The organism is Streptomyces sp. NPDC021115 (genome assembly GCF_044333065.1).
GTDB lineage: Bacteria > Actinomycetota > Actinomycetes > Streptomycetales > Streptomycetaceae > Streptomyces.
Genome location: NZ_JBIRQF010000015.1, coordinates 112,103 through 209,159, shown reverse-complemented (window position 1 = coordinate 209,159; position 97,057 = coordinate 112,103). Strand labels below are relative to the sequence as shown.

At 71.3% G+C, this 97,057-nt stretch carries 75 protein-coding genes and 2 pseudogenes (1 of these 77 only partly in view); 33 read left to right on the top strand and 44 right to left on the bottom strand.

Going from position 1 to position 97,057, the window contains the following annotated elements; translation table 11 throughout:
• The 4 genes from ACH4TL_RS34230 to ACH4TL_RS34215 all read right to left on the bottom strand — a co-directional run.
• The coding region (locus ACH4TL_RS34230; protein ID WP_398323715.1) for a type I polyketide synthase at window positions 1–13,555 on the bottom strand (13,555 nt) is incomplete at its 3' end.
• Window positions 13,556–13,879: 324 nt separating this feature from the next.
• On the bottom strand, window positions 13,880–15,424 hold the full coding sequence (locus tag ACH4TL_RS34225; RefSeq protein ID WP_398323717.1) for a PH domain-containing protein: 1,545 nt from the start codon (window positions 15,422–15,424) through the stop codon (window positions 13,880–13,882).
• Entirely contained in the window at window positions 15,421–15,921 is a 501-nt protein-coding gene (locus ACH4TL_RS34220; RefSeq protein WP_398323722.1) for a PH domain-containing protein, read from the bottom strand. Before ACH4TL_RS34220 ends, ACH4TL_RS34225 begins: the two co-directional genes overlap by 4 nt.
• A gap of 69 nt (window positions 15,922–15,990) precedes the next feature.
• Window positions 15,991–16,569, bottom strand: a complete 579-nt coding sequence (locus tag ACH4TL_RS34215; RefSeq protein WP_398323724.1) for a hypothetical protein — start codon at window positions 16,567–16,569, stop codon at window positions 15,991–15,993.
• Between the two features lie 170 nt (window positions 16,570–16,739).
• On the opposite strand from ACH4TL_RS34215, the gene ACH4TL_RS34210 reads away from it, so the two are divergent.
• Together ACH4TL_RS34210 and ACH4TL_RS34205 are read left to right on the top strand one after the other, a co-directional pair.
• Window positions 16,740–17,984 carry a sensor histidine kinase gene (locus tag ACH4TL_RS34210; protein WP_398323726.1) on the top strand — a complete coding sequence of 415 codons (1,245 nt, stop codon included), beginning with the start codon at window positions 16,740–16,742 and terminating at the stop codon, window positions 17,982–17,984.
• Window positions 17,977–18,609: a response regulator gene (locus ACH4TL_RS34205; protein WP_398323728.1), complete on the top strand. Its 633-nt coding sequence runs from the start codon at window positions 17,977–17,979 to the stop codon at window positions 18,607–18,609. Before ACH4TL_RS34210 ends, ACH4TL_RS34205 begins: the two co-directional genes overlap by 8 nt.
• Before the next feature lie 13 nt (window positions 18,610–18,622).
• On the opposite strand, the gene ACH4TL_RS34200 is transcribed toward ACH4TL_RS34205, so the two are convergent.
• The 9 genes from ACH4TL_RS34200 to iolC form a co-directional block, all read right to left on the bottom strand.
• Entirely contained in the window at window positions 18,623–21,445 is a 2,823-nt protein-coding gene (locus ACH4TL_RS34200) for an AAA family ATPase (protein WP_398324054.1), read from the bottom strand.
• Window positions 21,446–21,552: 107 nt separating this feature from the next.
• The gene (locus ACH4TL_RS34195; protein WP_398323730.1) at window positions 21,553–22,311 is read right to left on the bottom strand and encodes a thioesterase II family protein; all 759 of its coding nucleotides are present in this window, start codon (window positions 22,309–22,311) and stop codon (window positions 21,553–21,555) included.
• Window positions 22,312–22,483: 172 nt separating this feature from the next.
• Window positions 22,484–24,577, bottom strand: a complete 2,094-nt coding sequence (locus ACH4TL_RS34190) for an FUSC family protein (protein ID WP_398323732.1) — start codon at window positions 24,575–24,577, stop codon at window positions 22,484–22,486.
• A gap of 84 nt (window positions 24,578–24,661) precedes the next feature.
• A complete protein-coding gene (locus tag ACH4TL_RS34185) occupies window positions 24,662–25,105 on the bottom strand; it encodes a hypothetical protein (RefSeq protein ID WP_398323734.1) in 444 nt (147 codons plus the stop codon).
• A 159-nt stretch (window positions 25,106–25,264) separates the two neighbouring features.
• Window positions 25,265–26,761, bottom strand: coding sequence for a CoA-acylating methylmalonate-semialdehyde dehydrogenase (locus ACH4TL_RS34180; RefSeq protein WP_398323736.1), 1,497 nt, complete (start codon window positions 26,759–26,761; stop codon window positions 25,265–25,267).
• 28 nt (window positions 26,762–26,789) lie between these two features.
• Complete coding sequence (gene iolD, locus ACH4TL_RS34175; protein WP_398323738.1) at window positions 26,790–28,667, bottom strand: 3D-(3,5/4)-trihydroxycyclohexane-1,2-dione acylhydrolase (decyclizing); 1,878 nt, start codon at window positions 28,665–28,667, stop codon at window positions 26,790–26,792.
• Window positions 28,664–29,578: a 5-deoxy-glucuronate isomerase gene (iolB, locus tag ACH4TL_RS34170; RefSeq protein WP_398323740.1), complete on the bottom strand. Its 915-nt coding sequence runs from the start codon at window positions 29,576–29,578 to the stop codon at window positions 28,664–28,666. The genes iolD and iolB overlap by 4 nt, the downstream gene beginning before the upstream one ends.
• Window positions 29,579–29,611: 33 nt before the next feature.
• A complete protein-coding gene (locus tag ACH4TL_RS34165) occupies window positions 29,612–30,490 on the bottom strand; it encodes a deoxyribose-phosphate aldolase (RefSeq protein WP_398323742.1) in 879 nt (292 codons plus the stop codon).
• A 54-nt stretch (window positions 30,491–30,544) separates the two neighbouring features.
• Entirely contained in the window at window positions 30,545–31,489 is a 945-nt protein-coding gene (iolC, locus tag ACH4TL_RS34160) for a 5-dehydro-2-deoxygluconokinase (protein WP_398323744.1), read from the bottom strand.
• 284 nt (window positions 31,490–31,773) lie between these two features.
• Between iolC and ACH4TL_RS34155 the strand changes: the two genes are divergently transcribed.
• The 7 genes from ACH4TL_RS34155 to ACH4TL_RS34125 all read left to right on the top strand — a co-directional run bounded on the left by ACH4TL_RS34155 (window position 31,774) and on the right by ACH4TL_RS34125 (window position 38,242).
• Window positions 31,774–32,787 (top strand): sugar ABC transporter substrate-binding protein, encoded by a 1,014-nt coding sequence (locus ACH4TL_RS34155; RefSeq protein WP_398323746.1) that lies wholly within the window; start codon window positions 31,774–31,776, stop codon window positions 32,785–32,787.
• 7 nt (window positions 32,788–32,794) lie between these two features.
• Window positions 32,795–33,865, top strand: a complete 1,071-nt coding sequence (locus tag ACH4TL_RS34150; protein ID WP_398323748.1) for an ABC transporter permease — start codon at window positions 32,795–32,797, stop codon at window positions 33,863–33,865.
• A 5-nt stretch (window positions 33,866–33,870) separates the two neighbouring features.
• A complete protein-coding gene (locus ACH4TL_RS34145; protein WP_398323750.1) occupies window positions 33,871–34,749 on the top strand; it encodes an ATP-binding cassette domain-containing protein in 879 nt (292 codons plus the stop codon).
• A 176-nt stretch (window positions 34,750–34,925) separates the two neighbouring features.
• Window positions 34,926–35,846 carry a sugar phosphate isomerase/epimerase family protein gene (locus tag ACH4TL_RS34140; RefSeq protein WP_398323752.1) on the top strand — a complete coding sequence of 307 codons (921 nt, stop codon included), beginning with the start codon at window positions 34,926–34,928 and terminating at the stop codon, window positions 35,844–35,846.
• 64 nt (window positions 35,847–35,910) lie between these two features.
• On the top strand, window positions 35,911–36,930 hold the full coding sequence (locus ACH4TL_RS34135; RefSeq protein WP_398323754.1) for a Gfo/Idh/MocA family protein: 1,020 nt from the start codon (window positions 35,911–35,913) through the stop codon (window positions 36,928–36,930).
• Window positions 36,931–37,050: 120 nt separating this feature from the next.
• Window positions 37,051–37,908, top strand: coding sequence for a sugar phosphate isomerase/epimerase family protein (locus ACH4TL_RS34130; protein ID WP_398323756.1), 858 nt, complete (start codon window positions 37,051–37,053; stop codon window positions 37,906–37,908).
• A 124-nt stretch (window positions 37,909–38,032) separates the two neighbouring features.
• Entirely contained in the window at window positions 38,033–38,242 is a 210-nt protein-coding gene (locus tag ACH4TL_RS34125; RefSeq protein WP_398323758.1) for a helix-turn-helix transcriptional regulator, read from the top strand.
• Window positions 38,243–38,276: 34 nt separating this feature from the next.
• Here ACH4TL_RS34125 and ACH4TL_RS34120 read toward each other — a convergent pair whose 3' ends face one another.
• Window positions 38,277–40,631 carry an MMPL family transporter gene (locus tag ACH4TL_RS34120; RefSeq protein WP_398323760.1) on the bottom strand — a complete coding sequence of 785 codons (2,355 nt, stop codon included), beginning with the start codon at window positions 40,629–40,631 and terminating at the stop codon, window positions 38,277–38,279.
• Between the two features lie 177 nt (window positions 40,632–40,808).
• On the opposite strand from ACH4TL_RS34120, the gene ACH4TL_RS34115 reads away from it, so the two are divergent.
• From ACH4TL_RS34115 to ACH4TL_RS34105, 3 genes are all read left to right on the top strand, one after another.
• On the top strand, window positions 40,809–41,459 hold the full coding sequence (locus ACH4TL_RS34115) for a TetR/AcrR family transcriptional regulator (protein WP_398323762.1): 651 nt from the start codon (window positions 40,809–40,811) through the stop codon (window positions 41,457–41,459).
• A gap of 187 nt (window positions 41,460–41,646) precedes the next feature.
• Window positions 41,647–41,868: a heavy-metal-associated domain-containing protein gene (locus ACH4TL_RS34110; RefSeq protein WP_398323764.1), complete on the top strand. Its 222-nt coding sequence runs from the start codon at window positions 41,647–41,649 to the stop codon at window positions 41,866–41,868.
• Complete coding sequence (locus tag ACH4TL_RS34105; protein WP_398323766.1) at window positions 41,865–44,165, top strand: heavy metal translocating P-type ATPase; 2,301 nt, start codon at window positions 41,865–41,867, stop codon at window positions 44,163–44,165. Before ACH4TL_RS34110 ends, ACH4TL_RS34105 begins: the two co-directional genes overlap by 4 nt.
• A 373-nt stretch (window positions 44,166–44,538) precedes the next feature.
• On the opposite strand, the gene ACH4TL_RS34100 is transcribed toward ACH4TL_RS34105, so the two are convergent.
• The gene (locus tag ACH4TL_RS34100) at window positions 44,539–45,828 is read right to left on the bottom strand and encodes a citrate synthase (RefSeq protein ID WP_398323768.1); all 1,290 of its coding nucleotides are present in this window, start codon (window positions 45,826–45,828) and stop codon (window positions 44,539–44,541) included.
• Between the two features lie 186 nt (window positions 45,829–46,014).
• Window positions 46,015–48,222 carry an ATP-dependent RecD-like DNA helicase gene (locus ACH4TL_RS34095; RefSeq protein ID WP_398323770.1) on the bottom strand — a complete coding sequence of 736 codons (2,208 nt, stop codon included), beginning with the start codon at window positions 48,220–48,222 and terminating at the stop codon, window positions 46,015–46,017.
• A gap of 220 nt (window positions 48,223–48,442) precedes the next feature.
• Between ACH4TL_RS34095 and ACH4TL_RS34090 the strand changes: the two genes are divergently transcribed.
• The 5 genes from ACH4TL_RS34090 (at window position 48,443) to rbsD (ending at window position 54,428) form a co-directional block, all read left to right on the top strand.
• Entirely contained in the window at window positions 48,443–49,459 is a 1,017-nt protein-coding gene (locus ACH4TL_RS34090) for a LacI family DNA-binding transcriptional regulator (protein WP_398323772.1), read from the top strand.
• Complete coding sequence (locus ACH4TL_RS34085) at window positions 49,456–51,063, top strand: sugar ABC transporter ATP-binding protein (RefSeq protein ID WP_398323775.1); 1,608 nt, start codon at window positions 49,456–49,458, stop codon at window positions 51,061–51,063. Before ACH4TL_RS34090 ends, ACH4TL_RS34085 begins: the two co-directional genes overlap by 4 nt.
• Window positions 51,053–53,002, top strand: a complete 1,950-nt coding sequence (locus ACH4TL_RS34080; RefSeq protein ID WP_398323777.1) for a substrate-binding domain-containing protein — start codon at window positions 51,053–51,055, stop codon at window positions 53,000–53,002. Before ACH4TL_RS34085 ends, ACH4TL_RS34080 begins: the two co-directional genes overlap by 11 nt.
• Before the next feature lie 104 nt (window positions 53,003–53,106).
• Entirely contained in the window at window positions 53,107–54,033 is a 927-nt protein-coding gene (locus tag ACH4TL_RS34075) for a ribokinase (protein ID WP_398323779.1), read from the top strand.
• Window positions 54,030–54,428, top strand: a complete 399-nt coding sequence (gene rbsD / locus ACH4TL_RS34070) for a D-ribose pyranase (RefSeq protein WP_398323781.1) — start codon at window positions 54,030–54,032, stop codon at window positions 54,426–54,428. The genes ACH4TL_RS34075 and rbsD overlap by 4 nt, the downstream gene beginning before the upstream one ends.
• A 172-nt stretch (window positions 54,429–54,600) precedes the next feature.
• Here rbsD and ACH4TL_RS34065 read toward each other — a convergent pair whose 3' ends face one another.
• Complete coding sequence (locus ACH4TL_RS34065; protein ID WP_398323783.1) at window positions 54,601–55,767, bottom strand: serine hydrolase domain-containing protein; 1,167 nt, start codon at window positions 55,765–55,767, stop codon at window positions 54,601–54,603.
• A gap of 232 nt (window positions 55,768–55,999) precedes the next feature.
• Here ACH4TL_RS34065 and ACH4TL_RS34060 point away from each other — a divergent pair, with 232 nt between their 5' ends.
• From ACH4TL_RS34060 to ACH4TL_RS34050, 3 genes are all read left to right on the top strand, one after another.
• Complete coding sequence (locus tag ACH4TL_RS34060) at window positions 56,000–56,410, top strand: hypothetical protein (protein ID WP_398323785.1); 411 nt, start codon at window positions 56,000–56,002, stop codon at window positions 56,408–56,410.
• 71 nt (window positions 56,411–56,481) lie between these two features.
• Window positions 56,482–57,096, top strand: a complete 615-nt coding sequence (locus ACH4TL_RS34055) for a sigma-70 family RNA polymerase sigma factor (protein WP_398323787.1) — start codon at window positions 56,482–56,484, stop codon at window positions 57,094–57,096.
• The gene (locus tag ACH4TL_RS34050; RefSeq protein WP_398323789.1) at window positions 57,093–57,428 is read left to right on the top strand and encodes a hypothetical protein; all 336 of its coding nucleotides are present in this window, start codon (window positions 57,093–57,095) and stop codon (window positions 57,426–57,428) included. Before ACH4TL_RS34055 ends, ACH4TL_RS34050 begins: the two co-directional genes overlap by 4 nt.
• A 100-nt stretch (window positions 57,429–57,528) precedes the next feature.
• Here the strand turns inward: ACH4TL_RS34050 and ACH4TL_RS34045 are convergent, their stop codons facing one another.
• Window positions 57,529–58,404 carry a hypothetical protein gene (locus tag ACH4TL_RS34045; protein WP_398323791.1) on the bottom strand — a complete coding sequence of 292 codons (876 nt, stop codon included), beginning with the start codon at window positions 58,402–58,404 and terminating at the stop codon, window positions 57,529–57,531.
• Window positions 58,405–58,486: 82 nt separating this feature from the next.
• Here ACH4TL_RS34045 and ACH4TL_RS34040 point away from each other — a divergent pair, with 82 nt between their 5' ends.
• Window positions 58,487–58,852, top strand: coding sequence for a signal peptidase I (locus ACH4TL_RS34040; RefSeq protein ID WP_398323793.1), 366 nt, complete (start codon window positions 58,487–58,489; stop codon window positions 58,850–58,852).
• Between the two features lie 20 nt (window positions 58,853–58,872).
• Here the strand turns inward: ACH4TL_RS34040 and ACH4TL_RS34035 are convergent, their stop codons facing one another.
• The 12 genes from ACH4TL_RS34035 to ACH4TL_RS33980 all read right to left on the bottom strand — a co-directional run bounded on the left by ACH4TL_RS34035 (window position 58,873) and on the right by ACH4TL_RS33980 (window position 71,046).
• Window positions 58,873–59,280, bottom strand: coding sequence for a DUF6336 family protein (locus tag ACH4TL_RS34035; protein ID WP_398323795.1), 408 nt, complete (start codon window positions 59,278–59,280; stop codon window positions 58,873–58,875).
• 22 nt (window positions 59,281–59,302) lie between these two features.
• Window positions 59,303–60,133: a sugar phosphate isomerase/epimerase family protein gene (locus ACH4TL_RS34030; RefSeq protein WP_398323797.1), complete on the bottom strand. Its 831-nt coding sequence runs from the start codon at window positions 60,131–60,133 to the stop codon at window positions 59,303–59,305.
• On the bottom strand, window positions 60,130–61,287 hold the full coding sequence (locus ACH4TL_RS34025; protein WP_398323799.1) for a dihydrodipicolinate synthase family protein: 1,158 nt from the start codon (window positions 61,285–61,287) through the stop codon (window positions 60,130–60,132). The genes ACH4TL_RS34030 and ACH4TL_RS34025 overlap by 4 nt, the downstream gene beginning before the upstream one ends.
• Window positions 61,284–62,444: a Gfo/Idh/MocA family protein gene (locus ACH4TL_RS34020; protein ID WP_398323801.1), complete on the bottom strand. Its 1,161-nt coding sequence runs from the start codon at window positions 62,442–62,444 to the stop codon at window positions 61,284–61,286. The genes ACH4TL_RS34025 and ACH4TL_RS34020 overlap by 4 nt, the downstream gene beginning before the upstream one ends.
• A gap of 151 nt (window positions 62,445–62,595) precedes the next feature.
• On the bottom strand, window positions 62,596–64,395 hold the full coding sequence (locus tag ACH4TL_RS34015; protein WP_398323802.1) for a hypothetical protein: 1,800 nt from the start codon (window positions 64,393–64,395) through the stop codon (window positions 62,596–62,598).
• The gene (locus ACH4TL_RS34010) at window positions 64,392–64,979 is read right to left on the bottom strand and encodes a hypothetical protein (RefSeq protein WP_398323804.1); all 588 of its coding nucleotides are present in this window, start codon (window positions 64,977–64,979) and stop codon (window positions 64,392–64,394) included. The genes ACH4TL_RS34015 and ACH4TL_RS34010 overlap by 4 nt, the downstream gene beginning before the upstream one ends.
• A 6-nt stretch (window positions 64,980–64,985) precedes the next feature.
• Window positions 64,986–65,864, bottom strand: coding sequence for a carbohydrate ABC transporter permease (locus ACH4TL_RS34005; RefSeq protein ID WP_398323806.1), 879 nt, complete (start codon window positions 65,862–65,864; stop codon window positions 64,986–64,988).
• A complete protein-coding gene (locus tag ACH4TL_RS34000; RefSeq protein WP_398323808.1) occupies window positions 65,861–66,823 on the bottom strand; it encodes a carbohydrate ABC transporter permease in 963 nt (320 codons plus the stop codon). The genes ACH4TL_RS34005 and ACH4TL_RS34000 overlap by 4 nt, the downstream gene beginning before the upstream one ends.
• On the bottom strand, window positions 66,820–68,109 hold the full coding sequence (locus tag ACH4TL_RS33995) for an ABC transporter substrate-binding protein (protein WP_398323810.1): 1,290 nt from the start codon (window positions 68,107–68,109) through the stop codon (window positions 66,820–66,822). The genes ACH4TL_RS34000 and ACH4TL_RS33995 overlap by 4 nt, the downstream gene beginning before the upstream one ends.
• A 72-nt stretch (window positions 68,110–68,181) precedes the next feature.
• Window positions 68,182–68,940 (bottom strand): cupin, encoded by a 759-nt coding sequence (locus ACH4TL_RS33990; protein ID WP_398323812.1) that lies wholly within the window; start codon window positions 68,938–68,940, stop codon window positions 68,182–68,184.
• Window positions 68,941–68,945: 5 nt separating this feature from the next.
• Window positions 68,946–69,893, bottom strand: coding sequence for a PmoA family protein (locus ACH4TL_RS33985; RefSeq protein WP_398323814.1), 948 nt, complete (start codon window positions 69,891–69,893; stop codon window positions 68,946–68,948).
• 7 nt (window positions 69,894–69,900) lie between these two features.
• Window positions 69,901–71,046 (bottom strand): Gfo/Idh/MocA family protein, encoded by a 1,146-nt coding sequence (locus tag ACH4TL_RS33980; protein ID WP_398323816.1) that lies wholly within the window; start codon window positions 71,044–71,046, stop codon window positions 69,901–69,903.
• 234 nt (window positions 71,047–71,280) lie between these two features.
• On the opposite strand from ACH4TL_RS33980, the gene ACH4TL_RS33975 reads away from it, so the two are divergent.
• Window positions 71,281–72,345, top strand: coding sequence for a LacI family DNA-binding transcriptional regulator (locus tag ACH4TL_RS33975; protein ID WP_398323818.1), 1,065 nt, complete (start codon window positions 71,281–71,283; stop codon window positions 72,343–72,345).
• A 16-nt stretch (window positions 72,346–72,361) separates the two neighbouring features.
• Window positions 72,362–72,850 (top strand): annotated as a pseudogene (locus ACH4TL_RS33970) (GNAT family N-acetyltransferase); the annotation flags it as partial.
• Between the two features lie 8 nt (window positions 72,851–72,858).
• On the opposite strand, the gene ACH4TL_RS33965 reads toward ACH4TL_RS33970, so the two are convergent.
• Both ACH4TL_RS33965 and ACH4TL_RS33960 read right to left on the bottom strand, forming a co-directional pair.
• A complete protein-coding gene (locus tag ACH4TL_RS33965) occupies window positions 72,859–73,566 on the bottom strand; it encodes a lytic polysaccharide monooxygenase (protein ID WP_398323820.1) in 708 nt (235 codons plus the stop codon).
• Window positions 73,567–73,656: 90 nt separating this feature from the next.
• A complete protein-coding gene (locus tag ACH4TL_RS33960; RefSeq protein ID WP_398323822.1) occupies window positions 73,657–74,049 on the bottom strand; it encodes a VOC family protein in 393 nt (130 codons plus the stop codon).
• A 263-nt stretch (window positions 74,050–74,312) separates the two neighbouring features.
• Between ACH4TL_RS33960 and ACH4TL_RS33955 the strand changes: the two genes are divergently transcribed.
• Complete coding sequence (locus tag ACH4TL_RS33955) at window positions 74,313–75,029, top strand: hypothetical protein (RefSeq protein WP_398323824.1); 717 nt, start codon at window positions 74,313–74,315, stop codon at window positions 75,027–75,029.
• On the opposite strand, the gene ACH4TL_RS33950 is transcribed toward ACH4TL_RS33955, so the two are convergent.
• The 4 genes from ACH4TL_RS33950 to ACH4TL_RS33935 all read right to left on the bottom strand — a co-directional run bounded on the left by ACH4TL_RS33950 (window position 74,951) and on the right by ACH4TL_RS33935 (window position 78,027).
• Window positions 74,951–75,424, bottom strand: a complete 474-nt coding sequence (locus tag ACH4TL_RS33950; RefSeq protein ID WP_398323826.1) for a GNAT family N-acetyltransferase — start codon at window positions 75,422–75,424, stop codon at window positions 74,951–74,953. The genes ACH4TL_RS33955 and ACH4TL_RS33950 overlap by 79 nt on opposite strands.
• A gap of 147 nt (window positions 75,425–75,571) precedes the next feature.
• Window positions 75,572–76,363, bottom strand: a complete 792-nt coding sequence (locus ACH4TL_RS33945) for an ABC transporter permease (RefSeq protein WP_398323829.1) — start codon at window positions 76,361–76,363, stop codon at window positions 75,572–75,574.
• On the bottom strand, window positions 76,360–77,322 hold the full coding sequence (locus tag ACH4TL_RS33940; RefSeq protein ID WP_398323831.1) for an ATP-binding cassette domain-containing protein: 963 nt from the start codon (window positions 77,320–77,322) through the stop codon (window positions 76,360–76,362). Before ACH4TL_RS33940 ends, ACH4TL_RS33945 begins: the two co-directional genes overlap by 4 nt.
• A gap of 42 nt (window positions 77,323–77,364) precedes the next feature.
• Window positions 77,365–78,027: a DUF4097 family beta strand repeat-containing protein gene (locus tag ACH4TL_RS33935; protein WP_398323832.1), complete on the bottom strand. Its 663-nt coding sequence runs from the start codon at window positions 78,025–78,027 to the stop codon at window positions 77,365–77,367.
• A gap of 223 nt (window positions 78,028–78,250) precedes the next feature.
• On the opposite strand from ACH4TL_RS33935, the gene ACH4TL_RS33930 reads away from it, so the two are divergent.
• Window positions 78,251–79,006: a helix-turn-helix domain-containing protein gene (locus ACH4TL_RS33930; protein ID WP_398323834.1), complete on the top strand. Its 756-nt coding sequence runs from the start codon at window positions 78,251–78,253 to the stop codon at window positions 79,004–79,006.
• Between the two features lie 145 nt (window positions 79,007–79,151).
• Window positions 79,152–80,300 carry a methyltransferase gene (locus ACH4TL_RS33925; protein ID WP_398324056.1) on the top strand — a complete coding sequence of 383 codons (1,149 nt, stop codon included), beginning with the start codon at window positions 79,152–79,154 and terminating at the stop codon, window positions 80,298–80,300.
• A 23-nt stretch (window positions 80,301–80,323) separates the two neighbouring features.
• On the opposite strand, the gene ACH4TL_RS33920 is transcribed toward ACH4TL_RS33925, so the two are convergent.
• The 3 genes from ACH4TL_RS33920 to ACH4TL_RS33910 all read right to left on the bottom strand — a co-directional run bounded on the left by ACH4TL_RS33920 (window position 80,324) and on the right by ACH4TL_RS33910 (window position 82,214).
• A complete protein-coding gene (locus ACH4TL_RS33920; RefSeq protein ID WP_398324068.1) occupies window positions 80,324–80,497 on the bottom strand; it encodes a hypothetical protein in 174 nt (57 codons plus the stop codon).
• Entirely contained in the window at window positions 80,494–80,913 is a 420-nt protein-coding gene (locus ACH4TL_RS33915; RefSeq protein ID WP_398323836.1) for a hypothetical protein, read from the bottom strand. The genes ACH4TL_RS33920 and ACH4TL_RS33915 overlap by 4 nt, the downstream gene beginning before the upstream one ends.
• Window positions 80,914–81,014: 101 nt before the next feature.
• Window positions 81,015–82,214, bottom strand: a complete 1,200-nt coding sequence (locus ACH4TL_RS33910) for a helix-turn-helix domain-containing protein (protein WP_398323838.1) — start codon at window positions 82,212–82,214, stop codon at window positions 81,015–81,017.
• Window positions 82,215–82,305: 91 nt separating this feature from the next.
• Here ACH4TL_RS33910 and ACH4TL_RS33905 point away from each other — a divergent pair, with 91 nt between their 5' ends.
• From ACH4TL_RS33905 to ACH4TL_RS33895, 3 genes are all read left to right on the top strand, one after another.
• The gene (locus ACH4TL_RS33905) at window positions 82,306–82,971 is read left to right on the top strand and encodes an HAD family hydrolase (protein ID WP_398324058.1); all 666 of its coding nucleotides are present in this window, start codon (window positions 82,306–82,308) and stop codon (window positions 82,969–82,971) included.
• A 30-nt stretch (window positions 82,972–83,001) separates the two neighbouring features.
• Window positions 83,002–83,493 (top strand): hypothetical protein, encoded by a 492-nt coding sequence (locus tag ACH4TL_RS33900; protein WP_398323840.1) that lies wholly within the window; start codon window positions 83,002–83,004, stop codon window positions 83,491–83,493.
• Between the two features lie 97 nt (window positions 83,494–83,590).
• Window positions 83,591–84,388, top strand: a complete 798-nt coding sequence (locus tag ACH4TL_RS33895) for a sugar phosphate isomerase/epimerase family protein (RefSeq protein ID WP_398323842.1) — start codon at window positions 83,591–83,593, stop codon at window positions 84,386–84,388.
• Window positions 84,389–84,476: 88 nt separating this feature from the next.
• Here the strand turns inward: ACH4TL_RS33895 and ACH4TL_RS33890 are convergent.
• Window positions 84,477–85,253, bottom strand: a pseudogene (locus tag ACH4TL_RS33890) (EamA family transporter); the annotation flags it as partial.
• A 92-nt stretch (window positions 85,254–85,345) separates the two neighbouring features.
• Between ACH4TL_RS33890 and ACH4TL_RS33885 the strand changes: the two are divergent.
• The 3 genes from ACH4TL_RS33885 to ACH4TL_RS33875 all read left to right on the top strand — a co-directional run bounded on the left by ACH4TL_RS33885 (window position 85,346) and on the right by ACH4TL_RS33875 (window position 89,031).
• Window positions 85,346–86,266 carry a LysR family transcriptional regulator gene (locus ACH4TL_RS33885; protein WP_398323844.1) on the top strand — a complete coding sequence of 307 codons (921 nt, stop codon included), beginning with the start codon at window positions 85,346–85,348 and terminating at the stop codon, window positions 86,264–86,266.
• Between the two features lie 222 nt (window positions 86,267–86,488).
• Entirely contained in the window at window positions 86,489–86,992 is a 504-nt protein-coding gene (locus ACH4TL_RS33880; RefSeq protein WP_398323846.1) for a hypothetical protein, read from the top strand.
• Between the two features lie 128 nt (window positions 86,993–87,120).
• Entirely contained in the window at window positions 87,121–89,031 is a 1,911-nt protein-coding gene (locus tag ACH4TL_RS33875) for a glycoside hydrolase family 3 protein (RefSeq protein ID WP_398323848.1), read from the top strand.
• Between the two features lie 100 nt (window positions 89,032–89,131).
• Here the strand turns inward: ACH4TL_RS33875 and ACH4TL_RS33870 are convergent, their stop codons facing one another.
• A complete protein-coding gene (locus ACH4TL_RS33870) occupies window positions 89,132–90,538 on the bottom strand; it encodes a S28 family serine protease (protein WP_398323850.1) in 1,407 nt (468 codons plus the stop codon).
• A gap of 181 nt (window positions 90,539–90,719) precedes the next feature.
• Between ACH4TL_RS33870 and ACH4TL_RS33865 the strand changes: the two genes are divergently transcribed.
• Window positions 90,720–91,163 (top strand): hypothetical protein, encoded by a 444-nt coding sequence (locus tag ACH4TL_RS33865; RefSeq protein WP_385437732.1) that lies wholly within the window; start codon window positions 90,720–90,722, stop codon window positions 91,161–91,163.
• Window positions 91,164–91,314: 151 nt separating this feature from the next.
• Here the strand turns inward: ACH4TL_RS33865 and ACH4TL_RS33860 are convergent, their stop codons facing one another.
• The 3 genes from ACH4TL_RS33860 to ACH4TL_RS33850 form a co-directional block, all read right to left on the bottom strand.
• Window positions 91,315–95,205 carry an ABC transporter ATP-binding protein gene (locus ACH4TL_RS33860; RefSeq protein ID WP_398324060.1) on the bottom strand — a complete coding sequence of 1,297 codons (3,891 nt, stop codon included), beginning with the start codon at window positions 95,203–95,205 and terminating at the stop codon, window positions 91,315–91,317.
• Window positions 95,206–95,410: 205 nt separating this feature from the next.
• Window positions 95,411–95,692: a helix-turn-helix domain-containing protein gene (locus ACH4TL_RS33855; protein ID WP_398323853.1), complete on the bottom strand. Its 282-nt coding sequence runs from the start codon at window positions 95,690–95,692 to the stop codon at window positions 95,411–95,413.
• Between the two features lie 133 nt (window positions 95,693–95,825).
• On the bottom strand, window positions 95,826–97,057 hold the 3' portion of the coding sequence (locus ACH4TL_RS33850; protein WP_398323855.1) for a discoidin domain-containing protein. The gene runs 1,513 nt beyond the window's last position; the window shows 1,232 of its 2,745 coding nt (coding positions 1,514–2,745); its start codon lies off the right edge, out of view — the gene reads right to left on this strand; its stop codon occupies window positions 95,826–95,828.

Here is a 97,057-nt window from a genome sequence, read left to right as displayed (position 1 = left end):
TGACCACACCATCGGAACGCCCCACCGACACCGCACCCCGCGTGGCCACCCACAACGGCGCACCGACACCCGCATCACCCAACGCCTGCGTCAGCGCAGCCGTGGTCAGCAACGCGTCCCCCTCGGCGAGAGCCAGCAAGGACACCACACCGGCCACAGCCTCGTCACCAACAGCCGAGGCCAACCGCGCCACCACCGCGCCACGGTCCTCATCGGCAGCCAGCACAACCTGCCGCACCTCAACACCACGGTCGCTCAGCATCCCGACGACACCGGCAACCCACCCGCACTCGGCCGCCTCAGCCGGTACGACGACCAGCCAACGCCCGCTCAGGGAAGCCGCGGAACGGTCCGTGACCGGCTTCCACGACACCCGATAACGCCAGCCGTCCACCGTCGAAAGCTCCGACTGCCTCCGCCGCCACGACGACAACGCAGGCAACACCTCACCCAGCGAAAGCCCCGGATCCACCGCAAGCTCCCCGGCAAGCGCGGCCACATCCCCGCGCTCCACCACATCCCAGAACCGCCCATCGACGGCATTGCCCGAAGCAACCTCCGCCGCCGGGGCAGCCTCCCACCAGAACCGCGTGCGCTGGAAGGCATACGTCGGCAGCTCCACCCGCCGCGCACCGGTCCCCGCGTAGAACGCCTCCCAGTCCAGGGCCACACCCCGGACCTGCAACGCGGCAAGGGCACCGGTCAGCGCCCCGGCCTCCGAACGACCCTCACGCAGAACGGCGACGAAAGCCGCCGCGTCGCCCTCGGTGAGACAGTCCTGCCCCATCGCGGACAGCACACCATCGGGGCCCAGCTCGACGAAGGTGGTGACACCCTGCGCTTCGAGAGTGCGCACACCGTCGAAGAAGCGGACGGCTTCGCGGACGTGCCGCACCCAGAAGTCCGCAGTCGTGATCTCCTCCGCGGAGACCAGCCCACCGGTCAGGTTGGACACGATCGGGATACGCGGAGCGGCATACGACAGCCCCTGCGCCACCTCGCGGAACGCGTCCAGCATCCCGTCCATGCGCGGCGAGTGGAACGCATGGCTCACCGTCAGCCGCTTGGTCTTACGACCCTGCGCCTCAAAGCCCGCCGCGATCTCCAACGCCGCATCCTCGTCACCCGCGATGACGACGGAAGCAGGCCCGTTGAGCGCGGCAATCGACACGCGCTCGTTCAGCAGCGGCGCCACCTCGTCCTCCGACGCCTGCACCGCAACCATCGCGCCACCGGCCGGAAGCTCCTGCATCAACCGCCCACGCGCCGCCACCAGCTTCGCCGCGTCCGCGAGCGACAGCACACCCGCCGCATGCGCAGCAGCCAGCTCACCGATCGAGTGGCCGGAGAGGAAGTCGGGCCGCAGACCCCACGCCTCAACGAGACGGAACAGCGCCACCTCGACCGCGAACAGCGCGGGCTGGGTGAAGCCGGTCTGATCCAGCAGCCCCTTCTCGGAGCCGAACATCACCTCACGAAGCGGCCGTTCAAGGTGCCGGTCCAGCTCGTCGCAGACCGCGTCCAGCGCCCCGGCGAACACCGGGTACGCGTCGTACAGCTCACGCCCCATCCCCAGCCGCTGGCTGCCCTGCCCCGTGAACAGGAACGCCACCTTGCCCGCCACCGGCGAGCCCTGCACCACACCCGTGGCCGGTTCACCGGAGGCCAACGCCTCCAGCCCCCGCAGGAAGCCCTCACGGCCATCGGCCACCAGCACCGCACGGTCCTCGAACGCGGTACGCCCAGCCGCCAGCGTGTAACCGATCCCGGCCAGATCCACATCCCCATCGGTGGAACGCAGCCGGTCGAGCAGACGGCGGGCCTGCTCACCCAGCGCCTCCTGCCCCACAGCCGACAACGGCCACGGCAGCACCGGCGGCCGCACCGCCCCGGCCTCGGAGCCCACGACAACCGGCGGCTGCTCGATGATGGTGTGCGCGTTGGTACCACTGATACCGAACGACGACACACCCGCACGACGCGGACGGCCGGTCTCCGGCCACTCCACGCTCTCCGTCAGCAGCGAGACCGCGCCATCCGCCCAGTCCACGTTCGGCGACGGCGCATCCACGTGCAGCGTCTGCGGCAGCACACCGTGCCGCATCGCCATCACCATCTTGATGATGCCCGCGACACCAGCAGCAGCCTGCGTGTGACCGATGTTCGACTTGATCGAGCCCAGCCACAACGGCCGGTCCCCAATCCGCTCCCGGCCATACGTGGCCAGCAGCGCCTGGGCCTCGATCGGGTCGCCAAGCGTGGTGCCCGTACCGTGCGCCTCGACCACATCCACATCACCGGCCGACAGCCCGGCACTGCTCAGCGCCTGCCGGATCACCCGCTGCTGCGACGGACCGTTCGGCGCCGTCAGACCATTCGACGCACCATCCTGGTTAATGGCCGAACCCCGCACGACCGCCAACACCGGATGGCCGTTACGACGCGCGTCCGACAGCCGCTCCACCAGCAGCATGCCGACGCCCTCGCCCCAGCCCGTACCGTCCGCAGCCGCCGCGAACGACTTGCACCGGCCATCCGTGGCCAGGCCCCGCTGACGGCTGAAGTCCACGAACGTCTCGGGCGTGGCCATGACCGCCACACCACCGGCCAGCGCCATCGTGCACTCACCCGAACGCAGCGCCTGAATCGCCCAGTGCAGCGCCACCAGCGACGACGAACACGCCGTGTCCACCGTCACCGCCGGGCCCTCGAGCCCAAAGGTGTACGCCACTCGCCCGGAGACAATGCTGCCCGCGTTGCCGGTGCCGATGTAGCCCTCGACGCCATCGGGAATCTCGGCCGTACCAGCGAGGTAGTCGTGGTACATCACGCCCGCGAAGACACCGGTCTTGCTGCCGCGCACCGTCGACGGGTCGATACCCGCCCGCTCAAAGGCCTCCCACGACGTCTCCAGCAGCAACCGCTGCTGCGGATCCATGGCAAGGGCCTCACGCGGCGAAATCCCGAAGAACCCAGGATCGAAGTCCGCCGCATCGTGCAGGAAGCCACCCTCACGCGTGTACGACGTCCCCGCATGATCGGGGTCCGGGTGGTACAGCCCGTCCAGATCCCAGCCACGGTCCACCGGGAAGCCCGAGATGCCGTCGCCACCCGTGGCGACCAGCTCCCACAGCTCCTCCGGCGAACGCACCCCACCCGGGAAGCGGCAGCTCATGCCAACGATGACGATCGGGTCGTCATCAACCGCCGAGGTCGCCCCCGGCCGTACGGGAACGAGAGGTGCCAGGGCCTCCTCGGCACCCACCAACTCCTCACGCAGGTACCCGGCCAGGGCCGACGGCGTCGGGTAGTCGAAGACCAGCGTGGCCGGCAGACGCAGATCAGTGACGGTCTTGAGATCGTTCCGCAGTTCGACAGCGGTCAGCGAGTCAAAGCCCAGCTCCTTGAACGCACGCCCGGCCTCCACCGCCTCCGGACCCGCATAACCCAGCACCGCGGCGACCCGGCCACACACCAGATCCAGCAGCTCACGCTCCTGCTCCACCCGGGCAAGCCCCGCCAGACGCTGGGCGAGCGAGGAACCGCCGGCCATGGCGCCCCCGGCAGCCGCCCGCCGAACCGGAGCCCGCACCAGACCACGGAACAGAGCCGGAACCACACCCGTCGCCGCAGCCTCGGCACGCAGGCCCGCGTAGTCGAGTCGCATCGGGAACAGCACCGCCGTGCCGTCGGCACGCGCCGCGTCGAACAGCGCAAGCCCCTCATCAGCGGCGATCGGGGCACCTCCGCCACGTGCGATACGCCGCAGGTCGACCTCGTCCAGCGTGCTGCCCATGCCCGCACCGGCCCACAGACCCCAGGCCAGAGCGGTGGCCGGAAGGCCCTGCGCCACACGCCGCTGCGCCAGCGCCTCCAGGAACGAGTTGGCCGCGGCATAGCTCGCCTGCCCCGGCGCGCCGAACACCGCCGCCGCACCCGAGAACAGCACGAACGCCGACAGGTCACGATCCTGGGTCAGCTCATGCAGGTTCAGCGCCGCATCCGCCTTCGGACGCAACACCCCCGCCACCCGCTCAGGCGTCAGCGACCCAAGAATCCCGTCGTCCAGCACACCCGCCGTATGCACCACACCGGTCAGCGGATGCTCAGCCGGAATGGCCGCCAGCGTCTCGGCCAACGCCTCCCGGTCAGCCACATCACACGCCGCCCACGTCACGGTCGCACCAGCCGCCGTCAGATCGGCAGCCAGCTCCTCCGCGCCGTCGGCCTCAGCGCCCCGACGGCTCACCAGCAGCAGCTGCCGCACACCATGAGCCGAGACCAGATGGCGAGCGAAGAGACCGCCCAGACTTCCCGAGGCGCCGGTGACCAGCACCGTGCCGTGCTCATCAAAGGACGGAGCGGAATCGGCGTCGGTGTCGATGGCGTTCGGCACCCGGGCCAGCCGTGGCGCGAGAACCGCGCCCCCGCGCAGCGTCAGCTCCCCCTCGTCCACGCCCAGCGCCGCAGGCACCGAACCGTACGAGGACTCCTCCCCGTCCACATCCAGCAGCACCAGACGGCCAGGGTTCTCCGACTGCGCGGAACGGAACAGACCACGCACAGCGGACTGCGACACATCCGCCACACCCGCACCCGGCACGGTCTCCACCGCACCCCGGGTCAGCAACACCAACCGCGCCCCGACAAACCGCTCATCAGCCAACCACGACTGAAGCACAACGAGCATGCCCTGCGTCGCCTCGTGCACAGCCGACGCATCAGCATCACCAACGCCACCGAGACCGGCCAGCACCACGGTGTCCGGCACGGACACTCCGGCGTCCATCGCCGCGCTCAGCGCCGCCAGATCGCCATACGCCGCCACCCGGACCCCAGGCCCGAACGCACCCTCCAACGCCGCCAGTTGCTCAGCGTCCGCACCGAGGACCGCCCACTCACCCGTCACCGCACCCGTCGCGGGCGCCGGAACGGCCGACCACTCCAGCCGGAACAGCGACTCATGCAGCCCGCCCCGAGCCGCGTGCACCTGGTCCGCTGAAGCCGGGCGCAGCGCCACGGACTCCACCGTGGCCACCGCACGCCCCGTACCGTCGGCCACCAGCAGCGACACCGTATTCGACGCACGCTCGGACAGCCGCACCCGCAGCGCACCGGCCCCAGCAGCGTGCAACTGCACACCGCTCCACGCGAACGGCAGCAGCGCACCCTCCGCCGACGCCGCCTCACGGGCAGGACCACCGAGGCCGGTGGCATGCAGCGCGGCATCCAACAGGGCCGGGTGCAACCCGAACGCCTCGGCCTCGGCGCCCGACGTCAGGGGCGCGTCGTCGGGAAAACCGACCTCGGCGTAGAGATCCCCACCGAGCCGCCAGGCGCCCTTGAGCCCCCGGAACACCGGCCCATAGCCGAGACCCGTCCCGGCCAGCTCCTCATACAGCCCGTCGACCGCGACCGGCGTGGCACCCTGCGGCGGCCACACAGCAAGCTCGTCCAGATCAGCGCCCCGGACCCCGACGGCAAGCACACCAGTGGCATGCCGCGTCCACGGCTCCGTCCCCAGCGCGTCCTGCCGACGCGAGTACACGCTGAAGGAACGGGCGCCGGACTCTTCCGGCCCCTCCACCACCAGCTGCACCCGCACCCCGGTGTGCTCCGGGAGCACAAGCGGGGCCTCCAGGGTCAGTTCGTCCAACCGCTCACAACCCACCTGCGCACCCGCAGCACACGCCAACTCCACAAAGGCGGTACCAGGCAGCAGCACCGTGCCCATGACCACGTGGTCGGCGAGCCAGGGGTGGGTACGAGTGGAGAGCACTCCGGTGACCAGGAGGCCATCGGCGTCCGCGAGCGCGACGGCAGCGCCTAGGAGCGGATTGTCGATGTCGCCCAGCCCGATCGACTCCGGGTCGCCCGCAGCGAGGGCGGCGGCGCTGGGCCAGTAACGCGTGCGCTGGAAGGCGTACGTCGGCAGCTCGGCCGACTCGACCCGGGCGGCACCCGCACCGGCGAAGACAGCCGTCCAGTCCGGCGTCACCCCACGCACATGCGCCCGCGCGACAGCCGACAACAGCGCCTCAGCCTCAGGGCGATCCTTGCGCAGCGCGGCGGCGAACGCGGCGTCGGTGTCCTCACCGGTCACACACTCCTGCGCCATCGCCGACAGCACACCGTCAGGGCCGAGCTCGACGAACGTCGTCACGCCCTGCGCTTCCAACGCGCGCACGCCGTCCAGGAAGCGCACCGCCTCCCGGACATGCCGCACCCAGAAGTCCGCAGTCGTGATCTCCTCCGCGGAGACCAGCTCACCGGTCAGGTTGGAGACGATCGGGATACGCGGCGCCTCGTACGACAGCTCCCGCGCCACCTCGCGGAACGCGTCCAACATGCCGTCCATGCGCGGCGAGTGGAAGGCGTGGCTCACGGTGAGCCGCTTGGTCTTCCGATCCTGCGCCTCAAAGCCCGCCGCGATCTCCAGCGCCGCATCCTCGTCACCCGCGATGACGATGGAAGCAGGCCCGTTGAGGGCGGCAATCGAGACGCGCTCGTTCAGCAGCGGCGCCACCTCGTCCTCCGACGCCTGCACCGCGACCATCGCGCCACCGGCCGGAAGCTCCTGCATCAGACGCCCACGCGCGGCCACCAGCTTCGCCGCATCCGCCAGCGACAACACACCCGCCACATGCGCGGCAGCCAGCTCACCGATCGAATGACCCGACAGGAAGTCCGGCGTCACACCCCACGCCTCGACCAACCGGAACAACGCCACCTCGACCGCGAACAGCGCGGGCTGAGTGAACCCGGTCCGATCCAGGACAGCCGCGTCATCCCCGAAGAGCACATCCCGCAGCGGCCGCTCCAGATACAGATCCAGATGCGCACACACCTCATCCAACGCATCCGCGAACACCGGGAAGGCGCCATACAACTCACGCCCCATACCCAGCCGCTGACTCCCCTGCCCCGTGAACAGGAACGCCACCTTGCCACCGGCCACCGAACCCTCGACCAGGCCCGGGGCAGACTCCCCCCGCTCCAGCACGTCAAGCGTCCGCAGCAGCTCGTCCCGGTCACCAACGGTGACCACCGCACGCCGCTCCAGAGCACCGCGACCCACAGCCAAGGCATGAGCCACATCCAGCGGCGCCAGCTCCGGCCGCGCCCCGACAAACGCCCGCAGCCGCGCGGCCTGCTCCCGCAGCGCCTCGGAGCTCTTGGCCGACAGCACGAACGGCAGCACACCACCGAGACCACGCGGCTCGGCCACCTCACCCGGTTCCTCGACCAGCGGCGCCTGCTCAATGATCGTGTGTGCGTTGGTACCGCTGAGCCCGAACGACGACACACCCGCGCGACGCGGACGGCCCGTCTCAGGCCACTCCCGCGTCTCGCTCAGCAGCGCGACAGCGCCCGTCGACCAATCCACGTGCGGCGACGGCTCATCCACATGCAGCGTCTGCGGCAAGACACCATGCCGCATCGCCAACACCATCTTGATGATGCCCGCGACACCCGCCGCCGCCTGCGTGTGCCCGATGTTGGACTTGATGGACCCCAGCCACAGCGGCTGGCTGCCCTCGGAACGCTCCTGGCCGTACGTGGCCAGCAGCGCCTGCGCCTCGATCGGGTCACCCAGCGTCGTCCCCGTACCGTGCGCCTCGACCACGTCCACGTCACCGGCCGACAAACCCGCACCGGCCAGCGCCTGACGAATCACCCGCTGCTGCGACGGGCCATTCGGAGCCGTCAGGCCATTCGACGCACCATCCTGGTTGATCGCCGAGCCACGTACCAGCGCCAGCACCGGATGCCCATTGCGGCGCGCGTCCGACAGCCGCTCGACCAGCAGCATGCCGACGCCCTCGCCCCAGCCCGTGCCATCAGCCCCGGCCGCGAACGCCTTGATCCGGCCGTCCGCCGCCAGCCCACGCTGACGGCTGAAGTCCACGAACGCCTCCGGCGTGGACATCACCGTGACACCACCGGCGAGCGCCATCGAGCACTCACCACTCCGCAGCGCCTGCACCGCCATGTGCAGGGCCACCAACGACGACGAACACGCCGTATCGACCGTCACCGCCGGGCCCTCAAGACCGAAGGTGTACGAGATCCGGCCCGACACCACGCTCGCCGCGTTACCCGTGCCCAGGTGGCCCTCAAGCCCCTCGGAGGGGGCGGAAACGAGCCCGGCGTAGTCCTGTCCGTTGGTCCCCGCGAAGACGCCGGTACGGCTGCCCCGCAGCGTGGCCGGATCGATGCCCGCCCGCTCGAACGCCTCCCACGACGTCTCCAGCAACACCCGCTGCTGCGGATCCATCGCAAGGGCTTCCCTCGGCGAAATACCGAAGAACGACGCGTCGAAGTCGGCCACGTCGTAGAGGAAACCGCCCTCACGCGTGTACGAGGTGCCCTGACGGTCCGGGTCCGGGTCGTACAGCCCGTCCAGGTCCCAACCACGGTCGGACGGGAACTCCGCAATCGCGTCCCCACCCGCCGACAGCAGCTCCCACAGCTCCTCGGGCGAGCGCACCCCACCCGGGAAACGGCAGCTCATCGCCACGATCGCGATCGGATCATCGGCAACGGCAGCAACCGCCGGGGCGCCGGTCGGATCGATGACGGCTCGCGCGCCGAGCAGTTCCGTGTGCACATGGTCGGCGAGCGCGACGGAGGTCGGGTAGTCGTAGACGAGCGTGGCGGACAGCCGCAGCCCGGTCGCCGCATTCAGCCGGTTGCGGAGTTCGACGGCGGCCAGCGAGTCGAAGCCCAGTTCCTTGAAGGCACGCTCGGCCTCGACCGCGTCGGCCCCACTGTGCCCCAGCACCGAGGCGACCTGCGCGCGCACCAACTCCAGCAGCTCACGGTCCTGCTCAGCCTTCGGGAGGCCGCTCAGACGCTCGCCGAGAGGCGAGGCGGAGTCGGCATCGACGACGACCCGTCCGGTCTCGGCCCCGGTCGTGGGACGCGGCCCGGCATCCGGAAGGTCGGCGATCAGCGGGCTCGGCCGGACCGCGGTCAGGCTGCGGGCGTACTGCGTCCAGTCGATGTCCGCGACCGTCACGGCAACGTCGTCAAGGTCCAGCGCCCGCTGCAACGCGGCGACGGCCGACTCGGGCGTCATCGGCGGCATGCCCTCGCGGCGCATCCGCCGCTCCATGGCGTCATCACCGGCCATGCCGGAGTCGGCCCACGGGCCCCACGCGATCGACGTGGCAGGCAGACCCTCGGACCGACGCCGCTCGGCCAGCGCGTCCAGATAGGCGTTGGCCGCCGCGTAGTTGCCCTGACCGGCCGCACCCACCGAACCACTGATCGACGAGAACAGCACGAACGCCGACAGATCCAGCTCACGCGTCAGCTCGTCCAAGTGGAGCGCGGCGTCAGCCTTCGCCCGCAGCACCGAAGCGAACCGCTCGGGCGAGAGCGAGTCCAGTACACCGTCATCGAGCACACCGGCCGTGTGGATGACACCTGTCAGCGGCAGCTCCTCCGGCACCGACGCCAGCAGCTCCGCCAACGCGTCCCGGTCGGCCACATCACACGCGGCAACCGTCACCCGAGCACCCGACGCCGCCAGCTCATCCCGCAGCTCCACCGCACCCGGAGCATCCAGCCCACGACGGCTGGTCAGCACCACATGCCCGGCACCGTTCGCCACCAGCCAACGCGCCACCCGGGCACCCAGCGCACCCGTACCACCCGTGACCAGTACCGATCCCGCGCCCGGCCGCCAGCCCTCGCCCGACGACGCCGGGACGGACGCCCGTACGAGCCGACGTCCGAAGACCCCCGAGCCCCGTACCGCGACCTGGTCCTCGCCACCGACTCCGGCCAGCACCTCCGCCAGCCGCGTCAACGCACGCTCATCGGCCGCGGCGGGAAGGTCGACCAGACCGCCCCACCGCTCCGGCAGCTCCAGCGCCGCCACCCGGCCCAGACCCCACACCCGCGCCTGCACCGGATTGACCACACCATCGGAACGGCCCACCGACACCGCACCCCGCGTGGCCACCCACAACGGCGCACCGACGCCCGCATCACCCAACGCCTGCGTCAGCACAGCCGTACGCAGCAAGCCTTCCTCGCCCCCGAGGGCCAGCAGCGACACCACACCTGTCACCGCCGCGTCGCCCACCGCCGCACGCAGCCGCTCGGCCAGCGCCGCCCGGTCGTCCCCGGCGCCCAGCTCCACCTGACGCACGTCGACGCCACGCTCGGCCAGCATCCGCACCACACCCGCGGACCACACACCCCCGGCCTCACCGGCCGGAACCACAACCGCCCAAGAGCCACCCAGCGCCCCGGCCGACCGGTCCGTCACCGGCCGCCACGACACCCCGTAGCGCCAGCCGTCCACGGTCGAACGCATCGACTCCTGCCGTCGCCACGACGACAGCGCGGGCAACGCCTCGCCCAGCGAAACCCCCGGGTCCACCGCGAGCTCGCCCGCCAGCGCGGCCACATCCCCGCGCTCCACGACATCCCAGAACCGGCCGTCAACGGTACTGCCCGAAGCGACCTCCGCCACCGGGGCCGGGGCGTTGAGCCAGTACCGCGCGCGCTGGAAGGCGTAGGTGGGCAGGTCGATCGTGCGGGCGCCGGTACCGGCGTACGGGGCGGCCCAGGCGGCCTTCTTGCCCCGGACGTACGCCAGGGCCACGGCGGCCGTGAGGGTTTCGGCCTCGGGGCGGGCGCCGCGCAGCGCGGGGGCGTACGCCACCCCCTCGGCGTCCGGCAGACAGTCCTGTGCCATGGCGGTGAGCACGGCGTCGGGGCCCAGCTCCACAAACGTGGTGGCGCCCTTGTCGGCGAGGGTGCGGACGCCGTCGAGGAAGCGGACCGCCTCGCGGACATGACGCACCCAGTACTCGGGCGAGCACAGCTCCTCGGCGGTGGCGACCTGCCCGGTGACGGTGGAGACCACGGGGATGCGCGGCGGTGCGTACTCCAGCACCTGGGCGACGCGCCGGAACTCGGCGAGCATGCCGTCCATGAGCGGGGAGTGGAACGCGTGGCTGACGGTGAGCCGCTTGGTCTTGCGGCCCTGCGCCTCGAAACCAGCGGCGATCTCCAGAGCCGCGTCCTCGTCACCCGAGATGACCACCGACGACGGGCCGTTGACCGCGGCGATGCTCACGCGCTCGGTGAGCAGCGGCGCCACCTCGTCCTCCGACGCCTGCACCGCGACCATCGCGCCACCGGCCGGAAGCTCCTGCATCAGACGCCCGCGCGCCGCCACGAGCGCGGCGGCGTCCTCCAGCGACAGAACCCCCGCCACATGGGCGGCGGCGATCTCGCCGATGGAGTGTCCGGCGAGCAGATCGGGGCGCAGACCCCACGCTTCGACCAGCCGGAACAGCGCCACCTCGATGGCGAACAGCGCGGGCTGGGTGTAGTCGGTGCGGTCGAGGAGGGCGGCCTCGGGCGAGCCCTCCTCGGCGAAGAGCACATCGAGCAGCGGGTGTTCCAGCTGCTCTTCGAGGTACCAGCAGGCGTCGTCGAGGGCTTCGGCGAAGACGGGGTACGTGGCGTACAGCTCGCGGCCCATGTCGAGACGCTGGCTGCCCTGTCCGGTGAACAGCAGCGCGAGCTTTCCGGCGACCGGAGCGCCGCGGACGACGGACGGGCCGTCGCCGCCCTCGGCGAGCGTGCGCAGGGCGGCGAGGAAGCCGTCCCGGTCCCCGGCGAGCAGCACGGCGCGCTGTTCGAAGGTGGCGCGGGTGGTGGCCAGCGAGTGGCCGATGTCGGTGAGGGCGAGCCCGGGGTCGGACTCCAGCAGCGCGTGCAGCCGTTCGGCCTGGCCGCGGAGGGCGTCGGTGGTCTTGGCGGACAGCGTCCAGGGCAGTACGGCGGGCTCCGCGGCGGCCTCGCCGTCGTGGCCCTCGACATCATCCCGCTCATCGGCGGCGGCGAGCGGCGGCTGTTCGATGATGGCGTGGGCGTTGGTGCCGCTCATGCCGAACGAGGAGACACCGGCCCGGCGCGGACGGCCGTTCTCCGGCCAGGGCCGTTCCTCGGTCAACAGCTCGATGTCACCGGCGGTCCAGTCGACGTGCGGGGTCGGCTCGTCGACGTGCAGGCTGCGCGGCAGCACTCCGTGCCGCATCGCCATGACCATCTTGATGATGCCGCCGACACCGGCCGCGGACTGGGTGTGGCCGATGTTGGACTTGAGCGAGCCCAGCCACAGCGGCTGGTCCTCATCCCGTCCCTGGCCGTAGGTGGCCAGCAGCGCCTGCGCCTCGATCGGGTCGCCCAGCGTCGTACCCGTACCGTGTGCCTCGACCACGTCCACGTCACCGGCCGACAGTCCGGCGTTGGCGAGGGCCTGGCGGATGACGCGCTGCTGGGCGGGGCCGCTGGGGGCGGTGAGGCCGTTGCTGGCGCCGTCCTGGTTGATGGCGGTGCCGCGGACGACGGCCAGCACCCGGTGGCCGTGTCGCTGGGCGTCCGAGAGCCGTTCGACGAGCAGCATGCCGACGCCCTCGCCCCAGGCGGTGCCGTCGGCTGCGGCGGCGAACGGCTTGCAGCGGCCGTCGGCGGCGAGGCCGCGCTGGCGGCTGAAGGCGATGAACGAGCCAGGGTTGGCCATGACCGCCGCACCACCGGCGAGCGCCATGGTGCACTCGCCCGTGCGCAGCGCCTGGACGGCCAGGTGGAGCGCCACCAGGGAGGAGGAGCACGCGGTGTCGACGGTGACGGTGGGGCCTTCGAAGCCGAAGGTGTAGGCGATGCGGCCGGAGGCGACGCTGGCCGCGTTGCCGGTGACGAGATAGCCCTCGAAGCCCTGCTCGGCCTCGTGCAGCCGGGGGCCGTAGTCCTGGGTCTCGGCGCCGACGAACACACCGGCCCGGCCGCCCCGGAGGGTCGCAGGGTCGATTCCGGCGCGTTCGAAGACCTCCCAGGAGGTCTCCAGCAGCAGCCGCTGCTGCGGATCCATTGCCAGCGCCTCGCGCGGCGAAATCCCGAAGAACGCCGGATCGAACTCATCGGCGTCGTGCAGGAATCCGCCTTCGCGGGTATAGCTGCTGCCCGCCTTGTCCGGGTCGGGGTCGTAAAGCCCGGCGAGATCCCAGCCCCGGCTCACCGGGAATTCGGAGATGGCGTCCTTTCCGCCCGCGACGATTTCCCAGAGTTCTTCGGGAGAGCCGACCGAGCCGGGGAATCGGCAGCTCATTCCGACAATGGCGATGGGCTCGTCGGCGGCGATCGGAAGCGCGTCGGAGTCGTCCGAGGGGGCGTCGGACTCTTCGTCGGCACCGAGCAGTTCGGTCCGCAGGCGGCGGGCGAGGTCGGCCGGGGTGGGGTGGTCGAAGGCGAGGGTGACCGGCAGCCGCAGGCCGGTGGCGGCGGTCAGCCGGGCGTGCAGGTCGACCGTGGCGAGGGAGTCGAAGCCCAGGTCGAGGAAGGGGCGCTCGGGGTCGAGGACGTCCGGCGCCTTGTCCTTGAGTGCCTGTGTGACGACCTCGCCGACCCATGCGGTGAGGGCGTCGGCGCGCTCGGTCTCGGGGAGGGCTGCGAGTCGGTCCCGCCACGGCGATGCTCCGTCGGGGCCGACGGGCTGTATTTCCGTGTGCTCGGGCGTCAAATCCACGGACTCACTCACCATCACGCGCCCCATTACCTCGCAAGACTTAACACCTAGACCATAGGCCAGCCTTACACAGGGCAGGACGGCAAGATACCCCTTCAAACCCCCTATGGACCCCTATTGTTCCTTTGGGGTCCCGTATTCGCCGACCACGCCGTAATGGTCGCGCTTACCTCACCGCTTAGCTCACCAGAATGCATGAGAATTCCGGTGACGACAAGGAGTTCACAGAAACAAGGGGCGTTCAGAAGGAGTTCAGAGGTGGAGGGGCGGCCTTTCGGTCCGCCCCTCCACCTCTCGGGGGATCGCCAGTTGGTCAATGGGGGGTCAGCCGCGGTCCGGGGCCCGCTCGATGAATGGCGCGAGCAGCCCGGGCACCGTGGTCTCGGCGAGGGCGATCCCCTGGCCTTCGGTCAGGTCGTACACGTGGTAGACGCCCTCGCCCGCCGAGGTGGTGGCGCCGACGGTCAGCAGCCCCGCCCGGCGCTGGAAGGGCGTGCGGGAGATCTTCCAGCCGATGATCGCCTCGCGCTGGAGGACGACGGTGCGGTGGGCGAACGTCCCGGCGGAGGTGACCAGATAGCGGCCGCGTAGCCCATGGCCGAGGGTGCGGTAGGCGTTGAAGGCGAACGCCAGCAGGATCGGCACCAGAACCACACCGGTGATCACCCCGGCGATGACGAGCCCGGTACCGAGCCACAGCCCGAGACCCACCGGGACCGCCGCGATCAGGACCGACCACATGAGGGCGCGGTTGATGCGGCGCCGCAGGGCTGCCCTGGGGTGCCGGAGGAGGCCCTGGCGCTCGATCAGGCCGGGCTCGTCCGCCGGAAGCGCCTCGGCGGCGACCCGCAGGGCCTCGGCGCGCGGGGCGGGGGAGGTCAGGGCGCGACGGGTGCGGTTCTCCGACTCGGCCCCCAGACCGCTGGCGACGGCGTTGAGCTTGGCGCCCCTGGCCCAGCGCAGCGGAATGGGCTCGACGAGTTCGAGGCCGCGCAGATGGCGTTCCCCGATGGTCACGGAGCGGGTGGCCAGCAGCCCGCGGCGGATACGGAGCGCTCCGCCCTCTTCGCGGCGCAGTTCGTAACCGGCCCAGTTCTCGATGAACGTGGCGGTCGAGCCGACCACGCCGAGGGCGACGATGACGAGGACGGACACCAGGATTCCGTACCAGAGCGGAACGGAGCCGAAGCGGTGCTCGATGTCCTTGACGATGCCGAGTTCGAGCGGGTTGACCTGCATCTCGTTCAGGGTGCGGTACACGCTGCCCGCGGCGATGAAGACGCCGCCGACGCCCCAAATGGTGAGCGGGCCGTAGCGCAGCCAGGACCAGTCCAGTCGGCAGAGCACACCGTCGTTGTCGGCGACCGTACGGGACCGGCCCGCGTCGCGCAGGGCGATGATCCGGGAGCGCAGTTCGAGGGCCTCGGCCTTGGTGATGCCGTCGAGGGAGACCCTGCGCGCGACGGCGTCGCTCTGCTCCCCGCTGTCGATCCGCAGCGTGGTGAGTCCGAAGACCCGGTGGACCGGGTTGGCGGTGAGGTCGACGCCGCGGATACGGCCGATCGGGATCGAGCGCTCGCTGCGGAAGAGCAGCCCCTTGCGCAGCTCGAAGCGGTCCTCGGTGAGCCGGTAGCGGGTGGTGAACAGCCGCATCAGCCCGATGCCGCTGATGACCAGGAAGGTCACGAACAGCGACGCGAGGGTGATGATGATCTGGAGGTTGGTCTTGCCTCCGGTGACCGCGAGGCTGGCGAGGAACATGGCCAGCGGTGCGCCGAGGATGGACAGGTTGACCAGGAGGAGCCGGCTGTTCAGCCTCCCCCAGTCCTGGTCGGCCGCGGGGGGCGACACGGCGGTGTCAGGCGTCATGTGGCGTCTCCCGGGACCGACTCGACGCGCGCGGCCAGGTACTCGACCAGGTCCTGGGCGGTCTTGTGGTCGATGCCCTTGATCTTCACCGCGCCCGAGGAGGAGGCGGTGGCCACGGTGACGCCGGAGAGCCCGAACATCTGCTGGATCGGACCGCGCAGGGTGTCCACCGTCTGGACCCGGGACAGCGGAGCGATCCGCCACTGCTGCCACAGCCAGCCGGACGCCGCGTACACCGCTTCGTCGGTGGCCTCCCAGCGGTGGACCCGGTAGCGCCAGGCCGGCATGACGGCCATGTACAGCAGCCCGGGGACGCAGGAGATCAGCGTGGCCCACATGAAGAACTCGCGCGTCGGCGGGATCGTGGCCCACAGGATGCCGAAGGTGAGCGGCAAGGGCAGGGCGAACAGTGACGACTGGAGAGTCCACCAGCCGATGGCACGGCGGTCGACCCGGTGACGAGGCGGACGGAGCCTCAGATTGTCATGGCGTTCCACTGTTTCACCCTGCTCTTGCTTCCGATGGGGTGCCGGATACGGACCCGGCGGGGTTGGCGGACTATGAAATCAGGCTCCGGCCGACGCCTTGTCAGGGGCCTCCTGGGGCAGCTGGCCGGTCTCGGCGGCGTCCTGGACCTTCAGCTTGCGCATCTTGGCCAGCAGGACGGCCGTGCGGGTCAGCACCATGGCCAGCGCCATGAAGATGAAGGCGTTGGAGTAGGTGTCCTGACCGCTGATCCCGTACTCGATGGAGAACTTGATCAGGCCCATGGGGAACCAGTGTTCGGCGCCGTAGACGAAGATGATGCGCCCGCTGGAGAGGACGACCCACACCAGCGCGTAGCCGATGCCGCCGATCGTGTACAGCGCGCCCGAGGCGGCGTCCCTGTAGGCGGGCAGCAGCGCTCCGGCGATCAGACCGCAGATGACGCCGATGCCGACACCCACGAGCTGGAGTGACAGGTCGTTGTCGCCCTTGGTCGGGAAGGAGTGGACGAAGATCGCGATGACCACGGCCACGGCGATGATCGAGCGCGCCATCCGCATCGTGGTGATGCGGCGGCGGCCGAGGTCGGTCGCCAGGACGATCGTCAGGATCGTGCCGCTGGCGATCAGTGCGGCCATGAACTGGCTCAGCTGTGGCATTACGTCGTTCTCCAAGCCAAGGGGACGATGTGCTTCGCGGTGTGACGGCTGGTTGTCCCACCGGGACCAACGCTAGAAGCGGGACGTGCGACGCTGCGACGACCGACCGGTGGGTTCCGGCTGTCAACCGACCGGTGGACACGGTGGACACCCGTGGTAGTACTGAGGCCGTGCGCAATCACTCCCCGGGGGACGACTCGCCGACCGGCGCGTATTACGGCCCCGAGTCAGGCACCCGCTGGTTCGGCCTCTGGGACGGCTTCTTCGCCGTCACCTATCTCGTCACGGCCGTCCTGCTCCTCCTCTCGGACGGCTCCCAGGTCGACCACTCCCTCCCGGTCGCCGCGCTGACGCTGGTCGTGCCCTGGTACGCGGCGGTCGGCCGGGCGCTGATGATCGAGGCGAGCTACGGGCCGCGGAACCTGGTCTTCGCGCTGGGTCTGGTGGCGCTGTTCTGCGCCACCACGGCGTTCAGCCTGATCGGCGCCTTCGCGCTGTTCGCTGTCATCCCGATGCTGATCATGAGCCTGCCGATGGGACCGGCCGTCGCGCTGGCCACGGTGGCCAATCTGTGCCCCGTGCTGGTGGTGGCGGTCATCGGTGACGGACTGGGCCTGAGCGTCTGGGAGGTGGTGCCCATCTCGCTGCTGAGCATCGCGCTTTCGGTGCTGCTGGGCCTGTGGATCAAGCGGGTGGTGCGGCAGAGCAAGGAGCGGGGACTGCTCATCGAGGAGTTGCGGCGCAGCCGGGAGCGGGAGGCCAGGCTCTCCCACGAGGCCGGTATCTCCGCCGAGCGCGAGCGGCTGGCGCGGGAGATCCACGACACCCTGGCGCAGGGGCTGACCAGCATCATCAGCCTGGTGCAGGCGGCCGAGTCGGAGGTGCGCGGCGCACCGGACCAGGCGGTGAACCATCTGTCGCTGGCCGGGCGGGTGGCCAAGGAGTCGCTCGCCGAGGCCCGGGACTTCGTGGCCGCGCTCACCCCGCCCGCGCTGCGCGGCGGTTCGCTGACCCAGGCGGTGCGCCGGCAGGCGGAGGGGCTGATCGCCGAGACCGGACTTGAGGTGCGGTGTTCGGTGAAGGGCGAGGAGAGGCCGCTGCCGATGGCGGTCAGCGTCGTCCTGCTGCGCTCGGTGCAGGAAGCCATCGCGAACGTCCGCAAGCACGCCAGGCAGGCCCGTACGGTGGATGTGATCGTGGCCTTCGACGAGGCCGGTGTCCGGCTGCTGGTCCGCGACGACGGAGTGGGCTTCACCCCGGACGGTACGCAGGAAGGCTACGGGCTGCGCGGCATGCAGGCCCGGATGGAGGAGATCGACGGCATGGCGTCCATCACCAGCAGCCCCGGGCGGGGTACCACCGTCGAGGTGAACGTGCCGACGGCGGCGCTGGCCGGGGAGGCATCGCATGGCTGAGAGGGAGCCGATCCGGATCCTGCTGGCCGATGACCACCCGGTGGTACGGGAGGGGCTGAGCGCGATGCTGGACTCCGCCGAGGGCATCTCGGTGGTCGGGCAGGCCGGTTCCGGTGAGGAGGCGGTGGTCCGGGCGGTGGAGCTGCGGCCGGACATCATCCTGCTGGATCTGCGCATGGGCGGGATGGACGGGGTGGAGGCCACCGGGCAGATCCTGCGGAAGGTGCCGGGCTGCAAGGTGGTCATCGTGACCACGTACGAGGACGACTCCGACATCCTGCGCGCGGTGGAGGCGGGCGCCGCGGGCTATCTGCTGAAGGGCAGTTCACGTCAGGAGCTGATCGACGCGGTGCAGACCGCGGCGCGCGGCGAGACGGTGCTCACCCCGTCCCTCGCGGGCAAGCTGTTCCGCAGCCGGGTGGCCGAGCCGTCGCCGCTCTCCGGCCGCGAGCGTGAAGTGCTGCGGCTGGTCGGCCGGGGTCTGACCAACGCCGAGATCGGCACCGAACTGTTCGTCAGCGAGGCCACGGTCAAGACGCATCTGCTGCGGTCGTTCAAGAAGCTCGGCGTGTCCGACCGCACGGCCGCGGTGATGACGGCCGTGGAGCGCGGTCTGCTGCCCTGACCGCGGCGGCCCCCTACAGCGTCCCGGTCAGGCTGCTGTCCGACAGCTTCGCGGGCAGGTCCCGGCGCCGCTTGACGTTCAGCTTGCGGTAGATGCGGGTCAGGTGCTGCTCCACGGTGCTGACGGTGACGAACAGCTTGGAGGCGATCTCCCGGTTGGTGTTGCCGTGCGCGGCCAGCACCGCGATCCGCACCTCCGCCTCGGTCAGGGCCTCCACATCGCGCTGCGGCTCGTCCCCCTGGCCGGGCTGGGCGGCGGCCGCCACGAACTCGCCGCTCTCCGCGTGCCGGGGCATCAGCTCGCGGCACAGCGGGTCCGCGCCGCAGGTCTTGGCCACGTGCCACGCCTTGCGGACGAACACCCGCCCCCGGTTGAAGTCGCCCAGGGCACGGTAGGCGCGGCCGAGTTCACCGAGGGCGACGGCCAGCTGGACGCGGTCGTCGCCGCCCTCCAGCACCTCGACGGCCTCCTTGAGCCTCGGCAGCCGTCGCTTGAGGTCGTCGGTGCGGGCCAGCACCACCAGCAGGGGGCCGCGCAGCCGCGCGATGCGGGTGCCGCGCCGCAGCTGCTCCTCGGCCAGGCTCCGGGCGCGGGCCGGCTCGCCCAGGGCGAGCCATGCCTCGGCGGCGTCCAGCCGCCACGGCGAGACCAGGGACATGTCCATCTCCCAGCTCTCCATCAGCTCCCCGCAGGCCGTGAAGTCGCGCAGCGCGGCGTGGTAGCGGCCGGTGGCGAGATGGCAGCGGCCCCTGGCCCGCAGGTAGGACAGGCCGGGGAGGGTGCGGAAGAGCTCGTCCGGGAGCGGCTGCTCCAGCAGCGCCATGGCCTCGTCGTACCGGCCGAGGCCCGTCTCGGCCTGGATGAGGGTGGACAGCAGCACGCCGGTGCCCACGCCCCAGTCCTGGGCCGATATGCGGGACATCGCGGAGCGTGCCTGGTTCGCGGCCACTTGCAGGTCGCCCTGGCGCAGCGCGATCTCGGCCCGTACGGCGGACAGCAGCGCCTGCCAGGTGGGGACGCGGCGCGCCGAGCATTCGCCGAGCAGCCGCTCGCACCAGGACTGGGCGAGGTCGAGACGGCTCGCGAGGACGAGCGCGAGCAGCGCGATGACCAGCGGCTGGAGGGTGCTGTCGCTCAGGTGGTAGCGCTGGAGGACGCGCTCCGCCTCGACGACCGCGCGGTCGGCCTGGCCTTCGACGAGGGCGGCGGACACGGTGGCCGCGGCGTGCGCGTAGGCGAGGTCCGCCATGTCGGACGGGGCGCCGGCCGGGGTCGCGGGGCCTGGCCCGGTGGTCGGGACGCGCTCACGCAGCGGTGGGCTGAGCATCGTCAGCCACTGGGCGGAGGCGGCGATGGCGGCGCGCAGGGCGGGGTCGGCGCCGGCCGCGTCGCTACGGCCGGCCGAGCGGGTCAGGGCGGCGACGGCGTCGGCGGCCGCGTCCAGCCGTCCCGACCACGCCAGGTACGAGGTGATCGGGGCCACGTCGCGGGGGGCGAGCCAGCCCTTCTCCAACTCCTCGGTGAGCTGCGGCAGGTGTCCCTCGGCGGTGGCCGGGCTGACCCGCCAGGCCACGCTGACGAGCCTGGCCTTCAGGGCGGTGCGGGCGGGGCCCGGCTCGCACACCTGGTGGGCGCGTTCCAGGCAGCGCAGGGCGAACTCCAGCTCCTCCTGGACCAGCGCGTATTCGGCGGCTTCCCGCAGCACGGCCACGGTCCGGTGGTCGTCGTCCTGCGGTGCGGCGATCAGGTGGCGGCTGACGTCGAGCGCGGACGCGCCGTCGGCGTGCAGCAGCCAGGCCGCCCGGGAGTGGAGGGCGCACAGCGTGCCCGCGGGGGTCGCGTCCCGTACGGCGGCGCTGGCCACGGAGTCGCGGAACGTCCCGTGTTCCAGGATGGCGCACTGGTGGAGGTCCTGGACGCCCTGCTCGACCGCGGTGACGCTGAGGTCGAGCAGCCGGCTCAGCAGACGTGTGGAGCGGGCGTCGCCGACGACGGCGACACCGCGGGCGATGAGCAGCACATCGGGATCGCCGCGGTGCAGCGCGCCGAGTACGGCGTGGGCGAAGTGCTCGCCCGGTGTGGGGCGTTGCAGGGACTCGCCGTGTTCGCCCTTGGCCCGCCAGTCCTCCAGCAGCGCGCGCAGCAGCAGCGGGTTGCCGCCGGTGACGCGGTGGCATTCGGCGGCGAGGCGGGAGGCGGCCGTGGCGGAGACGCAGCGGGTCAGCGCCTGGGCGACATCCGGCTCGGTGAGCATGTGCAGCCGCATGCGGACGCAGTTGGGCTGGCGGAGCAGCTCGGCGTGGAAGGTGAGCTGGTCCTGGCGCAGCCGGGGGGACTCGGTGAGGACGATGAGGACTTTCGCCTGGCGTATCCGGCGGGCCAGGTGGAGCAGGAATTGGAGCGACTGTTCGTCGCCGCAGTGCACATCGTCGATGGCGATGACGAGGGTACGCTCGTCGACCATGCGCAGCAGCACCGACGAGATCTGCGACATCAGGTGCATGCGTGCCGCGGCGGTGCTTTCCGCCCCGATTCCGGCGAGCATCTGGAGCGCCTCGGAGCGCGCGTCCGGCGGCATACCGGCGTTGTCGAAGATCTTCCGCAGAATCCCGAACGGCAGTTCGCGCTCGGCCCGAGAACCGGTGGCTTCGAGCAGCAACGCGCCGCCCTCGATGGCCTCTTCGGCGAAGGTGTCGAGCAGGCAGGTCTTCCCGCTGGCCACCGCGCCGCTGACCAGCGCCAGCCGCCCTCTGCCCTGGGTCGCCCCGTGCAGCATGTCCTTCAGGGCGGTCAGGTGGCTTTCCCACTCGAACAGGTTCGCTGGCAAAAGACTCATCATCTCCCGATAAATCGCCATGTGACGCCCCTCCGGAGGCCGGAAGAGGCATCACCTGCGGCGCTGGGCAATTCTCGCGATCAGACCGCGCGTGATGGCTGGTTGGTTCAGGAACCGGACGCCGTGAGCGTCTCGGACACGAGCTTGTTGATCCGCTCTTGATGGTTGGCCAAGAAGAAGTGGCCGCCCGGAAATACCTGGATGTCGAACGCGCCGGTCGTGTGCGCGCGCCACGCCTGCGCCTCTTCGAGGCTGGTCCTGGGGTCGTTGTCGCCGGTCAGCACGGTGATCGGGGCACGGACCGCGGCATCGGGCTCGGCCCGGTAGGTCTCGATCGCCTTGTAGTCACCGCGGATCGCGGGCATCGCCATGCGCAGGATCTCCTCGTTGCCGAGGACCCGGGAGTCGGTGCCGCTCAGCACCTTCATCTCCCGCACGATGCCGTCGTCGTCGCGGCGGTGCACATTCTCGTCCCGGTGCGTGGACGGGGCCCGGCGCCCGGAGGCGAAGAGGGCGACCGGGGAGAAGTCCGTGTCGCGCTCCAGACGGCGCGTCACCTCGAAGGCGAGGGTGGCGCCCATGCTGTGCCCGAAGAAGGCGGTCGGCAGGTCGAGCCACGGCTTCAGTTCCGCGGCGATGGCGTCGGCGTACTCCCCGATGTCCTCGATCCGCGGATCCATCCGCCGGTCCTGGCGCCCCGGGTACTGGAGGCAGATGACGTCGATGGCGGGCGAAAGCACCTGCGACATCGGGAAGTAGAAGGAGGCGGAACCTCCGGCGTGCGGCAGACAGACCAGCCGGAAGGGACTGTCCGGCGCAGGGTGGAACCGTCGTATCCAGACGCTGTCTTCTCGCTGTGCACCCATGCGCTGAACTGTCTTTCCCTCATCCGGTTGACGTCCCGACAGCCCGCTCGGCTCACCAGGATGAACCGGAGCGATGACTGTCCCCTTCATCTTTAACACGACTCATTGATGTAGGGGGAACCCCTGCCTTTGAGGGGTTCCCCCAACGGGGCGCGCACTGGGGCGTGCGGCGTTACGCACCGCGCTCCGCCTTGCTGTTGGGCTTCCGGTCGAGCGCCTCCGCCAATTCCTCCAGCGCCTCCAGCAGCAGCTCGGCGCTGCGCACCCCGACCCCCTGCCACTCCCCGGCCCGCTCCTGCCAGTGCTCCAGCGACTCCTGTACGGCGGTCCAGTCCAGTGGCCGCCGCTCCCGTATCGCCTCCACGGCCTTCGGCACCGCCGTCCGCAGCGCCGCCGCGAACTCCTCGGCCTCCGGCGACGGGTCCGCGTCACGGTCCGGAAGATGCGCCTCCAGCAGCATGGTCACCCGGCCCGCGGTAGACAGCGCGGTCTGTGCCGCCTGCGCCGCCCGGGGGCCGAGCCCGCGGTGGCGCACCGGTTCCCGGCGGGCCCGGCTCTCCAGTTGCTCGTACTCGCTGCGGGCCGCCCGCTGGTCCAGCAGCGCCTCCCGCACCTGGCGGGGGCGGCGCTCGGCGGGGCGGGCGTGGGCGTCGAAGACGGCGATGGCGTACTGGCCGCCGGTGGCCAGCCAGTCGGCCAGCCGGTCGCGCAGCAGCGGGGTCTCCCAGGCGGGGAAGACCACGTATGAGGCCATCGCCATCAGCCCGCCCAGCAGCGTCAGCGCCACCCGCGCCTGGACGGTCTGGCCGACCTCCGCGCCCGCGATGCCGAGCAGGAAGACGACGTACGCGCTCACGCACAGCGAGGCCACGATGAAGCCGGTGCGCAGCAGCATGAACATGAAGGCCGCGCACACCACGGCCAGCGCGGCGCTCACATACGGGTCCGGGTGGGCCAGCGTCACCACGGTCCCGCCGATCAGCACCCCGGCCAGGGTGCCGCAGAAGCGGGCGACCCCGCGCGAGAAGGTCTGGCCGAAGTCGGGGCGCAGCACCATCACCGAGGTCAGCGGCGCCCAGTAGCCATGGCCGAACGGCAGCACGGCGCCCAGCAGATAGCCGCAGACCGCGACCACGGTGAGGCGCACCGCGTGCCGCAGGATGCGCGAGTCCCAGCGGGCCTCGCGGCGCAGGGCGCGCAGCGCCACCGGCACCAGGCCGGGGACGGTGGGCCGGGGCAGATGGCGGCGGTCCTTGGTGCCCTGGGAGGTCACCGCCTGCACCGGCTCGTCCGAGGACTCCACGACGTCGTTCACCAGGGCCATCAGCCGCAGCGCCGCGCGCCGGGCCGCGCCATTGAGCATCGGGCCGCTCTCCGGGACCTCCAGCACGGCCATCGCCTCGGGCGGCAGCCGGACCGGCTTGCTGCGGCGGATGGCGTGGGCCACCGCGTCCAGCACGGTGGCGGTCGCGGCCAGCAGCTCACGCACCCGGTCGCGCTCGGGCCCGAGCATCGGGGCACCGACGACCGGGTCCGCCATCGAGGCGAGCACCGGCCGGATGCGCTCGGCGAGCAGCCGGTAGCCGCGCAGCTGGCTAGGGCGCCGCTTGGCCGCGCGCGGGGTGACGGCGGCGGCCATCCGGGCGTCCATCAGCGGCTGCGGGTCGAACGGCGCCTGCGGGTCGTGGCGCAGCCGCCGGGCGTAGTCGGCCACACCGGCCAGGGCGTCCGCGAGGGCGTCGCGCTGCACCCCCCAGGGCCGTACCGGGAGGAGCACGACCAGCGCGGCCTGGACGACGCCGCCGACCCCGATCAGCGCGGCGTGCTCCAGGGCGCCGAGCACCGAGGTGGGGAGGGTGACGGTGACCAGCATCACCGCGACCATCTGGGTCGACACCAGCCCGGAGACCGGGCCGACCGCCCAGGACATGCCGGTCAGCAGCGTCCACACGGCGAGCATCACGACGAAGGTGGCGGTGTGGGCGGCGGCCAGATAGCCGAGGAAGGTGGAGACCGCGAGCAGGGAGGCGGCGGCCAGCGCCAGCTCCGGGCGGGGCCGCCAGCTCTTCTGGAAGATGGCGATCCCGGCGGAGAACGCGCCGAACGCCGACGACACCGCGAGGGTCGGCGAACCGAACCAGAGGGTCAGCCCGACGACGATGGCCACACCGCACGCGCCACGGATCGCGACCAGCGGCTCCAGCCGGATGCGCTCGATCGTCAAGCCCGCCTGGGCCGTCTGCTTCAGCGCGTGTGACCAGCTCATACGCCGAGACTACGACCTTGATCTGCGAGCGAGGAACCGGCCGTCTCCGGCCGATTCCTCGCTTTCCCGCTCTTTCGGCCCCGGTCAGCCCTCGGGTGTTGCGCAGTCCACATTGAGCAGTTCGATGGGCCGGGACGCGTCGAGGTCGACGTACGCGGTGAAGGACGCGTCAGGGCCCTCACCCCAGGACGTGGTGATGGTCGCCCAGCCGACCCGCGCGGACTGGGCCGTGGTCACCTCGCCGACCTCGATGTGGCGCGGCGTGTTCTGCGCGCACAGCAGCAGGTCGTAGTCGGGGGTCTGGGTGATCCGCTCCTTGAGGTAGTCGGAGACCAGGTGCTCGCGCTCCCAGGGGCGCGGCCCGTGGTTGCCGTAGAAGCCCTCCAGGAAGTGGTGGATCTCCTCGGCGGTGTAGCGGCCGTTCGGATCGGTCTTCACGCCGTGGGACGCGGCGGTCGCGGGCGCGCCCGCGGCCAGCACGAGCCCGAGGCCGAGCGCGGCCGCGGCAATGCGAACGGTGCGAAGCATAGGAAATCCCCCTGATTGCGGTCGTGTGCCCATGGTTCGGGCGAACACTCAAGAAGACCCGCATCAGGGGCGGATGGTTGCGCTCTGATACGGAGAAACCCTCGCCGGTCGTCGACCGGCGAGGGTTTCTCCGTACGCGCCCGGGTCTACGCGCCCGGGTCAGTGGTTCTTGGGGAAGCCCAGGTTGATGCCGACCTCTTCGGACGGCTCCGGCCAGCGGGTGGTGACGACCTTGCCGCGGGTGTAGAAGTGCACCCCGTCGTTGCCGTAGATGTGCTGGTCGCCGAAGAGCGAGTCCTTCCAGCCGCCGAAGGAGTGGTAGCCCACCGGCACCGGGATCGGCACGTTGACGCCGACCATGCCCGCCTCGACCTCCAGCTGGAAGCGGCGGGCAGCGCCGCCGTCGCGGGTGAAGATCGCGGTGCCGTTGCCCCACTTCGAGGAGTTGATCAGCTCGATGGCCTCGTCGTACGTCTCGGCGCGCACCACGCACAGCACCGGGCCGAAGATCTCGTCGCGGTAGGCGTCGGCGGTGGTGGGGACCTTGTCCAGCAGCGAGACGCCGATGAAGAAGCCGTCCTCGTGGCCGTCGACCGTGTAGCCGGTGCCGTCCACGACCACCTCGGCGCCCTGGGCGGCGGCCCCGCGGACGTAACCGGCGACCTTGTCCCGGTGCTCCTTGGTGATCAGCGGGCCCATCTCGGAGGACGGGTCGTTGCCGGGGCCGATCCGGAGCTTGGCGGCGCGGTCGGCGATCTTCTTCACCAGGTCGTCGCCGATGTCGCCGACGGCGACGACGACGGAGACCGCCATGCAGCGCTCACCGGCCGAGCCGTAGGCCGCGTTGATCGCGTTGTCCGCGGCGAAGTCCAGGTCGGCGTCGGGCAGCACCAGCATGTGGTTCTTGGCGCCGCCGAGCGCCTGCACCCGCTTGCCGTGCTCGACGGCCTTGGACTGGATGTACTTGGCGATCGGGGTGGAGCCGACGAAGCTCACCGCGGCGATGTCCGGGTGCTCCAGCAGCCGGTCCACGGCCACCTTGTCGCCGTTGACGACGTTGAGCACACCCTCCGGCAGCCCCGCCTCGACGGCCAGCTCGGCCAGCCGGAACGAGGCCGACGGGTCCTTCTCGCTGGGCTTGAGGACGAAGGTGTTGCCGCAGGCGACGGCCACCGGGAACATCCACATCGGCACCATGGCCGGGAAGTTGAACGGCGTGATGCCCGCGACGACGCCGAGCGGCTGGCGGATCGAGGACACGTCGACCCCGGTGGAGACCTGGGTGGACAGCTCGCCCTTGAGCTTCTCGGCGATGCCACAGGCCAGTTCGACGATCTCCAGACCGCGGGCCACCTCGCCGAGCGCGTCCGAGTGCACCTTGCCGTGCTCGGCGGTGATCAGCTCGGCGATCTCGTCGCGGTGGGCGTCCAGCAGCTCACGGTACTTGTAGAGGATCGCGGAGCGCTTGGACAGCGAAATCGTGCCCCAGGACCGGTACGCCTCCTTCGCGGACGCGACGGCCGCGTCGACCTCCTCGACCGAGGCGAGGGCGACCCGGGTGTCCTGGGCGCCGGTGGCGGGGTTGAACACCGGGCCGTAGGTGCCGGACGTGCCCTCGACGGACTTTCCGCCGATCCAGTGGTTGACGGTCTTCATGGGTGCGGAGCCTTTCTCTCGAAAAACGTCAGAGGTGGCGGCGGCGGCCGGCGGCGTGCCGGTCGTACTCCTCGCGGGCCTTCACGGCGGCCGGGCGGGTCGCGGTCTCGGCTACAGGCACATCCCACCACGCCTGTGCGTCGGGTGCGCCCGACACTGTGTCGCCCGTTTCCGTCTCCACATAGACACATGTGGGACGGTCCGAGGCGCGCGCCGTCGCCAGCGCCTCGCGCAGCTCGGCCACGGTCGCGGCGCGCAGCACGTCCATGCCGAGCGAGGCGGCGTTCGCGGCCAGGTCCACGGGGAGCGGATCGCCGGTGTACGTGCCGTCGGCGGACCGGAACCGGTAGGCGGTGCCGAACCGCTCGGCGCCGGTGGTCTCCGACAGACCGCCGATCGAGGCGTAGCCGTGGTTCTGGAGGAGGACGATGTTGATGTTGATGCCCTCCTGGACCGCGGTCACGATCTCGGTCGGCATCATCAGGTACGTACCGTCCCCGACCAGCGCCCATACCGGGGTGTCGGGGGCCGCGAGCCGTACGCCGATGGCGCCGGGGATCTCGTAGCCCATGCAGGAGTAGCCGTACTCCAGGTGGTACTGGCGGGGCGAGCGGGCCCGCCACAGCTTGTGCAGATCGCCGGGGAGCGAGCCCGCCGCGTTGATCACCACGTCGTCGTCGCCGACCGCCGCGTCCAGCGCGCCCAGCACCTGGGTCTGCGAGGGGCGCACGGAGGTGTCCTCGGCGGCGTACGCGGCGTCCACCAGGCGCTCCCAGCGGGCCTTGCCGGTGCGGTACTCGGCCTCGTACGTCGTATCGACCCGGTGCCCGGCCAGCTCGGCGGTCAGCGCTTCCAGACCGGCGCGGGCGTCGGCGACCAGCGTGGTGGCGCTCAGCTTGTGGGCGTCGAAGCCGGTGATGTTGAGGTTGAGGAACCGTACGTCCGGGTCCGCGAAGAGGGTCGCGGAGGCGGTGGTGAAGTCGCTGTAGCGGGTGCCGACCCCGATGATCAGGTCCGCGGTACGGGCCAGGTCGTCGGCGACGGCGGTGCCGGTGTGGCCGATGCCGCCGATGTCGGCGGGGTGGTCGTAGCGCAGCGACCCCTTGCCCGCCTGAGTGGAGGCGACCGGGATGCCGGTGGCGTCGGCGAACGCCAGCAGCGCGCCCTCGGCCTCGCTGTGGTGGACGCCGCCGCCCGCGACGACCAGCGGCCGCCGGGCGGCCCGGATCGCCCGCGCGGCGGCGGCGGTCTCGGCCGCCTCGGGGACGGGGCGGCGCACCCGCCACACCCGGTCGGCGAAGAACTCCTCCGGCCAGTCGAACGCCTCGGCCTGCACGTCCTGCGGCATGGCCAGGGTGACCGCGCCGGTCTCGGCCGGATCGGCCAGCACCCGCATCGCGGCGAGCGCGGCCGGGATCAGCGCCTCGGGGCGCACGACCCGGTCGAAGTAGCGGGACACCGGGCGCAGCGCGTCGTTGACGGACACGTCGCCCGCGTACGGCACCTCCAGCTGCTGGAGCACGGGGTCGGCGGGCCGGGTCGTGAAGATGTCGCCGGGCAGCAGCAGCACCGGCAGCCGGTTGACGGTGGCCAGCGCGGCACCGGTGACCAGGTTGGTCGCGCCGGGGCCGATGGAGGTGGTGACGGCCTGCGCGGCGAGCCGGTTGGACTGCCGGGCGTAGCCGACCGCGGCGTGCACCATCGACTGCTCGTTACGGCCCTGGAGGTAGGGCATGGTGTCCTGCCCGGCCTCCAGCAGCGCCTGGCCGAGCCCGGCCACATTGCCGTGGCCGAAGATGCCCCAGGTCGCGTTGATCAGACGGTGCCGCTGCCCGTCCCGCTCGGTGTACTGGTGCGCCAGGAACTCGACCAGGGCCTGGGCGACGGTGAGGCGGCGGGTGGTCATCGGGCGTCTCCTGCGGGAGCGTCAGGGGCTTCGTACAGCGGAAGGCGGGGGTCGACGGGCTGGTCGGGCCAGGTGGAGCGGATCCAGCCGTGGTCGGGGTGGTCGCAGATCAGCCAGGCGCGCTCCTCGCCGGGGCCCGCCATGACGTTGAGGTAGTACATGGCGTGGCCGGGCGCGGCGATGGACGGGCCGTGCCAGCCGTCCGGGATCAGCACGGCGTCGCCGGAGCGGACCTCGGCCAGCACATCGGTGTTGCGGCCGTGGCCGGAGGGCGAGACCCGCTGGTAGCCGACGCCCTCGTTGCCGTGGGCCTCGGCGATCTCGAAGTAGTAGATCTCCTCCAGCTCGCTCTCCTCGCCGGGGCGGCACTCGTCGTGCTTGTGCGGCGGGTACGAGGACCAGTTGCCGCCGGGGGTGAGCACCTCGACGGCGATGAGCTTGTCGCATTCGAAGACCCCGGCGGCGCCGAAGTTGTTGACCTGGCGCGAGCAGTTGCCGGTGCCGCGCAGCTCGACGGGTACGGCGGAGGCGGGCCCGTAGCGGGCGGGCAGCCGGCGCTCGCAGCGGGCGCCGGTGAGCGCGAAGCGGCCCCCGGCGCCGCTGGCGATCGTGGCGTGGGCGTCGCGCGGGACGTACGCGAAGTCGCTCACCCCGCTGAACACGTTCTCGCGGCCGTGGAGTTCGAAGGTCTCGCCCTCGGTGATCACCGTGCAGCCGCCGCTGAGCGGCAGCACGATCCACTCGCTGTCGCCGGTGGCCAGCTGGTGCGAGCCGCCGGGCGGCAGGTCGAGCACGCGCAGGCTGGAGTAGCCCCAGCCGGCCCGCTGGGGGTCGATGTCCAGCGCGTACGGGCCGTCGGCCGCCTTACCGGCCTGCACATGGAAGCCAAGGGACGGTTCGTTGGTGGTCATGGCGTCAGTGTTTCCTCCGGTTCCGGGGCCGATTCACAAAAGGCCGACGGCGGTGTCCACGGCGGTCTCCACGCTGCCCTCCGCCGGGTAGAGCAGCGAGCGGCCGACGACCAGGCCCTGCACGGTGGGCAGCCGCAGTGCCTTGCGCCACTTCTCGTACGCGCCCTCCTGGTCCTTCCCCACCTCGCCGCCGAGCAGCACCGCCGGGAGCGTGCTCGTCTCCATGACGGCGGCCATCTCGTCCGGATCGTTGGTGACCGGCACCTTCAGCCAGGTGTAAGCGGAGGTCCCGGCGAGCCCGGAGGCGATCGCGATGGACTTGGTGACGGCCTCGGCGCTCAGGTCGTTGGAGACCCTGCCGTCTATCCGGCGGGAGATGAACGGCTCGACGAACACCGGCAGCCGCCGCTCCGCCATCTCGTCGATGGCGCGGGCCGTGGTGAGCATGGTGTTGAGCGACCCGGCGTCGTCGTAGTCGACCCGCAGCAGCAGCTTCCCGGCGTCGAAGCCGAGCCGGGCGATGTCCTGGGGGCGGTGGCCGGTGAAGCGGTCGTCCAGCTCGAACGAGGCACCGGCCAGCCCGCCGCGGTTCATCGAGCCCATGACGACCTTGCCGTCGAGGGCGCCGAGCAGCAGCAGGTCCTCCAGGATGTCGGCGGTGGCCAGCACGCCGTCGACGCCGGGGCGCGACAGCGCCACGCACAGCCGCTCCAGCAGATCGGCCCGGTTGGCCATGGCCAGCTTGTGCCCGCCGACGGCGAGGGCGCCGCGTGCCGGGTGGTCGGCGGCCACGATCATCAGTCGGCCGCTGTCGCCGATGAGCGGGCGGCGGACCCGGCGGGCGGCCGCCTCGGCGATGGCCTCGGGATGCCGGCTCCGCACCGTCACGAGGTCGGAGATGCTGATGCTCAAAGCAGGGGTCCTCTCTTCATTGAGGCTCGGTGGCGGCGCAGACGCGCCGCGTCGCTAGGGGTTGAGCAGGGCCTCGACCTCGGCCTCGGTCGGCATCGCGGAGGAGCAGGCGAGGCGGGACGCGACGATCGCGCCCGCGGCGTTCGCGTACCGCATGATCCGCTCCGGGTCCCAGCCCGCCAGCAGCCCGTGGCACAGGGCACCGCCGAACGCGTCGCCCGCGCCGAGGCCGTTGACGACGTCGACCGGGACGGGCGGAACCTCGGTGGCGGTGCCGTCGCGGTGCACGGCGAGTACTCCCTTGGGGCCCTGTTTGACGACGGCCAGCTCGACCCCCGCGTCCAGCAGCGCCTGGGCGCATGCCTTCGGCTCCCGTACACCGGTGGCGATCTCGCACTCGTCCACGTTGCCGACGGCGACGGTGGCGTGGCGCAGGGCCTCGGCGTAGAAGGGGCGCGCCGTCTCGGGGTCCTGCCAGAACATGGGGCGCCAGTCGAGGTCGAAGACCGTGATGCCGCTCTTGGCGCGGTGGGCGAGCGCGGCGAGGGTGCTGCCGCGGCTGGGCTCCTCGCTGAGGCCGGTGCCGGTCATCCAGAAGATCCGGGCGGCGCGGATCGCGTCGAGGTCCAGCTCGCCGGGGTGGATCTCCAGATCGGGGGCCTTGGGACGGCGGTAGAAGTACAGCGGGAAGTCGTCGGGCGGGAAGATCTCGCAGAAGGTGATCGGGGTGGGGTAGTCCTCGACCGGTGTGACGAAGCGGTCGTCCACGCCGAACCCCTGGAGTTCCTGGTGGATGTACTCGCCGAAGGGGTCCGCCCCGGTACGGCTGATCACCGCGGAGCGGTGGCCGAAGCGGGCCGCGGCCACCGCGACGTTGGTCGCCGAGCCACCCAGGAACTTTCCGAATGACTCGACCTGCGGGAGCGGCACTCCGGTCTGGAGCGGGTAGAGGTCCACTCCGATGCGGCCCATCGTGATCAGGTCGTACGGCTCACTCATGCGTGCCCCTTCGGCAAAGTACGCAGCTCAGGGTTGTCGTGGACGAACACCGGGTCCCGCCCGGCCCCTTCAGGTCTAGACGCGTCCACAGCCCCCTGTCAAGGATTTGTCATTACATTCGGACGTAACCACAAGAGTCACCGCGGGGCGCGTTATCGCCTCGTTACGTCCAGATGAAATATTGTCATGACAAACCCTTGACAGGCAGTGGGCGCGAGGAGTTGGCTCCCCCTCATGCAACGGCCGTGTTAACACCGGACCTGGCTTGAGAGGTGCTGGAAGAGATGGACCTCAGATTCGACCGCCGACGCCGCAGCGCGCGACTCGCCACCATCGCCGCCGTAACGGTTCTCCTCGCAACGGCGTGCAGCAGCCAAGGGGGCAAGAAAGCCCAGGACGCCGCGGACGACATCTCCGCGGGCAAGGCCAACACCCCCCGGATGAAGATCGCGATGATCACCCATGCCGCCCCGGGTGACACCTTCTGGGACACGGTCCGCAAGGGCGCCAAGGCGGCCGCGGCCAAGGACAACGTCGATCTGGTCTACTCCAGCAATCCCAACGGCGGCGACCAGGCCAACCTCATCCGGAACGCGATCAACCAGAAGGTCGACGGCATCGCCGTCACCCTCGCCAAGCCCGCCGCGATGAAGGGCGCGATCGCCAAGGCCGAGAAGGCCGGGATACCGGTCGTGGGCTTCAACTCCGGCCTGGAGGACTGGAAGTCCCAGGGGCTGCTCGAATACTTCGGCCAGGACGAGAACCTGGCCGGCCAGGCCTTCGGCAAGCGCCTCAACGAGGTGGGCGCCAAGCACAACATCTGCGTCATCCAGGAGCAGGGCCATGTCGCCCTGGAGGCCCGCTGCGCGGGTGTGAAGAAGACCTTCAAGGGCAAGACGGACATCCTCTACGTCAACGGGACCGACATGCCGTCGGTCAAGTCCACGATCTCCGCCAAGCTCAAGCAGGACTCGAGCATCGACTACGTCGTCACGCTCGGCGCGCCGTTCGCGCTGACCGCCGTGCAGTCCGCCAAGGAGTCGGGCGGCAAGGCCAAGGTCGCGACCTTCGACCTCAACAAGGACCTCATCGCCGCCGTCAAGAGCGGGGACGTGGAGTTCGCGGTGGACCAGCAGCCCTACCTCCAGGGCTATCTGTCCGTCGACTCGCTGTGGCTCTACAAGAACAACGGCAACTTCAGCGGCGGCGGCGAGCAGCCCGTGCTGACCGGACCCGCGTTCGTCAACAAGGACAACGTGGAGAAGATCGCCAAGTTCGCCGAGAAGGGCACCCGGTGATCCGGCCATGACCCAAGCCGCCCCACCCGCCGCCGCCATGCCACCGGCCTCCCCCGCGGCGCGCCCCAAGCCCCGTACCGCCGAACGCTCGCTGGCCCGCCGGGCCCTCGCCCGGCCGGAGATCGGCGCGCTGGTCGCCGCCGTCGGCGTCTACGTCTTCTTCTTCGCCGTCGCCCCGACCTTCCGCCAGGCGGACTCGTTCGCCACCGTGCTCTACCAGGGCTCGACGCTGGGGATCATGGCGCTCGCCGTGTCCCTGCTGATGATCGGCGGCGAGTTCGACCTGTCGGCCGGCGTCGCCGTCACCTCCTCGGCGCTGACCGCGAGCCTGCTCAGCTTCCAGCTCACCGCCAATGTGTGGGTCGGTGTCGGGGTCGCCCTGATCGTCTCGCTCTCGGTGGGCCTGATCAACGGTCTGCTGCTGATCAAGACCGGGCTGCCCAGCTTCCTGGTCTCGCTCGCCAGCTTCCTGATGCTCCAGGGCCTCAACCTGGCCGTCACCAAGCTGCTGACCGACAACGTCGCCACCAACGCCATCAACGACATGGACGGCTTCGACTCGGCCAAGGCGGTCTTCGCCTCCGATGTCCCGGTCTTCGGCGTCGACGTGAACATCACCGTGTTCTACTGGCTGGTCTTCGCGGGCCTCGCCACCTGGGTCCTGCTGCGCACCAAGTTCGGCAACTGGATCTTCGCGGCGGGCGGCTCCAAGGAGAGCGCCCGGGCGGTCGGCGTCCCGGTGAACCTCACCAAGATCGCGCTCTTCATGACCGTGGGCTTCGCGGCCTGGTTCGTCGGCATGCACCTGCTGTTCGAGTACAACACCGTGCAGGCCGGTGAGGGCGTCGGCAACGAGTTCTACTACATCATCGCGGCGGTGATCGGCGGCTGTCTGCTCACCGGCGGCTACGGCTCCGCGATCGGCGCGCTGCTCGGCGCCTTCATCTTCGGCATGGTCAACCAGGGCATCGTCTACGCCAACTGGAACCCGGACTGGTTCAAGTTCTTCGTCGGCGTGATGCTGCTGCTCGCCACGCTCGTGAATCTGTGGGTGCGCCGTCAGGCCGCCAGGAGGTGATGGGAATGTCCGCCAACGACCTCACGAAGCCCACCCCGGCCGCCGGGGCCGGGGCCGGGGCCGAGCCGGTCGTCCAGCTCAAGGGCGTCGGCAAGCTCTACGGCAACGTCCGAGCCCTGGAGGGCATCGACCTCGACGTCCGGCCGGGCCAGGTGACCTGCGTCCTCGGCGACAACGGCGCGGGCAAGTCCACCCTGATCAAGATCATCTCCGGGCTGCACCAGCACGACGAGGGCGAGTACGTCGTCGACGGCAAGCCGGTGCGGCTGAACAACCCCCGCGAGGCCCTGGACCTCGGCATCGCCACCGTCTACCAGGACCTGGCCACGGTGCCCCTGATGCCGGTGTGGCGGAACTTCTTCCTCGGCTCCGAGCTGACCCGCGGCCCCTGGCCGATCCGCAGGCTCGACATCGAGCGGATGAAGGAGACCACCCAGGCGGAGCTGTCCGCCATGGGCATCCACCTGGACAACCTGGAACAGCCCATCGGCACCCTCTCCGGAGGCCAGCGGCAGTCGGTGGCCATCGCGCGGGCGGTGTACTTCGGCGCCCGCGTGCTGATCCTGGACGAGCCCACCGCGGCGCTGGGCGTCAAGCAGTCGGGCGTGGTCCTCAAGTACATCGCGGCCGCCCGTGAGCGGGGCCTGGGCGTCATCTTCATCACCCACAACCCGCACCACGCGTACATGGTCGGCGATCACTTCTCGGTGCTGAGACTCGGCGCCCTGGAGCTGAACGCCGCCCGGGACGACGTGAGCCTGGAGGAACTCACCAACCACATGGCCGGAGGCACCGAACTGGCCGCCCTCAAGCACGAGCTCGCCCAGGTGCGCGGGGTCGATGTGGAGGAGCTTCCCGAGGCCGTCGAGACCCCTTCGTCCTGACATTCCACCTGACATTACGTCCGAATGTCCTGACGAACTCTTGACGGCCCCCGGCCCGGCCCGTAAAGCTGCCCAAAACAGCATGAAACGCGGGCCCCCGACCACCACCCAGAGCAAGCGACCCGCACTGCCCCCTTCCCCGGTCCCCGACGACCGGCGAGAGGAGACCCTCTTCCATGACTGCCGCCGCCTCCCCCGTACCCGCCCTGGACCGCATCCGGGTCGGCTCGGCCCCCGACTCCTGGGGGGTGTGGTTCCCCGACGACTCGCAGCAGGTCCCCTGGCAGCGCTTCCTCGACGAGGTCGCGGAGGCCGGCTACGAGTGGATCGAGCTGGGCCCGTACGGCTATCTGCCGACCGACCCCGCCCGGCTCACCGAGGAGATCACCCGCCGGAACCTCACGGTCTCGGCGGGCACGATCTTCACCTCCCTGCATCGCGGCCCCGACGTCTGGGACGCCACCTGGGAGCACGTCTCCCAGGTGGCGGAGCTGACCCGGGCCATGGACGCGAAGCACCTCGTGGTCATCCCCTCCTTCTGGCGCGACGACAAGACCGCCGAGATCATCGAGCCGCCCGAGCTGACCGCCGAGCAGTGGCGCCATCTGTCCACCGGCATGGAGCGCCTGGGCCGTGAGGTGCGCGAGCGCTACGGGCTCGACATCGTCGTCCACCCGCACGCCGACACCCACATCGACGGCGAGGAGAACGTGGCGCGCTTCCTCGACGCCACCGACTCCGACCTGGTCAACCTCTGCCTGGACACCGGCCACTACGCCTACTGCGGCGGGGACAGCGTCAAGCTCATCGAGACCTACGGCGAGCGCATCGGCTACCTCCACCTCAAGCAGGTCGACCCGGAGATCCTGGCCGACGTGGTCAAGAACGGGGTGCCGTTCGGCCCGGCCGTCAAGCGCGGCGTGATGTGCGAACCGCCGAAGGGCGTCCCGGAGCTGGAGCCGGTCCTGGCGGCCGCCCAGAAGCTGGACGTGGACCTGTTCGCCATCGTCGAGCAGGACATGTACCCCTGCCCGCCCGACCAGCCGTTCCCGATCGCGGAGCGCACCCGCCGCTTCCTGCGGTCCTGCGGCGCCTGACCCGATCCCCTTCCCTCCCCCGGATCCCCTCCCCCGGACGAGCAGAAAGAGAAGAGAGACACCTATGAGCCAGCAGGGCACGCTCGGGATCGCCGTCATCGGGACCGGCAAGATGGGCGCCGACCACGTCCGCCGCATCAACGACGTGATCAGCGGCGCCCGGGTGGCGGCCGTGGTCGACATCGACGAGGCGCGCGCCAAGGCCGTCGCCGACCTGTCCGAGGGCTGCCAGGCGTTCACCGACCCGGCCGCCGCCATGGCCGCGCCGGGCGTGGACGCGGTGCTGATCGCCTCGCCAGGACCCGCGCACGAGGCCGCGCTGCTCAGCGCGTTCGAGCACGATCTGCCGGTGCTGTGCGAGAAGCCGCTGACCCCGGACTCGGAGTCCGCGCTGCGGGTGCTGGAGGCCGAGCAGCGGCTCGGTCACCGCCGCGTCCAGGTCGGCTTCATGCGCCGCTACGACACCGAGTTCATGAAGCTCAAGTCGCTCCTCGCCTCCGGTGAGCTGGGGCGGCCGCTGCTGATGCACTGCCGCCACCGCAACGCCTCGGTGCACTCGTACTTCACCACCGAGATGCTGATCAACGACTCCGTGGTGCACGAGATGGACCAGTCGCGCTGGCTGCTGGAGCAGGAGATCGCCAACGTCACCGTGCTCAAGCCGACCCCCAACTCGCACGCCCCCGAGGGGCTCGCCGACCCCCAGCTGGTGATCTTCGAGACCACCGGCGGCGCGATCGTCAACGTCGAGATCTTCGCCAGCTGCGGCTTCGGCTACCAGGTCCAGGCCGAGGCGGTCTGCGAGCGCGGCACCGCGCGCGTCGGCGACGCCCACGGCATGCTCGTCAACCGCCCCGGCACCTGGGGCGGCGAGATCGCCCCCGACTTCGTGGCCCGCTTCGAGGAGGCGTACGACCGCGAGGTGCAGGCCTGGGTCAACGCCACCAAGCGGGGCGAGGTCGAGGGCCCGAGCGCCTGGGACGGCTACGCCGCGGCCGCCGTGTGCGAGGCGGGAGTGCGGGCGCAGGCCACGGGCGAGCGCACGCCCGTCGACATGATCGTGCGCCCGGCCTTCTACGCCTGACGCTCCATCCGGGGGGCCGGTCACCGCCACGACCGGCCCGCCGCCCTTTGCTCCTCTTCTTCCACCCCCTGTCACGTTCCCCCTGTCGCATTTCCCCTGTTGGAAAGGTTTCTGCTTCTCATGAAGATCGCCCTCGACCCGCATATGCTGCGCAAGGGGCCGCTGCTCGAGCTCCCGGCCCTCGTCGCCGAGCTGGGCTTCGAGTACATCGAGCTGTCTCCGCGAGACGACTTCATCCCCTTCTTCAAGCACCCGCGGGTGGACGACGGCACGGTCCGGCAGTTCCGCAAGGCACTGGACGCCGCCGGGGTGAAGATCTCCTCCGTACTGCCGCTGTTCCGCTGGTCAGGGCCGGACGAGGACGAGCGCCAGGCCGCCGTCCGCTACTGGAAGCGGGCCATCCAGATCGCCGCCGATCTGGGCGTGGACAGCATGATCTCGGAGTTCAACGGCCGTCCCGAGGACCCCAGCCGCAGCGAGGGCCAGTTCTGGCGGTCGATCGAGGAGCTGCTGCCGGTCTTCGAGCGCGAGTCCATCCGACTGACGCTGGAGCCGCACCCCGATGACTTCATCGAGGAGGGGTACGAGGCGATCAACATGATCCGGGGCATCAACCACCCCCTGGTCTCCTACCTCTACTGCGCGCCGCACACGTTCCACCACGGCAATGACGCCCCCGGCCTGATCAAGCACGCGGGCGATCTGCTCACCCATGTGCATCTGGCCGACACCTTTGATCACACGGCGTCCTCGGGGCTGCGCTACATCATCAACCCGCCCGGCTCCACGGCCCGTATCCACCAGCACCTGGACATCGGGCAGGGCGAGGTCGACTTCGACGCGCTGTTCGGCGCCCTGAAGGACAACAACTTCGACGGCACGCTGACCTCCTGCGTCTTCGCCTGGGAGGACCGGGCCCGCGAATCGTCCGTGTTCATGCGCCGGAAGATCGACGAGTACCTGTCCACCTGGACGTAGCGTCACCCCGCGGTCACAGCCGTCACATCTCCGCGCGCCTTACGTCACAGGTGTTCAACAGCCCCTAGCCGCCCGTCACCCGGTGTCGTTCACCGGGCACAGGCCGAGTGAAAGGGCGCGAGTGATGACCGATCGAAGGCTGTGGTCCTACAAGGAGATCGCCGCACATATCGGTGTGCAGACCGACACCGTACGGTCCTATCGCAAGCACGGCCACTTGCCGCCCCCCGATCTCGTGGAGGGCGGCAAGCCGTTTTGGTACGCGGACACGATCCGGGCCTGGGTGGCCCGCAGACCCGGCAACCGCCGCGCCCGGCGCAAGTCCACGGACTAGCGCCGGGCGCGGCGGTATCACCAGGTGCGGCGGATCAGCGGATGCTCACCCGGTCCCGGCCCTTCTCCTCCCCGGAGGCCATGTCCACGTCCGTCTCCCCGGCGGAGTTTCCGGAGGAACCGTCACCGGACGAAGCACCGGACGGGGGCGCGGGCTCCCCTTCGCTCAGCCCGAACCGGGTGTGCAGCCGCCGCAGCGGACCCGGGGCCCACCAGGTGGCCCGGCCGGTCAGCTTCATCACCGCGGGCACCAGCAGACTGCGCACCACCATCGCGTCCATCAGCACGGCCAGCGCGATACCGAGGCCGAGCATCTTGGTGTTGGTGACCCGCGAGGTGCCGATGGCCACCATGACCACGGCCAGGATCAGCGCCGCCGCCGTGATCAGCCCGCCGGTGCGCCGCAGCCCGAACTCCACCGCCGCCTCGTGGTCCCCCGTGCGCTCGTACTCCTCCTTGATGCGGGAGAGCAGGAAGACGCCGTAGTCCATGGAGAGCCCGAAGGCGACGCAGAACATCAGCACCGGCAGGGTCGTCTCTATGTCGCCGGAACTGGTGAAGGCCAGCGGCCCGGACAGATGCCCCTCCTGGAAGACCCAGACCATGGCGCCGAACATCGCGGTGAGGCTGAGCGCGTTGAGCAGCACCGCCTGGAGCGGGATCAGCACGCTCCCGGTGAGCAGGAAGACCAGCAGCAGGGTGACGACGATGATGATCGCACCGGCCCAGGGAACCCGGTCGCCCAGGGACTGCTTGGTGTCCACCAGGACGGCGGCGGTGCCGGTCACCGAGGTGTGGAACGGGGGGCTCTGGGCGCGGATGTCCCGCACCAGGTCCTGGGTGGCGGGCGCCACGCCCTCGCCCTTGGGCTGCACGCTGAGATACGCCGCGCCTCCGGCCGCGCGCGCCGCCTCGGCCGGGCCGGGCTTGCCCACCTGGTGGCCCTGCGCGAAGTGCCCGGCCGGGCTGTCCACCCGCAGCACTCCGGGGAGGGCGGAGACCTTGGCGCTGTAGTCGGCGAGCGCCGCGGCACCGGGTTTGCCCTCGGCGAGGATCTCCACCCCGCCGCCGGGTCCGCCCGCGAAGCCGTCCCTGATGTGCTGCTGGACCACGTGCGATTCGGCGCCGGAGGGCAACTGGCGGTCGTCCGCGGTGCCGAACTCCACCCGCAGGAAGGGCAGCCCCAGCGCCACCAGCCCGGCGACGGTGGCCAGGGCGAAGACCGGGGCGCGCCGCATCACCAGCCGGGCGAACCGCCCCCAGCCCGCGCCCGGTTCGGCCCCGCCCGCCTCGTCGGCCGCTCCGTCGGCGGTGCGGCGGCCGCGGCGCAGCAGCCGGGTGAGGTCCCACTTGTTGACCCGGTCGCCGAGCAGGATGAGCGCGGCGGGCAGCACCACCAGGGCGGCGGCCGCGGCGATGAGCACCACGGCGATGCCCGCGTAGGCGAAGGAGCGCAGGAAGTACTGCGGGAAGACCATCATCGCGGCGAGCGAGACGGCGACGGTCAGCGCCGAGAAGAGCACGGTCCGCCCGGCGGTGCGCAGGGTGGCGGCGACGGCCGGGAGCGTCTCCCCGCCCGCCGACAGCTCTTCGCGGAAGCGCCGCACGATGAACAGGGCGTAGTCGATGGCGAGTCCGAGGCCGAGCGCGGTGGTCAGGTTCTGCGCGAAGACCGAGACATCGGTGAACTCGGTGAGCACCCGCAGCACGGCGTCGGTGCCCAGGATCGCGATGACGCCGATGCCGAGCGGCAGCAGAGCGGCGACCGCGCTGCCGAAGACCATGACGAGCAGCACCAGGGTGACGGGCAGGGCCATCATCTCGGCGCGCAGCAGGTCTTCCTGAATGGTGGTCTGCATCTCCTGCTTGACCGCGACCGGCCCGCCGACGGAGACCTCGGCCGGACCGTGCTTCCCGCGAACGTCGGGGGCGATGCGCTCCAGCGTCTTGCCCTGGGCGTTCTCGTCGCCGGTGATGCGCGCGGCGATGATCGCCTCGCCGCGGTCCTTGCTGCGCAGCGCGGACGCGCCGGTGTCCCAGTAGGACGTGACGCCGGTGACCGCCTTCTCGCCCTCCAGCTTCTTGGCGAGCGCCCGCGCCTCGGTGGCGACCGCCGGGTCGTCCACCTTCGCGCCGCCGCCGTCGACGAGCAGGATGAGGTTGGGCTGGGAGGCGGGGAAGCGCTTCTCCAGCGCCTTGGTGGCGTACGAGGACTGGGACGCCGGGTCCTCCCAGCCGCCGCCGGACAGCCGGTCGGCGACTCCGCTCCCGGCCACGACTGCGAGCGCCGTGAAGACCAGAGCGACCAGCAAGGACAGCCTCGGCTTGGCGGTGGCCAGGCGGGTCCATCCTCCGATCCGCTCGCCGGGCGGCCGACTGACATCGGTCATGACGCGGTGTCCCCTTCACCTGTGCCCATGCTGCCCGCCCCGCTCGCGCGGGCAAGCGGGCAGGCGGCATGGGTCGCTGATTGCCACGGGAGCGGCAAATACGAGCGACCGCTCGCATTTCTCAAGAATGCGAGCGGGTACTCGTGTTTGTCAATCGCTCATGGGAAGCTGGGGATTGTGACCGAGAGCCAGGCAGTCCGACCCGCGAACCCCCGCCGCAGGCAGGCGCGCGGCGAGCGCCGGATCCAGCAGCTGCTGGACGCCGCCGCCAGCGTCTTCTGCCGCACCGGCTACTCCTCAGCGAGCACCAACGCGATCGCCCGCGAGGCCGGGGTCTCCCCCGGCACGCTGTACCAGTTCTTCCCGAACAAGGAGGCCATCGCCGTCGAGCTGGGCGACCGCCTCACCCAGCAGATGCGGGACGCCCACGGAGTGGCCTTCACCGACGAGAACGCCGCGCTGCCGCTCGGCGAGATGCTGGACGTGGTCCTCGACCCGTTGATCGAGTTCAACTGCGCCAATCCCGTCTTCCTCACCCTGATCTGCTCCTCCGACACCCCGGGCACGGTCGCCGAGGAGCACGAGGCACTGCACGCCGCGCTCCAGACCCGGGTCGAGGCACTGATCGGCACCTACGCCCCCGAGCTGCCCCCGCAGCGCCGCGCGCGCACCGCGACGATGGCATTCACCCTGTTCAAGGCCGGTCTCGAGCTGATCCTCTCGCACGAGGGCGAGGACCGGGAGGCGTACATCACCGAGATGAAGCACTGCCTCTACGGGTACCTGGCCCCCGTCATCGGCACCGAAGCGGCAGCCACCCGGGCCTGATCTCCCCCGGGCTGACGACACCCCCAGGGGGTATCGCGCGCGAGGGCACGACCTCCCTTGTGAGAGCGGACACACCCCTGACTTCCGGGAATACCCCCTAGGGGTATAGAGTTGAAGCGTCAGGAGGCGCTGCGCCAACCAGCGTCCCTCGCGTACCGTCAGCCACTCCCCCACAGAGGAGAAGTCCATGAGCCCCGAGGCGAACACCGTCACCGCCGTCTACCAGGTGACCGGCATGACCTGCGGCCACTGCGAGGGTGCGGTAGCCGAGGAAATCGGCGCCCTCGACGGCGTCAGCTCCGTCCAGGCCGTGGCCTCCACCGGCCAGGTCACCGTCGTCTCGGCCGCCCCGCTGGACACCGAGGCGGTCCGCGCCGCCGTCGACGAAGCGGGGTACGAGCTCGCATGACCATCACGGCTCCCGTCGTCGGGCACGAGGCACGGGTCGAGCTGACCATCGGCGGCATGACCTGCGCTTCCTGCGCGGCACGCATCGAGAAGAAGCTCAACCGGCTGGAGGGCGTCACCGCCACGGTGAACTACGCCACCGAGAAGGCCCAGGTGTCCTACGGCAGCGGCGTCGAGGTCGCGGACCTCATCGCCACCGTCGTCAAGACCGGCTACACCGCCGAGGAGCCGCCCCCCGCCGAGCCCGAGCCCACCCCCGGCACCGCCGACGGCGCCACCGCCGCCGACAGTGCCCCGGCGCCGGGCGGGCACGACCCGCTACGCCACCGCATGCTCGTCTCGCTCGTACTGTCCCTGCCCGTCGTGGTGCTGGCGATGGTGCCCTCGCTCCAGTTCGACAACTGGCAGTGGCTCTCCCTCACCCTCGCCGCGCCCGTCGTCGTCTGGGGCGGAGCGCCCTTCCACAAGGCCGCCTGGACCAACGCCCGGCACGGCGCGGCCACCATGGACACCCTGATCTCCCTCGGCACCCTCGCGGCGCTCGGCTGGTCCGTGTGGGCCCTGTTCTTCGGCCACGCGGGCATGCCCGGCATGCGGCACGGCTTCGACCTCACCGTCACCCGTGCGAACGGCTCGTCCTCGATCTATCTGGAGGCCGCCGCCGGGGTGACCACCTTCATCCTCATCGGCCGCTATCTGGAGGCGAAGTCCAAGCGGCGGGCGGGAGCGGCGCTGCGCGCCCTGATGGAGCTGGGCGCCAAGGACGTCGCCGTGCTGCGCGGAGGACGGGAAGTACGCATTCCGGTGCGCGACCTGGCCGTCGGGGACCACTTCGTCGTGCGCCCCGGCGAGAAGATCGCCACCGATGGCACGGTGATCGAGGGCGCCTCGGCCGTCGACGCCTCGATGCTGACCGGCGAATCCGTGCCGGTGGACGTCGCGGTGGGCGACACCGTCGCGGGCGCGACCGTCAACACGGCGGGCCGCATCGTCGTGGAGGCCACCCGGGTCGGCGCCGACACCCAGCTGTCCCGGATGGCCCGCCTGGTGGAGGACGCGCAGAACGGCAAGGCCGAGGTGCAGCGGCTCGCCGACCGGGTCTCCGGCGTCTTCGTGCCGATCGTGCTGCTGATCGCCGTGGGCACCCTGCTGGTCTGGTGGCTGACGACGAAGGACGCGACCGCGGCGTTCACCGCCGCCGTCGCCGTCCTGATCATCGCCTGCCCGTGCGCCCTGGGCCTGGCCACCCCGACCGCGCTCATGGTCGGCACCGGCCGCGGCGCCCAGCTGGGCATCCTCATCAAGGGCCCCGAGGTGCTGGAGTCGACCCGCCGGGTGGACACCGTCGTCCTCGACAAGACCGGCACCGTGACCACCGGCAGGATGCGTCTGCACCAGATCATCCCGGCCCCGCGCACCAGCGAGGACGAGCTGCTGCGGCTCGCGGGCGCGGTGGAGCACGCCAGCGAGCACCCCATCGCCCGCGCCATCGCCGACGGCGCGGCCGAGCGCACAGGGGCGCTCCCGGCGCCCGAGAGCTTCGGCTCCGTGCCCGGGCTCGGCGTCCAGGGCGTCGTGGACGGGCACGCGGTGCTCGTCGGCCGCGAGGCCCTGCTCACCCGGTGGTCCATCGACCTGCCGGAGGATCTGGCCGCCGCCAAGGCCGCGGCCGAAGCGGACGGCCATACGGCGGTCGCCGTGGCCTGGGACGGGCATGCGCGCGGCGTCCTCACCGTCGCCGACGCCATCAAGGAGACCAGCGCCGAAGCCGTCACCCGGCTGCGCGCCCTCGGCCTCACCCCGGTGCTGCTGACCGGCGACAACCGGCGGGTGGCCGAGTCGGTCGCCCGCGAGGTCGGCATCGACGAGGTCATCGCCGAGGTCCTGCCGGAGGACAAGGTCGACGTCGTGAAGCGGCTCCAGGGCGAGGGCCGCACGGTCGCCATGGTCGGCGACGGGGTCAACGACGCCGCCGCCCTTGCCACCGCCGACCTCGGGCTCGCCATGGGCACCGGTACGGACGCGGCGATCGAGGCGGGCGACCTCACCCTCGTCCGGGGCGATCTGCGGGTGGCCGCCGACGCGATCCGGCTGGCCCGCCGGACCCTCGCCACGATCAAGGGGAACCTGTTCTGGGCGTTCGGCTACAACGTCGCCGCGCTGCCGCTCGCGGCGGCCGGTCTGCTCAACCCGATGATCGCGGGCGCCGCGATGGCGTTCTCGTCCGTGTTCGTCGTGAGCAACAGTCTGCGACTGCGTTCCTTCACGGCCTCCACGGCCTCCACCAAGTCCCCATAAGCCGCACAACACCCATACACAAGAGCCTCGATTTTCGAATCGGGGCTCTTGCCCTTTTACGCCCCCATATGACAAGAGACGCAGATCACAGACAACCCAACGTAACCATTCAGGGGGGTCGCGAGTCTAATGGGGCGGTGAGGATACGTCTTGGGGGACGCATCCTGCTACGCGTGGCCGGGGCGACGTACTCGGGGAGCTTTGAGCGGCCCTCCCGTACGTACGCGTCCCGGCAGATCGCGTCCGTACGAGCCCGTACGGGCCCACTGAACGCCCGGGCCGGATCCCGTGGGGGGAATCCGAACCGGGACAAGGGAAGCGCCCCGCTCCGACCCGTGGGGGGATCGACAGCGGGGCGCTTCTGGTCTTGCTCTTAGCGCTGCTCGACCGGGACGAAGTCCCGCTCGACGACGCCCGTGTAGATCTGGCGCGGGCGGCCGATGCGGGAGCCCGGCTCCTTGATCATCTCGTGCCACTGGGCGATCCAGCCCGGGAGGCGGCCGAGCGCGAACAGCACGGTGAACATCTCGGTCGGGAAGCCCATCGCCCGGTAGATCAGACCGGTGTAGAAGTCCACGTTCGGGTAGAGCTTGCGCTCCACGAAGTAGTCGTCGGCGAGCGCGTGCTCCTCGAGCTTGAGCGCGATGTCGAGCAGCTCGTCGGACTTGCCGAGCGCGGAGAGGACATCGTGCGCCGCCGACTTGATGATCTTCGCCCGGGGGTCGAAGTTCTTGTAGACGCGGTGCCCGAAGCCCATGAGCTTCACGCCGTCTTCCTTGTTCTTCACCTTGCGGATGAAGGTGTCGACGTCACTGCCGGACGCCTGGATGCCCTCCAGCATCTCCAGCACCGACTGGTTGGCGCCGCCGTGCAGCGGACCCCACAGGGCGTTGATGCCCGCCGAGATCGAGGCGAACATGTTGGCCTGCGAGGAGCCGACGAGCCGGACCGTGGAGGTCGAACAGTTCTGCTCGTGGTCCGCGTGCAGGATCAGCAGCTTGTCGAGCGCGCTGACCACGATCGGGTCCAGCTCGTACTCCTGCGCCGGGACCGAGAAGGTCATCCGCAGGAAGTTCTCGACGTAACCGAGGTCGTTGCGCGGGTAGACGAACGGGTGACCGACCGACTTCTTGTACGCGTACGCCGCGATCGTCGGCAGCTTGGCCATCAGCCGGATCGTCGACAGGTTGCGCTGCTTCTCGTCGAACGGGTTGTGGCTGTCCTGGTAGAACGTCGACAGCGCGCTGACCACGGAGGACAGCATCGCCATCGGGTGGGCGTCCCGCGGGAAGCCGTCGTAGAACCGTTTGACGTCCTCGTGGAGCAGCGTGTGGCGGGTGATGTCCTCACGGAACGCGGCCAGTTCGTCGACCGTCGGCAGCTCACCGTTGATCAGGAGGAAGGCCGTCTCCACGAAGGAGGCGCGCTCCGCCAGCTGCTCGATGGGGTACCCGCGGTACCGCAGAATGCCCTGCTCACCATCCAGATAGGTGATGCCGGACTTGTACGCGGCGGTGTTGCCGTAACCGGAGTCCAGGGTCACCAGACCGGTCTGGGCGCGCAGCTTGCCGATGTCGAAGCCCTTGTCACCAACGGTGCTGTCGACCACCGGGTAGGTGTATTCGTCGTCTCCGTACCGCAGTACTACAGAGTTGTCGCTCACGTCATCCCTCACCGACGTCTGGTTCTCTTCCTCGAGGTGCCCTGACTCCCCCCACCTTCCCCTACTCGGGTGATGAAGCTGCACTCGGGGTCGACTGAAGGGCCTTTTGGCGGCACTCAGTGCCGCCTACACGGCCATCCTGCCCCGTTCGTCACCGTTCGGAAACCCTCTTGACACGCTCGACTCCTATGTCCCGCCGAGCCGGTGATCCAGCGCCGTACAGCGTCTGCCCGCCGAGACGGTACGCACCGCCTGCCCGAGCGCGCGGCGTGAGCCGACCAGCACCACAAGGCGCTTGGCCCGGGTCACGGCCGTGTACAGCAGGTTCCGCTGCAACATCATCCAGGCCCCGGTGGTCACCGGGATCACGACGGCCGGGTACTCACTGCCCTGGGAGCGGTGAATGGTCACCGCATAGGCGTGAGTCAATTCATCCAGCTCGTCGAAGTCGTACGGCACCTCCTCGTCCTCGTCCGTCAGCACGGTCAGCCGCTGCTCGTCGGTGTCGAGGGAGGTGACGACTCCAACCGTGCCGTTGAAGACCCCATTGGCCCCTTTCTCATAATTGTTGCGGATCTGCGTCACCTTGTCGCCGACACGGAAGACCCGGCCGCCGAAACGCCGCTCCGGAATGTCCGGCCGGGCCGGGGTGATGGCCTGCTGCAACAGTCCGTTGAGCGTGCCCGCGCCTGCGGGACCGCGGTGCATCGGGGCGAGAACCTGCACGTCACGGCGGGGGTCGAGGCCGAACTTCGCGGGCACGCGGCGGGCCGCGACATCCACCGTGAGCCGCCCGGCCTCCTCCGTGTCGTCCTCCACGAAGAGAAAGAAGTCCGACAGGCCCTGGGTGATCGGCGGGGCCCCGGAATTGATCCGGTGGGCGTTGGTGACCACCCCTGACTGCTGCGCCTGGCGGAAGATCCGGGTCAGCCGGACGGCCGGCACCGGGCTGCCGTCGGCCAGCAGATCGCGCAGCACCTCCCCGGCGCCGACGCTCGGCAGCTGGTCCACATCCCCCACGAACAGCAGATGGGCACCGGGCGGGACCGCCTTGACCAGCTTGTTGGCCAGCAGCAGATCGAGCATCGACGCCTCGTCGACGACCACCAGGTCGGCGTCCAGCGGGCGGTCCTTGTCATACGCCGCGTCCCCGCCGGGCTTCAGCTCCAGCAGCCGGTGCACCGTGGACGCATCGGCCCCGGTCAGCTCGGCGAGCCGCTTGGCGGCCCGGCCGGTGGGGGCCGCGAGCACCACCTTGGCCTTCTTGGCGCGGGCCAGCTCCACCACGGACCGCACGGTGAACGACTTGCCGCAGCCGGGGCCGCCGGTGAGCACCGCGACCTTCTCGGTGAGCGCGAGCCGCACCGCCTGGCTCTGCTCGGGCGCCAGATCGGCGCCGGTGCGCTTCGCGAGCCAGCCCAGCGCCGCGTCCCAGTCGACGCCCTGGAAGGCGGGCAGCCGGTCCTCCTCGGTGCGCAGCAGCCGCCGCACCTGGCCGGCCAGGGAGATCTCGGCGCGGTGGAAGGGCACCAGATAGACCGCCGAGACCGGCTCGCCGTCCGCCGGGCCCGGCACCGGCTCGCGCACCACGCCCTCGTCCTCGGTCGCCAGCTCGCCGAGGCAGTCGATGACCAGGCCGGTGTCGACCTGGAGCAACTTCACCGCGTCCCCGATCAGTTGCTCCTCGGGGAGATAGCAGTGGCCCTGGTCGGCGGACTGGGACAGCGCGTACTGGAGACCGGCCTTGACCCGGTCGGGGCTGTCGTGCGGGATGCCGACCGACTGGGCGATCTTGTCGGCGGTGAGGAAGCCGATGCCCCAGACGTCGGCAGCCAGCCGATACGGCTCGTTCTTCACTATCGCGATCGATGCGTCGCCGTACTTCTTGTAGATCCGCACCGCGATGGAGGTGGAGACGCCGACGCCCTGGAGGAAGACCATCACCTCCTTGATGGCCTTCTGTTCCTCCCAGGCCGCGGCGATCATCTTGGTCCGCTTGGGGCCGAGCCCCGGGACCTCGATCAGCCGTTTGGGCTGCTCTTCGATGACATCGAGGGTGTCGATGCCGAAGTGCTCGGTGATCCGGTCGGCGATCCGCGGGCCGATGCCCTTGATGAGGCCCGAGCCGAGATAGCGCCGGATGCCCTGCACGGTGGCGGGGAGGACGGTCTGGTAGTTCTCGACGGTGAACTGTTTGCCGTATTGCGGGTGGGAACCCCAGCGGCCCTCCATTCGCAGCGACTCCCCCGGCTGCGCGCCCAGCAGCGAGCCGACGACGGTCAGCAGATCGCCCGAGCCACGGCCGGTGTCGACCCGGGCGACCGTGTACCCGTTCTCCTCATTGGCGTAGGTGATCCGCTCCAGAACCCCTTCGACCACCGCGAGTTTGAGCATGCACCGACCGTACCGCCGGGGGCGGACACCCGGTCAGCGCGCAGACGCGCCTGTGGATAACCCGGAGGGGTCCGGGGACCCCGCACCGGGCGGAACGGAACATCACGATCCGATTGCGGCCCGCTCCGGCATCTTGCCCCGCCCTCGTGTAATCGATTCCAATCTCCCTCGGCGTCATCGATGTAATCGATTCCACGAGGAATTCCACAAGGAGGTGGGGATGCCGGCCATCAAGGACGTGGCGCAGCGTGCCGGGGTCTCCGTCGCGACGGTCTCCCGGGTGCTCAACGACCACCCGGCCGTCCGCACGGACACCCGGGACAAGGTGCTCGCCGCCGTCGCCGACCTCGGCTACCGGCCCAACGCCGTCGCCCGCTCGCTGCGCACCCACCAGACCCGCGCCCTCGGGCTGGTCATCAGCGACGTGCTGAACCCCTTCTTCACCGAACTGGCCCGCTCCGTGGAGGACGCCGCCCGGGACCGCGGCTACAGCGTGGTCATCGGCAACGCCGACGAGCGGCCCGAACTCCAGGACCACCACGTCCGCACCCTGGTGGACCGCCGCATCGACGGACTGCTGGTCAGCCCCACCGACGGCGGCTCCCCGCTGATGCTGGACGCCGCCCGTACGGGTACGCCCATGGTCTTCGTCGACCGCTGGATCGAGGGCGAGGGCCTGGACGAGGTGCCCGTCGTACGCACCGACGGCGGGGCCGCGGTCCGCGATCTGGTGGCCCATCTGCACGCCCTCGGCCACCGGCGGCTCGCCATCATCGCGGGCCCGGCCGCCACCACCACCGGGCGCGAACGGGTCGACGCCTTCCGCTCCGCCCTGCGCGAGTTCGGCCTCGCCCTGCCGGCCGACCACATCGGCCAGGGCGACTTCCAGGCCGACAGCGGGCGGCGTGCCACCGCCCGCTTCCTCGATCTGCCCCACCCCCCGGAAGCGATCTTCGCCGCCGACAATCTGATGGCGCTCGGCGCGATGGACGAGATCCGCTCCCGCGGGCTGCGGGTGCCCGACGACGTGGCGCTCGCCGCGTTCGACGACATCCCGTGGTTCGTCCACACCGATCCGCCGATCACCGCCGTCGCCCAGCCCACCGGGGACCTCGGCCACGCCGCCGTCCGCGCGCTGATCGACCGCATCGAGGGACGGACGGCCGCATCGGTGACCCTGTCCGCCCGCCTGGTCCCCCGCCGCTCCTGCGGCGAGCCCGAAGGGAGCACGCCATGACCACCACGCCCAGCCCCGAGCCGGAACCGGCGGACCAGGGGGCGGAGATCCTGCGGATGGAGGGGGTCCGGAAGACGTTTCCCGGCGTGGTCGCGCTGGACGGTGTCGACTTCGACCTCCGCCGCGGCGAGGTGCACGTCCTCCTCGGCGAGAACGGCGCGGGCAAGAGCACGCTGATCAAGATGCTGTCCGGGGCGCACCGCCCCGACGGCGGCCGCATCCTGGTCGACGGCGCCCCGGCCCGTATCCACGGGGCGCAGGACGCCGAGCGGCTGGGCATCGCCACCATCTACCAGGAGTTCAACCTCGTCCCCGACCTCAGCGTCGCCGAGAACATCTTCCTGGGCCGCCAGCCGCGCCGCTTCGGGCTGATCGACCGCACGAAGATGGACGAGCGGGCCGCCGAACTCCTCGCCCGCGTCGGCGTGGACGTCTCCCCCCGGACCCGCGTCCGCGACCTGGGCATCGCCCGGCTCCAGATGGTCGAGATCGCCAAGGCGCTCAGTTTGAACGCCCGCGTCCTCATCATGGACGAGCCGACCGCCGTGCTCACCACGGAGGAGGTCGACAAGCTCTTCCGGATCGTCCGCACGCTGCGCGCGGACGGGGTGGGCGTCGTCTTCATCACCCACCACCTGGAGGAGATCGCCGCCCTGGGCGACCGCGTGACCGTCCTGCGCGACGGCCGCAGCGTCACCCAGGTCCCGGCCGCCACCGACCAGGACGAGCTGGTGCGGCTGATGGTCGGGCGGTCCATCGAGCAGCAGTACCCGAGGGAGCGTCCCGGCGCCGGTGACGGCGGCGAGCCGCTGCTGAAGGTCCGGGGGCTCACCCGGGACGGCAGCTTCCACGGCATCGACTTCGACGTGCGTGCCGGAGAGGTCGTCGGCCTCGCCGGGCTCGTCGGCGCGGGCCGCACGGAGGTTGTACGGGCCCTCTTCGGCGCCGATCCGTACGACACCGGTGCCGTCGAGGTCGCGGGTGTACCGCTGCCCCGCCATGACGTGGTCGCCGCGATGGACGCCGGGATCGGCCTCGTCCCCGAGGACCGCAAGGGCCAGGGGCTCGTCCTGGACGCCTCCGTACAGGAGAACCTGGGCCTGGTCACGCTGCGCGGCGCCACCCGCGCCGGGTTCGTCGACCGGGCCGGGCAGCGCCGCGCGGCGGAGCGCATCGCCGAACAGCTGGCGGTCCGGATGGCGGGGCTCGACCAGCGGGTGCGCACCCTCTCCGGCGGCAACCAGCAGAAGGTCGTCATCGGCAAGTGGCTGCTCGCCGACTCCAAGGTGCTCATCCTCGACGAGCCCACCCGCGGCATCGACGTGGGCGCCAAGGTCGAGATCTATCAGCTGATCAACGAACTCACCGCGTCCGGCCACGCCGTTCTGATGATCTCCAGTGACCTCCCCGAGGTGCTGGGCATGAGCGACCGCGTCCTGGTCATGGCCCAGGGCCGGATCGCCGGAGAGCTGACCGCGCGGGAAGCGACCCAGGACGCCGTCATGGCCCTGGCAGTGAAGGACGTCAAGGGCGTCGAAGCAAGCAGAGACGGCGCCGTCGAAGGAGTCGGCGCCGACGAAAAGGAGGGCTCCCGTGGCCACTGACACGCTCGCGTCCACGAAGGACCCCGGGGGCCCGGCCGTGCTGCGCCGTGTGCTGCTCGACAACGGCGCGCTGAGCGCCCTGGTGCTGCTGGTGGCGGCGATGTCGCTGCTGTCCGGCGACTTCCTCACCACCGACAATCTCCTCAACGTCGGCGTGCAGGCGGCGGTCACCGCGATCCTCGCGTTCGGCGTCACCTTCGTCATCGTCTCCGCGGGCATCGACCTGTCGGTCGGCTCGGTGGCCGCGCTGTCCGCCACCGTGCTCGCCTGGTCGGCGAGTTCGCAGGGGCTGCCGGTGTGGCTCGCGGCCCTGCTCGCCGTCGCCACCGGCGTGGCGTGCGGGCTGGTCAGCGGGGCGCTGGTGTCCTTCGGCAAGCTGCCGCCGTTCATCGCCACGCTCGCGATGCTGTCGGTCGGCCGTGGCCTCGCCCTGGTCATCTCCCAGGGCAGCCCCATCACCGTCCCCGACTCGGTGTCCGGTCTCGGCGACACGCTCGGCGGCTGGCTGCCGGTCCCGGTGCTCGTCATGGTCGCGATGGGCCTGATCACCTCCGCGGTGCTGGGCCGGACGTACGCGGGCCGCGCGATGTACGCGATCGGCGGCAATGAGGAGGCCGCCCGGCTCTCCGGCATCCGGGTTAGCCGTCAGAAGCTCGTCATCTACGCCCTGTCCGGCGGCTTCGCCGCGATCGCGGGCATCGTGCTCGCCTCCCGGCTCTCCTCCGCGCAGCCGCAGGCGGCGGTCGGCTACGAACTGGACGCGATCGCCGCGGTCGTCATCGGCGGCGCGAGCCTGTCCGGCGGCGTCGGCAAGGCGTCCGGCACGCTCATCGGCGCGCTGATCCTGGCCGTGCTGCGCAACGGGCTCAACCTGCTGGAGGTCTCCGCCTTCTGGCAGCAGGTCGTCATCGGTGTCGTCATCGCGCTCGCGGTGCTGCTGGACACGGTGCGACGGCGCGCCAGGGCACGGCCCGCGGCGCCGGGCGCGTCGGCGGGCGGGCCGTCCGGCGGCGGCCGCAAGGCGGCCATGAACACCGGGAAGTTCGCGGTGGCCGCCGTGGTCGTCGCCGCGTTCGCCTTCGGCTCGTCCCTGTGGCACTCCGGTTCGGACGGCGGCACGAAGCCCAAGGTGGGGCTGTCGGTCTCGACCCTCAACAACCCCTTCTTCGTCCAGCTCAAGGCGGGCGCCCAGGCCGAGGCCAAGCGCGCCGGGATCAGCCTCACCGTCACCGACGCCCAGAACGACGCCTCCCAGCAGGCCAATCAGATACAGAACTTCACCAGCCAGAACATGAAGTCGATCATCATCAACCCGGTCGACTCCGACGCGGCGGGCCCGTCCGTCAAGACGGCCAACAAGGCGGGCATCCCGGTCCTCGCCGCCGACCGCACGGTCAACAAGGCGGACATCGAGTCCCTGGTGGCCTCCGACAACATCGCGGGCGGCAAGCTCGCCGCGAAGACCCTCGCCGAGCGGCTGGGCGGCAAGGGCAAGATCCTGGTCCTCCAGGGCGTCGCCGGTACGTCGGCCTCGCGCGAGCGCGGCCAGGGCTTCGCGGAGGGGCTGAAGGCATACCCGGGCATCAAGGTCGTCGGCAAGCAGCCCGCGGACTTCGACCGCACCAAGGCCCTGGACGTGACCACCAACCTGCTCCAGGCCCACTCCGGCGTCGACGGCGTCTTCGCCGAGAACGACGAGATGGCGCTCGGCGCGATCAAGGCGCTGGGCTCCAAAGCGGGCAAGTCCGTCAAGGTCGTCGGCTTCGACGGCGAACCGGACGGCCTCAAGGCGGTACGGAACGGCACGCTCACCGCGACCGTCGCCCAGCAGCCGGAGGAGCTGGGGCGGCTGGTCGTACGGAACGCGATCAAGGCGGCGAAGGGTCAGAAGATCGCCGGAGCGGTCAAGGTGCCGGTGAAGGTCGTCGCGGCGAAGTGACCACCAGCTGACGGACAACGGCTGACACCTACCGGGTGACGACTGACAGGTATCGGCTGACACATAACGGCTGACAAAATCGCCCGTCTGAAAGGACATATCGCATGCACGACTACGACCTGCTGGTCGTGGGGTCGGCCAACGCCGACCTGGTGGTCGGCGTCGACCGCCGCCCCGGGGCCGGGGAGACCGTCCTCGGCTCCGACCTGGCCGTCCACCCCGGCGGCAAGGGCGCCAACCAGGCCGTCGCGGCGGGCCGGTTGGGGGCCCGCACCGCCCTGCTGGCCCGGGTCGGCGACGACGACTACGGCAGGCTCCTGCTGGACTCGCAGCGGGCCGCCGGGGTCGACACCGTCGGCGTCCTGGTCGGCGGCGCGCCCACCGGGGTCGCGCTCATCACCGTGGACCCCTCGGGTGACAACAGCATCGTGGTCTCCCCCGGCGCCAACTCCCGGCTCACCCCCGGGGACGTACGCGGCGCCGGGAGCCTGCTGGCGGCCGCCCGCGTCGTCTCGCTCCAGCTGGAGATCCCGCTGGAGACGGTCGCCGAGGTGGTGCGCACCGCGGACGCGGGCTTCGGCGACCGGCCCGGGCCGCGCGTGGTGCTCAACCCCTCACCGCCCGCACCCCTGCCCGCCGATGTGCTCGCCGCGTGCGATCCCCTCGTCGTCAACGAGCACGAGGCGCGGTATCTGCTGAGCGGCCATCCGGCCGGGGCGGCCTCGGACCCCGAGGCGTGGGCGTCGGCGCTGCTGGAGCGCGGCCCGCGCTCGGTGGTGGTCACCCTGGGCGGCGCGGGCGCACTCGTCGCCGACGGCGACCGTACGGTCCGGGTCCCCAGCCTGCCGGTCGAGGCCGTCGACACCACGGGGGCCGGTGACGCGTTCACCGGGGCGCTCGGCTGGCGCCTGGGCGTCGGCGACGATCTGGAGACCGCGGTCCGGTACGCCGTGCGCGTCGGCGCGGCCGCGGTGACGCGGGCCGGGGCGCAGGTGTCGTTCCCGGCCGCCGACGAGGTGGCCGCGCTGTGAAGCGTGCGGGGATCCTCAACCGCCATCTCAGCGCGGGCATCGCGCTGCTGGGCCACACCGACACGGTGATGGTGTGCGACGCGGGCCTGCCGATACCGTCCTCCGGTCCCCTCGTCGTCGACCTCGCCTTCAGGGCGGGCGTGCCGTCCTTCGAGCAGGTGCTGACCGGGCTGCTGGACGAGCTGGTGACCGAGGGGGCCGTAGCGGCGCAGGAGGTGAGCGAGCACAACCCGGCGGCGATGGCCCTGCTCGACGCCTACTTCCCGTACCCCTCGCTGGACCTCGTGTCGCACGAGGAGCTGAAGTCCCGTACCGCCACGGCGAAGCTGGTCGTACGGACCGGCGAGGCACGGCCGTACGCGAACGTGCTGCTGCGGTGCGGCGTGCCGTTCTGACGGCGCTCCGCCTGCGTGCCCCGACGCGTTTCGAGGGGCCCGGTCCGTCGACCGGGCCCCTCGTTTTCCCCTCCCCAGGGCTTCCTCTGAAATCCCCCCAGATCCCCTCCCAGGAAGCCCGATGCCAGGTACGACCGGCCAGGGCGCGGAAGGGTTGCACGATTTTCTGAAGTTATCGATCTGTGACGTCAGGGCCGCAGAACTCCGCCTCGATCACGTTGAAGTAGCGGGCCGAGTCCGGGAGCCGGTCGCCGTTGGCGTTGAACACCAGCTGGTGCGAACCGTCCTCCGTGCCCACCACCGCCGACAGTGAGCCATTGGTACGGCCGCTCTTGCCCACCACGGTCACCCCGCAGGTCAGCGTGGACGATTCGACCCCGAGCCCGTATCCGATCCCGCCCTCCGAGGGCACCGCGTTCAGCATCTCGCGCAGCTGGGCCCGGGGCAGCAACCGGCCGCGCATCAGGGCCCGGTCGAAGCGGTTGAGGTCACCGGCGGTGGAGATCAGCTCGCCCGCCGCGCCCAGCCAGCTCATGTTCTGCTCTGTGGCGTCGTGGACCGTGGCGTCGGGCGAGTCGTCGTGGAGCCATGAGTACGCGACGGGGTGCGGTCTCGGCATCTTCGGCCCGGTGCCGGGGAACGACGTCTCGCGCAGCCTCAGCGGCTCGATGATCCGCCGCTTCGCCTCCTGGGCGTAGGAGCGTCCGGTCGCCTTCTCGATGACCATTCCGGCGAGGACGTAGTTGGTGTTCGCGTACCACGGCTCCCCGCCCGGCGCCGCGTGCGGCGGGTGCTTCATCGCGACCGCCACCAGGTCCTCGGGCGCGTAGGTGTCGTAGCGGTGCTCGGGGAAGCCGCTGCCGGAGGTGTTGACCCCGAAGTCCGGGTCGTCGCTGTAGTTGTAGAGCCCGCTGGTGTGGTTGAGCAGGCTCCTCAGGGTGACGGCGTTGCCGTCGTTGCCGTTGCCCCGCACCACCCCGGGCAGCCATGTCTCGACCGAGTCGTCCAGGCTGAGCCGTCCCTCCGCCTCCAGTTGGAGCAGGACGGTCGCGATGAACATCTTGGTGATGCTCGCCGCCCGGAAGTGATCATCGGGAGACCGTTTGCGGCCGGTGTCGGTGTCCGCGTACCCGGCCGACCCGAACCAGGTCTCCCCGCCCTCCCGCACCATGGCCGCCACCCCGGGCATCCCGCCCTCCGCCACCCACTCCCGCAGCGCCTCCCGCGTCGCCTCATGCCCCTCCGCCGTGGCGGCGTGCGCGGGCGTGAGGGTCGTCGCGCCCACGGCCAGGCTCGCCACCAGGGCGCATAAGCCGGTGCGTACCGCTCGCTGTCTCATCCGCAGACCTCCCCTGTCACCGCGGGGCCGGAGTGACCCCCGCGGTGACAAGTGACGCGGCCCACGCCCCCGGGGTTGATCGGGTGGTCTCCGGAGAATTTCCGGGTGGCGCGACAACCTCGGGTGGGGCCGCACGTCTGGTGGTTTGAAGGCGGGTTTCCGGGACGGGTCTTCCGGCCCTCGGCTCCGCCTGATCCATCAGTGCTCCCTCGACCTCCTGGAGTCGTTCCCTATGCGGCACATCCGCGCAAAGAAGCCGAACCGCCCCGCGCGCACCTGGGTTCTGGGGTCCGCCGCCGGTATCGCCCTCATCGTGGGCGGCGGCATGGCCGCCCAGGCAGCCACCGCCGACCACTCGCGACCGGCCACCACATCGGGCACGTCCACCCCGGTACCGGTGCCGTCCACGCCCGAATCGGCCACGCCCAAGCCCGTACCGTCCGCCCCGGAGGAGACCCAGCCCAAGCCGGTGCCCTCCGCCCCGGACCCCGCCGAGCCCAAGCCGGTGCCGTCCGCTCCGGCCGAGTCCACCCAGCCCAAGCCCGTACCGTCCGCCCCGGAGGAGACCCAGCCCAAGCCGGTGCCCTCCGCCCCGGACCCCGCCGGGCCCAAGCCGGTGCCGTCCGTTCCGGCCGACCGCTAGCCGTCAGTCACGGATGGGGCAGGGACGGTTCCGGAGCCGTCCCTTACCCACCGACGAGGTGAACGAGGACGATGCAGCTCACTCATGTCCTGCCGTGGTGGGTACGGCTGCTCCGCCGCACCCGGCCGACCGCCTCGGCACGGTTCCGGCCGCTGAGGCCGCTGAGGGCGGTGAACGGCCAGGACAGCGGCCGGGAGACGCCCCCCACCCTGGCCGACCTGTACCGATCCCGGCGGCTCGACATGGTCCGGCTGGCGGTGTTCCTGGTGGACGACCAGCACACCGCCGAAGACGTGGTCCAGGACGCCTTCGCCGCCGTGTGCCGAAGACACGGTTCCGAGTTGGACAGCCTCGAGGACGCGCACGCCTATCTGCACACCGCGGTCGTCAACGCCGCCCGCTCCGTACTGCGCAGACGCCGCACGGCACGCGCGTACACCCCGCCCCACCAGGGACAGGACGCACCGGTCGACGAGCGGCTGCTGCTCGCCGAGGAGCACCGCCAGGTTCTGGACGCGATGGCGCGACTCACCCGGCGTCAGCATGAGGTACTGGTGCTGCGCTACTGGTCCGACCTGACCGAGGCACAGATAGCCGAGACCCTGGGCGTGTCCCGTGGCACGGTGAAGTCCACCGCGAGCCGCGCGCTGGATGCCCTCGAAAGACTGCTGGAGGTGGACCGATGACGACGAGGCACCCCGCCGTCGAAGGGCGGCTGCGCAGCGCCCTCGACGCCCGCGCGCGGCTGATCACCGCCCACGACCTGTCACCGGCACGGCCTCCCACGGGCCGGACCTGGGGCACCCGCCGGATCTGGCGGACGACGTCCATCGTCGTCGCGGCCGCGGCCGCCACCGTGGTCCTCTGCCTCCTGCTGCTCCCCGGCTCCCAGGAGCGAAGCCGTCCGGCGCCACCGGCGCACACCCCCCGCGTCACGGACACCCCCACCCCCACCCGGGGCGACAGCACGCCTCCCCGACCGTCCCCCTCGGAGCCGGATCCCCGACCACCCCGCTGACCGCCTGGACGCGCAGTTCGCCATCGGGCTCGCCGTGCCCGGAGACCGCAGGACGAGAGCGGCGCTCCGCCTGTCCGCGCGACGGAGTTGAGCCGCGGGGTCACTCGCAGCCCATGCCCCGCCTGACAGTCGGCCACGCCTCGACGCCCCGTGGGGTACGGACGTACGCCTTCGACCGGTCGGCCGCCAGCCACAGCCGCCAGTCGTTCAGGCGGTAGCCGGTGTCCTTCGCGTCGGGCGGCAGGGGCGCGTCCCCGTCGTAGCGGGAGGTGAGCATGCTGGGCGGCAGGACGCCGCCGGGGTCGCGTGCGTACAACCTGGAGGACGAGCCCCGGCCCATGCCGAGGAAGTGCGCACTCTGCCAGTCGCAGTGGGCCGAGCCCTCGGAGCTGCTGAGGAGGGAGACGGGTACGCGGTCGCCGTCCTCTTCCGTCCAGATCTCGTAGGACTGCCGGTCGGTGAAGCTCCGCGGCAGCTCCGCCGGGTCGCAGGAGGCACTGGCCTCCGGACCCCAGCCTGGGCGGTGCGGCTGGTCCTTGGCGACGATCACGGCGACCTTGGTCCTGCCGCGCACATCGAGCGAGTAGAGCACCCGGTCCCTTGCCTCGCGCTCGACGCGGTAGCCCTCCTGCGGGACATCGGGCTGCTCGATGTCGAAGTACGCCTTGAGGCCGCCCTCCGGGGTCGATCCGCCGTCGCCCCGGCTCCATCGGTCGCCGCCGCCGCCGGAGTAGATGTCCCCGTCGCACTCCAGGGCCCTCCCGGCGGCGCCCGACTCGGCCAGCAGGGCCTTCGGGCTCTCGTTGTCGTCGGCATCGGCGTCCTTGAACGGGACTCTCAGCGGGCCGCTGTACGGGGTGGCCGGCGGCGTGCCCTCGATCACGAGCTTGCCGCCGGCCTCTCCCCCGCAGCCCGCCACCGATAACGCGGTGGCGAGGACCACCGCGCCCGCCCCACCCGCTCTCCGCCTGTCCATGACGCCTCCGCGGCTCGCCGACGCTCGTTTGACCGATGTGGCAGGGGGAAGGTTGCGCGGCCGGATGCTAGCTTCCGGAGGCGTGAACGAAAGCGTGTACGTAGGCAACGCGGGCAAGGACGCGGCACTGGACCGGGGATGGATCCTCGGTCACTTCAAGGATGCCGACGACCCCCGCCACAGTGCGGACGTCGAGATCAAGTGGGGTGTCCACCCGCCCGGGGACGAGCGGGCGGAATGGGTGCGGGGCGAGGCGCGGACGGCGCTGCTGGTGCTCATCAGCGGCCGCTTCCGCGTGGAGCTGCCCGGCCGCAGCGTCCTCCTGGAGCAGCAGGGTGACTACGTCGTGTGGGGGCGCGGAGTCGACCACTCGTGGGTCGCGGAGGAGGAGTCGGTGGTGTTGACGGTGCGGTGGCCGTCGGTGCCCGGATACGCGGTGAGCCCCTGAGTACACGGGGACGGCGCGCGTCAGCGGCCGTAGAGCCAGCTCCCGTACGCCGCCTGGTCGACCACGCCGTACAGCCCGAACGCGGCGAGCCCCAGGACCAGGGCCGTGACGCCCCAGCGGCTCATGGCCGGGGCCAGGATCGTGGCGCCCTCGTACTCGCTGGTGAGTGAGCGAAAGTCGCGCCATCGGCGGATGTCGCCGCGGCAACACACCCAGAGGAACGCGCCGCACACGACGAATGCCCCGCCCAAGGCGAGCGCGATTCTGCCGGCGCCCGCGAGGAATTCCTCCCGGTCGCTGTGATCGCCGACGCGCCACATGGCGATCAGCAGGACGACGATCGACGCCAGTCCGTACAGCGCCCCGCGCAGCAGGACGTCACGCACCCGCAGCCGTGGCTGGGTGATTCCGCGCTCCCCCGAGTTCATGGCCGCACCCTATCCGGCCCGGCTACAGCACCAGCGCCCGGTAGCGGTCGGCCACCTCGGCCAGGACCTCGGCGCCGTCGCGGGCCCAGAGGTCCGGGTTGAAGATCTCGACCTCGATGGGGCCGTCGTAGCCGGTCGCGTCGACCTGCTCGCGGAACCAGCGGAAGTCGACCGCGCCGTCGCCGAGTTGGCCGCGCCCCAGCAGCACGCCCTCCGGCAGCGGGGTGATCCAGTCGGCGAGCTGGAAGGAGGCGAGGCGGCCCCCGGCACCCGCGCGGGCGATCTGGGCGGCCACGGTGTCGTCCCACCACAGGTGGTAGGTGTCCACGACGACGCCGACCTGGTCGGCCGGGAAGCGTTCCGCCAGGTCGAGGGCCTGGGCGAGGGTGGAGACCACGCAGCGGTCGGAGGCGTACATCGGGTGCAGGGGTTCGATGGCCAGGCGTACGCCGCGCTCGGCGGCGTACGGGCCCAGCTCGCCCAGGGCGTCGGCGATGCGCTCGCGGGCGGCGAACAGGTCGCGGCTGCCGGGCGGGAGGCCGCCGGAGACCAGAACCAGGGTGTCGGTGCCGAGGGTGGCGGCCTCGTCGATGGCGGCGCGGTTGTCGGCGAGGGCGGCGACCCGCTCGTCCGGGGCCTCAGCGGTGAAGAAGCCGCCGCGGCACAGCGACGTGACGGTCAGCCCCGCGTCGCGGACGAGCCGGGCTGCGGCCTCCACGCCGTACTTCTGGACCGGCTCGCGCCACAGGCCCACACCCGTGACGCCCGCCTTGACGCAGCCCTCCGTCAGCTCCGGCAGCGACCACTGCTTGATCGTTTCCTGGTTGAGGCTCAACCGGGGCACGGCGTTCATTGGGCGACTCCATGGACGGACAGCAGGTGCTTCATACGGGACTCGGCCAGGGCCGGGTCCGGGAACAGGCCCAGCCCGTCGGCCAGTTCGTACGCGCGCGCCAGGTGCGGCAGGGAACGGGCCGACTGGAGGCCGCCCACCATCGTGAAGTGCGACTGGTGGCCCGCCAGCCAGGCCAGGAAGACGACGCCGGTCTTGTAGTAGCGGGTCGGGGTCTGGAAGAGGTGGCGGGAGAGTTCCACGGTGGGGTCGAGCAGGGCGCGGAAGCCCGCGGTATCGCCGGTGTCGAGGCGGCGTACGGCCTCGGCGGCGAGCGGGCCCAGCGGGTCGAAGATGCCGAGCAGGGCGTGGCTGAAGCCGCGGTCGTCGCCCGCGATCAGCTCGGGGTAGTTGAAGTCGTCGCCGGTGTAGCAGCGGACGCCGTCCGGGAGGCGGCGGCGCAGGTCGATCTCGCGCTGGGCGTCGAGCAGGGAGACCTTGATGCCGTCGACCTTGTCGGGGTGGGCGGCGATCACGTCGAGGAAGGTGCGGGTGGCGGCGTCCAGGTCGGCGCTGCCCCAGTAGCCCTCCAAGGCCGGGTCGAACATCGGGCCCAGCCAGTGCAGGACGACCGGTTCGGTGGCCTGCCGCAGCAGATGGCCGTAGACCTCGAGGTAGTCCTCCGGGCCCTTGGCTGCGGCGCACAGGGCGCGCGAGGCCATCAGGATCGCCTGGGCGCCGGACTCCTCGACGACGGCGAGCTGTTCCTCGTACGCGGTCCGCACCTCGGCCACCGTGCGGTCGCCGGGGGCCAGCTGGTCGGTGCCGACGCCGCAGGCGATGCGGCCGCCGACCGCCCCGGCCTCGGCCGCCGAGCGGCGGATCAGCTCGGCGGCGCCCGCCCAGTCGAGGCCCATGCCACGCTGCGCGGTGTCCATGGCCTCGGCCACGCCGAGCCCGTGGGACCACAGGTGGCGGCGGAAGGCGAGGGTGGCGTCCCAGTCGACGGCGGCGGGGCTGTCGGGGCTGACGTCGGCGTACGGGTCGGCGACGACATGGGCGGCCGAGAACACGACGCGGGAGGTGAGCGCGGCCCCGGTGGTCAGGGACAGCGGTTCGGTGCGGGGCTCGTAGGGGCGGGTGGTGCCGCCCGGCGCCGGGAGGTGGAGGGTCACAGGCTCAGCTCCGGTACGTCCAGTCGGCGGCCCTCGGCCGAGGAGGCGAGGCCCAGCTCGGCGAGCTGGACGCCGCGGGCGCCCGCCAGGAGGTCCCAGCGCCAGGGCTCGTCGAGGGCGACGTGGCGCAGGAACAGCTCCCACTGGGTCTTGAAGCCGTTGTCGAACTCCTCGTTGTCCGGGATCTCCTGCCACTGGTCGCGGAAGGACTCGGTGGCGGGGAGGTCCGGGTTCCATACCGGCTTGGGGGTGGCCGAGCGGTGCTGGACGCGGCAGTTGCGCAGGCCCGCGACGGCGGAGCCCTCGGTGCCGTCGACCTGGAACTCGACCAGTTCGTCGCGGTTGACGCGGACCGCCCAGGAGGAGTTGATCTGGGCGATGGCGCCGCCTTCGAGCTGGAAGACGCCGTAGGCCGCGTCGTCGGCGGTGGCGTCGTACGGCTTGCCCTGCTCGTCCCAGCGGGTCGGGATGTGGGTGGTGGCCTGGGCCGAGACGGTGCGGACGGGGCCGAACAGCTCGTGCAGGACGTACTCCCAGTGCGGGAACATGTCGACGACGATGCCGCCGCCGTCCTCGGCCCGGTAGTTCCACGAGGGGCGCTGGGCGCTCTGCCAGTCGCCCTCGAAGACCCAGTAGCCGAACTCGCCGCGGATCGAGAGGATCTTCCCGAAGAAGCCGCCGTCGATGAGCCGCTTCAGCTTCAGCAGCCCCGGCAGGAAGATCTTGTCCTGGACGACGCCGTGCTTGATTCCCGCGGCCTGGGCGAGCCGGGCCAGTTCGAGGGCGCCGTCGAGACCGGTGGCGGTGGGCTTCTCGGTGTAGATGTGCTTGCCCGCCGCGATGGCCTTCTTGATGGCGTCCTCGCGGGCGGAGGTGACCTGCGCGTCGAAGTAGATGTCGACGGTCCCGTCGGCGAGCACGGCGTCGAGGTCGGTGGAGACGTCGGCGACGGGGTCGAGGCCGTGGCGCTCGGCCATGGCCTTCAGGGCGTGCTCGCGGCGGCCGACGAGCAGCGGTTCGGGCCACAGCACACTGCCGTCGCCCAGGTCGATGCCGCCCTGTTCGCGGATGGCGAGGAGCGACCGGACGAGGTGCTGGCGGTATCCCATCCGGCCGGTCACACCGTTCATGGCGATCCGCACGGTCTTGCGTGTCACGTGGCTTCTTCTCCTCACCAGGGTCACCGTAAGCGCTTGCAGTAAGCGCTTTCTAAAGACTAACGCTAGCCGCCCCGGTCCCCCCTGTACAGAGCGGGCACAGGGGAGACACAGAGGCGGGTCAGCGCTTCATCTCGGAATCACCGCGGAATCACCGCAGCGTCAAGCGATAGTCGAGCGGCGAACGCCCGGTGATCAGCACCCGCAGCCCGGACACCGGCAGATCGCCGCCCATCCAGGTGTAGCGCTCCCCCGGGTCCACCACGGCGGGCTGGCGCGGGCCGCTGCCGTTGCCCGGCCCGAAGGTGATCACATCATCGCCCGATGTGTACGTCCCGTACCCCTTGACCAGCTGGTACGTGTCCTTCTGCCCTGGCACGGGCTCGACGCCGCTCAGCGTGCCCCCGGCGCGGAAGCACAGCTCCAGGGCGAGCGGGACGTCGGACTCGCCGACCTCGACGTCCAGGTTCCAGCCGCCGTCCGCCTCGGCCGCCCGCACCTCGGTGTGCAGCGTGCGCCACTGCTTGGGGCGGTGCGGGAAGTCCATCGCGGACCAGAAGCGGCCGTCGTCGGTCAGCGGGTAGCGGCCGTCGGGGCGGCGGTGCTGCGGTGGCAGCGGCAGGTGGTACCCGGCGCGTACGTCAGCCCACAGCCGCCAGCCGTCCGCCGTGCGCTCGACGTCCTCGGCGCGGAAGTGGCCGAGCGAGAAGAACTGCGGGGACAGCCGCAGCGAGTCCAGGATCGCGGCGCCCTTGCGCCACTTGAAGAAGGTCGGGTTGGTGGACAGGCCCGAGGAGATCGCGTGGACGTCGGGGAAGTCCGTACCGCCGAACAGCGACGTACGGGTCGCGCCCCGGCCGATCCGCACCAGCCCGCTGTCCTTGTCGTGCCAGGTGAACTCCGACGGCACGGCGGTGGCCTTCGGCAGCGGCGCGGCCAGCTCCGGTTCGTCCAGCACCTCGGCGAGGAAGTCCCCGAGCGGGGTCTCGTCGAACGTCTGGTCCGCCCCGCGCCGCTGGACGGTCTCGGCCATGGCCGCGAAGCGCCCGTCCTTCTCGCGCAGCGCCAGCGCCCGGTACTGGAGCCAGTACTCGGACAGGTGCTTGACCGTCTTCTGGTCCTGGCGACGCGAGTGCACCGTCTCCACATCGCCGTTGGGCTCCACGAGGTGGAGGGTGGCCTCCAGGTTGCGGCGCACGGTGTCGTACAGCTTCGGGCGGTCGGTGAGCCGGGCGAGGGTCAGCAGAGCCGGGTTGGTGACGATGGGCGCGTAGGTGGCGCTGCGCTCGCTGTACTGGCCCGCCTCGTACTGGTCGATGCCCTCGGCCAGCCAGGCGTCGATGCGGCGGGTGTAGCGGGCGTCGGGCCAGAAGGAGTTGATACGGGCGAGCGCGGCGCACACCTTCCAGCGGTGGTTGGGGGTGTGCAGCCCGCCGGTGGAAAGCCCCGCCCCGGCCTTGCGGAGGATCTTCTTCAGGGTGGCGCGGATCTTCGCGGTGGACGGGTGGTCGTCGTCGTCCAGCAGGCCGTACAGCAGGCCCAGGTCGACGATCGAGAAGGCGGTGTCCGGCGGGGAGTGCACCGCGCCCTGGTCGAAGAGGCCGTCGTCGAACTGGGCGGCGGCCAGCGCGTCGGCGAGCCGGGTCATCGGCGCGATGAGCGCCCCGTCGTGGTGATGCTCGGCGTCGGCCCACACGTGGACGGAGGTGAGCAGGCGCAGGCTGCGGGCGGCGGGGCGGGCCTGGCCCAGGTTGTTCAGCTGGGCGAGGGTCGCGTCGATCCCGTCCACCACCTCGGCCACCCGCTTGTCGGCGGCCTTGGTGAGCAGGTCCAGGAACGGCTTGTCGGTGCCACCGCGAGCGGCGGCCGTGGCCTGGGGCGCACCGGCGGCGGCGAGAAATCCGCCCGCGGCGGCCGATCCGGCGAGGAAGTGACGGCGGGGCAGGCTCATAGGTGGTGCTCCGTGGCTCTGGCGGCGATCGCGAGGGGGCCGGGGACGAGGAAGAGCAGGGGCGGATAGGCCCAGGCGCAGACGGCGGCGGTGGCCACGGCCAGCAGCAGGACGAGGCTCGCGCGGGGCGTGCGCACGCTCGCGTACGCCGCCGAGCGTAGCGCGGTGCGCCAGCTCGTCGTCGATTCGGGGCGGGCGCAGGCCCGCAGCAGCAGGACGGTGAGCAGCCCGGCCACGACGAGCAGGGCGGGCCGGAAGGCGACCGCGCCGGGCAGGCCCGCCCCGGCCGTGAGCGCGTTGAACAGCAGCAGCGCGCCACCGGCCAGCATCCCGGCCCCGGCCAGCAGGTCGCCGGTGCGCAGCCGGGCCCGCAGGGCGCGGAGGTAGCCGCCCGCGGTGGCGGGGGCGTCCTCCCGTACCCGCCGGTCGAGGACGGCGCAGGCGGTGGACATGGCGGCGGGAGCGGTGATCAGCGGCAGCGAGGCGGCGGCGGTGGCGAGCCCTACGGCGAGCACGTCGGCGAAGAGCGCGAAGCGCGGACCGACCAGCTCGCCCGGCTCACGGGTGGTCGCGGAGGACGGCATGGCGGCTCATCCCTTCAGCCCGGAGTTGGCCATGCCCTCGACCAGGAACCGCTGGAAGGCGAGGAAGAAGAGCACGATGGGCAGCAGGGCGAAGACCGACATGGCGAACATCGGGCCGAACGCCGACTGGCTGGAGGCGTCCACGAAGGAGCGCAGGGCCAGGGTGAGGGTGAACTTCTCCGGCTCGAAGAGGTAGATGAGCTGGGTGAAGAAGTCGTTCCAGGTCCAGATGAAGGTGAAGATCGCGGTGGTGATCAACGCGGGCCTGGTCAGCGGCAGGATGACGCTGAAGAAGGAGCGGAACGGCCCGCAGCCGTCGATCCGGGCCGCCTCCTCCAGCTCGCGCGGCAGCGAGCGCATGAACTGGACGATGAGGAAGACGAAGAAGGCGTCGGTGGCCAGGAACTTCGGCAGGATCATCGGCCAGTAGGTGTTCACCATGCCGAGCTGGTTGAAGATGATGTACTGCGGGATGAGGATCGCGTGGTGCGGCAGCATGATCGTCGCGATCATGAACGCGAACAGCGGCCCGCGCATCCGGAACCGCAGCCGGGCGAAGGCGTACGCGGCGAGCGAGCAGCTGATGACGTTGCCGAGGACGGCGCCGCACGCGATGAGCAGCGAGTTCCACAGCAGCCGGCCGACGCTGACCTCGTTCACGCCCTCCAGGGCGGTGGTGTAGTTGCTGAACTCCAGATGGCTGGGGAGCAGCTTGAGGCTCGCGATGACCTCGTCGGCCGGTTTGAACGAGGTGGCCAGCAGCCACGCCAGCGGATACAGCATCACCAGCAGGACGGCGATCAGGCAGACGTGCAGCGCGATCCGGCCCTTGGGCCGCCGTGTCGCCGGGGCGGCCGGGGTGGCGGTGATCGGGGCGGTGGTCATCGGGCCCCCTCGTTGTTGTCGTTGGCGTAGAAGACCCAGGCCCGGGAGGTCCGGAAGAGCACCGCGGTGACGGCGCCGATGGCGAGCAGCAGCGCCCACGCCATGGCGGAGGCGTAGCCCATGTGGGACGCGGTGAAGGCGCGGTCGTAGAGGTAGAGGGTGTAGACGAGGGTGGAGTCGGCGGGTCCGCCCTTGCCCGCGCTGACCGCGAAGGCCGGGGTGAAGACCTGGAACGCCTGGATCATCTGGAGCACCAGGTTGAAGAAGAGCACCGGTGAGAGCATCGGGATGGTGATCGAGCGGAACTGCCGCCACCAGGTGGCCCCGTCGACCGCCGCCGCCTCGTACAGCTCGGCGGGTATCTGCTGGAGCCCGGCCAGGAAGATCACCATGGGGGCGCCGAACTGCCAGATGGTCAGCAGCGCGACGGACAGGATGGCCCAGCCCGGCTTGTTGATCCAGCCGCCGATGTCGATGCCGACGCCGGAGAGGATGTTGTCGACGGTGCCGCCGTCGTTGAAGATCGCCCGCCAGACGAGGGCGATGGACATCGACGCGCCGAGCAGCGAGGGGGCGTAGAACGCCGAGCGGTAGAAGCCCTTGCCGCGCTTGACGGACTTCAGCGCGATCGCCACGGCGAGGGCCAGCACCAGTTGCAACGGCACCGCGATCACGACGTACGTCAGGGTCGTGACGACCGAACGCCAGTAGCGGGGGTCCTCCGTGAACATCTGCGTGTAGTTGCGGAGGCCCACCCACTGCGGGGCGTCGAACATGTCGTAGTCGGTGAACGACAGATACAGCGAGACGGCCATCGGCAGCAGCGTCAGCACGGTCGCGCCGATCACCCATGGCGACAGGAACACCCAGGCGGCGCCCTGCCTCTCGCGCTTCGGTGCCCGCTTGGCGCGCGCGGCTGGGGACGCGGCGTCCTGGGGGCGGGTCGCGGTCGCGGTCATTGCCTCAGCTCCGCCTTCGCCTCGGTGATGTAGTTCTCCGCCGCCTCACGCGGCGACATGCGCTCGTACGACACCTGGTCGTAGTCGCGGCTGAAGGTGGACTGGAGCGAGGCGTCGCCCTTGGGCGGCGCGGCGGGCGGAGCGCTGAGCTTGCCCTCGAACTGCTTCTGGTACGCGGAGACGACCTTGTCGAAGCCCTCCAGCTTGGGCAGCACCTTGTCCCGGATGGCGTCGTTGGCCGGGATGCCGCGGGTGGCGCCGAGGATGGCCCCGGCCGCCGGGTCGTTGAGCAGGAAGTCGATGAACTGGGCGGCCTGCTTGGGGTGCTGGGTCTTGGCGGAGGCCCCGAAGAACATCGACGGCTTGTAGTACAGGGCGGGCTTGCCGTCGTCCCCGGCGGGCAGCGGGGCCAGCTTCAGCCCCTTGCCGACGATCGGGTCGTAACCGCTGGAGGGCGCGTCCCAGTTGAAGTCGGAGACGGACTTGAGGCGGCCGAGCGGGGTGTTCTCCACCGTGCCGTCCATCTGGGTGGTCTGCTCTGCGGGGGCCACCACGCCCTCCTTGCGGAGCTTGGTGCAGAACTCCCAGAAGCGGGTCAGATCGTCGGCCGTGAAGCCCAGCTTGCCGTTGCCGGCGTAAAGGGCCTTGCCGCGGCCGCGCAGCCAGATCTCGAAGACGTCCTCGCTCTGGCCCGGGTCAGTGGAGCCGACCCGGCCGCCGGTGGCCTTGGACGTCGACAGCTTGCGCATCGCGTCCGTCCAGTCGTCCCACGTCCAGTGGATGGTGGGCTCGGGGACGCCCGCCTTGCGCCACAGCGCCGCGTCGTACGCGATGGTCTCGGCGCCGCGGGCGACCGGCAGCGCGTACTGCTTGCCGTCCACGACCCCGGTGGCCAGCAGCCCCTTGTCGATGTCCGCGGTGCGCAACTCGCGGTGCTTGCCGAGGTCGAGCAGGATGCCGGAGGTGGCGTACTGGTTGATCTGCCGGTAGTCCAGCTGCATCACATCGGGGGCGTCGCCGCCCGCGGCCTGGGTGGCGAGCTTCGCCTTGTACGTGTCGAAGCCCGCGAACGACGTGCTGATGTCGATGTCGGGGTGACGCTTCTCGAACAGCTTGACGGCCTTGTCCGTACGGGCCGCCCGGTCGGGGTTGCCCCACCAGGTGAACCGCAGGGTGACCTTGCCGCCCGAGCCGCCGCCCTCACCGCCGCCGCAGCCCGTGAGGGTTCCGCCGAGTGTGAGGACGAGAGCCAGGGCGCAGGACGCCCTTGTCCTGTTGCTGCGCATGGCCGTACCGACCTCCCTCCTGTGATGTGCCGATGTGCCTGTTCCTGTGGGGGTGTGGGGGGATGCCGGTGCCTATTCGCCGTAGTACGGGAGCGTCGCGCCGGGCAGTTCGTACTCGTCCCGCCGCCCGCACATGCCGTAGCCGCCGCGGCGGCTGGGCCCGGTCGCGGTGACCCGCGCCTCGGCGAGGTGGGCCGGGTCGCCCTCGGCGAGCGCGGTCAGCTGCTCGCCGGTGCGCCGGGCGGCGGCGAGCGCGCCGTCGCGCCAGCGCGGCTCCCAGTCCTTGACCTTGGGCGCGACGATCCGCACCGCCGCCTCGTGGAAGGCGCGCAGCGGTGCGTCGTCGCCCTGCTCGGCGGCGGCCCGCAGGGTCAGGTAGCCCTCGACCGCGAGGTCCCGGCGGCGCCGGGCGGCCGCGTCCGCCTCCGGGCCCTCCTTGGCGGGCAGCGCGGCGGCCGCCGCGTACCGCTCGGGGTCGGCCAGCACCTCCGGCGGGAACGTGAACACCGCGTCCCCGGCCTCGGGCAGCCCGCTGTTCTGCATCAGCACGGTCACCTTCAGGCCGCCGCCCTGCACCATGCGGTGCACCGTGCCGGGGGTGAACCACACCACCGCGCCCGGCTCCAGCGGGGTCTCGGTGAAGCCGTCGGCCACGGTCAGGGTCTGGACGGCGCCGCGCCCGGCCGTGACCACGTACGCCTCGGTGCAGGCGAGGTGGAGGTGGGGGCTGCCGCCGCACACGCCGTCGGCCGCCTCCCACTCGTACGCGCTGATGTGGGACATCCCCACGCCGCCGGGCAGCGGGGCGGGCATCGCGGAAGACGCGGCCATGTCGCTCACCACCCGTGGTTCTTGAGGTAGCTCTCGGCGCGCGTCCGGTCCCACGCGCCGTCGGCGACCACCACGCGGTAGCGGTAGCCGAAGGACTCGCCCGGCGGAAGCTCGAACTCCTCGAAGAACGCCCACGAGGGGGCGACCGAGGGAATCGGCTCGGAGCGCACGAACCAGTGGGAGGCGTGGATCGCGTCGGCGTTCTCCGGCGCGTGCGCGAACAGCAGCGTCGAGTGCGCGTCGATGGCGTCGTGCTCGCCGGTGAAGGCGATCCAGGGGGCGTCGGCGGCCGGGGTGCCCATCAGGTCCGAGGCGCCCGCCTCGCCCTCGCCGCCGCGCCCGTCCGGGCCGAAGGCGTCGCCGCCGGTGAAGTCGCGGGGGCCGCGCCAGTTGAGCCCGGTGTACCCGGCCATCTCGCGGCCCGCGGTGGTCGGGGAGCCGAAGTGCAGCGCCTCGCCGCGGACGTTGGTGAGGCGGATGGACCAGTCCAGGGCCCAGGTGCCCTCGTCCGGCTCGACGGAGTGCAGCTCGATGGTGCGCAGCTCGCGCGCCCACTCCTGGCCACCGTTCTCGACCCAGGTGAGCTTCTCGGTGAAGCGCAGCCGGTCCTCGGTGACCGTGAACTCCTCGAAGCCGTCGTGCCGCATGGAGCCGACCCGCTCCTCGACCCGCTGGTAGCCCTGGTCGGGGCCGAGGTAGGAGTTGCCGCCCCAGAAGTTCTGGCCGGACAGATGGCTGGAGGTCATCTGGAGGCCCTTGTGCCAGCGGTGGTCGTTCGGCCGGTAGCCGGAGACCGGGCTTCCGGCGAGGGTGCGCAGCGGGTGGGCGTACGGCTTGCGCGATTCGAAGGCGTCCGGGTCGGGCGCGTAGACGTAGGCCATCAGCTCGACGCCGCCGGAGGCGACCGAGATCCGCTCGCCGTGGGTGTGGGTGACGGTGATCTGCTGGGTCATGACGGCCTCAGCTCTCCTTCGCGGCGTTCGGGGCCCACTCGGGGTGGTTTCCGTGCATGGCGTCGTAGTACGGGTCGCCGGGCGCGATCTCTCCCGCGTGCACGGGCTGCCCGGTGAAGGCCGCCTTGTAGAGCGCGGCGATGAATTCGAGGGTGCGGCGGGCGTCCGGGCCGCTGCCCGGGGGCCGTACGCCGTCCCGCATGGCGTCCAGCAGCCCGGTCAGCTGGGCCGCGTGCGAGCTGGGCAGATCAGCGGCGGGGGTGCGCCAGCGCTCCTGCCGGGCGGGCTCGTCGCGGACGTGCGGGGCGGGGGTGTAGACCCAGTCGTCGTTGCGGTGGCCGTAGAGGTGGGTCAGCTCGACGGTGGCGTCCGCGCAGTCGATGCGGATGCGGCTGACCTCGTCGGGCGAGAGCACGCTGTTGACGACGGTGGCCATGGCTCCGTTTTCGAACCGGACCAGCGCGGTGGACACGTCCTCGCTCTCCACGTCGTGTACCAGCCGCCCGGCCATGCCGCGGATCTCGGTCCAGTCGCCGAGGAGGTGCAGCAGCAGATCCATCTGGTGGATGCCGTGGCCCATGGAGGGCCCGCCGCCCTCGCTGTCCCAGCGGCCGCGCCAGGGGACGGCGTAGTACGCGGTGTCCCGGTGCCAGGTGGTCTGGCAGTGGGCCACCAGCGGGCGGCCGAGGGCGCCCGTGGTCAGCAGGTCCTGGGCGTGGACGGCGCCCGAGCCGTAGCGGTGCTGGAAGACGACGGACGCGTACGGGCCGCCCGCCTCCGTTTCCGCCGCCGCGATCTCGTCGTACTCGGCGAGCGTGAGGCACAGCGGCTTCTCGCACAGCACCCACGCGCCCGCCGTGAGCGCGGCCACCGTCTGCTCGCGGTGGAGGGACGGCGGGGTGCCGATGAGGACGAGATCGGGGCGCTCGGCCTTCAGCATCGCGGACACATCGGGATAGCCGGTGACGGTGAATCCGGCGCTCTCGGCCGCCGTCGCGCGGAAGGCGTCGAGCCGGTCCTCGTCCACATCGACCGCGGCGACCAGATCGACCCGGTCGGCGTGATCGCGCAGGGCGGGCAGATGGCTGCCCGTGACGATGGCTCCGGTGCCGATGACTGCGGCACGGATACGGGCGGTGGCTGCTGAGGCCATGGAGTGGGGCTCCTCGCCGACGGGACGGAAAGCGCTTGCTGGGGGTCGACCCTAGGCACGGTCCGGATGTCAGGACAAGACCCCGGCGAACAGATTCCCGCGCCCGTTCCCGGTTCGATATGCGATGGCCGCGAAGGCGCTGACCAGTGAGAGCATGGACCCGGCCCCATCAGCGCACGGTGTCCCGCCGGACGTCCCACCGGACGACCCAGGTGACCATCCAACGGAGGAAACATGGCAGTGACCCTGGCCGACGTGGCCGCACGGGCTCGGGTCTCGGCGGCCACCGTGTCGCGCGTCCTGAGCGGCAACTATCCGGTTGCCGAATCGACCCGGGCCCGGGTGCTGCGTGCCGTCGAGGACCTGGAGTACGTGGTCAACGGCCCGGCAAGCGCTCTCGCCGCCGCCACGTCCGATCTGGTCGGGGTGCTGGTCAACGACATCGCGGACCCCTTCTTCGGCATCATCGCGGGCGCCGTGCAGTCCGAGATGGGCGCACCGGGGGGCAACGGCGGCTCCGGCGAGGCCGTGCGCGGTGCCGAGAAGCTGGCCGTCATCTGCAATACGGGCGGCTCGCCCGAACGCGAGCTGAACTACCTCACCCTCCTCCAGCGGCAGCGCGCCGCCGCCGTCGTCCTCACCGGCGGCGCGGTCGAGCACCCCGACCACGCCGCCGCGGTCGCCGCCAAGGCGTCCCGACTGGCCGCCTCCGGCACCCGGGTGGTGCTGTGCGGACGGCCCCCGATCGAGGACGCGATCACCCTCACCTTCGACAACCGCGGCGGCGCCCGGCGGCTGACGGAGCATCTGCTGTCCCTCGGCCACCGCGAGATCGGCTACGTCGCGGGCCCCGCCGAGCGCACCACCACCCGCCACCGGCTGGAGGGCCACCGCGAGGCCCTGACCGCGGCCGGGCTCGACAAGGACGCGGAGCGGCTGACCGTCCACGGCCTCTACGACCGCGCCTCCGGCTACGACGCCACCCTCGAACTCCTCCGCCGCCACGCCGACTTGACCGCCATCGTGGCCGCCAACGACACCATCGCCCTCGGCGTCTGCGCGGCCCTGCGCGACCAGGGCCTGCGCATCCCCGAGGACGTCTCGGTGGCGGGCTTCGACGACCTCCCCTTCAGCGCCGACGCCGTCCCCGCCCTCACCACGGTGCGGCTGCCGCTGCACGACGCCGGGGTACGCGCCGGACGCCTCGCCCTCGGCCGCGAACCCCAGCCGCCGGGCGGGGTGGCCATGGTGCGCGCCGAGCTGATGGCCCGCGCCTCGACCGCCGCGCCGCGGCACTGAGGCGGACGGCATGTCCGACGTCCAACTCCGCACCCCCGGCCCCGGCGACCTGGGCTGGATCGTCCACCGGCACGGCGTCGAGTACGCCCGGGAGTACGGCTGGAACACCGAGTTCGAGGCCCTGGTGGCCCGTATCGTCGGGAACTTCGGCACCCGGCACGACCCGGCGTACGAGCGCGTCTGGATCGCCGAGCGCGACGGCCGCCCCGTCGGCTCGGTGATGTGCGTACGGGACGAGGCCCCCGCGACGGCCCGGCTGCGGCTGCTGTTCGTCGAACCCGACGCCCGGGGGCTGCGGCTCGGCGAGCGCCTGGTGACCGCCTGCGTGGCCTTCGCCCGCGCGGCGGGCTACCGCGACCTGGTGCTGTGGACCACCGACATCCAGGCCACCGCCCGCCGGATCTACCAGCGGGCGGGGTTCGAGCTGACCGCCGAGGAGCCGCACCCGGGTTACGGCGCGGGCCCGGTGACGGCCCAGGACTGGCGGCTTCCGCTCACGGTCTGACTCACGGTCTAACCGCCCGGGAAGACCACATCACTGCACGAGTAGAACGTCTGGTCGAAGTGGCTGGCCTGCCAGATCATGAACACCACATGGCGCCCGGTGCGCCCGGGCGCGTTGACCGGTATCGACACGGTGACCCCATTGAGGCTCGGATCGGTCGACGGCTCCCCCACCCCGGGTGCGATCTTCCCCGTCTGGGCGACGAGTTCGAGGTTGCTCCAGCGCAGCGGCTGGGTCGTCGGGTCGTACCCCTGCCTGGTCACATAGATGCGGTAGTAGTCCGCACCGTGCTTGGCCTGGTCGTGGTTCTTGAACGTAAAGCTGTTGTTGACCGCTGTGGCCTCCCACTTCCCGGGCACGTCCATCGCGTTGTACCGCCCGGACGAGGTGTGCCCGGCGCTGCACAGCTGCCCGTCGGGCAGCGCGGCCTGGTGATTGCCCGCGACACCCTCCCGGTAGAGGCCGTTCCAGTTCCACATGGCGTTGGTGTCGGCCTGCCACGCCTGCCAGCACATGGGGTCCTTGGTCTTCATCTCCGGATTCTGGAAGTCGCTCCCCCAGCGCTTCCAGCACCCGTAGTTCCGCGACGCGGGCCCGATCGCCGACCCGTGCGCGTCGGCGGCGCCGACGAGCCCCACGGTGGCCAGCAACGTCGCGGCCGAGGCGACGGCCGAGGCGCGAAGACCCCATCTACGGACATGCCCATGACAATTCATTGCGCCTCCAGTTCCGTTTTCGGCACGTGCGGGAGCGCTCCCATCGTAGGACGGGGATCATGGGGCGACCAGACGCGCGACGAAGCGTCATCAGGCCGGAGCGGGCCGGCCTCCGGCACGTTCCCACTGCGCCTCGTCCCACTCGACGTATTCGATCTGGACGCCCCCCGGCAGCTCGGCGGTGAGGTTCCTCCCGGTGGGAACGGCCTGCGGGCCACGCACGACCCGCGCTCCCGTCCGTTCGAGGCGCGCCCGGCACTCGTCGAGATCGTCCACGATCAGCGTCGCCGCCGTAGCCCGGTACGGCTCCAGTACACGCTCGTCCCCCGCCACCACCAGAACCCGGCCGACGGTGGCCAGCTCCAAGCCGTTCGGCATCGTGAAACGGGTGCTCACCGGCTCGCCGCTGACGGCGCTCAGCGGCCCCAGCGCCGCGTCCAGGTCGGCGGCGTAGACACGCGCGTAGGTGCGGTAGATACGCATGATTACCAGCAAGGCACCACGCACCACAGCTATTCCCCTCGCGGCCCCGGCCTTGGCCCTTGGACATCGGCCACGGCCCTTTGACATCCGACGCGCCCCTCTTGCGGCGGCGAGTACTGTTCCCGCTGTGCGGGATCTGCTCGACGCGGTCAAGGAGAGTGCGGGGTTCTGATGGCCACGCCGAACTAACTGACGGCCATGCGGCGAGCGATCGCCATCTCGGCTCAGGGCCTCGGGACCACGAGCCCCAACCCGCCGGTAGGGTGCGTGATCCTCGACCGCGACGGCGTACCGGTCGGCGGGGGTACCACCTCCGCAAGGGCGACCACCACGCCGAGGTCAACGCGCTTGCCGCGGCAGGCGAGCGGGCCGAGGGCGGCGCGGTGATGCTGGAACGCGCCGGGGTCGAGGTGGAGCGCGGCGTCCTGGAGCAGGAAGCGCTGCTCGTGCTCGGCCCATGGCCGCACTCGCTGCGTACGGGACGGCCGCACATCATCTGGGCGTACACCGTCGGCACCGACGAGAGCGACGACCGAGCGGTGACCGAGCTGCGCCGCACGCACGACGTGGTGATCCGGCGCGACGGGACGATCGAGGAAGGCGTGCCGGGCGGCCATGGCGAAGGCGCCTTCCGTCTCCCGCTCCCCCCGCTCGGCGACGAGCCCGAGAAGGCCCTGCACACCTTGGCAGCCGCCGGTGCACGCACGGTGCTGATCGAAGGCGCCACCAACCCCGCCGCGCGGCTGCTCGCCGACGTCGTAGATCGCCTGGTCATCGATGTGCCCGTCACGTCGCCGCCATCCGGGCCGACAGCGGAGTCCATTCCCGACGGATACCGACTGACCGATATCCAGCCGCTGGGCACCCACGTTCGCATGACCGCGGAGAGTGCGCTCGCGAGTCATGACCCCACGTCCAGCTCGCCGACCGTCTGGCCCCCGCTCGTCTCGCCCGTCGGCTGGAAGCCGAGCCCGAGGTAGAAGCCCTCCGGGCCACCCGCGCCCGGGTGCCAGGTGGTGGTCATGCGGGTGCCGCCGCGGTGGCGGATTTCGGCGGCTACGGACTCGACCGCGAAGCGGCCGTACCCCCGCCCCTGCTCACCGGCCGCGATGTTGAGGCGCCAGAGGCCGGATCGGATGTCGGTGCCCGTGCCGTCGGCCCGCCAGTCGATGCCGAAGAAGGCCATGAGGAAACCGACGGGCCGGTCATCGTCGAGGATGAGTCGGGGCCAGGCTGTGCCGGGATGGACGTACGCCTCGGCCAGGGACTTCACCACCGGCGCGACCAGATGCTCCTGATCCGGACGGACCCGTACCCCGATCGCGGTGTCCAAAGTGTCCGGGGTGATCTTCTCCAGGCGGAGAGCGCTCGTCATGCACGCAACCATAGGCGGGAGTTCGAGTTCGTCCTGCGGTGCGGCGATGAGGAGGACGCCGACGGGGCGGCGTCCTCCGACGTGGTGTCGGGGGACGCCGCCCCGGGTGGGACGAGGTGCGGGAGGTGGCCCGCGGGTTCATGCCGGTTACTTCGGGTCGCGCTTGAACGAGGCGGTCGACCAGCGGTAGCCGAGCGCCGCGAGCACCAGGCACCAGGCGACCGTGAGCCACCCGTTGTTGCCGATCTCGGTGCCGAGCAGCAGACCGCGGACGGTCTCGATGGCCGGTGTGAAGGGCTGGTACTCGGCGATGGGCTGGAACCAGCCCGGCATCGCGTCGATCGGGGTGAACGCGCTGGAGATGAGCGGCAGGAGGATCAGCGGCATCGCGCTGTTGCTGGCCGCCTCGGCGTTCGGGCTGGCCATGCCCATCCCGACCGCGATCCAGGTGAGTGCCAGGGCGAAGAGCGCGAGCAGCCCGAACGCCGCCAGCCACTCCAGGGGCGAGGCGTCCGTGGAGCGGAAGCCGATGGCCACGGCGACGACGCCGATGAGGATCACGCTGGCGACCGACTGCAGGACGCTGCCGACGACGTGCCCGATGAGCACGGACCCGCGGTGGATGGCCATGGCGCGGAAGCGGGCGATGATGCCCTCGGACATGTCGGTGGCGACGGACACCGCGGCCCCGATGACGGTGCTGCCGATGGTCATCAGCAGGATGCCGGGGACGACGTAGGCGATGTAGCGGGAGCGGTCGGCGCCACCGCCGGCGATACCGGCGCTCATCACGTCACCGAAGATGTAGACGAAGAGCAGGAGCATCATGACCGGGGTGAGCAGCAGGTTCAGCGTGAGCGACGGATAGCGCCGGGCGTGCAGGAGGTTTCGGCGCAGCATCGTGGTCGAATCACGGACGGCGAGGGAGAGCGCGCTCATCGGACATCCTCCTTGGGCTGGTTGTTCTGGGCGGGCACGCCGGGGCCGGTCAGGGCGAAGAACACGTCGTCGAGGTCGGGGGTGTGCACGGTCAGCTCGTCCGCCTCGATGCCGGCGGCGTCCAGCCGGTCGAGAATGGCGCGCAGTTCGCGCTGGCTGCCGTCGCTGGGCATCTGCAGCGACAGCGCCTCGTCGTCCCGGGCCACGTCGCGCAGCGCGACGGCGGCGGACTGGTAGGCGGCCGGGGCGGTGAAGCGCAGCCGCACGTGCCCGCCCGGGATGAGCCGCTTCAGCTCGTCGGCGCTCCCCTCGGCGGCGATCCGGCCGTTGCTCAGCACCGCGATGCGGTCGGCCAGTTCGTCGGCCTCCTCCAGGTACTGCGTGGTGAGGAAGACGGTGACGCCGCCGGAGACCAGCTCGCGGACGATCTTCCACATGTTGTGGCGGCTGCGCGGGTCCAGGCCGGTGGTCGGCTCGTCGAGGAAGATGATCCGCGGGTCGCCGACCAGCGTCATGGCGATGTCCAGACGGCGCTTCATGCCGCCGGAGTAGCTGGCGGCGGGCTTCTTCGCCGCCTCGACGAGGTCGAACCGCTCCAGCAACTCGGCGGTGACCCGCTGTCCCTCGCGCCTGGACAGGTGGTGCAGGTCCGCCATGAGGAGCATGTTCTCCTCGCCGGTGATCAGCCCGTCGACCGCGGAGAACTGCCCGGTGACACCGATCGCGGCACGCACCGCCTGCGGGTCGGCGGCCAGGTCGTGGCCGCCGACGTGCAGGTCACCGGCGTCGGCGCCGATGAGGGTGGAGAGGATCTTGACGGCGGTGGTCTTGCCCGCGCCGTTCGGGCCGAGCAGGGAGAAGACCGTTCCGGTCGGCACCGCCAGGTCGATGCCGTCGAGCACGACCTTGTCTCCGTAGGACTTGCGCAGCCCGTTCGCCGCGATGGCCAAGCTGGTCATGAAAGGGGCTCCTTCAAGGGGCCGCGGATCAGAGGCCGCGGGTCAGAGGCTGCGGGCGGTGATGTCGCCCTGGGAAGTGGTGGCGTGGATGTCGAGCTGCGCGGTGCCGTCGTTCCTGAGGTCGTTGCTGATGCGGCCGGAGGAGGTACCGGCGTCCAGGGAGGCCGAGATTCCGGCGGCGGCGCCGACCGAGATGTCGCCGGACTGGGTGCGGAGCACGACCGTGCCGCGCACGGCCTCGGCGATCCGGATGTCGCCCCTCGCGGTGCTGATCTCCGCGGGGCCGTTGAGCCGGCCGACCTCGACGTCGCCGTCGACCGCGGTGAGGCGGACGCTCGCGGCCTCGTCGATCTTGATCTGGCGGTACGCGCCCTCGAAGTCGATGTCGCCGAGGCGCCCGACGGCCCGGAATTCGGTGCTGGCCGCTTTCGCCTCCACGCGGGAACCGGCGGGCAGCTGGACCGTCACCTCGATGGTTCCGGAGGGACCGAAGTACTGGTTCTTCGCCGGGACCTCGATCCGCAGGACGCCGTCGGCGTATTCGACCCTGGTCTGCTCCGCCACCTTCACGTCGCGGTCCTTCGAGGCGTTCGCGGGCAGGACCTCGACGGCGGTGTCGGCCCGGTCGGCGGCGATGATCTGGACGCGCCCTGCGGGGATGTCGAGGACGGTGGAGATCGGGGCGGGGGTGTCGAACTTCTGCATCGCGCTCTCCTTGCGGCTCGTCGTTTCTGACATTGGAAAAGCTACGTTGCGTTCGCAGTTTGGACAACGCCCTTGTTGCATCGAATAATCATCGAGGGAGCTCATAGGCATGAAATCGTTGCAGTGGCGCTGAAGGTAATGCAACAGCAGAGCTGGATTGCGTTGCAATGGGTTGAGTGCGAACGCTATGCTGGCGGCCTCAGGGAACACGAAGGAGGCTGCGATGCCGGGAGGCAGGCTCACCCAGCAGGACCGCCAGCAGATCGCGCTGGGGCTGGCCGACGGCCTCGCGTACGCGGAGATCGCGAGAGGTCTCGACCGTCCGACCTCGACGATCACACGTGAGGTGATGCGCAACGGCGGCCCCACCGGATACCGCGCGGACCTGGCCCACCGCGCCACGGAACGGCGCGCCCACCGGCGCAGGCCCGCCTCGTCCCGGGGGTCGGAGCCGGCTCCCCTGCCCTACGGGCGCGACGCCGATGCCGTCCATGAGTACGAGGAGCTGTTCACCACCGTCATGATGCAGTCGGGCCTGCCCAAGATGATGGCGCGGGTGATGGTCTGTCTCCTCACCACCGATTCCGGGAGCCTGACGGCCTCCGAACTCGCCCAGCGCCTTCAGGTCAGCCCGGCGACCATCTCCAAATCGATCACCTTCCTGGAGAGCCAGGCCCTGCTCCGCAGGGAACGCGACGAACGACGCCGCGAGCGCTACGTCGTCGACGACGACATCTGGTACCAGACGACGGTCGCCAGCATCCAGTCCCTCACCCAGCAGGTCGAGATCGCACGGCAGGGCGTCGGCGTCCTCGGCCCCGGCACCCCGGCCGCCGTCCGCCTGGAGAACGTCGCCCGCTTCCTCGACTTCGTCGGCGAGAGCCTCGGCCGCGCCGCGGAACAGGCCCGCGAGATCCTCTACACGAAAGCCGAAACGACTTCGGACGGCACTGCCACGTCAAACGCGGATCGCGCATAGGGCCCCGTGCCGGTCGTGTGCCCGCCACTCCTCCTCGTGGATGTCGCGGTTTCCCGAAATCCGCTCGCGCCGGAAGCGTTGTACCGGAAGGATCAACGCACACGCACTCCGGGTGCGAACGGCACAAGAGCAAAGGGCGCACCCACTGACTACCCAGCAAGTCATCGAATGGACCGAGGACGGCGGGCCCCGGGCCGCCCAGTGGCGCTCCGAGAGCGGCGCGCCGCCGCCGCGGCGGGTGGTGGTCGCGGACGACCGGATGACGGCCGACGCCGCGTACCGCCTCGTCTGCGAGGGCACCGCGCTGCTGTGGCGCGGCGACTACCAGGGCGCCCGGCAGCTGCTCGCCGCGCTGGCGCGGCGGGTCGACCGGGGGCCGCGGCGGCCCCGGGGGCGGCGCGGGCCCGCGGAGAGCGCGGCCGAAGCGTTCCACCGGCACCGGCAGGAACAGGGGCGCCGGGCCCGGCTGCTGGGCATGCTGCTGGTGCCGCTGGACGCCGAGCTGGCCGTACCGCTGCGCCGGGCACCCGACGTACGGGAGGCGTGCGCGCAGGCGTACGGCGCGGCGGAGGGCCCCTCGGTGGTCTCGCTGCGGGAGTTGCTGGGGCTGATCGGCGCGCACGAATGGCGTGAGAAGGGCGTCGAGATCCCGGCGCTCGGCGGCGACCGCATCCACCCGTACTACGGGGTCTTCTCCCCGGTGCGCGGCGAATACGTCGACCTGGTGGCCGAGGCCCCGCTGCCCGCCGACCCCACCGCCGCCTTCGACATCGGCACCGGTACGGGCGTGCTGGCCGCCGTGCTCGCGCGGCGCGGTGTCGAGCGCGTGGTGGCGACGGACCAGGACGCGCGGGCGCTGGCCTGCGCGCGGGAGAACATCGACCGGCTGGGGCTCGCCGAGCGGGTGGAGGTCGTCCAGGCGGACCTCTTCCCGCCGGGCCGCGCCCCGCTGGTGGTCTGCAATCCGCCCTGGGTCCCGGCGCGCCCCAGCTCGCCGGTCGAGTACGCGGTGTACGACCCCGGGAGCCGCATGCTGCACGGCTTCCTGAACGGGCTCGCCGACGCCCTCACCCCCGGCGGCGAGGGCTGGCTCATCCTCTCCGACCTCGCCGAACACCTGGGGCTGCGGACCCGTGAGGAGTTACTGGGCGCCTTCGAGACCGCCGGGCTGCGGGTCGTCGACCGGCTGGACACCCGCCCCGTCCACCCCCGCGCCGCCGATGCCGCCGACCCGCTGCACCGGGCGCGCGCGGCGGAGGTGACGTCGCTGTGGCGGCTGGCGGTGGCAGGCTGAGGCCCGCGGCTCGCGGTCGGCCGTCACCGGCGGTCCAGCCGGGTTCCGGCGAAGGGGTCGGGCTGCTTCGGAAAGGTGGGCGCGCAGTCGGGGCAGGCGTAAAGGGTGCGGCCTCCCCCGCTCGCGCCGTGCTCGATCGCGACGATGACCGGCCGACTGGTGCTCTCCTGGCAACGGGCGCAGACCTGGGGCATCACCGGGCCGTCGCCTCCTCGCCGGGCTCAGCGGCGATCGCCCGTACCAGGGCCTCGCGCAGGGCGTCGGCATCCGTGAGGTACCGGTCCGGACCCATCGGGACCCGCCAGTGGAGGCGGGGGCCGGTGGTGTGGGTGGCTGGAGGAACGCCGACGTACGAGGTCTCCGCACAGTCCGTCCCGAGAACGTGGACGTGCCGGACGCGCCGCCACTCCCCAGCGCTTCCCGTTCGGATGAGCCAGTACATGCGGCCGTAGTCGGCGATGACGGCGCCGGTCTCTTCGCCGAGTGCGGCGAGTGCGCGTTCGGCCAAGTCGGCGGGAGCGCGTACGGCGTGCCAGTGCGCGCCGACCTTGACCAGCTCGACGTCGTTGCCGTGCGGCGGCGTCCATGGCGCGGATGTTCTGTGGTTCTGCACGGGGTCTCCCGGCGTCATCAGTGAGCAGGTGAGACCGACCGTAGAGAGATCACCGCTGCTTCACCCGAGCTGTCGGTTCGGCTGGACCACAAGCTCGCCGGTCAGAAGATTCCGACACGCTCAGCCAGCTTCTCCGCCTGCCGGGCATGCCTCGTCCGACCACGCCGGATGACCGTGAGCATCAGTTCCCGCGCCAAGGGAGTCCGCGCCAGGTCCTCTGGCGCGAAGTCCTCCAGCTCCAGCAGATTCAGAAGCACGCCGGCGTCCTCCCGTCGAAGGTTGTGGCAGCGTGCCATCTCCAGGTTGAAGGTGAAGGAGCGCTCCAACGACGGCAGCCCGCTGGTATCCACCTCGTCCGCAAGACGCAGCGCCTCGCTCGGCTCTCCTGCCTCCATCTCGATGCTGAGCTCATGCAAGTCCACGTTGGTCGGCCCGAATACGGTCCACATGATGTTGCCCTCACCGACGCTCCGAGCCGCCGGACGGGCGTGGGTACGCAGGCGCTCCCGTGCCCCCGTCCAATCCCGCCGCCGGGCCTCCGCGACGACCGCGACCAGTTGGAGCGCACCCGACATCGCGACCCGTTCCGGTTCCGCCATCGGAGCCTTTCGCAGGCCCTCGACGGCTTGTCGCGCGACCTGCTCGGCGCCGTCCGGCTCCTGCGCTGCCAACAGGACATGCCCCAGGTTCCACTGAGCTGCCGCCATGCGCAGCGGATCGTCTGCCTCTTCGGCTGCTCTTACCGCCCGGTCGGCGGCCATCATCGACAGATCCACTCGGCCCGTGCGCCGGAGGTACGACCGCAGCAGGAAATAGAGATCGGCCGTAGCGCGTATGACATCCCGACGCGTACCCATCTCGTCCGCTGACCGGCGAGTACGGGCAGCGTGCTCGGTATCAACGATCAGGCTGGGCAGCACGGCAGCCATGTCCGTGAACCGAGCCTTGCTGCTTTGCCAGGCTCGCCAGGCGCCTTCCACTCGTTCCCGCAGCGACGCCGGGGCCGTGGCGGGAGCGCTACGGGATGGCCCGTAGCCCATCAAGGCCTGCACGATCGCGGGCTCGGTGGTGTCCGGGGACGCACTGCTGTGCGCGGGTGTGTCAGGGAGCAGCGCGGCGACTGGCACCCGCAGCTCCTGGGCGATGGCGCTCAGGATGGGTAACGAGGGTACTTTCAGGCCGCGTTCGATCTGCGAGAGGTAGTCGGGCGAGATGCCGACGAGCCCGGCCACGACGTCTTGCCGCCGTTCACCGCGAAAGCGTCTGATTCTGTCACCGATGGGCAGATCGGGTGTGACCATGCCTACCTCCGTACGTATCCCCACTCAGCGTATGGTGCACGTCACCATCAGGGATCGGTATCAACGACCGGGAGGCGGACGAGTGTCGAAACTGCTCGTACTGTGGGACATCGACCACACGCTCGTCGATACTCGGGGCGTCGGCCGCGCGCTCTGGGCCGAGGCGTTCGAGGAGGTCACCGGTCGGTCCATGCGGGAGCAGGCGAGGGTGGACGGGTCGACCGAGCCGGTCATTCTCCGGGAGACACTGAAGTTGCACGGGCTGGAGCCCAGCCGTGCCCTGTTCGAGCTATTCGCCCAGGCGCTCGGAGCGGCACACGTACGGCGTGCCGCCGAGCTACGCGATCGGGGACGCGCGCTCCGTGGGACGGGGGCGCTGCTCTCCGCCCTGGCAGCGCGCGAGGGCGTCAGGCAGACGGTGGTGACGGGGAACATCCGCGCGGCCGCGGAGGTCAAGCTGGCCGCGTTCGGCCTCGACTCCTTTGTCGACCTGGGCATCGGCGCGTTCGGTGAGGACGCGGACGAGCGCCCGGAGCTGGTGCGAATCGCCCTCGGGCGCGCACAGGTGCTCGCTGAGTCAGCTGTGGTCGTCGGCGATACGCCGTCCGACGTGCGGGGCGGGTCGGGTGCCGGTGTCCGAGTGGTCGGTGTCGCCACCGGGCGCACCAGCGCTGATGAGCTGCGGGCCGCCGGGGCCGCGGAGGCGGTCGAAGACCTCTCCGACACCGAGCGGATGCTGAAGCTCCTGACAAGCTGAGAGACGCGACCATTGCCGAGGAAGGCCACCATGACGACGATCGCCGTGACCGGGCACATGGACCTCACCGACGCCTGCGCGACCCTCGTACGGGGCGAGCTGGACAAGGTCCTCGCCGCGTACGAGCCGTCCGGTCTGGTCGGCGTGTCGTGCATCGCGCAGGGCAGCGACAGCCTGTTCGCGGAGGCGGTCCTGGCCGCGGGCGGGCGGCTGGTCGTGGTGGTGCCCTCGGAGGACTACCGGCAGGCGAAGGTGAAGCCCGGCCACGCCGAGACCTTCGACCGGCTGAGGGACGCGGCGGACGAGGTGCTGGTGATGCCGCACGCCACGGCGGACCGGGAGGCGTACGAGGCGGCGAACGCCGTGCTGCTGGAGCGGGCCGACCGGCTCGTGGCCGTGTGGAACGGGCAGCCGCCGAACGGCAAGGGCGGCGGCACGGCGGATGTGGTGCTCGCGGCGCGCGAGGCGGGCGTGCCCGTGGATGTGGTGTGGCCGGAGGGGGCTTCCCGCCGGTCGGGGTGAGGGTGGGTTTGGGGTCGGCGGTGCCGGGTTACCGGTCTTCGGCACGGCAGGATGGACCCCGCCCCCTGCTGAGCCCCCACGACCCCATGGAGCCGCCATGAAGCTCGCCTTCTCGACACTCGGCGTCCCCGCCATGCCCATGACCGACGTCGCCCGGCTCGCCGCCGGGAACGGGTACCACGGCGTCGAGCTGCGCGCGCACCCCGAGGAGCCGGTGCACCCCGGGATCGGGGCGGACGAACGGGCCCGGGTGGCCGGGGAGTTCCGGGCCGCCGGGGTGGAGATCCTGACCGTCGCCGGGTACGTACGGGTCGCGGCGGAGGGCCCCGACGAGCCGGTCCTGACGGGGCTGCGGGAACTCGTCACGCTCGCCCACGACCTGGGCGCGCGGTACGTCCGCGTGTTCCCCGGCGGCGGCGACCAGGACCCCGCCGAGGCCGACGCCGTGGCCGCCCGCCGCCTGGGTGCCGCCGCGCCGTACGCCACCGAGCTGGGCGTACGGCTGCTGCTGGAGACCCACGACTCGCACCGCACCGGCGCCGACGCGGCCCGCGTCCTCGGGCCCGTCGGGCACGGCAGCGTCGGCGCGATCTGGGACGTGATGCACCCCTGGCTGGGCGGCGAGGACCCCGCCACCAGCTACGCGGCGCTCTCGCCGCACCTGGGCTACGTCCAGGTCAAGGACATCGCCTCCGCCGAGGACACCACCCCGCTGCCGCTGGGCGCGGGCGTGCTGCCGCTGACCGAGTGCGTGGAGCTGCTCAGCCGTGAGGGCTGGGACGGCTGGCTGTGCTGGGAGTACGAGAAGCGGTGGTACCCGCAGGCGCGGGAGCTGCCGCCGCTGCTGGGACCGGGCCGGGACCATCTGCTGCGGCTGCTGGCCGACGCGGCGTGAAACGGGGCAGGCGTACGGTCGGGAGCGCCGTCAGCGCCACGCCGCCCACCAGCAGCGCCGCCGCCAGCCACCGCAACGGGCTGATCCCCTCCCCCAGCACCAGCGCCGCCGAGGACATGCCGAAGACCGGCACCAGCAGGGAGAACGGCGCGACCGCGGAGGCGTCGTACGTGCGCAGCAGGAAGTTCCAGAGGCCGAAGCCCAGCACGGTGGAGAGCCAGGCGACGTAGACGACGGCCCCCGCCCCGGCCCAGTCGAGCGTGGCCAGCGCGTGCAGGCCGGGGTCCGCGCCCTCGAACATCAGCGACAGCCCGAGCAGCGGCAGTACGGGCACCGCGCTCACCCAGACCATGAAGCTCAGCGGGTCGGGCGGGGCGGCCTTGCGGGTGAGGACGTTCGAGACGCCCCAGAAGGCGGCGGCCGCGATGACGAGGACGAAGCCGAGCAGCGGGCCCGAGGTGCCCTCGTCGACGGCGGCGACGCCGATCCCGGTGAGCGCCACGGCCATGCCCAGCAGCCGTCGGCGGCCGGGGCGTTCAGCGAGGACGACGGCCGCGAAGAGCGCGGTGAACACCGCCTGGACCTGGAGGACGAGGGAGGACAGCCCGGCGGGCATCCCCTCGTGCATCCCGATGAACAGCAGCCCGAACTTCGCCACGCCCAGCGCCAGCCCGACCCCCAGGACCCATCGCCAGGAGACCCGCGGCGGGCCGACGAAGAAGATCGCGGGCACCGCAGCCACCAGGAAGCGGAGGGCGCAGAAGAGGAGGGGCGGGAAGTGGTCGAGGCCGACGTCGATGACCACGAAGTTGACGCCCCACAGGGCCGTGACGAGCACGGCGAGGCCGATGTGTGCAGGTCGCATAGGCCGATGATCGGGCGACAGCACCTTTTAGCACCAGCGCGGATGACTTCATGGTTGGATGCAGAAAACGTGAAATGTGGAAGGTGGGGGCGATGCTCGATCTGTCCCGGCTGCGGGCGCTGCACGCGGTGGCCGTGCACGGCTCGGTCAGCGCGGCCGCCACCGCGCTCGGCTACACCCCGTCCGCCGTGTCGCAGCAGATCGCCAAACTGGAGCGGGAGACCCGGACCACGCTGCTGGAGCGGCAGGGCCGCGGCGTCGTCCTCACCGACGCGGCCCAGCACCTGGCCACCACCGCCCAGCAGCTCCTCGCGATCGTCGAACGGGCGGAGACCGGCCTGGAGGAGCGGCGGGGACGGCCGACCGGGCGGCTGGTGATCGGCGCGTTCCCGTCCGCGGCGCGGGGGTTGATGCCCGCCGTACTGGCCCGGCTCGCCGCGGAGCACCCGTCGCTGGACGCCCGGCTCGTCGAGGTCGACCCGCATCTGTCCGTCGACCTGGCGGCGCAGGGCGTCATCGACCTGGCCGTCGCCCACGACTGGGACATCGCCCCACTGCCCGCCCCGGACGGTCTGGAGCGGGCGATGATCGGGGAGGACCTGTGCGACGTCCTCGTACCGGTGGGCCATCCGCTTGCGGGGCGCGGGGTGTTGCGGCGGGAGGACCTGCCGGGGCAGCGGTGGATCTGCCAGCCGCCGGGGACGGTGTGCCACGACTGGCTCGTACGGACGCTCCGCGCATCCGGCAGCGAACCGGACCTGGCCTACCAGGCGGCGGAGAACCACACCCAGATCGCCCTGGTGGCGGCGGGCCTGGGCATCGCCCTGATGCCGCGCCTGGGTCGGGGCCCCCTCTCGGAGGGGGTGCGGGCGGTGCCGCTGGAGCCGGTGCCGGTACGCCACCTCTACGCCCTCTGGCGCGAGGGCGCCGCGCGCCGCCCCGCGATCACGGAGACGGTCGCGGTGCTGAGCGAGGAGTGGCCGCGCCGCCACCGCCTGACGCCTGACGCCTGACGCCTGACGCCTCCGGCCGGGCCTTCCCCACCCCGCCCCTTCCCGAACCGGGGACACCGTGGGCTGTGTGGGGGGCGCCTCCGGACAGGGCCGGGCCCCTGCCCCCGGGTTGGGCTGAGGCGGTGCCACTATGAGGGCATGCGGGAGTCTATGGGGGGATTGGCGAAGGTCGATCCAGGCGCGGAACCGACCCGCTCGGCCGAGCGTCCAAGGGGCGTGCTGATGGGGAGTCTCCGTACGGCGGTATCGGTCTCGCTGCTGGCTGCGTCGCTGACCACCCTCCTCGCCGCCTGCGGCCATCAGCGGCCCGCCGCCGACGCGCACCCCTCCCAGAGCGTCGGCGGCACGGGCCGCGTCGACACCGGGCTCGCCTACGTCCGCAGCGCGACCGGCGCCGTACCCGAGACGCATGCCGTGCTGCGTACCAAGGGTCAGCTCGCCGACTACGCGCGGCGCTTCGGCACGCGGGCGGACGCGATCCTCGCGCAGGCCGGGAAGAACGGCTTCGGCCGCGACGCCCTCGTCGGCTGGTCCACGACCACCGGGTGCGCCAAGTGGCCGTCGGCCACGCTGCACCGGCCCGGGGGCGGCGATCGGCTCGCGCTCGTCGCGGCCGCGCGTCCCTCCCCGCCGCCGGAGTGCTTCGCGCCGTTCCATATCATCGCGATCTTTACGGTGCCCAAGGATCGGCTGCCCACAAGGCCACGCTTCGCCACCCCTAGATGAACGAAGTCGTCAGTCCCGGAACGAAGTTGAACCGAATCCTCGGTTCCCATTGACCGAGCCCCACCCGGCACACCAGCGTGTCATATGAACGCCAGTCACCCCCTCCGAAGATCATGGAAGGAGTGCGGGTGCACCAGCCGACCTCGCGCCGCACCCTGCTCGCCGCGGCGACCGCCGCCGTCGCCACCGCGTGCAGCCCCCGGACGCTCAGCTCGCCCGAACCCGAGAAATCCGCGTCCGCGTCGACGTCCGCCACCCAGGCTTCCGCCTCCGCGGCGCCCTCCCGGTCCGCCGCTGCCCGCCGTAGCGACCGGGACCGGGACCGCGCCTCGGCGCTGCTCGGCCGGATGACGCTGGACCAGAAGATCGGCCAGCTCTTCGTCCTGTCGGTGTACGGGCACTCGGCCACCGCGCCCGATCCCGCCGACGCCGCGGCCAACCGCAAGAAGTACGGCGTCGGCAGCGCCGCCGAGCTGGTCGCCAAGTATCACCTCGGCGGGATCATGTACACCGAGTGGGCCAACAACGTCCGCGGCCCCCGGCAGATCGCCGACCTCTCCAACGGCCTCCAGAAGGCCGCCCTCGACGGCTCGGCGGGCGTGCCGCTGCTCCTCTCCACCGACCAGGAGCACGGCATGGTGGCCCGGATCGGGGCGCCCGCCACGCTGCTCCCCGGCGCGATGGCGCTCGGCGCGGGCGGCAGCGTGCCGGACGTGCGGAAGGCCGCCCGGGTCGCCGGGGCGGAGCTGGCCGCGCTCGGCATCCGGCAGGACTACGCGCCGGACGCGGACGTCAACGTCGACCCGGCCAACCCCGTGATCGGCATCCGCTCCTTCGGCGCCGATCCCAAGGCCGTCGCCCGGCTGGTGGCGGCCCAGGTCGAGGGGTATCAGGGCGCCGGGGTCGCGGCCACCGCCAAGCACTTCCCCGGGCACGGCGACACCTCCGTCGACAGCCATGTCGGGCTGCCGACCATCACCCACTCCCGCAAGGAGTGGGAGCGGCTGGACGCGCCGCCGTTCCGGGCGGCGATCGCCGCCGGGATCGACTCCGTCATGACCGCGCACCTGCTGTTCCCCGCGCTCGACCCGGCCGACGACCCGGCCACGCTGTCCCGCCCCATCATCACCGGGGTCCTGCGCGACGAACTCGGCTACGACGGGGTCGTGATCACCGACTCCCTCGGCATGCAGGGCGTGCGCGAGAAGTACGGCGACGGCCGGGTGCCGGTGCTCGCGCTCAAGGCGGGCGTGGACCAGCTGCTCACCCCGCCGGATCTGCCCGCCGCCTGGAACGGCGTGCGCACGGCGGTACGGAAGGGCGAGATCAGCGAGGTCCGGCTGGACGCGTCGGTGCTGCGCATCCTCCAGCTCAAGGCGCGCCGGGGGCTGTTGGACGAGCCGTACACCAGCGGCCGCGCGGTGGACCGTACGGTGGGCACCCGCGAGCACGCCGCCACCGCCGCGCGGATCGCGGACCGCACCACCACGCTGATCACCAACCGCGGCGGGCTGCTGCCGCTGTCCCGCGACCGCCACCGCAAGCTGCTGGTGGTCGGGGTGGACCCCGCCGCCCCGACCGGCACCGGCGGCCCGCCGACCGCCGTCCTCGCCCGCGCCCTGGACGCGCTCGGCTTCACCGCGAAGGCCCTGTCCACCGGCACCGGCAGCGCGCCCGAGCCGTCCCCGGGACGGATCGACGAGGCGGTCGCGGCGGCGCGCGAGCGGGACGCGGTGATCGTCCTGACGCGCGACGTCGACGCCGGGGCCGGCGGTCAGCGGCGGCTCGTCTCGGAGCTGTCCGCCACCGGGGTGCCGGTGGTCCATGTCGCGATCAAGGATCCGTACGACATCGCCCAGTTGGGCAACGACCCGGGTGCATCGCTGGCCACGTACGGCTGGACGGACGTCGAGGTGCGGGCGGCGGCCCGGGTCATCACCGGGAAGCGGAACCCGCGCGGACGGCTGCCGGTCGCCGTACGGCGCGCGGACGCCCCGTCCCGGGTGCTGTACCCGATCGGGCACGGGCTGACGTACTGAGGGCGGGGCCGCCCCGGCCCCCGCGCCTGGACGGCACGGGTCCGGACACGCCAGTGGCCCCGGCCGGAGGGCCGGGGCCACACGACCGCGGGGGCAGGGGTTACGGCCTCAGCACCGGCTCGCGTTCCACCTCTCGGCGGTCCAGCTTCGCGTCGTGGTGGGCCAGGGGCTTGGACGAGGGGGTGACGCCCGCCCACTTCTGGACGGCGGCCGTCGCCTTCGCCTTCTGGTCCGCCGTCAGCTGGGCGATGTTGGAGCCGTGGTTGCCGCCGGGGGCCGTGTAGACGTAGGAGTCGCGTGCGCCCTTGCCCAGGCGGAACGGCTCGGCGCCCCACGGGTCGTTCTCGCCGTAGACGAACAGCATCCGCCGCGCGTCGTGGCGGACCCAGCGGTCCACGTCCCGCATCGCTCCGGGCTTGAAGCGCATCGGGATGTCGCGCGGGACGTAGTTGCGCGGGTTGTAGATGCCCGGGTAGCGCAGCAGGCCGTCCAGGTGCGGGGTCTTGAAGGTGGGGGCGCCCAGTTCGGTGCCCGCCTGGTAGTAGTACGGGGTGTACGTCTCCAGGCCCTGGTCGGTGTAGGCGGAGAAGCCGGAGATGTCGTCGATGAACTTGTACAGCTCATCGGTGGAGGCCGTGGTGGCGGGGACGTCCGCGCAGTCCTTCAGCAGGTGGTACTGCCAGAAGGCCCACACCAGGTCGAGGACGACGTTCTCGTACGCCTTGTCGGCGCTGCCGACGACCGTGAAGGTCTGCTTCTCCTCGTCGGCCCACTTCTGGTAGCGGGCCACGATCTCGTCGCGCCGCACGAGCGCTTCGCGCTGGACCGCGTTCAGCTTGGTACGGCATTCGGCGGTGCCGACACCCGCGAAGAAGCGGTCGTAGGCCGAATCCTCGTTGTTGACGACATCGTTGGGGGCGACGTAGGCGACGGTCCCGGCCATGTCGTCCGGGTAGAAGCGGCGGTAGTAGGTGGCGGTCATGCCGCCCTTGCTGCCGCCGGTGGCGAGCCACTTCTTGCCGTAGACGCGGTGCAGCGCCCGGTACAGCCGGTGCTGGTCGCTGGCGGCCTGCCAGATGTCGAGCTTCGACCAGTCGGCGGGCTGGGGCCGCGACGGCGTGAAGAACCGATACTCCATGGACACCTGGTTGCCGTCCACGATCTGCGTGGGCTCACTGCGGCGCGGCGTGGTGGCGACGTTGTAGCCGGAGGTGAAGAACACCGTCGGCCGGTCGGTGGCCTTGTGCAGCAGGGTGAACCGCTGCTGGAAGGTGCCCTTGGACGGATGCCGGTGGTCGACCGGCTGCCGATAGGTGAAGACGAGGAAGCGGTAGCCGTCGTACGGCTGCTCCTCGACGAAGCTCATCCCGGGTATCGCCAGGACGCGTTCCTTGATGTCCGGCTCGCTCGCGGGGGCGGCCGCTGCGGCCGGTGCGCTGCCCGCACCGGCGCCGACCGCCCCCACGATTATCACGAGCGACAACAGCCATCTGAGCGCCTTGCCCATTCGCCCTCCCCTTGGGTGCACATCACCTGGGTGCACATCAATCGCACAGGTCGCCGAGAACCTATCGGGGCACACACGACAGTGGCTAGAGGCGACCGATCACGCCAACCTGCCGCCGAATACGGAGAGTTGTTACCGTCACCCTCTTTCGTAGCGGGCTGTGATGGCGCATCCTGCCTACATGGACCGAGACGAACGGCACGACCGGAGCGAACGGGCCGAGCGGCTGACGCAGTATCTGACCGAATTGCAGGAACGAATCGATCCTCGCTCGCTTGAGCTGCTCATGCGGCTGCTGCGCGAGCTGAGCACCTCACCGGCCGTCCGCGGGGGGACGTACGAACTCGGCATGGGGCCCGAGGAGAAAGAGCTGTTCACCCCCGCACTCCAGGCCGAGTTGCTGGTGCTCTTCGGCCTGCTCACCTCCCAGGACGAGCGGGTGGTCGTCGACCTCGGCGACAGCCCGCACGCCAAGGGCATGAAGGTGCTGGTGCCCCAGGAGCGGGCCCAGGACCCCGACTTCCTGCACCGCCACAAGCAGCGCGTGGCGGCCGAGGCGGAGCAGCGGGAGGCGGACCGGCGCGAGGTGGAGGGCATCGCGAGGGCGAGCGGCATGGAACCGTGACGTCACCGTACGTGATGAGCGGTGAACGCCGAGAGTTACCGGCCGTATAGTCACGGCCGGGCGGCGCACTCCTGAGGCGGCCGCCCCGACCCGACGGCGGGAGTGTCCCGCCCCGACAGCGGGGGGTGCTACGCCCCGACAGCGGGGGTTGCTACGCCCCCACCGGGGCCGTCTCTCCCGTGAAGGTGCGCCACAGCTCGGCATACCGGCCGTCAGGCCGCGCCACCAGCTCCGCGTGCGTACCGTCCTCGACCACCCTTCCGTGGTCCAGGACGACCACCCGGTCCGCGCGGGCCGCGGTGGTCAGCCGGTGCGCGACGACCAGCGTGGTGCGACGGCCCGCCAGCCGGTCCGTGGCCTGGTTGACCAGGGCCTCGGTGGCCAGGTCCAGCGCGGCCGTGGCCTCGTCGAGCAGCAGGATGTCCGGGCCGACCAGCTCGGCGCGCGCGAGCGCGATCAGCTGGCGCTGTCCGGCCGACAGATTGCGCCCGCGCTCGGAGACCGCGTGCAGATAGCCGCCGTCGAGCGAGGCCACCATGGCGTGGGCGCCGACCGCCCGCGCGGCCGCCTCCACTTCGGCGTCGCTCGCGTCGGGCCGCCCGTAGGCGATGGCGTCGCGCACGGTCCCCGGGAAGAGATACGGCTCCTGCGGGACGACGCCCAGCCGGTTGCGGTACGCGGTGGTGTCCAGCTCGCGCAGATCCGTACCGTCGACCCGCACGGCGCCGCCGGTGGGGTCGTAGAAGCGGGCCACCAGCTTGACGAGGGTGGACTTGCCCGCGCCCGTCTCCCCCACGAACGCCACGGTCTGCCCGGCCGGGATGGTCAGCCGGATCCCCGACAGGGCCTCCTCGGTGGCCCCGGTGCCGTCGCCGCCGTACCGGAAGCGCACATCGTCGAAGGTCACCTCGCCGCGCACCGCCCGCACCGCGCGCGGGTTCTTCGCCGCCGGAGTGGTGGTCGGCTCCCGCAGCAGCTCCTGGATGCGGCCCAGCGACACCGTCGCCTGCTGATAGCCGTCGAACACCTGGGAGAGCTGCTGCACGGGCGCGAAGAACAGGTCGATGTAGAGCAGATACGCGACCAGCGCGCCCGCCGTCAGCGTCCCGTCGCTCACCCGCCCGGAGCCGACGATCAGCACCAGCGCGGCGGCGGTGGACGACAGCAGCTGGACGAACGGGAAGTACACCGAGATCAGCCACTGGCCGCGCACCCGCGCCTGCCGGTACGCGTCGCTGCGCCCGGCGAACCGCTCCCGGCCGACGCCCTCGCGCCGGAACGCCTGCACGATGCGCAGCCCCGCGACGCTCTCCTGGAGGTCGGCGTTGACGGCGCCCACGCGCTCACGGGCCAGTTCGTACGCCTTGACGCTCTTACGGCGGAACACGAACGTGCCGATGATCAGCGGCGGCAGGGTCGCGAACACCACCAGCGCCAGCTGGACGTCGATCACCAGCAGCGCGACCAGGATGCCGAAGAAGGTCAGCAGGCTGACGACGGCGGTGACCAGACCGGTCTGGAGGAACGAGGACAACGCGTCGACATCGGTGGTCATCCGCGTCATGATCTTGCCGGTCAGCTCGCGCTCGTAGTAGTCGAGTCCGAGCCGCTGCAACTGCGCGAAGATCTTGACGCGCAGGGCGTACAGCATGCGCTCACCCGTGCGCCCGGTCAGCCGCGTCTCCCCGAACTGCGCGGCCCACTGCGCGAGGACGACGACCAGCGCCAGCCCGGACGCCGCCCACACCGCGCCCAGCGCGAGGCGCTGGACACCCTGGTCGATGCCGTGCCGTATCAGCACCGGCAGCAGCAGTCCGGACACCGCGTCGACCGCCACCAGCAGCAGACAGCACAGCAGCGGCGTCCCGAAGCCGCGCAGCAACTGCCGCAGCCCGTATGCCTCTTCGGGCTTCGCCGCCCGCTCCTCGTCCACGTCGGGGGTGTCGTCGGCGGGCGGCAGGGCCTCCACCTTGGCCAGCAGCTCGGGCGTGGCGGGCATCCCGGCCAGCGCCCCGGCCATCCCGGGGGCGGGGGCGGCGGTGGACCGCGCCTCCGGGGCCGTCTTGTCGTTCCCGTCCGCGTCCCCGTCGCGCCGCACCCACAGCTCCGGTGTGACGCCGCCCGCGGGGTGCGGTACGGCGTGCTCCGGATCGTCGCCGCCGCGCACCTGCCCCGTCGGCCGGTCGCCGTTTCCGTGGACGGCGGTGTCCTGGCACGGCTCGACCAGCCCGGTGGCGGCGGCCTCGCCGCCGAACGCCCCGGCCAACGCGGCGGTCGCCGCCGGACCCGCGTGCTCGGGGTCGTCGCCGCCGCGCGGTCGCCCGGCCAGGCGCCCGGCCGGGTCGCGGGTGATGCCGCTCAGCTCGTCCGGGTCCGTCAGCAGGCGGCGGTACAGCCCGCAGCGCTCGCGCAGTTCCTCGTCCGTGCCGAGGTCCACCAGGCGGCCGCCGTCCAGCACGGCGATGCGGTCGGCGAGGGCGAGGGTGGAGAGGCGGTGGGCGATGAGGAGCGTCGTACGGCCCGCCATGACGCCCCGCAACGCCTCGTGGATCTCGTGCTCGACGCGCGCGTCAACCGCCGACGTGGCGTCGTCGAGGACGAGCAGCCGGGGGTCAGTGAGGATCGCGCGGGCCAGGGCCATGCGCTGGCGCTGACCGCCGGAGAGGGTGAGGCCCTGCTCGCCGACCTCGGTGTCGTAGCCGTCAGGGAGGGCGGAGATGAAGCCGTCGGCCTGGGCGGCCCGGGCGGCGGCCCTGATCTGCTCGTCGTCGGCGTCCGGCAGCCCGTAGGCGAGGTTGGCGCGCACGGTGTCGGAGAAGAGGAAGCTGTCCTCGGGGACGAGCCCGATGGCGGCGCGCAGCGACGCGTACGTCAGCTCGCGCACATCGTGGCCACCGACCCGTACCGCGCCGTCCGTCACGTCGTAGAAGCGGGGCAGCAGCATGGACAGGGTGGACTTGCCGCTGCCGGAGGCGCCGACGACGGCCACCGTCTCGCCCGGTTCGATGCGCAGCGACACATCGGAGAGCACGGGCCGGTCGGGGTCGTAGCCGAAGGTGACGTGCTCGAATTCGACCGTCGCGGGCGCGTCCTCGGGCAGTTCGCGCGCGTCCGGGCGCTCCTGGATGACCGGTTCGGTGTCGATGAGTTCGTAGACCCGCTCGACACCGGCCCTGGCCTGCTGGCCGACGGTCAGCATCATGGTGAGCATGCGCACCGGGCCGACGAGCTGCGCGAGGTAGGTCGAGAAGGCGACGAACGTGCCGAGGGTGATCTGCCCGCGAGTCGCCATCCAGCCGCCGAGGGCCAGCATCGCGACCTGGCCGAGGGCGGGGACGGCCTGGAGGGCGGGGGTGTAGCGGGCGTTCAGCCGGACCGTGCGCAGCCGGGCGGCGAAGAGGCTGCGGCCGACCGCGCGGAGCTTGCCGCTCTCCTGCGCCTCCTGGCCGAAGCCCTTGACGACGCGAACACCGGTCACGGCCCCGTCCACGACCCCGGCGACGGCGGCCGCCTGCCCCTGGGCGTACCAGGTGGCGGGGAAGAGCCGGACACGGCTGCGCGAGGCGAGCACCCACAGGGCGGGGGCGACGGCGAGGGCGACGACGGTGAGCAGCGGGGAGAGCACCGCCATCACGATCAGCGAGACCAGGAAGAGCAGCACGTTGCCGATCATCATCGGCACCATGAAGAGCAGGCCCTGGACCAGCTGGAGGTCACTGGTGGCGCGGCCGACGATCTGGCCGGTGGACAGCTCGTCCTGGCGCCTGCCGTCGAGGCGGACCAGGGACTCGTACATCTGGGTCCGCAGATCGTGCTGGACATCGAGCGCGAGCCGTCCGCCGTAGAAGCGGCGGACGTAGGTGAGGGAGTAGACGACGACGGCCGCGACGATGAGCAGGACGGCCCAGGGTGCGAGCGCCCGGTCGTGCCGGACGATCACCTCGTCGATGATGAGCTTGGTGACGAGCGGGACCAGCGCCATGACGCCCATCCCGGCGAGCGAGGCCCCGAGCGCGAGCAGCACGTTGCGGCGGTACCGCATGCAGTGGCGGGTCAGCCGCCGTCCCCAGCCCGGTTCCGCACCACTGCCTGCTGTGTCGCCTTTGCTGCTCTTGTCGCTCTTGTCGCCTTTGCCGTCCGCCACTCGTGACCTCCCGCTTTTTATCGCTGCCGGAAGGCCCAACACACAGGTGTGCGGATTTCATCCTTCCGCAACAAACGGAGCGGGATATGGGGCGCGGGTGCGCCTACGCGGCCTCCTTGTGCGACGACTCCTCCGGGACGGTGACCGCGGCGCAGCGCGCGGCGATGTCGTCCAGGCGGAGGCCGAGCGCGGCGGCCAGGGCGGCGACGGTGAAGAAGGCGGGGGTCGGGGCCCGGCCGGTCTCGATCTTGCGAAGGGTCTCCGCCGAGATCCCGGCCCCGGCGGCGACGTCCGCCATGCTGCGTTCGCCACGGGCCTGCCGCAGCAGGGCACCGAGGAAGCGGCCGCGTTCACGTTCCAACGGGGTGAGAGGGGTGCGCACCATGACCGTGACACTAATACCGGTATAAGAATTGCGCCACGTCCGGCGGCGCACCCGGCCGCTCCGGCGCGCCCGGCGCCGCACCCCGCCACACTGCGGCGGGGCGCGGCGGGGCGCGGTGGGGTACGGCCCCCGGTCAGCCGTCCCGCATGACCTTCAGCTCCTCGATGCCCGCGCGCTTCTTCTCGTCCTTCTCGTCCGCCGAGCGCAGCGTGACGCGGACGTAGCGGGCCGGGCCCGTCGCACCGTCGCGCCAGTGCCGCCCGTCGAGCGAGGTCTCGACGCGGTGTGAGGCGGGGCGGTTGGCGGTCCACCGCGGGGTGACCTCGCCGATCCGTACGGTCCGGCCGAGGTCGGCGGTGAGCGCCCCGCGGGCCGCGTTCGGCACCCAGGCGGTGGCCTCGTTGCCGTCGAGGGCGGCGCCCGGCTCCATGCCCGGCTCCTGCGAACTGGCCGTCGCGTCCTGGCAGCGGGCCAGGTTGGTGGTCGGGGTGAGGTCCGGGCGGCGGGTCTTGAGGACGGCGGGGGCGCCCTCGCTCACGACCTGCTTCCCGCCCTGCGGGGTCTCGATGTCGAACGGCGCACCGGCGGTCAGCCGCACCGTCGTCTCGTGCGGGCCGATCGCCACGTCGTACGTACGGCCCTGCCAGCGCAGACCCCGCAGGGTGACGCCGTCGCGGAGCTGCGGCGGCAGCGTGGGGTCGAGCCGTACGGCGTCCTCGCCCATCCGCATCCCGGTCAGGCCGTGGGTGAAGACCTGGAGGAAACCGCCCTTGCCGGTGAGGAAGTCCTGCGCGGGGGACCCGGCCAGCGGGTCGTTGGCGCCCGCCTTCTGGCCACGCGCCTCCGAGAACTGGTCGAACGGGCCGCGCACGAACGGCTTGATGGAGCGCATCAGGTATGTGTACGAGGAGCAGCCGGGCTCACCGATGGACGCGGCGTCGATCGCGTGCACCGAGTCGGTCATGGCGGGGCCGTCGGGGTCGGTGCGCGCCGCGTAGTAGTCGAGCGTCTTCGCGGCGGTCTTCCGGGACATCGGCCACTCCAGCGGATGCATGAGCAGCACGGTGTCCGCCTGCTTGATCATCGACCCCTTGTAGCCGTCGTACTGCTGGAAGACCTGCTTCTTCTTGTCGTACGGGATGCGCAGCTTGTCCGCGATGCGGCTCCAGGAGGCGGGAGGCTTCTCACCGAGGACGCGGGCGGCACGGGCGGCGTCGCGCAGGGCGGTGGCGGCCCCGGCGTTGGTGAACACCGCGTCGTCCACGCCGTTGCTGTACTCGTCGGGGCCCGCGACGTTGTTGATGGAGTAGCTGCCGTCGTCGTTGCGGGTGACGCGCCCGGCCCAGAACTCGGCGATGCCCTTGA

What these genes read in the sequence shown, in the direction of transcription:
- ACH4TL_RS34225 (WP_398323717.1), bottom strand. Translation starts at nt 15,424, where the DNA reads ATGACGCCTGACACCGCCGTGTCGCCCCCCGCGGCCGACCAGGACTGG.
- ACH4TL_RS34215 (WP_398323724.1), bottom strand. Translation starts at nt 16,569, where the DNA reads ATGCCACAGCTGAGCCAGTTCATGGCCGCACTGATCGCCAGCGGCACG.
- ACH4TL_RS34205 (WP_398323728.1), top strand. Translation starts at nt 17,977, where the DNA reads ATGGCTGAGAGGGAGCCGATCCGGATCCTGCTGGCCGATGACCACCCG.
- ACH4TL_RS34200 (WP_398324054.1), bottom strand. Translation starts at nt 21,445, where the DNA reads ATGAGTCTTTTGCCAGCGAACCTGTTCGAGTGGGAAAGCCACCTGACC.
- ACH4TL_RS34195 (WP_398323730.1), bottom strand. Translation starts at nt 22,311, where the DNA reads ATGGGTGCACAGCGAGAAGACAGCGTCTGGATACGACGGTTCCACCCT.
- ACH4TL_RS34190 (WP_398323732.1), bottom strand. Translation starts at nt 24,577, where the DNA reads ATGAGCTGGTCACACGCGCTGAAGCAGACGGCCCAGGCGGGCTTGACG.
- ACH4TL_RS34185 (WP_398323734.1), bottom strand. Translation starts at nt 25,105, where the DNA reads ATGCTTCGCACCGTTCGCATTGCCGCGGCCGCGCTCGGCCTCGGGCTC.
- ACH4TL_RS34180 (WP_398323736.1), bottom strand. Translation starts at nt 26,761, where the DNA reads ATGAAGACCGTCAACCACTGGATCGGCGGAAAGTCCGTCGAGGGCACG.
- iolD (WP_398323738.1), bottom strand. Translation starts at nt 28,667, where the DNA reads ATGACCACCCGCCGCCTCACCGTCGCCCAGGCCCTGGTCGAGTTCCTG.
- iolB (WP_398323740.1), bottom strand. Translation starts at nt 29,578, where the DNA reads ATGACCACCAACGAACCGTCCCTTGGCTTCCATGTGCAGGCCGGTAAG.
- iolC (WP_398323744.1), bottom strand. Translation starts at nt 31,489, where the DNA reads ATGAGTGAGCCGTACGACCTGATCACGATGGGCCGCATCGGAGTGGAC.
- ACH4TL_RS34155 (WP_398323746.1), top strand. Translation starts at nt 31,774, where the DNA reads ATGGACCTCAGATTCGACCGCCGACGCCGCAGCGCGCGACTCGCCACC.
- ACH4TL_RS34150 (WP_398323748.1), top strand. Translation starts at nt 32,795, where the DNA reads ATGACCCAAGCCGCCCCACCCGCCGCCGCCATGCCACCGGCCTCCCCC.
- ACH4TL_RS34145 (WP_398323750.1), top strand. Translation starts at nt 33,871, where the DNA reads ATGTCCGCCAACGACCTCACGAAGCCCACCCCGGCCGCCGGGGCCGGG.
- ACH4TL_RS34140 (WP_398323752.1), top strand. Translation starts at nt 34,926, where the DNA reads ATGACTGCCGCCGCCTCCCCCGTACCCGCCCTGGACCGCATCCGGGTC.
- ACH4TL_RS34135 (WP_398323754.1), top strand. Translation starts at nt 35,911, where the DNA reads ATGAGCCAGCAGGGCACGCTCGGGATCGCCGTCATCGGGACCGGCAAG.
- ACH4TL_RS34130 (WP_398323756.1), top strand. Translation starts at nt 37,051, where the DNA reads ATGAAGATCGCCCTCGACCCGCATATGCTGCGCAAGGGGCCGCTGCTC.
- ACH4TL_RS34125 (WP_398323758.1), top strand. Translation starts at nt 38,033, where the DNA reads ATGACCGATCGAAGGCTGTGGTCCTACAAGGAGATCGCCGCACATATC.
- ACH4TL_RS34120 (WP_398323760.1), bottom strand. Translation starts at nt 40,631, where the DNA reads ATGACCGATGTCAGTCGGCCGCCCGGCGAGCGGATCGGAGGATGGACC.
- ACH4TL_RS34110 (WP_398323764.1), top strand. Translation starts at nt 41,647, where the DNA reads ATGAGCCCCGAGGCGAACACCGTCACCGCCGTCTACCAGGTGACCGGC.
- ACH4TL_RS34105 (WP_398323766.1), top strand. Translation starts at nt 41,865, where the DNA reads ATGACCATCACGGCTCCCGTCGTCGGGCACGAGGCACGGGTCGAGCTG.
- ACH4TL_RS34095 (WP_398323770.1), bottom strand. Translation starts at nt 48,222, where the DNA reads ATGCTCAAACTCGCGGTGGTCGAAGGGGTTCTGGAGCGGATCACCTAC.
- ACH4TL_RS34090 (WP_398323772.1), top strand. Translation starts at nt 48,443, where the DNA reads ATGCCGGCCATCAAGGACGTGGCGCAGCGTGCCGGGGTCTCCGTCGCG.
- ACH4TL_RS34085 (WP_398323775.1), top strand. Translation starts at nt 49,456, where the DNA reads ATGACCACCACGCCCAGCCCCGAGCCGGAACCGGCGGACCAGGGGGCG.
- ACH4TL_RS34075 (WP_398323779.1), top strand. Translation starts at nt 53,107, where the DNA reads ATGCACGACTACGACCTGCTGGTCGTGGGGTCGGCCAACGCCGACCTG.
- ACH4TL_RS34065 (WP_398323783.1), bottom strand. Translation starts at nt 55,767, where the DNA reads ATGAGACAGCGAGCGGTACGCACCGGCTTATGCGCCCTGGTGGCGAGC.
- ACH4TL_RS34060 (WP_398323785.1), top strand. Translation starts at nt 56,000, where the DNA reads ATGCGGCACATCCGCGCAAAGAAGCCGAACCGCCCCGCGCGCACCTGG.
- ACH4TL_RS34055 (WP_398323787.1), top strand. Translation starts at nt 56,482, where the DNA reads ATGCAGCTCACTCATGTCCTGCCGTGGTGGGTACGGCTGCTCCGCCGC.
- ACH4TL_RS34050 (WP_398323789.1), top strand. Translation starts at nt 57,093, where the DNA reads ATGACGACGAGGCACCCCGCCGTCGAAGGGCGGCTGCGCAGCGCCCTC.
- ACH4TL_RS34045 (WP_398323791.1), bottom strand. Translation starts at nt 58,404, where the DNA reads ATGGACAGGCGGAGAGCGGGTGGGGCGGGCGCGGTGGTCCTCGCCACC.
- ACH4TL_RS34035 (WP_398323795.1), bottom strand. Translation starts at nt 59,280, where the DNA reads ATGAACTCGGGGGAGCGCGGAATCACCCAGCCACGGCTGCGGGTGCGT.
- ACH4TL_RS34030 (WP_398323797.1), bottom strand. Translation starts at nt 60,133, where the DNA reads ATGAACGCCGTGCCCCGGTTGAGCCTCAACCAGGAAACGATCAAGCAG.
- ACH4TL_RS34015 (WP_398323802.1), bottom strand. Translation starts at nt 64,395, where the DNA reads ATGAGCCTGCCCCGCCGTCACTTCCTCGCCGGATCGGCCGCCGCGGGC.
- ACH4TL_RS34010 (WP_398323804.1), bottom strand. Translation starts at nt 64,979, where the DNA reads ATGCCGTCCTCCGCGACCACCCGTGAGCCGGGCGAGCTGGTCGGTCCG.
- ACH4TL_RS34005 (WP_398323806.1), bottom strand. Translation starts at nt 65,864, where the DNA reads ATGACCACCGCCCCGATCACCGCCACCCCGGCCGCCCCGGCGACACGG.
- ACH4TL_RS34000 (WP_398323808.1), bottom strand. Translation starts at nt 66,823, where the DNA reads ATGACCGCGACCGCGACCCGCCCCCAGGACGCCGCGTCCCCAGCCGCG.
- ACH4TL_RS33995 (WP_398323810.1), bottom strand. Translation starts at nt 68,109, where the DNA reads ATGCGCAGCAACAGGACAAGGGCGTCCTGCGCCCTGGCTCTCGTCCTC.
- ACH4TL_RS33990 (WP_398323812.1), bottom strand. Translation starts at nt 68,940, where the DNA reads ATGGCCGCGTCTTCCGCGATGCCCGCCCCGCTGCCCGGCGGCGTGGGG.
- ACH4TL_RS33985 (WP_398323814.1), bottom strand. Translation starts at nt 69,893, where the DNA reads ATGACCCAGCAGATCACCGTCACCCACACCCACGGCGAGCGGATCTCG.
- ACH4TL_RS33980 (WP_398323816.1), bottom strand. Translation starts at nt 71,046, where the DNA reads ATGGCCTCAGCAGCCACCGCCCGTATCCGTGCCGCAGTCATCGGCACC.
- ACH4TL_RS33975 (WP_398323818.1), top strand. Translation starts at nt 71,281, where the DNA reads ATGGCAGTGACCCTGGCCGACGTGGCCGCACGGGCTCGGGTCTCGGCG.
- ACH4TL_RS33965 (WP_398323820.1), bottom strand. Translation starts at nt 73,566, where the DNA reads ATGAATTGTCATGGGCATGTCCGTAGATGGGGTCTTCGCGCCTCGGCC.
- ACH4TL_RS33960 (WP_398323822.1), bottom strand. Translation starts at nt 74,049, where the DNA reads ATGCGTATCTACCGCACCTACGCGCGTGTCTACGCCGCCGACCTGGAC.
- ACH4TL_RS33950 (WP_398323826.1), bottom strand. Translation starts at nt 75,424, where the DNA reads ATGACGAGCGCTCTCCGCCTGGAGAAGATCACCCCGGACACTTTGGAC.
- ACH4TL_RS33945 (WP_398323829.1), bottom strand. Translation starts at nt 76,363, where the DNA reads ATGAGCGCGCTCTCCCTCGCCGTCCGTGATTCGACCACGATGCTGCGC.
- ACH4TL_RS33940 (WP_398323831.1), bottom strand. Translation starts at nt 77,322, where the DNA reads ATGACCAGCTTGGCCATCGCGGCGAACGGGCTGCGCAAGTCCTACGGA.
- ACH4TL_RS33935 (WP_398323832.1), bottom strand. Translation starts at nt 78,027, where the DNA reads ATGCAGAAGTTCGACACCCCCGCCCCGATCTCCACCGTCCTCGACATC.
- ACH4TL_RS33930 (WP_398323834.1), top strand. Translation starts at nt 78,251, where the DNA reads ATGCCGGGAGGCAGGCTCACCCAGCAGGACCGCCAGCAGATCGCGCTG.
- ACH4TL_RS33910 (WP_398323838.1), bottom strand. Translation starts at nt 82,214, where the DNA reads ATGGTCACACCCGATCTGCCCATCGGTGACAGAATCAGACGCTTTCGC.
- ACH4TL_RS33900 (WP_398323840.1), top strand. Translation starts at nt 83,002, where the DNA reads ATGACGACGATCGCCGTGACCGGGCACATGGACCTCACCGACGCCTGC.
- ACH4TL_RS33895 (WP_398323842.1), top strand. Translation starts at nt 83,591, where the DNA reads ATGAAGCTCGCCTTCTCGACACTCGGCGTCCCCGCCATGCCCATGACC.
- ACH4TL_RS33885 (WP_398323844.1), top strand. Translation starts at nt 85,346, where the DNA reads ATGCTCGATCTGTCCCGGCTGCGGGCGCTGCACGCGGTGGCCGTGCAC.
- ACH4TL_RS33880 (WP_398323846.1), top strand. Translation starts at nt 86,489, where the DNA reads ATGGGGAGTCTCCGTACGGCGGTATCGGTCTCGCTGCTGGCTGCGTCG.
- ACH4TL_RS33870 (WP_398323850.1), bottom strand. Translation starts at nt 90,538, where the DNA reads ATGGGCAAGGCGCTCAGATGGCTGTTGTCGCTCGTGATAATCGTGGGG.
- ACH4TL_RS33865 (WP_385437732.1), top strand. Translation starts at nt 90,720, where the DNA reads ATGGACCGAGACGAACGGCACGACCGGAGCGAACGGGCCGAGCGGCTG.
- ACH4TL_RS33860 (WP_398324060.1), bottom strand. Translation starts at nt 95,205, where the DNA reads ATGCGGTACCGCCGCAACGTGCTGCTCGCGCTCGGGGCCTCGCTCGCC.
- ACH4TL_RS33855 (WP_398323853.1), bottom strand. Translation starts at nt 95,692, where the DNA reads ATGGTGCGCACCCCTCTCACCCCGTTGGAACGTGAACGCGGCCGCTTC.